Below are 115,343 nucleotides of genomic sequence, written 5' to 3'. Positions count from 1 at the left end.
TAAATCCAATTTAGGAGAAGCCGCACGCAGTCGCACTGCTGTTACTACTGCATTTACTTCTGATGCACGACAAGCGTTTGACAACTTGTCACTTGTTTATCGCCAATGCATCGAGTGGTGGAGCGCAAGGTGCTGACTTTATTATCCCAACAGAGCCAACAGCAGCAGGGTTTGAGAACCTTCCAGCCGACCCTTGCCATCTGAAAACGGAGTAGATGACAATGAAGCTGAACAGAGTCAAGATGTAAGCGACGTGGTGGATCAATCGCAGGCAAACCCCTGCAGTAGAGGATGCGAATACTTCGGAATCTGGTCAAACACCATCAGAGCAGCAACAAGAATCTGAGCAAGAGTGCACTGAGGAATCCAAGGTTTGTGAAGTGCTAGAAGAGGAGGCGGCAAGCCAAGGAGATAGCGATATCGATATTGAGGCAGCCATCGCAGGATTGGGGCATGGGTGGTAATGCGAGATAAAAGTATGATAGCGATGATGAGCATTTAGGTTAGCCGAAAGGCTAACCTTGCTAGACATTGTTGTTAAATAACGTTATTTTAATTGTTATCACTTTGGTTTTCTTGACCATTATTGAGTGAGTTCGCTTACCAGGAGGGTAAGCGAACTGCCTAGGTTGAGGTAGTAAGTAAAGGGATGTAAGATATGACGCAGCAAGTCGGTACAACTGATGAGCAGTTGGCATTTTCCGCAAACGGTGAACAGGAGCCTGGTTCAATACTGCCAGATCATGCTTCTAGTAGTTATTATCAAAGGTGGTTGCTTAAACAAAAATCGCTCATTCCTAGCTTAAACTCTGCACTCATCTTACTTCCTATTGATAATGATTTAATCCCTACCGCCGACTACCAGAATCAAGCGAAGAGTTATCAAGCTCTAAACCAATTAGTTTTAACAAATCTGAACGTAACTCAACCTCAAGTTGCAGCACTTGATTATCCGGAACAAGACGCTCAAGCATTTGGCATTATTTATCCTGTATTTGATAGTGATCAGCAGCGTTTGGCCGTGGTCGCATTGGCGTTGGAAGTGAGTAGTCAAAGCGAGCTTACTCAGGCACTAGCGAGCATAGAGTTCAGTTGTGCTGGACTTGAAGTCGTCGAATATCAACAACGGTTAAAGCAACTGCATATCTCACAGCAGGCCAATGCAGACAAAATTGATGTGCTCGCGCGTACTCTGAACAGACTTATGGTGCGGCGGCTATGCGTCTAGTTACCGAGTTAGCAGTGCTGCTTAATTGTGATCGTGTCAGTTTTGGTGCGTATAAGAAACATCGCTGTCAATTACAGCACCTGTCTCATAGCGCTCAGTTCGGTAAGAAAATGAACCATGTACGTCTAATAGAGACTGTAATGGATGAGTGTTTAGATCGGGGACAGATTATTTGCTTTCCTCACAGAGATGCGGCGCAATGTTACATAGATCGAGCGCATAAAGAGTTGTCGACACAGTTTGGCGATATCGCAGTGGTTTCGATTCCATTATTTTTGATAGCAAGTTGTATGGTTGCTTAGTGCTTGAAGGCAAGCCCGAAAGGGTGGTTTCTTTCTCAGAGGCAGAAGTTTGTCAAAGCCTAGCCTGTTTGGTTCTACCGGCAATCGAAGAAAAACGGCTTAATGATCGTTGGTGGTTGCAGAAAACATCAGATTCGTTCATTGAACAACTAAAGCGATTATTCGGACCTAATTATCTTGGTCGTAAATTAGGGTGCTTTCGATAGTAACTGCGGTTTATCTTGCTTCGACGGTGACTAGCCATTATCGACTCGCCGCTAAAGCTCAAATTGAGAGTGGCGTACAGCGGGCATTAGTAACACCTACGATGGCTGCATTGGTGAGGCTTTAGTTCGAGCTGGTGATATCGTCACTGAGTCCCAGTTACTGCTGACGATGGACGATAAAGATCTACGTTTAGAAAAACTTAAATGGTTGAGTGAACAAAGCAAGTTAAATAAACAATATCAAGAAGCTATTGCGATTCGTGATCGAGCCAAAATCAACATTATTAACGCGCAGCAAGAACAGGTTGATGCGCAGTTGGAGTTGGTCAACAGTCAAATCGTGCGAGGCAGCATTGTCGCACCGTTCGCAGGTGTTGTGGTGAGTGGTGATTTAAATCAACGTCTTGGTAGTGCCGTGTAAAGGTGAACTGTTATTTGAGGTTGCGCCTTTGAACAGCTTTCGTATTCGATTACAGATTCCAGAGAATCGTATAGCTGATTTGAACATAGGTCAGCTTGGGACATTGCACCTTCCGCATTACCTGAGTATGGTTTTGACTTTGAAGTAACCAAGGTGACACCCATCGTTGAGGCTAAAGAAGGTGAAACTTACTTTATCGCCGAAGCACAACTTTGATGAAGGGCGAAGAGACTCAGGCCCAGTTACGCCCAGGTATGGAAGGGTTGCAAAGGTTTCAATTGATAAGCGGCTTACTATTTCAATTTGGACTAGAGAGTTGGTTGATTGGTTACGTATCCAATATTGGTCATGGTGGGGTGATAGTTACCCATGTCTCAGTCCCTATTTAGTCAAAATTGGTATCGAATAGCAGACATAAAGTTCGTTTACGCAAACATGCCGATATCCATCGGCACACCTATCGAGGAGAGGTTTGGTATGTGTTGCAGGACCATATTATGGCCAATTTCAACGCTTCACGCATCGCTTATTTTCTGATTGGTTTAATGGATGGAGATCGAACGCTACAGCAAATTTGGGATATTGTTTGTGAACGATTTGAAGATGATTTGCCGACGCAAGATGAAGTGATTCAATTGGTTGGTCAGTTAAACCAAGCCAATGTTATTCAAACCGATGTGTTACCAGATATAGCCATATTGCAACAACGACGTGAAAGCGAGCAACGTAGAAAGTGGCTTCAGCAGCTTAAGTCACCATTAAGTATAAGAATTCCGCTCCTCGATCCTGAAGGTTTTTGTCCGCGACGCAATGGGTGGCGAGAATTGTCTCTCGAAATTTGGTGCGGTGATATGGTTTATTGTTGTCGCTCTGGGCATGGTTATGGCTGCCACCCATTGGACGAGTTTAACTCAGAACTTGAGTGATCATGCTCGCGGTTGAGAATTTGATTTTAATGGCGTTAGCTTACCCAATAGTAAAACTGGTGCATGAACTAGGGCATGGTTACGCGGTTAAGCGATGGGTGGTGAAGTGCATGAAATGGGGTGATGTTGCTAATATTTATCCCTGTTCCTTATGTTGATGCCTCAGCGGCTTCTTCGTTTCTAAGTAAATATCAACGCATGATGGTTGGTGCAGTGGGTGTTAGGTGAGCTGTTTATGGCGGCCATAGCGATGATCGTATGGGTGATGGTTGAACTGGCGTTGTACGCGCCATTGCCTATAACGTGATGTTGATTGAGGCGTGTCGACAGTACTCTTTAATGGAAATCCTTTGTTGCGCTTTGATGCTTACTATGTGTTAGCGGACTATTTGAAATCCCCAATCTTGCTTCGCGAGGGAATGCCCAGGTTGGTTATTTGATTAAGCGTTATGTCTTCGCTTGTCGCAAGCGCGTTCGAGCGCCCATAGCGTGTCAGAGTCGGCTTGGTTGGCAAATTATGCCGTCGCGGCGTATTGCTATCGAATGTTTGTAATGATCGCGATTTCGCTATTTGTTGCGACGAAGTATCTATTTATTGGGGCAATACTAGCGATTTGGTCGATTTGGACCAGTTTATTGCTGCCGTTATTAAAGATGATGGTTAAGCCTATGAACGATGTAGTAATGAGCGCAAAGAAACAACGAATTTACACCATCAGTTCGTTAGCGGTGCTTTGATGGCAATGATGCTACTTTTTTTCCGGCTCCATATAAAACTTATTCGCAAGGAGTGCTGTATATTCCTCAAGATTCCTATGTTCGAGCTCAAACTAGCGGGTTTATCACTGAATTGAGCGTCACCCCGGTAGTCAAGTTACTGAGGGCAGGGCATTATTCAATTGCGAGATCCAGAATTGAGGCGCAAGCAAAATTGTTTGCGGCACAATTAAATGAAGCTCGAATTCGCTATAAGGCGAGTGTGGAAAATCGCAGTGAATCAGAGATACTTTTGCATGAGATGAAATATCTAGCCCTTCAATATCAAGAGATCCAAGCAAGGCTCAAGCAGATGAGAGTTATCAGCCCAAATGATGGAGAATTTATATTACCGCAAGGCCGAGATAACCTTGGTCAGTTTTATCATCGAGGAGACGTTATCGCGTATGTTCTGGATTATGCAAAGCTACCATTAACTGTGCTGGTGGCAGAAAACGATATAGAGAATGTGCGGAATAATACTCAATCGGTCAGCATAAAGTTGGTTTCAAATCCGCACCATTCTTATGAGTCCAAAATCCTGCGCCAAGTTCCTGCGCCTACACACCATTGCCCAGGTAATTTTGGCCACCGATGGCGGCGGCCTCATTGCGTTAGATCCTAGTTCACTTACGGGCTTGCAAAGTTATCATGGCTATTTCCAAGTCGAAGTTGATGCTGCAAATATTGATAAGTTTCGTTTTGATGAGCGCGCGCATGTTTTGTTTGAACATCCAGCAGAACCGTTAGCGTATAGATGGTATAGAAGTATTCGGCGAGTGTTCTTGAGGCAGTTTGATGTTTAACTATCCAATTAGACGCCCTGTTTCTTGTTTGGAACGTCCGCAAAGGCACCGATAAAGCAAAGCTTAATGGTACGTTGGTGGCGAACAATCACGGCATACTTTTCGAGACCTATTCGATCTTCGGTGTGGTTCTATCGACCGATACTCTGGGGGTGAAACGATACGATCGTCATCTTCGTCGGTTAAGTGATGAAGAACTTGATATAGCAATTTACGCTCTTCGCAAGCAAATGCATCAGCAAGGTTTAAGTGTTGGGAGAATCATTAGGTCATTTGCATTGATACGGGAAGTCTCTGGGCGTGAGCTTGAATGTGGCAATTTGATAGCCAAATTCTTGGTGGACTGGCCATTTTGCATGGCACGGTTGCCCAAATGCACACTGGCGAGGGCAAGACGTTAACCGCGACGCTACCAGTAGCAACAGCAGCGCTGGCAGGTATTCCTACCCATGTTGTTACGGTCAATAATTATTTGACTCAGCGTGATGCTGAATTAATGACGCCGGTGTATCAACGTTTGGGGTTGTCTGTAGGTGTGATTATTGAAGGCTTGCAGGTTGGTCAACGCAAAGCACAGTATGCATGTGATATTACTTACTGTACCAACAATGAACTAGCGTTTGATTTTTGAAAGACCGGATTCAGCTCATCGGTAACAATCATGCCTTACAACGACACGCAATGAGAGGGATTCATTCACATCGCAGCCAAGCACCGAACCAACTGATGTTGCGAGGGTTACATTTTGCGGTAGTAGACGAAGCCGATGGAGTGTTTATGGATGAGGCGAGTACGCCACTAATTATTTCGGGAGATGCGAAGCCTCAGCCAGAACAGAGTAAAATGTATCAACAAGCTTATACCATCATGTTGCAGTTAGAGCGAGAGCGAGACTATATGGTGAATGAAAAGTCTCGAACGGTTGAATTAACCTCAGTAGGTGAAGAATCGATTGCGAGGTTGAGTGTGAATGGGCGCTATGGCGCGCACGAGTGAGACGTATTGAGTTGGTTAAGCAGGCATTAAGTGCGCATTATTTATTTCGTCGCGACAGAGAATATCTAATTGATGAAGACAAGGTAGTCATTATTGATGAGCATACAGGACGTCGTATGCCCGAACGCAGTTGGCAAAAAGGACTTCATCAATTAATAGAGATAAAAGAAGGCTGCGAGTTGAGTGACCTGAGAGTGACGCTAGCGAGTGTGAGTTTTCAAAACTTTTTCGTCATTATTACTGCCTTTCTGGTATGACGGGTACCGCAAATGAAGTTAAACACGAATTTGGCGCGTATATGGTTTACCTGTCGTTGATGTACCGACTAATAAAAATCGCAACGTATTACACTGGGCGAGAGTGTAGCAAGATGAACAACAAAATGGCAAAAAGTAGTTGAACGGATTTATAGCGTCCAAGGTGGTAGTCGACGCCCTATTTTGATTGGTACTCAATCATTGTATTCATCAGAAACACTGAGCGCTTTGCTCGATCAACTGAAGATTACGCATCAAGTATTGAATGCTCGCCAAGATAAGCATGAAGCAGAAGTGATTGCCCGAGCTGGTCAGTTGGGTTGTATCACAATCGCGACCAGCATGGCGGGAAGGGGAACAGATATAAGCTGCCAAATGAAGTTGAGATTTTGGGCGGACTGCACGTGATCATTACCGGCGTCCACGACACTTCACGGGTTGATAGACAGTTGGCAGGACGCTGTGCTCGTCAAGGCGATAAAGGCAGCGTGGAGTATGTTTTATCACTTGAAGAGCCAATAATTACCCCAAAATCAAAAGATTGTTAACAATGATTTATCATTTAAGGCTACCCTGGAAGTTAAAAATACATTATTGTTGAAAGGTATAAAATGTTGTCAGAGAGAGGCTGAGCGAACGCAAGAAGCTCAACGAAAACAACTATTAAAACAGGATGAACAACAACAGGAATTGTTGTCTTTTCAGATCATAGGATGTAATCGCGATGATGAAGTATTTAACATGGATGTCGATTGCGGTTAGCGCAATCACCAATTCACAAATGGTTTTGGCTCAAGATAAACCGAACTTATTGCCTTTGGCTCCATTAAGCTGCTTACTTGAGCCAAGCTTTGATGTTGAGTTAAGTAGTGAAGTTCAAGGGTTATAAAGAATATCGATGTACAACGCGGTGACCGAGTAAAAAGGTCAAACAGTGATGGTATTGGAGTCTAGCTCGAAGCTGCTGCTGTGAATACCGTTAAGGCAAGGTTGAGTTTGCAACGCGTAAAGTCGAACGAAACACAGATTTGTTTAAGAAAAATCTTATTTCTGATATCGAACAAGATGAAATGATGACGGAAGTACGTTTAGCTGCTTTTCAATTAAAAGAGGCTCGTGTTCGTCTTGGACTTCGAGAAACCAAGAGCCCAATCGAAGGTGTGGTTATACAACGCTACAAAGATCCTGGTGAGTTTGTTGATGAAACGCCTTTTACGCATTGCAACGCTCAATCCAATGCATGCGGAAATTGTTTTACCAGCGGAACTTTATGGCACCATCAAAAAGGTGATACATTCAATGTCACCGCTTTAGGTCGGACCAAATCCATCAAGGCACGGTGAAAGTCATTGACCCTATCATTGATGCAGCAAGTAACACGTTTGCAATAGCATTGGTCTTAGATAACGAAGATGGAGTGCTATCAGTGGTTGCGTTGTGAGGTGAGAGCTTCTTCTTTGGCCAAAACTGAATTATTATTGGATTTGGTTTAGAGGCATTTGTCCAATCACTGGGGTTGTATGCATGGCAGCCAAATCGTAATCTTGTTTACCAACCAAGGTATTCTCGCTGACCTAAGCGTATGTCTGCTACCTGTATAATGGCTCTAACCATTATTCGTTTTATTGTATTGATGATTTCAATGAATAATGTGGCAACACTTCTTTATTATATTGTCCAATTCAGTTTAATTCAGTGTTGACGAATTAATAAAAAATTACTGCAGTGCACAATCTTCTTATAATTGAGACTGGTCTAGATATTGCTTTTATTTTAGTTATTACGCGAAGAAAAAATGGATACTACATCTCTGAATTTCAATTGCTAACTGCTATTAAATGGCTCAGCAATGAAAGCATAACGGGTGTAGTGGATGTTTATCATAGGATGATTGCATCTGATAAAGGATTAATAATGCATAATGTGAATAAAGGCTTGCTCATTATTTGTGCTTGTTCAACAGCTTTTAGTGCCTTTTCTCAAGATAGTCTTGGCTATTTCACTAACTCCGGGATAAAGATTGTCCCACTTTTTAAAACGGATTTTGAGCATGTAGACAATATAGGACGATTCTCTGATGCAGAAAACCCAGAGTCTTCTACGGTCATGATAATTGCTCCCGGCGTTGTCTTGTCATCGGATCGAAATGGCAACCAGTATCAAATTGCTTACCAACTATCTTCAGGAACGTACTTTGATAGTTCCGAAGATAATTTTATTGATCACCGATTTACGACGAACAATTTTATACAAGTCAATCGGCGGAATGGGATTGGTTTGAACTACAGTTACCTTGCTTTGCATGAAGAGCGAGGCACCGGAATTCTGGCGGGCGATGACATTTCGATTTTAGCTGACGGACCAGCAAAATATGGATTGCACAACATTAATGCTACTTACGTTTATGGTTCAGAAGGATCGAAAGGCAGGATTGAATCTAATATTCGTTATGAGAATAAAAGTATAAAACTATCGTAATGTTACAGTCGATGGATTTGGTTCAATTAGTACCAAATACAAAGATTATGATGAGGTAGGTGGTGGAGTTGCCTTTTATTTTCAAGCGTTACCTCATACGCAGTTATTAATTGAATACGATGTAGCAAGGCGAGATTTTGAGCTCAATGCCCCTATAACTGGAGAATCTCAGGATAATATTAATAGCTATTATTATCTTGGTGCTAAATGGGATGTTTCGGGTAAAACAGATGGTAAATTGCGTTTTGGTTTACAGAATAAATCCTATGAAGACACTAATAAACCCAACTTTGACGGATTTAGTTGGAATGTAGAAGTCAACTGGAAACCACTCAATTACTCAACCTTTACGCTATCTGCAAGTCAGGATGCTATAGAACCTAGCCAAGGCTCGAACTACATTGATCAAACCAGTTTTGATGGTAGTTGGAAACATTTTTGGTTAACAAACCTATACAGCTATTTGTCCCTTACTGTCTCTCAAGATGATTATTCAGAAAGCGAACGTGATGATGACTTAGTAAAATCTGCGTTTGCCCTAGGTTATGAATTGAGAGATTTAGCCGATATATCAGCTGGATGGAGAAACGAAAATAACGATTCTTCAATTAAGACCAATACGTATGATCAAAATGTTTGGTATTTATCTGTTGAGCTGATTTTTAAAGAGATTACTGAGGTTAGAGATGTTAAAACTAATAAATATTTTCACGTTTTCTTGTTTTTCTACTGTTCTCTTGTAGATCACTAGCATTTGAAGATACGTACGTTATCGGTGCTGGAGACACAATTCAAATCTCAGTATATGGGGAGAAAGAGTTGTCGATCGATTCACTCAACATAAATAGTAGCGGAAAATTTGAATACCCATACCTTGGAGAGTTGAGTGCATTAAACAAAACACCGGAACAACTGAAAGCCGAGATTACCCAGGGCTTATTGGGAGATTATATTATATCTCCAAAGGTCAGAGTCAGTGTGGTTGAATTTAGAAATGTTTATGTGAATGGCGAAGTAAAAAAACCGGGGGGTTATGAATATCAGCCTGGGTTGACAGTAGACAAAGCGATAGCGTTAGCTGGTGGTTTTACTGATCGAGCTTCTCGTAGCAAAGTTTACATTGCACAAAATGGGTCAGATGATAATAAAAACAAGGTCAAGTTATCAGAGAAGGTCTTGCCTGGCGATATCATTGTCATTGAACAAAGCTTTTTTTAAGGCTGAAGAATAGATTTGGAAGTTGGAACTTAATATGTCTAATAATCTTCAAGGTAATATCCAAGAAAGAGAAAAATCATCGACGTTGGATATTATTGGCATCTAATTAAAATGCGTTGGTTATCAGTTGCATTATTTACCTTGTTATGTACTGCAATATCGGTATTAATAGCGTTATCGATAACTCCTACGTATAAGGCAACTGCCACTTTGCTAATTGAATCTTCGGAGAAAAAAGCGATTTCAATCGAAGAAGTAGTAGGATTTGATACAAGTGCAAAAGAGTATTATTTAACACAGTTTGAAATCTTGAAGTCTAATCAAGTGGCACAAAGGGTAATAAATAAGCTTAACCTACAACAATATCCAGAATTCAATCCTGAACTGGTTGCCCCCAAAACCAGTTTCATTGTTCAGATAAAATCCAAGATCCTCTCTAACCCAACACTTGCATCCTATTTTATATCATCTAACGGCGAGCAACGCAGTGAGGTTTTTGACGAAGATGCAATAAACAGAGCTGTACTAAAATCATTTAGATCGAAATTAACCATCACGCCGATTCGTAAAACACAATTAGTAAGAATTTCTTTTGAGTCAGAAGACCCGATATTAGCCGCAAAGATTGCAAATGAAGTAGGTTTGGCGTTTATAGAAAACAACTTAGAGTCGAAATTACAAGCCACCGAGCAAGCGACGGGTTGGATCAATACTCGCTTGGCTACCTTGAAACAGCAGTTAGATAATTCAGAGCAAGCGTTGCTCGACTTTTTACGTCAGCAAGAATTGATTGATGACAGTGGTATAGTAGCGTTGACCAGTTCAGAGCTAGCCAACTTAACCGATAGAATTACGGAAGCGACTAATAGACGTATAGAAACACAGTCGTTGTACAATGCGTTAAAGAGTAATAGAAATGTTGATGTGTCAACATTAGGTTCAATTTCGCAAATTTCGAACCATCCTCAAATTCGTGATATTCGTAAAGCGGAATCGGATGCGGTGAAGGAAGTGAGTGAATTATCTAAACGTTATGGTCCCAAACATGACAAGATGATTCAAGCCAATGCTCAACTAAAATCAATCCAGATGAGAGCCCAGCAAACGGTTCAAAAATTAATTAATGGAATTGAAAAAGAGTTGGCGAGTGCAAAGAGCAGAGTTTATGTTGAGGCAAGAAATGCTCAACAAAAGAAGAATTTCAAACGCTCAGTGTTGTGAAGCGAGAGTACGATGCTTTGAAACGTGAAGTTGACACTAATGCTAAGCTGTATGACTTATTCTTAACACGACAAAAAGAAACTTCCGCAACTAGTGATTTTAGTGCCACCAATGCGAGATTTAGCGACCATGCTTTGGTGCCAGAGTTACCAAATAAACCAAATCGTAAATTAATCGTATTGCTAGCATTTGTCGCTAGTATGGGCTTTGCCATGATGGTGATCATTTGCTTGGATGCATTAAATAATACCATTGAGTCAGCTCGTGATTTTGAAAATAAACTAGGATTATTACCTACCGGAACTGTGCCTTTGCTTAAAGATCGCTCATATAAAAAACGTCCGCTCGATGCGAGTGTATTCCATAATGATAAATTTTCAGTGTTTCATGAGTCGCTCGATTCGATTCGTACATCACTAAATTTGAGCTTTTATAACAAAAACAGAAAACTTGTCGCCATATCATCTTCTGTTCCTGAAGAGGGAAAAACGACAGTCGCTGTCAACTTAGCTTTATCTTTCGCGAAGTTGGAAAAAGTATTACTTATTGATTGTGATCTAAGAAAGCCTTCAGTCGCGGGAAGGTTTGGTATATCGAATTCTCATCCAGGGTTGACCAATATTTTGATGATGAATACCCTGAGTGAAGATTGCATTGTTCCTTATGAAGATAGCAATTTAGATGTGCTCAGTGCGGGAATGCTGTCGCCAAACCCACAGGAAATCCTGAGCAGTCAGGCATTTGAAGAGTTAATATTATCTCTATCAGGTAAGTACGATCGAATTATATTCGATACACCGCCAATACTGCCGGTGAAAGATGCGTTTTTAGTTGGTCGCTTAACCCAAGGTATAGTGCTTGTGTTGAAAGCCAACAGCACCACCAAATCAGTTTACAAACATACAATGACACTATTTGCTAGGCATCAAATTCCAATTGACGGTGTTGTTTTAAATCAGGTGCACGCCCCCAAAAAAGGTGCTCATAATTATTCAGAGTATGCAAAATATGCTTACTCGCAAAGCTAAGAGTTTCAACAGAACTCTTTTGCTGTTGATGTGATAGTAATAGGAATTGTTGTCGTTTTAAGAGCAGGGTAGTTAGTGGAGAGAGAGTTACAAAATCAATAACTTCGAAAGCAAAGTACTATTTAATGTTGATATGTTACGTATTTTGCTGGTTCTCGTTGGAATTTTGGTATTGGCTCTTCAGGCGATTAAAACTGGTGCAGTTGAAAGACAGATTTCTGTACTCGAAGTTGGTGAGTATGATAGCGAAGTCGTGACTAGTATGGTTAGTCAACTTAACTTAACATCACCTCTGGTTACTGCCCATGAATTAAATACATATGCAAAGTTGTTACAATGGTTGCAGTATCATGGTTACAAACGATTCGAGCCTGATGACATTGAATCGATGCTAATTTTAAGCACTCATCTGCGGCCTACTTGGTCACCGACTTATATCGAGCTTTTTAGGCTACACAAATCAAATGATCAGATTTTGAAAGCGAATGAATATTTGAATTTAGCGCAGCTGTTTGGGCCACAAAACTCTTTAGTAACGATTGAGACTATCGACCATGTATTTTCAAATTGGCCAAATGAATCGTTAGAAGCCAAGATATTCGCTTCGCGTGACGCTCTAAAACTGGCGAAAAATTGGAGATATAAGGATAACTTTAATACGATGTTGAACTATTCGAATGGTAAGCAGCGTATATGTAATCTGTTGTTTTTCAACAAAATAAAGTTGGTGGTGTGTAATCAGCAATAGGTGGAAAAATGCGATTGTTGGCGTAATTCTTAGGCTAATCTTCTTTGCCAACTATGTGCTGCTTTTTGAGTGTCTATAACAACGTTCAAATGAAAGAAAATCTTGGCCATAAGGGTCGAGGATATCGCCTTGACCGATCCATTGCCCAAAAAGGAGTGTCTTAGCCCGAGCGCCTAATGCAAGTTTAGAAACTACTTCTAGTTGTTCATGGTTCATCACTAAAATTAAATCCGCGTTTTCAATAAGTTCTTTACTGATCGGTTTTGCTTGGTGTTGAGATAGATCAAATCCGTTACGCTTGGCAAGCGACACACAATAATTCGCCGCACCTTGCTTATTTAGCGCCAGCTCTTCGACTAACACTCCAGCGGAAAGCACTTGCTTGTTAGGCAATAAATCCGCAAGGATAACCTGAGCTAGTGGAGAACGACATATATTGGCAGTGCAAACAATTAAGATTCTCTCAACCATCTTATAGCTCCTCTGTTGTTTGATTCTTTACAACAGATACGGTCTTAATAGGTAATCTACCTGTGGCAGGTAAGATGAAACATGCGTGCGCGATAAATAGCACCAAAATAAATGTGATTGCATTTGCTGGCGGTTGTAAGGTGAAGTCAACACTCATATGAACCAGCATACCAGTAATGGACATGATGCAACCAAGTGCTAACCCTTTCATAGTTCGACTGTTTCGGTCTCTAATCGTTTGCAAACTACGCCAAAAGGCGAATAGCACGAGGGCACTTAAAACGATTGTAGCTGGGATACCAACTTCAACCATAAATTGAATATATTCGTTATGTGCATGATCGTAGAAACCTATATCACCGTGCGAGTACATGGGGAATATGGTATAAAAGCTAGCTAAGCCCGTTCCTGTCCAAGGGAAATCACGCACTATATCTAGCGCCCACATGACAACCTGATCTCTCGATTCAAATCCTAGGGATGTTTCTACCAGCCGTTGTTTTACTTTTTCTAGACCAAATAAAGTACCAATAATGATTGTGTCAATAATGAGGACGCTAGCAACTAATATCGAAAGTGCTTTAGGGCGTTGTTTGTAGTAGAGCAGTGCCAGAATTCCTCCAAATGCGGTAGCAAAGAAAAAAGCAGTATTTCCCATTCTTGAACGAGTCATTACCAGAGCGATCACCATAATAATAAGACATAGTCTGACCAACATTTTTTCACTCAGTATCCCCTCGAGAATCCGACGTAATCGATGATTCCAACTACCAGATGGGCTTAATCTTAGTTCGGTGACTATGTAGCCTAAGCCTATGCAAAGACACATCATTAAATAGTTAGCTAAATGATTTTTATACACAAAGGATCCAGTCGCTATTCCTTCTTCCGGGTAATTGAAGAAGGCACTTTCTGGAATTTCCAACAGCACCATTAGAGAGGCATAAAATGCTTGAAATGTGCCACTACAAATGATGGCAAGAGCCAGCCATTTAAGTCTTTTACTGGAGTTAACTAAAATAATTGCGTTTATAACTAGCAACGTATAGCTGAGACCTTTGATTAACGAAATCTGAGTCATTCTGGAGTCAATGGATAGATAGCCATATTTCGCACCTGCGAGTTGATAGATGTGTGCACTATTAGGTGACAAGAATGAGAGTATTTCGAAGTGAAACGGCACTAACTGTAATGTTACCCATGCCTGGAACAAGCACATAGGATAAACCAGCAATTTGTAATGGTTGAGAAGTCGAAAGGGGATTTGACCTTTATAAGCGATGAGAATTAGCAACGAGATTAGGGCAACCCAAATCTCAGAAATTGACCAGGCCCATACACGGTTACTGCCCAAAGGCACGGGAAGCCAAGTAATTAATAGTATAAAGAGTGAATACGCCAGCCTTTCATAAAACTTCATGGTTACGCTTTTTACATACGGTAATAATTAATTAGGTGAGACGACGGCTAATCCACCACCGCCATTACTGCCAACTGCAGGGGCTGCTGGTGGTGCAATTGCAGAAGCTGGACCAGCAGCAGTTGCTTCTGCAACCTCAGTCGGATCCACATCGGCCAGCAAAGCGGATGTAGTAATTGTTTCGCTACTTACTCCAGCATCACGAGCTACTTGGGCGATCGCTTGAGCTTGTTCTGGTGCCGCAGTTAGCGCCTCTGTTAATACAAATTGCTGATCGATACCTTCGGATTCCAACAAAAGAGAGAGAATGTCTAACACCTGTTCAGGATTTGACTGAAATACGGTTTGGATTGTTTGTTCTGTAGGTGTGTTACCTAACAGAGATGCAAAGTTATTAGCTGTAATTGCCTCATCGGCATAACTTGGAATTGCAAATGCGATGCTTGCAAGACTCACTGCCACAAAACGAAGAATCATTACTATTCCTTGAATAATTAATTAGTATCCAAATTGTACAAAAGTTAAAAGTATTAGTAGGTTGAAAACCTAATGTCTGACGAAAATTTGTCTTATATTTTGGAATCTTAGATAATTTTTCGATTAAGGCTCTAACAATAAACATAGGAAGTTTTACTAGACTAAAAGTTAACATGTCTAAATTGTTTGGCGTTTTTCGTCAGTAGAGCGCTAAATTGGTCGTAAGTTGGTCATGTGATTGGTTATTTGGTAAAAGCTTTCTTTACAAAAGATGTGGCATATTGTGTCTGACTTGCCGATAAGCGTACTTCGTATAATGGCTATTACCTCAGCCTTCCAAGCTGATGATGCGGGTTCGATTCCCGCAGTACGCTCCAAATTTTCCCATCCCTTAGCTGCCTAAACAGCGCTTCAATAGCAACAGTAAGATTTTGGTAAGAAACCATTTGTTTAACCTAAGTTTCCTAAACCAACAGTCTCATCTTTGTATCGTTTGTATCCCGTTTACTTCTCAGTTATGTACCGCGGAGAAATAAACGTATACCCATATGCTAACTAGTTAATTTTAAATAAGAAATGCTCTTCGTTAGTATAGTTTTACCTTATCATTTATACAGATTAAAATAGTATAATTTCATTATCTAATGATGACTTTTGATGCTGGTTCTTTTGCTCTATCAAACCCATTCTTCAATAAAAATATCGTCATTGACATTTTCAAAGATTCAATTTGGTATTAGATATAGCCTATCATCAAGATACTTTTGGATGACTAACGTAGAACGTCAGTTAAGCTAAAAATCGGTCTCATTCTTTCATTTCATTTTATTGCGACAAGTATCACTCATGTGTGTTGGTGCTCTATTTCTCATTCACATAAATGAGACGGCTACTTATTAACAGATTCAGTGCTTGATACTGTGTAAGTAAAATGTGTATTTTGTAGCGCAAAAGAAGTTTCATTCCCAATTTAGTTATTGTTATTTGACACTGCATGAATGAGACGATCCGTAAAAATACAGGTTGGATAAATGATGAAGGGGCTTTTTGTTATCAATTCGCTATCCGGTGGAGGAGCTGAAAAGTATTCGCTAAACTAGTGGAGTTAGTAGATAAAGATACAGAGAAAAACTATCAATTTGATGTTGTGATTTTAGATCAGCAAGAAGAATTGTATGGATTCCCGACCGGTAGTTATCCATCGCCTAGGAAATTCTTGGGGTGTTTTGGGTCAAATTTTTCGTTATATTAATTTAGTAAGGAAAGTTAAACCTGACTTTGTACTCAGCTTTCTATTTCGGTCTAATTGGTATAACACGATCGGTTCAAAATTATTTGGCTATAAATCCTTATTGAGTGAGCGGGGAATACTAACGCTAGACTCACAGATCTTATATCAAAATCAAAAGAAATTGATAAAACTAGTGTTCAACTCTGGCGACGTTACGATTTGCGTATCAAGTGGAGTAGGGAGTTGTTTAGTCGAAAATTATAGTTTAAACCCCGACAAAATGGTCGTGTTGAATAATTTCTATAATTTACAAGATATAAAAAGCATCACAAGAAATAGCGATAGATGATAAAGGCTATATTCTTGCGATAGGCCGCTTAGTTAAGCTTAAAGGTTTTGATGATTTAATCGAAGCATATGCTGATTCTGGAATTGAAAGGGAGCTTTGGTTTTTAGGAGATGGACCTGAACTTAACAATTTGAAAACGATAGTTAAGCAACGAGGAGTTGAACACAAAGTGAGGTTTCTTGGCTTCATCAAGAACCCTTATCCCTACATGAAGAATGCGCATTGTTTCGCTCTAACGTCACATTTTGAAGGCTTTCCAAACGCTATGGTTGAGTCAATGTCGTTGGGTGTACCATCTATGGCGACCCTGACTGATGGACCAATTGATATCCTAAAACCTAAAGGTTCAGTTAACACTGGAACTTATCAGCTGACAGAGTATGGGATAGTCTTTAACGCGGGAGATAAGGCGGCAATTTCACGATCTTTGATAGATTTGGATGTGAAGAAAGATCTTTATTCTACTCTTTCTCACGCAGCATCTGAAAGAGCGAAATTTTATACAGAAGATAAATTTTACTCGTCGTTTAGTAAAATTCTTCAAGATAGAGTTTTAAGCAACCAACATGTTTGAAGTGATTAAAGTTATTGTGCTTTTCATAATATGTATATATGCATGTCGGTGGATGTACGTAGTTAGATGCTCGAAAGAAACTCGTTTAATATTTTGGGTAGTGTTTGTTCGATTTGTTTTAGCTTCTTTTCATTATGCTAGCTATGCAAAGCTAATCGGTCCATTTTCTTTAGTTTCTTTATATTCGATTGCCTTGGTTATATTCTTATTTGTGTATTTTATATTAAATGGGATAAGGATAAGAACTGACGCAAGTTTCTTCTGTATCGGAGGTGTATTATCTTTAATGCTGCTATCGGCAGTTATAAATAGTCACGTTGTCGCGTCTGTCGCTTCAATCGTAAAATGGCTTCTTTTACTTCAGTTGATTAATTTGGTTTTGTATGCACTAGAGAAAGATGGATGGAATAAAGTACTGCTTTCTATAGGGTTTGCATATTTGTACCCAATACTAATGTTGCTATTATCGATTTTTTTGTGTGTTTCAAAAGCGACAGAGAATGATGGTTCAACAAGTTATGTAGGTGGTTTTAGTCACGAGGCCGTGTTCTCTGTGATGATTTTCAGTGGCATGTCGATTTACTTGATTCGTTATTTTCTTAAGAATAATGCAAGGGGAGCGTTGTTCTGCCTCGGTATTACACTAATTTTGCTTTCGTTTATAAATTATCGAACAACAATTTTAGCATTTTGGGACTATGTGCGGTTGTGGGTTTGATGGTTTTGTTAACTTGTCATTACTATACAAAGTAATCTTGAGCGTTGGTGTTTCTTTGCTTTTTGTCATTTTGATAAGTTTCGATTTATCGATGGTCGCTGACAGATTTAACGAAATACCAGAAGTACTATCTATGTCCTCAAATTTTAAAGTATTTCCGAATATTTTAGTGTTGATGAGCGGCGTTATTTCTCTGGTAGAATTTATTTCTGGTCATTATATGTTTCGGAAGCGCTTGAAGGTACCACTCTTCAGGTTTTATTTGGCCATGGAATGGATTCTTGGAAGGTTTTTTGAAAATACGCACATAATACATTTGTGTCTTTTTTATGAGTTGGGATTTTTGGTGTAATTACACTTATTGCATTTTTATTGCTCTATTTGCTACTTCCTTAAAAGGAAGGAACGAGAGTTTGTCATACTTATTATGTGGACTGCTGTTTGCATTTTTTATTCTAAACATCGCGACAATGCCGTTGTGGCAAATTGAAGGTATTATATTTTTGTCAGTGTTGGTTTCAATGATCGAATTCAATCGAGTTGAAATTCATTCTGTTAATAGAGTTCGTAACGTTTTTGCAGAACACTGATGTGCATAGATCGATGAATCTGTAATTGCTTTGGTGTTTTTTCTCAGTGGTGAGGTTTACTGTTTCTTGTCTGGATTTAATCAATTTGGAAATTTTATATAAAGGGTTTGAGGGATATATGTTTAACATGGAAAGCACAAAAGTAGGTATTATAGGCCTAGGTTATGTTGGTTTACCTTTAGCAGTTGAATTTGGTAAGAAGTACCAAACCATCGGCTTTGATATAAATCCAAATCGAATAAATGAACTAAATCGTGGTCACGACAGTACGTTAGAATGTAGTGATAATGAATTGGCTGAAGCGTTATACTTAAAATACTCTTCGAAGCTAGAGGAACTAAAAAATTGCAACGTTTACATTGTTACAGTGCCAACCCCTATTGATTGTCACAAGCAGCCAGATCTCACTCCTCTAATTAAAGCCTCAAAGGCATTAGGTCAGATTATATCAAAAGGTGATGTTGTCATTTATGAGTCTACCGTTTATCCAGGTGCCACGGAAGACGATTGTATACCTATTATAGAAGAAGTGTCCGGACTCAAATTTAATCACGATTTTTACGCCGGATATTCACCAGAACGTATCAATCCAGGTGATAAAGATCATCGGGTTACTAGTATCTTAAGGTCACTAGTGGTTCAACTAGTGAAGTTGCAGAGTTCGTTGATAGGTTGTATTCCTCTATCATTACTGCGGGGACACATAAAGCCTCATCAATTAAGGTTGCCGAAGCTGCAAAAGTTATTGAGAACACACAACGTGACGTCAATATCGCTTTAATTAATGAGCTTTCTATTATTTTTAACAAGCTAAACATCGACACACTGGAAGTGCTTGAAGCCGCAGGTACAAAATGGAATTTTTTACCATTTCGTCCTGGATTAGTCGGTGGGCATTGTATTGGCGTTGACCCTTATTACCTGACACATAAAGCTCAGTCGGTCGGGTACTATCCTGAAATGATACTAGCAGGACGTCGTTTGAACGACGGAATGGGAAAGCATGTTGTCTCTGAATTAGTTAAGACGATGATAAAAAAACGCATTCAAGTTGAAAGTGCAAATGTATTGGTCATGGGATTAACATTTAAAGAAAACTGTCCGGATCTACGTAACACAAAAGTCGTTGATATTGTATCAGAACTCTCTGAATACAATATTAATGTTGATGTTTATGATCCTTGGTGTAGTGCTCAAGAATCTGTGGATGAGTACGGTATTGAGTTAAAAATGAAGCTTGATAACGGAAAATACGATGGAATTATTATGGCAGTAGCACATCATGAATTTAACGAGATGGGTGTCCAATCTATTCGTAATTTAGGTAAAAGAAATCACGTTATATATGACCTCAAGTACGTGCTACCAAAAGATCAAGTAGATATCAGACTTTAAACGAATAGAGAGAACTGGATTATGGATAGGTACGCACTAATTAAACGTTCGTTGCATGAAGATCCCAAGTTATGGTTAGTCACAGGCGTTGCTGGGTTTATTGGCTCAAATCTGCTTGAGACGCTACTCAAATTGGACCAGAGAGTGGTTGGGTTAGATAACTTTGAAACTGGCCATAAACATAATTTGTCAGAAGTTAAAGCGTTAGTTTCTGAAAAACAGTGGTCTCGTTTTCATTTTATCGAAGGGGACATTACAGATTACGCTGTCTGTAAAAATGCTGTCGAGGGTGTTGACTATGTGCTTCATCAAGCGGCACTTGGTTCGGTTCCGCGTTCGTTAGCTGACCCAATTAAAACTAATGCCGCGAATGTTACTGGTTTTCTGAATATGCTTACTGCATCGAAAGAAGCTAGTGTTAAGAGTTTTACTTATGCCGCGAGCAGTTCAACATACGGTGATCACCCTGCGCTGCCAAAAATAGAAGAAAATATAGGTAAGCCATTATCTCCTTATGCAGTTACCAAGTATGTGAATGAAATTTATGCAGATGTTTTTGCTCGGTCATATGGTTTTAAGGCAATAGGTCTACGTTATTTTAACGTATTTGGTAAGCGACAGGATCCCAATGGTGCGTATGCTGCCGTGATTCCAAAATGGACTTCAGCCATGATAAGTGGTGAGCAAGTGTTTATTAATGGCGATGGTGAAACAAGTCGTGATTTTTGTTTCATTGAAAATACGGTTCAGATGAATATCTTAGCGGCGACCGCCAGTGACGATGCCAAAAACCAAGTGTATAACGTCGCTGTTGGAGACAGAACTACTCTCAATCAACTCTATGATTCAATTAGCAGGGCATTATCTGAATATGGGGTTAGTGTTAGAGGGAAGCCTGCTTACAGAGATTTCAGAGCCGGTGACGTTCGTCATTCTCAAGCCGATATTACCAAAGCTCAGAACCTATTGGTTACGCGCCCGCCTATCATATTAATGACGGTATTCATGAGGCTATGCCTTGGTATGTTCGTTTTCTTTCTAAAGAAAGCTAAGCAGAGCTTTCAGGGATGATCGATTTAGAAGGAACTTTATATGGTTAAGCATACCATCGCCTTTATTGGTGGTCGTGGTCTATTTTCTAATTATGGCGGTGTTGAAAATGCAACCCGTGAAATAGCGAAAGAGTTTACGAACCATGAAAATATGACAGTGCTTGTGTATAGCGTGAAGGGAGAAAAAGATGAGGTTTTTACTTAACCAAATAACCTTCAACTTGTCGAAATTGCGAGAGGTATTTACCAGAAGTTTGGGCAGCACGGCTATATTTTAGCTTGTGTTTTCCACGCCTTTGTCACTAGACCTAAGGCTGTACTTGTTTTTGCTTCTGGCCCTTGTTTGTTTACTCCGTTGTTACGAATTGGGGGGATACGAGTTATTTCTAGCATCCGAGGTATGGACAGTGAACGAAATAAGTGGGGGCTAATTAGTCGCAGCATATTAAGGATGGGTGAATATTGCGCTTATAAATTTGCCAATCACTTTACCGCGAATAGTAAAAAAATTGTCGAGCATTTTTGTGAAAAACGACCCGATGGGCATTTTATTCCTAATGGCTGTCGAGCTATTTCAAATGTGACGCCCGAAGATCTGAATCACTACGGCGTGAAAGAGAATCAATTCCTACTCTTTGCTGCCCGGCTGGATCCCATCAAACGCCTCGATTTATTACTAGAAGTGCACAGCCAACTTCTAGAGTCTCAAAAGTTGCCATTGGTTATAGCGGGCGGTATGGCTCATTGCCAAGAGTACGAAAAGAAATTGATGCAGTATCAGTCTGATAAGGTGATTTTTCTAGGTCATATTAGTTCAAGTGAACTTGCGCCTTTGATGAAATATTGTCGAGCGTTTATTTTGCCCTCACTACTAGAAGGGATGTCGAATAGCCTGCTTTCAGCAATGGCAAATTCAAAAGCCATTATTGCTGCCGATATCGCAGAAAATCGCGATGTAGTTGAGTTGGATGATGCTGTTTTTGCTCCTGACAATGCAGAAGAACTCAAACACAGCTTGGTGAGAGTGAGCACAAATGAAGACTTTTGTGCGGAACTTGGTGAGAAACTCGGACAACTCGCTAAACAAAAGTACTCGTGGGCAGCGACAGCGAATAAGTTTTTGGTACTTACACATGAAGGCCTTTCTAAACAAGGTAATTTGAATAATGAAAGTTCGGGAATATGAACCGACATTTGGTGTTGTGATAACAAGCTACAACCGACCAGACTTTTTATTGTTAGCGCTGGAGAGCGTTGTTGCTCAATATACACTGGCACACGATATCGTTATTGTTGATGATTTCTCGGACTTTGATGTTAATGAGTTGCTCTCTGAATACTCATATTTGCCGTTAAAAATCGTTACTAAACCTCGTGGAAAAGGGGCGAGTCATTCGCGTAACCTCGGTTTACAAATTACAGACAGTGATTATGTTGCTTTTCTTGACGATGATGATGCGTTTCTTCCAAATCGTTTGTCACAAGCAAAACAATGTTTTAAAGAGCACCCTCATAGTGTCGCATGCTTGTCATCGTATCTATTTATGGATGGTAGCCAACGTAAAAAAGTCCCTGACAAAGGTTGGGTAGATCAAGCACTGTTGCGAGATGGTAATCCATATTGCGGTACATCTGGATTAGTTATGAAAACTAACTACGCGAGAACACATCAATTTGATGAGGAGGTACCTTCAGGAGAAGATTGGGAGTTGTATGCAAGATTAAGCCAAGGTGGAGGTTTTTTCTTCGATGATACGCCAACTTTTTTATACAGAACAGGTAGGCACGTTAGCAAAACCAACGCAAAAAAGAGTTTGCGTATAACTCAGGTTGAAAAAAGGTTTGTTGCAGCTAAAAAACAACGTAGATGGCTTGGTGAAGACAAATATAAGCAGAGGATTGCAAAACAAATTCTTGGTGATTTAGGAACAAAAAAACATGTCTGGAGTTGGATTAGTTATTCATTCGGTCAAGTCGGCTTTTCGACGACATTAAGGGTTCTTTGCCAAATTACAACCCAAAAAATTTCGAACGCAGTAGCTTAACGGAAGGACAATATATGCGATGAAAGGGCTACTTTGGGTGTTGTTTGAAAAAGTTGGTTTGGCGACCCTGTCAATGATGGTGGCGTTTTGGTATGCGATATTGCTTGGTCCCGAAGGATTTGGCATTGCCGCTATGTTTCTGGCAACGACGTTATTGGTTGCTGCTGTTCAGAACAATATCCAAAATAATCCATTGCTAGCGACGAAAGAAGAGTTTTCAGTAGCTATGGCGGCCAGTCTCAAGGGGTGGATGCTTATTTCACTTCTCACTGGTTTTTTACTCTACCTTATTTTGATTCTTTATTGGGGCAATGATTACACCTTACTTATTGTGATTTGTGTATTACATATTCCGATATCATCGGTATCTAAGGTACTGCTATCGGAATTGTTGCGAGAGCAACAATACAAAACCATCGCCTTACGTTCGATTTTAGGCAAACTTCTTGGTGTTGTTGTTGGCATTGCCCTTGCGTTTCAAGGGCAAGTTAAGCTTGCTATTTTAGTGCAAAGCTTAGTGGACTTAAGTGTGCAGTTAATAGTAATGGCTATTCGCTCACAGTGTTTCTCGATCAAAATGTTTTTTAGGCGATTTGATGCCCAAGAGCGGCATCTTTTCTATCAGCTGGTCATCGAGGGGTTACCTTCAGGCTTGAATGTGATTGATTCAGGTTTCAAAACTCGAGGCGTAGTGATTCTTCTAGGTATATTGATAGGTCCTTATGCTTCAGGAGTATTTTCTCTAGCGATGAAACTGGTGGATGTACCGAGAACCATGATAGGTTTTGGGTTAACCACTTGGGCAATAGGAAAAATGAGGGCTGCTTCAGAAAACAAACAGGCTCTTTGTTCCGTGTATGTTTCTGCTAGCTACGTTAGTGCGCTAATTTTAACGCCAGCTTACTTGGGAATGGTAGCGGTATCATTTCCTTTGCTCAACGAATTCTTCGGATCTGAATGGAATGAAGCAGCATATGTAACAAATTGGATTTGCATCTACTATCTGCTTCAGTCAATTCAATTACTTGTGCCCCAATTGCTTGTTATTTCTCAAAGAACCCACAAAACCGTTACTGCCACAATGTTATCAACGACGATGATGCTGATAGGTGGGTATATTTTAGTTCCTTTGATAGGTATGAATGGAATTGTTCTTGCTATGTTTATTTCTCTAATCCCTATGTTTTATAAGCAAGAGAAGGAAATAAAAGAAATTTTAGGGTTAGCTCTTTGTTTATGATTAAATCAACATTTTCTTTGCTGTTTGCTTCTATTTTGATGTCTGTCGTGGTGTTGGTTTTAATGTTATTTTTCAATGGGTTAATTTGTATATTTTGATTTTAATTGGAGCTTTGTTCTATTTGTTGTTATTACTGTTATTTTATTGTTTTGGATTGATAAACAAAAGTTCACTAAAAACTGCAATGGATATGTAGTGTTACTAATTGATTAAGCAAGTAAAGTTAGAACTGTATTCGGAGGGAGTGTGCACAAAAATAGGTTGGTAGAGTTAGATGCTCTAAGAGGAATAGCGGCCCTTTCAGTCGTGTTATATCATTTTTTCTATCGATATGATGAAATTTATGGGCATAAGAATCTATCTGTCGATTGGAGCTTTTCAGGCAATTTGGCGTTCACTTGTTTTTATAGTGAGTGGTTTTGTTATTTATTGGACAATAAATCGTATCGAACGCCCAATGGATTTTGTTGTGTCACGTTTTTCACGACTATATCCAACATATTGGGTGGCTGTATTGACTACATTCATAATTGTGTACTGTTTTGGCTTGAAGGGGCGAGAAGTCTCATTTGAACATGCTCTCTATAACATTTTGATGTTTCAAGAAATGCTTCGTATTCCACACGTAGATGGAGTGTATTGGACATTAACTGTAGAGCTTATCTTTTACTTCTGGGTTTTCTTGCTATTTGTCATATCAAAGTTGGAGTACATAGAGGGGATTTGTACATCGGTTATTTTTATCTCCGTACTCAATACGTTAGAAGTGGTATCTGTACCAATAGTAATGTATAAACTGTTTTTGATGGAGTATTTGCCACTATTTTTAGCAGGCATTTGCTTCTATAAAATAATCAACGAAGAAAATTTTAGTATTAAAACACGAGTCACATTGCTTTTTCTTTTATGGCATTGTGTGTAATTCATTCTTTAGAATACTCGATAATATTCATTTTATTTACGCTACGTTCTATCTCGCGATATCCAATCGATTAAGGTTTGTTAAATTAAAACCTTTGTTTTTCTTGGTAGTATTTCTTATTCATTGTATTTGTTACATCAAAATATTGGTTATGTGGTTATCAATGAAAGTTATGAAATTGGAATTCCACCTTTGGTTGGTGTCATTTTAGCTCTTGCAGTTAGTATTGGCCTATCGACGCTGTCTGTAATTTTTGTGGAAAGACCATCGCTACAGTATATTAGAAGTAAATATAAAAATAGTGTGAACTTACAAAAGCTAGCAACGAAATTTCAAATGTAATTCTAAGTGAGTACGTCCTTTGTGAAAGTTTTAAATGACGATATAGTTTAGTATCTTATTGCGACGGCATTGAGTTGATATTGCTATCAAACCATTTAAAACTCGCTGCAAAAGAAAAGTCGACCTCGACGTTAACACCCTCGATCCAGCGTGTTTTTTCTAGTGGCTCGTTAAAACTTAAAGTTACTTTCAAGTATGCGGCTTGGCCTTCAAAAGGGCTTTGCAGTTCAGTCGGGAGTTTATTGACGACTTCTACGGGGCGAGAAACTTGAGCGGAGAAAACAGCACCGTCAGGAAAAATGATTCTAGCACTTGTGCCTAATTGGCTATATTTGAGATGTTTGGGATTTAAAAAGGCCGTTACCTCTGGAGTGATGTTTCTCGCGAGGGTTACTAAGGGGTAGTTATCAGTAACTCTTTGTCCTTCATGCACGTGAATGTCTAGTACTCGTCCGGTAAATGGTGCGAGATAAGTCAAGTTGTCTTGCTGTACTTTTTTCACTACCAATTCTTGCATTAACGACCTTTGCGCTTGGGAAATTGGTCCTGCTAAGTTAACTTGTTTACGTTCGGTTTGTGCATCTAAGTAGGCAATTTTTTGTTCGCTTAATTGTGTATTTAGCCCATTGCTAACATTGATTATTGCAGCATAGTCGGCGTCAGAAACGAGCCCTTTGCGGCGGTTTTCGTCATATTTCTTCTGGATTTGCGTAACCCGGTATAAGCTCGCTTTCGTTTCTGCGATCATGGTTTGATAGAGCGCATTGGTATTGTCATCAACATTACCTTTTAGCTTTTCAATTTCTTGGTTGAGATAAGTAATTTCGGCATTCAAGGCCGGATCGCTTAATAGTAGCAATGATTCGTCGGTGTTTACCTCGGTTCCGACTTGTGTGGATATTTGCCCAACATTTGCGGCTTGGGTTGAAGTTAGAGTGATAGGGTATGAAGTGACAATTCCAGGCGCAGTGACCAGTAATTTTGATTGAAATAAGTAGTAAGCCATAAAGATAATTGGGCTGATCACTAACAGCAATATTAGATACCATCGAATACGATAACCGCCACGCTTAGCCTGCCCATATACGACTTTCATGCCATTCTCTGATTGAGGTTTGTTTTTCTTATCAAGATGAAAATTCACTTTCATGTTAGAACTTTTTACCTCGCTTCAGTACCCACCATGGAGCCATTGTCGATTCTTCATGCCCGCGTCTGAATACTTCGTTAACCATAGAAAACGCGGTAACCAAACGCATAAAAAACTGGTATATCGGATAGAGTAATAACCAAGGGACATACGCCAAGTCATCGTTTTTTCGTTCGGAGACGAGAGCAATGTATACCGTGAACATCACTGCAGAGATGAATAGATACACGACATAAAGTAGCATCATCAACGAGAGCACAAGCGTGAACGGATAACTGACAAATAAGTATAGAGTAAATAGAATGACTAGAATCGGCAGTAGCACGTTTTGTAAAACGCCATAAGTAATAACGAATATGAAGTTCCCCCAGCCAAGCAGAGCAGAAGTGAGTCCTTCATTATGCTTTCTTAGAAACAAGAACAACAGGTCTCCATCCCACCGTAACCTTTGAAGCAGTAGTCCTTTGAGAGTGTCTGGGACATCGGTGTGGCCGATCGCATGAGGCGCAAAAGCCAACTTGTAATTAGGATAGCGGCGTTTGTATTGCTTTAAACGCATTGTGAGGTCGAGATCCTCTGCGGTGTGCGTATCCCAACCACCAACTTGTCTTAGTAAATGTGTTCTAAATGCGCCAAAAGCCCCCGAAATATTGTTTAGTACTCCCCAATTTGCCATCCCCGTCTTACCTGCTTGCATTGAAAGCATGTATTCAAGTGACTGCATTTTGGTCAGGAGATTCGCGTTGTGGTTACGTACTCGTAACGCGCCACCGCTAGCTAACACATTGGTGTCAACAAACTGCTCCATCATGGTTATTGCCATATCGTTGTCAAATGATGTGTCACCATCAACGTTTATGATGATTTCACCGCTTGCAGCGGATAAGCCAGCGTTGAGTGTCGATACACGTCCCCCGCGCTGCCATTTCGGGAGCACACGTACCGTTCTGTTTCTTCGATTGCGATGGCGTTTTTCACCGTCTCGCGCGGCTTGATAGGTATTGAGGTTTTGTACGGCACCATCAACCACGGCGATGATTTCAATCTTGGCGGGATAGATTTGCTCTGCAAGCGTATCGATGGTAATACCGATAGCGTCTCCCTCACCATAACAGGTAATCACGAAACTGATCGTAGGATAATGAGTTTGATGAGGTTTCACGGTGGAATACGACCAGCGAAAAATACCAGTGAGTACGAGTATGTACAGTGGAGCTTCAATTACTATCATCATTGGGAAAAGTAATATCCATAGATCGCCGTGATGCCAAAGCATAGCTCTTAGAGCATCAAATAATATAAGGCTATCTTGAAGCATAAATTTCACTTATTTTTTGGTAAACCATGAAGTAATGTCGTCATTCATACTTTCATCCGGTAAATCCCATGCATAGGCGTTTAGCTCAAAGTCCTCCTCCTCGATTAACTCGCAGATTTCACTAAATTTTTCCATTAACACTGATAGGCTTGATTGGTGAGTATACGGCATGAGCACTAAGAGAATGTCGCTCTTATATTGGCAGCATAGGTCGGTATTTCTTAACACGCTCCCAAGACGCTCGGTCAACTGATCGACTAATGAAAATAAACAACCATCGCCATGATGTAATGCATATTCGTTGAAAGAGGGCAGGTGAAGGCATAACAGCATGTGAGGGGTATGATGACGAATCGATACTTTATTTAACCAACTGACTAAACTTTCAAAAAAGGGGGCTTCGACTTTGCCTTTTAAGGAAAGCTCAGGCGTCCCAATGGATGCGCCATGAACATAATTGTATTCACCTAACTCTCCGAGCTTGTATTGATGGAGTTTGCGGATAACAAGGTCTTCGATTCGATTAGATTGTTCACAACTCATACACCTACTAATTGTTGTCGCTTCAACAAAGAGCGAAGAGCAATGATTGCATTTATGATTCTCTAAAGGTCGATCATAGTCCACGCCGATATGCCGAAGTTGCGTCAGGCATTTTGGGCACTCAAGTTTACTTTGCCTCTGAAAGCTAGATTGATCGCCCACATAGCCACAGGTAAAACAATGTAAAGAGCTCTGAGATTCAATATCAATGTTATGGCAGTTTGGGCATACATCCACGTAATTTAAATGAGCACTAGTGCAATTAGCGCAGATGCGGATGCGGTCAATTAACGCCTCTGACTCTAACATTCCTCTTTGGCTTTGGGAAAGCGCATATCGGTACGAAGAATAAAGGTCCAGAATAAGCAATTCGATTATTGGATAAGAATAAATAGTATGCGCAGCAAGGTCTTGAAACGGTTTAAGTGACCTTGTTTTGCTGATACCAAGCCAACCAATTAAAGGATCAATTAAAGGGATTTGTTTAATTAACTGAAGTCTACGTTGCATAGCTTGCCAAGAATTGATCGCCAATTGTTCGTCAAAAACACCATCAGTGACGGCTTGTGAATAATTGGAATCAACCACCGTGTAGACAGCCCACGCCCAACGAAGCGGTTGTTGATAGAATTCCTGAAGCACTTGTTTGAGTTCATCGTCATCTCTACAGTTGAAGCAAATTACCCCACTCGTTATAAGAGAAATTTCATTTAACTCATTAATCTGCAAAACCTTAACACTGGTTTTCACGTTCGTCTTGCTTCCAAACCAATAGATGTGAGTTAGACTTTCAGACATTGAAACCTCATCAAAACTGGCTCTGAGCCTCAACCTTAATTATTCATTGTTGTTAGGTGCAACGTCGCTTACACAGCCAGAAAAATTAAAAAACACTACTAAATGGAATAGCACAAAATGTTCACGATAGAGTCTCATAAATGATAATCGAGGATGGGGATGTAACGGGTAGGCGCATGTCGTTGAATCATCAAGATGACTGTGAAGATAGAGCTATATATCTGAGTTTTAGTCGGATTTATGGGTTTTTGTGAGTTATTGTTTCGGCACTAAACAATGTCTACTCATTCTTAATGTGGTTCGTTAAAATAACAGTGAGAATTAAAACGATGTAAGCATCAATGCTAAGGAACCATAGATGGGTAAAGTGATCGACAAGTTGGCGTGGATTTTAGTAAAAGACGGTCAATTTTTGGCAGTACGTTCTGAGGGGAAATCACTATTTTATTTACCTGGTGGAAAACGAGAAAGTGGTGAGAGTGATCAGCAAGCATTAATTCGTGAGATTAGAGAGGAGTTGAGTGTAGACTTAATTCCTGAGTCAATTGTGTATGCAGAAACCTTTATTGCACCGGCTGACGGTAAAGCAGAGGAGTATGCGTGAAATTGACGTGCTATTTTGCGCACTACCAAGGAAACCTGCGCCCAGATGCAGAGATTGAAGAGTTGCGCTTTATCGGTAAAAGACGCAGCAGTATGCTCTTTGGCTGCGCTAGAAGTTCTAAATTGGCTCATGCGCTCTAACTAAAAGGGCAAATGCCTTGAGCACTTCAGAAGGCAATACCAAGGCTCAGCATCAATGGAATATCGAGTCCATCATTAGGTTTGTCTAGATTTGCATTACTAAAATGGCGATATAGCAGCCTAAGTTGATATTTTTCCTTTATCTAGATAGACCCCAGCCCCAACTTGCGCTTGGAATACAAACTTTGAGGGCTTGCTCGCGCTCGCCCAAATTTTCATGATTTAAATAGGTTGGCCTAGCGCCCGAGCATGGAAAAACCAGACTTTGTCGAATTGGTTGGTAAAAGGCGTAGCTCAGAAACAGCGAAATAGCCGTGATATTGCTGTTTCCTGTTGCGAATTGGTGTAAATGCGTGTCACCCCGTGCCGATACCAGCCATTGCTGGTTACTGCGTTTATGGTCATATAACATTGCATCCAAGAACCATCCGGTATTTCATCATCAGTCCCAAATTGAGGTCCTCCAAAACCAGCTAACAGTTCAAATGCGTACGCGTTCCAGGAACAGAGTGACGTCATTAACAGGCAATGAGCAATAGTTCGGCGAATTGGCATCACTGAATTTTCCGACAATGGATCAACGAGTGTCCTAATCCGATGTGGTCTTCGATGGAAACAACGTGCAATCCGGCTTTTTCGATCAATGGTAAGAAATCGTAACTCATATAGAATCGAGAATTGCCATTAGCAATGGCGGTAAAGTATAAGCTTGTACCATTCAATGTATAGCAGCAGATTCGAAGTCTTGTCTGTCTGGAAATAGTTCTAAAATGTGAACATCTGAGCTGTCCTTCATTGCAGCACAGACTCTCGATAAAATACTGACTATTTCAATTTCACTAAAGCAATCGAGGAATTGGCTCATCCAATAAATATCATGATTGTTAGGTAGCTCAGTATCTATTTTGAGCAAATTACATGGATGAGTACTGACTCTGTCTTGTAAATTTTGGTCACAGATATTTTGATATGCGATGTCTAATTGCTGTGGCAGATCGACCATAGTGACATTGATGTTTGGGTTAAATTCACAGCACTTTAGCGTCCATTTGCCAGTATTCGCACCAATATCGCAGATTGAATCACCATGCCCAGAGAATACTTTGTCCAGAATGACAGAAACTACGATCTGAATAATAGTGGTCAAAATTAAACCAACTTGCTTTCTCTTGATCATCAAGTTGAGAGAGCCCTTCATAAACAGTGGCCCAATTGCTCAGCGTCTTTAAACCCGCAGGCCGTTTTCAAGAATGGATTCGCTTAGATGCGCTAAACCGCGATAACAAATATCTGCAACAAAATCCATGTTTACTCTTGTCATCGCATCGTGATTGACGAATTACCAATTTAGTGATTTTGTAGTGATTATGTTCGCCAATAACAAACCCAGCAGAAAGCCCATATCAAGCAGAACTTTGATGCCATAAACATCTATCTGTAATGTCTCAGCAATATTTTCGGCCGTCGTACCATCTTTTTGTATCGGTTTAATGCTTCTAATATGCCTAAGTCACGCAGTGATTTTGCAGCGTGAAATACCACAGGAGAGAAAGACAAGCGTTGCGCTTCTTCCTTAGCTTACACAGTGACAATGAGTCTAATTTATAAAATCCATTTCTGATATAATTTAGCTAATTGAAAAACGATAAATAGCGTATTTTAAAATTGACTAAACCTAATTATATCTCTTTGGTATGAGTCGACAAATAATCATAGATTTACCAGTGATTATTGACTGAAAACATATTATTAGATGTGGCGCAAGAACTGGAAACTAAATTGCATAAAAGATGTGTAAGCCCAAATCACTTTGCCTAAAAAATCTAATTATTATAGGATCTGCTCACGGCTAAAAGGAATGGCGTAGAATTAGTATGGAAGTAAATGTTGATTGGACTGTTAGTCCAAACTCAGCATCAAGATTTGCGTATTTGGGGGCAAACAAGAGTTTTGCTCTTGTAATGAAGTACCAAATCAATCTTTAGAAGAAGCAGCTCTCTTAGTAAAGAGGTGTTATCTCTTTCTGGATTTGTCACGTCATCTAACGTTGACTATATTGTTTTCGCCACTCGCCATGGTGAGTTAGAAAGAACTCATAAGCTGTTGTGTTCATTGGCGAAAAGCAAGAGTTATCACCAACACAATTCGCTCAGTCTGTTCCATAGCACTGCTGCAGGGCTATTGACGATTGCTAATCAACTCCCAGTTCCTTTTACCACCATAAGCGCTGTTGAAGATACGTTTGCCATGGCGCTTATTGAGCTTTGGTTCATCTGCACAATAACCCCAAATCAGAAGTGTGTGTGATATATGCCGATGAATGTGTGCCAGAGGAACTGCAACATTTGTCGGCGAACAAAGTCAATGTGCAATAGCACTCAAGATTCGCCGTGGTAGCACCTACTCATTAAAGATTGATAATCATAATAATTGTGAAGGTAAGCTAGGGAATGTCGAGAATATCAAGGCATTGATTTATGGGTTGGCGAAAGATAAATCTTTCAGTGTTTGTGGTAAAACGATAGAAATAACATGGACGTTTCGATAAAACTTAAAAACACTTTAGACAAATAGGCTTTGGGATATCGTTCACGTTATTTGGTGTGGGCGGATTGATATTGTCATATATTGTATTTCCTCTGATTTTTATTTTAGTTAGAAGCAAAAGCAGCGTGAAAATACATGTCAGTGGTGGATATCCCTTTGTTTTGAGTTTTTGTGGGATTTATGAATTTTATTGGTGTTCTATCAATATCGGTTCATAACAAGCAACATTTTCCTCAGGTGAGGGGCGTTGGTTGTCGCTAATCATCCAACATTGGTAGATGTAGTGATCATCATTTCTCAACTGCGTCAATGTGACTGTATTGTCAAAGCATCACTGTGGAAAATCCGTTTACGCGGCATGTTATTCAAATGGCGGGATATATTCGCAATGACCATCCAATGATTCTAGAGATATGTGGAAAAAATTGCTAGTGGTCGTAAGTTGCTGGTTTTCCCAGAAGGGACAAGGACGGAGCCTAATCAAAGATTAAATGCCAGCGTGGTGCGGCCCAACTCGCGCTTAGATGTCAGGCTACGATACAACGGGTACTCATTACCAGTCGGCCAGCCGCGCTCTACAAAGGGATTGCATGGTATCAGGTACCAGAGAGACAACCTAAAATTGATGTTCATGTACTACCACCCGAATCTATTGAGCACATATTGAATCAATCACGTTCTGTACCAATAGCCGCCAGAAAGCTCACTAAATATTTTGATAGCGCATTGGAACCAAGTAAGGCATTTGCATTAAATAATATTGAGGATTACGCAGTTGAACACTTTAGAAAACAAAATTAAGCGTGATCATTGACTCTTTGAATCTTGAGGATTTGACCGTTGAAGATATCGATTCAGAGGAGTCATTGTTTGATGATGCTGAAGGGCTCAATCTTGATTCGATTGATGCTCTTGAACTGGGGCTTGCGATTAAACAAGAGTTTGGGATTGTTATCAATGGCGATGACCCAAATGCCAGAGAGTACTTTCGTTCAGTTAGCTCATTGAGCAATTTTATTCAGGTGCAAACAGCATAGCAGGGGTCATGTATGGACAAGAAAAGGTATTTGAGCTAATTAAAGAGGCGATGGTTGAGTTGTTCGAGTTAGACCCGAGCAGTATCACGCTTGAAGCACATATAGCAGATGACCTAGAGCTGGATAGTATTGATGCCGTTGATTTGATTGTTCATTTGCAGCAACAGACAAAATCAAGATTAAGCCAGAGGAATTTAAAGCGGTCAAAACTGTTGACGATATCGTCTCAGTGGTTGTGGCATTGCTAGAGCCACAAGAAGGTTAAGTTAAATGAAAGTCTTGCGGCTGATTATATTGGTCGTCACTTTGTGCTATCCCTTCATTATCTACTGGGGCATAAAGTCCGGTTATATTCGGCCCATTGCTATCACAATGGTGTTGTTGCTGAGCGCTAAACTGGTCCAGCAACGAAAATGCAGTATGTTGTCTATAAACGAATGGGTACCGCATACTTTCGGCATTGGGCTTTTACTTTATGCAGTCATGGTCAACGACGCAACGGGCTTACTGTTTTATCCGGTGATGATGAACTTAGTCTTGCTATTGACGTTCCTTCCTCTTGTCTTTGGGGTGAGCCAATTATTACGCGTATAGCGAAACTCAGGGAAGAATTAGATGAAGCCGGGCTAATTTACACCCTGAGATTAACAATGATCTGGAGTGTTTTTGTGGTCAATGGTTTGATAGCGGCGATAACCACCCAATTAAGTTATGAAATATGGACGTTATACAACGGCCTAATTAGCTATGGGTTAATTGGATTATTGCTTAGCAGTGAATGGATTTATCGTAAAGGAAGTTGGGCTAGTTGTTATGTGCTCAGGTATACATCAGTTATTGTTTGCTTCAGATGAAGAGCGAGTTCTTGCATACGATCAAAGTACCGTGAAGACGGTTCGGATCTTAAATGGGAAGTGGCCGCTTTGCATTCACGCTGTGAGCAATCCACTTCCACACATATCGTGATTGCGTGCCGAGATCCTTGGTTTCACCTAGTTGCTTTGCTCGCTACCCATCAAGCAGAAAAGGTTGCGGTATTCCCCAATAATTTTGCACAGGTGACGCTGCGAGATCTGCAGTTAAGTGCAACGCTATTATCTGATGATGCCAACCTCAACCCTGATATCCTAGTTCCTTCTCAATGGCTATCCGGTTTCGTTAATTTTACGCCAAAGCCATTGCAAGCGAATGCGTGTCAGATTGAGCTCTATACTTCAGGCTCGACAGGTAAACCCAAAAGATCCCAAAACATTAGCTCTATTTGAACTTGAAGCTTTGGACTTAGAGGCTGAATTGAGTTCAGAAAGTGAAATTACTAAGTTTATTGGTAGCGTTAGTCATTATCACATCTATGGTTTTGTTCTTGTTGATTTGGCCGTTATTGAGTCTGCGTCGATTCGACCGCCGACAAATAAAAATGCCTGAAGATGTGAATCGGTTGGTGGATGAGAATACAGCGTTAGTCGCAAGCCCAATTTTTTAGATTTTTGGTCAGTGAGAACATCCAATTTTCCGCGGCAGAAGTGTTTAGTTCGGGGGCCACTTTCGCTGCAAACGGCTTTGTAATTCGGCCCTTAGTCGGAATTATTCCTCTGGAAATCTATGGGAGCTCCGAAACCGGGGAATTGGTACACGTAGGCAAAGTGAGCAAGGTGTGGCTTGGAAGTTATTTACTTCATTGAGTTATTCGATTGACGATGGTTGCATGGTAATTCGCTCTCCATATATCGAGGTTGATGGTGATTATTATACAGATGATCGAATAGAGGCCGTCGATGAACAGCATTTTCAATTGTTAGGAAGAAGAGACCGAATCGTCAAATTGGCAGAGAAACGAGTCTCTTTGACAGAGATTGAGCAAGTCGCAGAGACACTACCACAAGTTGAACAAGTGGTCGCAGTTGTCACTCAAGCAGGTACAAGGCAAGTGGTGAATCTAGCCGTTGTATTAGCCCTAATATGGGCGGTAAAACAACTGAAAATCAATCACTCGCTATGTGGAGGGAAGTCCGTGGTCATCTTGCTCAGCACATTGAATCTATTGCTTTGCCACGAAAGGTCCGTGTAGTCGATAGCATTCCTCGCAACGCTCAAGGAAAAATGGATTACCAAAACTGCAGGAGTTATTTGAGTAGTATGATTCGTCAGTTGCCGTTAGTAACACAAGTGACAAGAGATGAGCAAATTTGCACACTCTCTATGTTAATTCAACCCACGTTAAAATATTTTCGCGGGCATTTTGATGAATTCCCGATCCTACCAGGGGTTGTTCAGTTAGATTGGGCACTTCATTACGCACAAGATGTGTTTGAACAAAGTTTCGAGCTTTGTGGCATGGAAGTTGTTAAATATCAGTGCCCAATATCACCGAATACCGAATTGTTATTAGAACTCGTATGGTATCGGGAGCTAAACAAGTTGAGTTTTCGCTATTTTGATTCACAGGTGAGTTACTCACAAGGAAAGGTGAAGCTAAAATGAAATGCGCTTTCTTGATCCCTTGCTATAACCACGGTTACGCACTTCGAACTGTTGTCTCCTCTTTGATTCAATATCAATTGCCGATATTGATAGTTAATGATGGTAGCGATCAAGAAACGACGTCGATTATTGATGATATCACTCATGAATATGTCTTGGTTGAGCAATTAGCACTTAAGACCAACTCGGTAAGCGGTGCAGTCATGAGTGGAATAAAGCAACTTCATCAACAAGCCTTTACTCATGCACTGCAAGTAGATTCTGATGGTCAACATGATCTTGAAGCCATTCTAATTTACAGTGCTGCCAAACGCCATCCACAAAACTGATATCGGGTAAACCGGTATATAGTGATTCAGTACCGAAAGCGCGCTTGTATGGTCGGTATGCAACCCATTTGTCGGTCTGGTTAGAAACCTTATCATTGCAGATTCAAGATTCGATGATTGGCTTTCGTGTCTATCCGCTTGCACCTTGTTATCAACTCTTTGAGCGATGTTCATTGGGTACCCGTATGGACTTTGATATCGAGGTGCTCGTACGCCTTTATTGGCAGGGCGTGGATATTGAATATATTCCAGTCAATGTGTATTACCCTGAAGGAGGGGTCAGCCACTTTTCAGCCTTCAGAGATAACGTAAGGATCAGTTGGCTACATACGCGACTAATTGTTTCAATGCTACTTAAGATTCCTAGATTAATTGCCAGAAACATCAATAGGCATGTTCATTGGTCTCGTCGCAGTGAGAATGGCACGGTACTTGGCATTAAGACTTTACTGTTTGCCTATAAATACCTTGGCAGAGATTTTTCAAACTATTGCTCTATCCGGTTATCGCTTATTACTATTTATTTGACCGACGGGCTCGCCACGCTTCTCAGCAGTTTCAAAAGCAGTCTCTTCACATAAACAAGTCCCAGTAGAGAACAGCTATCGTCATTTGTACAGTTTTGGCGTGTCGATGATCGATAAACTCGGTGCGTGGATGGGCAGTACAGTAAAGAGCAAATTGTCATCAACGATGAAGCCCTATTTAAACATGCAGTCAATCAATCTCAAGGCAGCGTAATTATTGGTAGTCATTTAGGGAACTTAGAAGCGTGTAGAGCCCTCAGCCGACATCATGCAGGCCTTAAAATCAACGCCATCGTCTTTACTCAGCATGCTGAAAAGTTCAATCAGGTGATGGAATCGGTCAATAGCGACAGTACGCTTAATCTAATTCAAGTCACTGATCTGGGGCCCGATGTTGCGATTTTACTGAAACAAAACTGGCGCAAGGCGAGTGGGTTGTGATTGTTGGTGACCGAACCCAGTATCAAATAATGGACGTGTAGTTTGAGTGATTTTTTAGGTTCTCCAGCACCATTCCCTCTGGACCTTTCATTCTCGCATCGGTACTGCAGCATCCCACTTACGTTATGTTTGGCTTTAGTGAGCAAAAGCAAGTCAGTGTTTATCTAGAAGAACTGCAGTTGCAGGCGCTACCGCGAAAACAGCGCGCACAAGCATTACAGAATAATGTCGATATGTACGCATCAAGGTTGGAGCACTATGCCTCAATTTCCGTTGCAATGGTTTAACTTTTACGATTTTTGGAAACTAAACGATGAGTGATTTGCAGACGATTGTATTTGGTAAGCAGTCAATAACAATTGAGGATGTCAATGCTCTGGCGTTAAGACAGGCGAACGTCAAGCTCAATGATACCCCAGACTATATAGATTCTATTGAAAAGTCTGTGGCATTTCTCGAACGTCTATTAAAGAGGATGGCGATATCTACGGCGTCACTACAGGATATGGTGACAGTTGTAGCATTAAAATTCCTTCACATTTAGTTGAAGCTCTACCATTGCAGTTAACGCGTTTTCACGGTTGTGGCCTTGGTAAATTCTTTAACCAACAGGAGTCGCGAGCGATAATTGCTGCCCGTTTAGCATCGTTAGCAATTGGAAAGTCGGAGTTTCAGGTGAACTGTTGTCTGGATTGGTGCATCTGTTGAATTATGATGTTACCTAGAATTCCGGAAGAAGGATCTGTCGGCGCTTCTGGTGATTTAACTCCTCTTTCTTATTTGGCGGCGGCACTGATTGGTGAACGTGAAGTGATGCACAATGGTGAGGTAGTCTCGTCATTGCAAGCTCTACAGCTAACAGGTATGAAGCCGATTGTGCTACGCCCTAAAGAGGGCTTAGCACTGATGAATGGTACGGCTGTGATGACAGCGCTTGCTTGCATTAACTGGTCTCGAGCCAATTATATTGCGGAAATGGCGACTCGAATTACCGCGATGACGACATTGGCGATGCAGGGTAATGCTTTTCACTATGATGAGCGCTTACATGTTGTAAAACCTCATCCAGGGCAAATGCTGTGCCAAGCGTTTAAGAGATTTAGCAGCAACTAAACCCCACGCAACTCCGAGCGTCTTCAAGACCGATATTCTTTGCGTTGCGCTCCTCACGTTATTGGCGTGTTACAAGATACACTGACTTGGGCTAGACAACTGATTGAGATTGAACTCAATTCAGCCAATGATAATCCAATTATTGATGCTGATAACGAGATGGTATTGCATGGCGGTCATTTTACGGTGGTCATATTGCTATGGCAATGGACAGCGTGAAAACCGCGGTGGCGAATGTTGCTGATTTATTGGACCGTCAGTTGGCTCAGTGTGACTATAAATTTAACAATGGCTTGCCCTATAACCTTACCGGTGGGCGGATGACATCATTGCCATCTGTCATGGTTTTAAAGCGGTACAAATTGGCGCATCTGCTTGGACCGCTGAAGCTCTAAAAATACTATGCCGGCGTCGGTGTTTTCGCGATCAACAGAGAGCCACAACCAAGATAAAGTGAGTATGGGCACCATAGCCTCCCGAGATTGCCGAAGAGTGATTGAGTTAACAGAGCAAGTGACAGCAGCCTGTTTATTCGCGTCTGTTCAAGGGATTGAGTTGCGTGAAGACAAGGGCAACTCGAGCCAGCATCAATGAGTGACGCCATCAAACAAACGATAAAAGAAGTACGAGAGTTCTCGCCATTTCTTACCTCTGATCGTCCTTTAGACAATGAGTTGCGACAATGTGTAACGATGATAGCAGAACATAAATTTACAGGTTATTCCCATGATTAGTGCCAATGCGTTCGTAACAGTAGCATTTCAAGATTGCGATCAATGCAAGTCGTATGGCATGGAAATTATTATCGTTATCTTGAAGAAGCGCGCCGTGCGTTATTAGATAAGATTGATTTTCCCTATATTGAAATGAAGCGCCTAGGTTATGCTTTTCCAGTTGTTGATACGAGAATGAAATATGTTTCTCCTGCCCAACATGCACACAAATTGGAAGTAACCGCGACATTAGTTGAATGGGAGAATCGCTTAAAAATAGATTTTGTGATTTTTAATCATGATACCAACAAAATTTGTGTTAAAGCCTACACGATTCAATGTGCTGTTGAGCTGGAAACCAATGAAATGTTGTATGCGTCTCCGAGGCGTTTATTAGAAAAGGTTGAAGCATGCGTAGAATAACGTTGATGTTCATTCTCTATTCATTGGGTGTAACGTTGTGCTTTGCACAATCACGTGATGATGACTTTAGCAAGCTGTTACAACAGCTCGGTATGCAGTCTCATCAAATTGGGTATTTTGAGCAAGAAAAACAGATCGCTGGTTTGTCCCAAAGCCTCAAATCATCAGGAAGTTACTATATCAATCAACAGCAAGGTATTGTGTGGCATCAAAGCGAGCCATTTGAGGATCTTACGGTTGTAAAACAAGGGCAATTATTTAGTTTGGTTGATAATCAGTTGGTAAACCAAAATGTGCCGACCAGTGCGGTATCGTTGATCACAGAGATTTTTACGGGGCTACTAAAAATGACGTATCGCGATTAAAGCAACAATTTAAGATAGAGTTTTTTCCTCACTTGACGGTGAATGGCGTGTTGAGCTAATACCGAGCGTATCACCACTGAACGCCATTTTGAGTTGATTGTTGTTTATGGTTCACATCAGCAACTCACAAAAGTGGAGTTGATTGAGAGTTCCGGGATTCCTCTTTGCTCACGCTCACTGCCAATAATTCTATATCTGTTGATTCATTAAAACAGTGGTTAGATTGATTGAATAACGTATGGAAGCAATAATGCGACGCGCATGGATAGCCGTTCTTTCACACTGCTAATTTATAGTGGTGCTCGGTTCTTTAATGGCAATGCCATGCAAACTAGCTTGTTTGCAATGTTTCCGAGTCAGACGCAAACAGTAGCTTTGGATATCGCATTGCAGCACGCATCGAGCATTTTTGAGCACGATCTCGTGGTTGTTATCGAAAGTGAGCAAAACAGCGAGCGCTAAGCGCAGCTCAACTGTTTGTTGAGCTGGAGGTACGTTAGAAGGTATTAGATTAATTGATGCACAGCAACATATTGAGCTTTTCAAACAGCTCTCTAGCTATCGGCAACAATTGTTGATTCAACAGGATGTAGACTTAATTAATAGTGGTAACTCTAGTGAATTAACGCTTCAAACTCTCAAGCGATTGTATTCACCAGCGGGGATGGTAGGCAGCTCTCTTGAATTGGATCCTTGGCTAACATTTGAACGGTTTCTACTGCAACGAATCAATGATCAGAACTTTAACTATCAAAATGGCTATCTTTTGGGTAATCAAGATGGCAAAACCCAAGTTTTATCCAATTAGAGCTACTCAATAGCGCATACAGTAGTGACTCTATTGATGATATATCAGTCTTAGAAAGTGTTCTGGCTGAGCTTGAGCAAAAATTTGACGTTGACGTTTATCGTGCTGGTGGGTTTTCATTCCACGAGTGCAATGCAGCTAGCAACAACAGAAATCTCCGTGATTGGTGGTGGGGCTCTGCTGATGATCATCGTGATAGTGCTTTGGTTATTTGCTCATCCCAAACCACTGTTCATGACAACATTATCTATATTTAGTGGCGTGTTGTTGGGGCTATCAGTAACTTTATTGTGGTTTGGTGAAATCCATGTAATGTCGTTGGTTATGGAAGTAGCCTTATCGGCCTATCTTTTGATTATGCGTTTCATTATCTCAGCTATCAGAATAGTGTTGTTTCGCCAGTTGAGCGTGCGACGGTCGGACAAAATTGCGCCCGGCGTTGCTGCTAGGCATGTTCAGTTCGGTTATTGCCTACAGTTGCCTGTTTTGCCAATCTACCAGTACTCAACCAGATGGCAGTCTTCTCGGTGTTCGGATTATTTGGCGCTCTGGCGACTGTTTTACTAATTTATCCTCAGTTTTCTCCTTAAATGATCAAACACGAACGATTCGTTTGGCTAATAACCTCAGTCAGTTTGCTGTGCAAGTGTTTAAACCTAAGCTTCTTTTGTGGTGGTTACAGGGTACTTATTGTTGGCGGCTTTGCGGTAATGGTGGGGCACACTAATGATGACGTTAGGATTTTACAATCTCCGGACGCGCGTTTGGTTGCAGAAGAAGCTTATATTCAACATTTGCTCAATCGCCAAAGTGGTTCCGACTGGGTGATCACAATTGGTAAAATGCTGAACAAGTCGCTCAGCACGAGGAGTTACTTATTGCCCAGTTGGATAATTTGATTATTCAGCACAAACTCACAGCTTATACCGCAGCGACACAGTGGATACCTTCGCAGGAACGACAGCTTGCAAATTGGCATAGTTATCAAGCGTTGCTCGCTCAGCAAGCTGAGCTTTAGCGCTTAAAGTAGGGATGAGTTCAGTACCAAGTGGCGTGCCTTATGATCCTATGGGGCAACTTGAAGCACTACCCTTAGTGTCAAAGCTAACGGGGCAGTTAGATGATGGCCGTTATTTTTCATTGCTATTGTTGCAAGGGTTAACGGGCGAATTTGACGAGGGTTTGTTGTTACAAGACCAATACTACTTAAATTACGTGAATGATATTGGGCTTATGCTGGGTGAGTACAGGAGAAATGTGACGCAACTGTTGGCGATTGCTATCGTTTCGGTAATGTTTGCTATGAGCATTTATTTTGGCTTTAAAATCTATTGCGATTGATGATTTCGCCATTACTTGCGGTGATGATTGCGGCAGCGCTTCCGGCGGCGTTTGGTTTACCGCTTACGTTATTTAATGTATTGGGCTTATTTTTGATCTTTGGTATTGGCATCGACTACAGCATATTTCTGTTATGTCACGGCCGCTCTGCACATACGATTTTAGCTGTGTTTATTGCTGGACTGAGCTCCTTACTGTCATTTGGTTTGATGGCGTTATCTTCGAACTATGCGATTTCAAGCTTCGGTTTAACGGTTGGGTTGGGAATATTATCGAGTTGGCTTGTCGCTCCATTGGTGTTTGTGAAGGAGAAGGATGATGTTTAAGCAGATTCACAAATATTGGGCTTTCATTTTCATAATTGTTTTTGTTTGGCTGTACTTCAAAGCAACAAAATAAAACTGATACATCACTAGTACTGTTGCAACCAAACTCTTATAACGGTCAATTAACCGCTCAGCAATTGATGACTGTTGAGTATGATCAGCAACATAAAAGCTAAGAGTGATTTTAGAGATCACTGAGTCGCAAATTAGTGTTGTTGGGTTATCGGGATTTTCGGTTCCACTGTTTAATGTTACATGGGATGGCGCTGAGTTAATCAGTCGTTCAAATGTACCAGAGAAATACAATGTCATAAGTGGAGAAAAAGTGCTGGAAGACGTGATGTTAGCGCCAGAAAAGGAATTAACGCCGTTACTAGTACATAAAGGCTTAGAGTTAGTTGCGAGTGAGTCTAATCGGCAGTTTTATTCGGATGGACGATTAGTTATGACAATTGAATACCAAAACTTCCAACAAAGAACGGCTACATGTTAGTTCAGTACTATGACGTTGATGTGACTTATAAGTTAGAAACACTGCAGTGGGAGGCGAGAAATGAATAAGAATGTATATATAGAAGATATCTCGATAAGTTGCTCTTTGGGTTCTAACACGCAAGAAATATTGTCCAATTTACGTCAAGGTATTGCTCCTGGTATGCAGCCTTGGGATGAGCCATTGTATTCCGGGCGTAGTGCTTTTGTCGGTCGAATAACTCATTCTTTAGACGGTTTATCTCCCGCGACCTATGCCGACAATCGTAATAACCGCCTAGCTCACTATTTGGTTAACCAACTTAAAGCTCCTATAGCTGCGCTCTGTGAGCGTTATGGAAACATCGGATTGGCGTAGTGATTGGCTCGAGCACTTCTGGAATTGAAAGACCGAACCGCACGTTCATCAGTGGGTTTGCGACGGAACTTTTCCCGATGACTATAACTATCAACATCAAGACATGGGAGATGTTGCGCTAGTTATTCGCCAGTTATGCGGGGTGACTGGGCCTGCCTATACGGTATCTACCGCTTGTACCTCCTCTGCAAGGGCACTAATTAGTGCCACAAAACTAATTCGTGCAGGTGTGTGTGATGCGGTCATATCTGGAGGGTGGATACATTGTGCCACTTAACTGTTAATGGGTTTGATTCACTAGAACAGGTTTCTGATAAGCCTTGCCGACCGTTTGATGAATCGCGAAGTGGCATTAATGTCGCAGAAGGTGGGGCGCTACTGATTTTAAGTGAACGTTCAAGTGATATAGAACTGGCAGGTTTTGGTGAGTCTGCAGATGCGTACCATTTATCCAGCCCTAAACCGTGTGGAAGTGGAGCCATACTAGCCATGCGCGCTGCTTTAGACAGTGCAGAAATAAGTCCAGATGAGGTTGACTATATCAATGCACACGGTACGTCAACACAGCAAAATGATGCCATGGAAAGTACGGCTATTTATGAAATGTTTACTTCAGGCACTCCCGTGAGTTCAACTAAGGCACTCACCGGACATTGTTTAGGTGCATCTGGTGCAGTAGAGGCTTCAATTTCTTGCTTACTATTGCGCAACTCCAATGAGCCATTACCTCGTCAATGGCCAATTGATCGCCAAACGGATTCAAATCTTTGTCCAATAGCATTGGTTGAAACGACATTACATGTTGAACCTAAAACGATCATTTCAAACTCGTTTGCATTTGGCGGCAATAATGCTGCTTTAGTTTTTCAATCAACGAAATAAAACACAAGAATGAATACAGACAGTTTTCCACCTATTGAACAAAGATTACCGCACTCTGCTCCAATGATATTGCTAAGCAGAGTGATTGAGTATCAAGGGACCTCGATTACCTGTGAAGTATCGATTACCAAAGAAAGCTTTCTCTATAGCGAAACCCTCGCAGGGTTCCACCACAAGTAGGGATTGAATATATGGCTCAGACAATCGCTGCGTTGGCAGGGATCGAAGCTGTCAATGATGGAGGCAAGCCACCAATCGGTTTTGCTCGGCGCGAGGCGCTATAGTCATCAGGGTGAATGCTTTAAGGAAAACTGTCAGTACCAAGTATTGGCTGAAGAATTGATGCGAGACAGCAGCATGGCGGTGTATCAATGTACGATTGAAGATAATCAGCACAATGTGGTTGCATCTGGCCAAGTTAATACGGTCGTAGCAGAACAAGACATCTTGAAACAATTGAGAGAATAACAATAACGGATCGAATGTATGGATAACGTATTAGTAACAGGCGCGAGTAAAGGTATCGGGCGTGCTATTGCCGTAAATTTGGCGCGCGAAGGCTATGTAGTTACTGTTCATTATGGACAAGATAAGGTCGGTGCAGAGCTTACCATGGAACAAATACGCTCTGCGGGAGGGCAATGCCGCAGTGTGCAATTTGATATCCGTGACCAAGTTCAGTGCAAAGTCGTCCTTGAGTCTCAGATCGAGCAATTTGGGGCGTACTATGGAGTGGTGAGTAATGCGGGCATGTCGTGTGATAACGCATTCCCGTCAATGACGGCTGATGAGTGGCGTGGCGTGGTTCATACTAATCTCGATTCATTTTATAACGTTATTCATCCTCTAATTATGCCGATGATTGGCTTAAAAAGGGCGGATAATTACACTTTCATCGCTAAGTGGTCAAATTGGTAACCGAGGCCAAGTGAATTACTCAGCAGCGAAAGCTGGCATTATTGGGGCAACAAAGGCTTTGGCTTTAGAACTCAGTAATAAACGTCGACAGATCACTGTCAATTGTGTGGCTCCAGGGCTAATTGATACCGGTATGGTTGAGTCACATGTAGAACGAGTAATGCCACAAATCCCAGTACAAAGAATGGGCCGTCCGGAAGAAGTTGCGGAATTGGTGACATTTTAATGTCTGACAAGGCCGCTTACATTAATCGTCAGGTAATCGGAATCAATGGAGGGCTGTACTAATGGTTAATCGCGTTGTTGTAACGGGCATGTCAGGAGTAACGGCATTAGGGAAGACCTCGAAACCGTATGGAATAATCTACATTTATACAAAAATGCCGTCAGCCGAATGGATGAATGGGATAAATATGATGGTTTACAAACTCGCCTTGCGGCTCCTATTAAGAGCTTTGAGCTACCAAGCCATTATACACGCAAAAATACGTTCAATGGGGCGTGTATCATTGCTTTCAACGCGTGCGTCAGAATATGCGCTGCATGAGTCGGGCCTGATAGATGATGCGTCTTTAACCGATGGTTCAACGGGTATTGCTTATGGTTCTTCGACCGGAAGTACCGGCCCTGTTTCTGCATTTGCAACAATGTTACTTGAGCATAGTACACGTAATATTAACGCTAATACCTATGTCGCGATGATGCCGCACACCACTGCGGTAAATACCGGCTTGTTCTTCGGTTTGCGTGGACGTGTAATACCAACATCTTCGGCCTGCACATCTGGTTCACAAGCGATCGGGTATTCCTATGAGGCGATCAAATACGGTATGCAGCAAGCCATGGTTGCTGGTGGTGCAGAAGAGTTATGTCCAACAGAAGCCGCCGTATTTGATACTTTATTTGCAACCAGTCAATTTAATGACCAACCGGAGTTAAGCCCTAGACCTTATGATAGTGATCGTGATGGGTTAGTGATTGGAGAGGGCGCTGGTACGCTTATTCTTGAAAACCTTGATCACGCTTTGGCTCGAGGGGCGAAGCCGATCGCCGAACTGGTTGGTTTTGCTTCTAACTGCGATGCCGCTCATGTCACGCAGCCAAAGGCAGAGACGATGCAGCGTTGTATGGAATTAGCTATTCAAGATGCTGGTATTAAGCCGGAGCAAATTGGTTACGTAAACGGACACGGCACGGCGACAGAACTCGGAGATATTGCTGAAACTCAAGCTACTTATAATGTATTTGGTAAGCACATGGCGATATCTAGCTTGAAAAGTTATTTTGGGCATACCTTGGGAGCGTGTGGCTCGATTGAGGCATGGCTAACCATAAACATGATGAATCAAGAGTGGTTTGCACCAACGCTAAACTTGAATTCTGTCGACCAACGTTGCGGTAATTTGGATTACATTCGAGGAGAGGGGCGAAGAATTAGTTGTGAGTATGTTATGACTAATAATTTTGCGTTTGGAGGCATAAATACATCAATGATATTTAGGCGACTATAATTTATAGCAGTGCTGAATTTGAGCGCGGTCAAGGAGGATGAGCATGAAAATTAAAGCCTGTTGGAGCAAGTGCTTAATTATCCTAGGTGCAATATTTATTGTTAATAATGATGTTAGTGCGCCTCAGCAGGCGCAAGTTCTCATTTCGGAGATTAAACAAATAAAGCGCTGTGATGGATTGGAATTGCCCGTCACTATTAATACTAACCAACCGCTGCGTTTAATTGTTCACGGCTGTAATTCTTCAGCTAAGCGTTTTAGTGCATTGGCAAAGGTATACCATGAATTGGATCAGCAAACGGTATGCTTTGAATATAATGATAGGGACCGATTAGATAATGTTGCCAAGAATCTAATTGATGCGATGAACTCTTGAGCAATTGATGAATGAACAATCCATAACGGTCATTGGACATAGTCAAGGAGGTTTAATCGCTCGTCGAGCTTTGAGTGATTACCACACTGATAATAAAAAGTGGAATCTCGAAACGTTGATTTAGTGACTATCTCGGCCCCTTTAGTGGAATTGACGCTGCTTCTCATTGTGGAATAGGTTGGTTAAGAATTGCAACGTTGGGCATAGTTGATGGCATTTGCTTTTTGGTGACTGGCGCTAAATACCTTGATATTCCGGCTCAGGCTGACTTCATCGTTGAGCCAGGAAATCTATTAGCAACGGTTAAAACACACCTGATAATCAAGACTGACGAATCTCAAACTTGTAGAAAGCTTACGCGTCAGGGAATTGTGCAGAGGATGACTATGTCTTTCTTTAGCAGAGCAAACCAATGACTTGGTTGAGCTTCAAGCGAATGCTGAATTGGTCATTATAAGAGCTGGGCACGCAGAAATCGTCGGTGATGAAACAACGGCACCTTGGAAATTGATTTCACTTCTGCAGAGTTATGGCTACATGGGTCAACCGAAACTGATGGATAAACAAGACTTTACCAAGATAGTTAACAACATTTATCAAAACCAATCTGAAAGTTTAAGGAGAAAATAATGAGAATGGTCAATATGATAAAGGTTTTGCTGATCGCCTTTTGGGATTCGCACCACTGGCACACGCCTCGAAAGCACTGCCTGTTATGGGACAGCCAATGCACGCAGAAATGACGTTCGATAATGCCAAGAAAGTGTTTATCCAAGCAGGGGCAAAGCGAGGCTGGGTAGTAAAATCTGCAGAGGAAGCAGGAAAGCTCATCGCCGACATTTGGGTACGCAGTCATTATGTCTCAGTATTTATCACGGTTCATAAAGATAGTTACGATATTACGTACCGCGATAGTGAAAATATGAAATACCAACCAGATGGCACTATCCACCGCAAATATAATGGTTGGGTTAAAAACTTCAACGGCGATATTCAAAAGCAAATGCTAATGGCATCACAATAAGAGGCTGAGCTTGTGAACAAAAATTTTAGCTCTAGTCGCATTGATAGCGAGTGTGTTATCAGCCCCTCTTTATGCGCGAGATGATATCGGCGCTTATAATATCAACGAAGCTCTCAGCACGCCGGACGCAAAAGCGAAATTAGGTGGAAGCGTGAAGTTCTATTTTGGGAGCAGAAACATGGCAAAGTGGCCCGTGATTTCGGTGAATTTAAGACCAATAAAAGACTAACGCGTTTAATAAGTCCGACAAGCAGGCTTGTGAATGGGTTTTCTATCGGCCATGATTGCATTGCAAGACCGAGCTATGCGCGAAGGTGCCAATGCTGTAGTTGACATAAAGTCAAACTACAAAATAACCTGACCTCGAGTGAATCAACGTTCCAATGTGGTGCAGGTACCTTTGTCGCGGGGTTGCACTCACAGGAAAAGTGGTTACGCTTAAGTGATTTGAAAGTTCTTTCGCGATATCAATAAATGGCTCGACAATATATTGTTGGGCCATTTTTAGTTGAGTATAGCTAACCTAATTTCTTCAAGAATTTCAGGGTTGGCGATCGCACCAATATTTTTTACTTCTTCACCGTTAACCACATTCTTCACTGCTAATTCGACTAACTTACCCGAACGCGTTTTTGGTGTATCACTGATTGCTATGATGCGTTTAGGTACATGTTTGGGTGAACAGTTTAATTTGAGTGTTTGTTGAATGGCTGTGATTAAGCTAGTTGTTAGCGATGTTCCCTTTGTAAGCTTTACCATGAGCCATACAGATTCACTGTTGTCTTCCATTTTCCCGACGGCAATAGAATCGTCGATCCCTTCTAAGCTGTTTACTTGGCGATAAATCTCAGCAGTACCAATTCGCACGCCGTCAGGATTGATTGTTGCATCGCTACGACCAAAAAAGATAAAACCCTTGTGCTCAGTTTGCATGACATCATCACCGTGGTGCCATACACCCTTGTACGTGTTCCAATAGGCATTGTGGTAACGCTCGCCATCATCATTCAGAAATCCTAGGGGGTAGTTTGGAAGCGAATTGTGGCAGGTGAGTTCACCTCTTTTGTTCTAATAATGCGCCTTCGCCATCGAGTATTTTTGCATCCACCCCCAAAGCTGGAGATTGACATTCACCACGATAGACAGGAGAGATAGGGTTTCCAATTACAAAACAGCCACAGATATCAGTACCGCCAGATATTGAAGCCAAATGGAGATCAGCTTTAATGGAATGGTAAACGTAATCAAATTGCTCAGGATAAAGCACTGATCCGGTGGAGCAAAGGGTTTGTAGTGAGCTCAGATTATGGTGCAAGCTCGGATGATAGTTGTCGTAATCCAGTATCTGAAGGTATTTGGCGGAGGTGCCAAACAAAGTAACGTGACAGTCTTCGGCGATGTTCCAAAGAGTAGCACTATCTGGGTATAGTGGGTTGCCATCGTATATAACTAACGTTGCGCCACTGGCGAGCGCAGTCACATGCCAATTCCACATCATCCAACCACATGTCGTGTAGTAAAAAACGCGATCGGCGATTTTTATGTCACAGTGTAACATATGTTCTTTGCTATGATTGAGGAGTGTTCCACCGACTGAATGGACGATGCACTTGGGTTGACCAGTCGTGCCGGAAGAATACAAAATGAACAGAGGATCATTAAAGGCAACAGGGGTGAAGTGAATGGAGTTTGGCTTGAAGTTGTTTTGAATTGTCTTCCAAGTGGTATTCGTCGTGTTTTCCGTTTCAATCGTTGGGTCAACCCAGCATACTCGCGTTTCACTACCAAGATGATTGATGATGGCTTGAACTTTTCCCCTTATGTCAAAGTATTTGCCACCAAAGTTATAATGCTGACAACAGAACAGGACTTTAGGTTTTGATTGGTTGAATCGCTCTAAAACACTCTGGGCACCAAAATCGGGTGATGTTGATGTCCAAACGGCACCCAGACTCGTTGCTGCGATCATGGCCACTACCGCTTGTGGAATATAAGGAAGATAGCCAGCAACAACGTCGCCCGGCTGAATACCTATCTCTAATAACCATTGTTGTACGCGAGAGACTTGTTCTATGAGTTCTTGCCCGGTCATTGTTGCTGAGTGACCGTTTTCGTTATAACAAATCAGAGCTTTTTGAGTGGGATGCTGGTGGAAATGCTTAAGTAGATTTTCAGCATAATTAAGCGTTGTATTTGGAAACCAGACAGTATCGCGCGCGTGCTGATACTCTTCCCATTTTGAATCACCTGAGGCAAACATTGGTTGTTGAACATCACCTTTTATATCGCAATAGTGCCAAACATGTTGCCAAAACTTGTCAGGGTAACTCACCGACCAATGATGTAATTGTTCGTAGCCATTCAAAGTGACAGAAGATTCGTCGCGGTTGACCGTCTTAATAAATTTATACATATGACTGTTTTCAACGCGTGATCTTGAAGGCGCCCAAAGTGGGTTCTTGATGGCTAAGTTTGACTCGTTATTCTGTCCATTCTTGTTCAACTGGCCGCCCTTAAAGTTATATTAATTAACTAATTAATAGTAAAGAGTACACTCGAGTGCCAGTAGAAAGGTGATGTTTCCGATTTGAGTGAAATCAGCTTGCGATGGTGGTGGTTGCTAGGCCACTGGATGCGATTGATCAGCATCAGGCTGGTTTCTTGGTCGCTTCTCCTTGGTGATGTACCAAGACACAAGAGAGCCAATAGTGACCATGGCGACCCCTTGCCAAAAGCTGTGACTTAACGTGACGCCTAAAATGAGTGATGAGAATAAAGCTGAAAAAACTGGGGTAAAATACGAAAGTGTCGCGAGAAAGACCATATTGCCGCCAATAATCGCGATATTCCAAAGCCCATATCCACCAGCCATTAAGCTCGCAGCGATAAAGAGTGATTGAGTCCCATCCCAACTGAAGGTTAGCGCAGGTTCGTTAGAAAGCGCGTATTTGATCCAAAGCACAACCGACGTTGCAATAAAAAACAATGTAATCGCGTTGTGCTTGGACTTTTGTTTACGTGTGACGTTACAGTATAACGCCCATAAAATCGCACCGGTAAATGCCATGAAATAAACCAATGGGTTACTACTGACGTTATTTATCAGTAATGCCAACGACACACCTTCATTACCACTTACTGTTATCGCAACACCCGCAAATGAGACCAAAACTGCTGGATAAAGCAGCCAATTTGGTCGTTTGTTGCTGGTCAGAACTGCGAACAACACAGTCAGAGCGGGCCATAAATAATTGACAATCGAAACTTCAATAGCTTGCGCTCGGTTATGAGAGTAGCCCAACGCGAGTGCAAGGAATATTTCATAGCAGACGAACAGTGCTCCACCAAACACTAGGTAACGTATGCTGAACAACGTTGGTTTCGGTATCCCCACGGTGAAAATCAAAAATACTGACGCTAAGGAGTAAAGCAGAGCACTTCCTCCAACCGCGCCAAAATGCTCAGTAACGATTCGAGCACTTGCTAGTAAACAACTCAAAAGAAAATCGCTAAGCAGCCATATAAGGTGAATTTGAGTTGGGCGTTATGCATAAATAGGAAATAAATATAAACCGAAGAAAGGTTTAAAATCTTACTCCAAAACACGGTTTAAAGGAGCCTGTTATTGAAAATATTATCTCGTCTTTTGCGATTAACAAACAAGATAAAATTTATCTGAGGGAGTTGCCTTAGATGAAGGCTCTGCTAATACAGTTGTTTCAATATTGAGAATGACACGCCAAAGTCGCACACAGTGCTTCATTCACAACTAATGTTAAATAAGAAAACTGTAAATAACTTCATTTTGGTTAAGTGCTGGGTAAGATGACATCAAGCAAGTAGGTGGTTTTATGGAATTTGGATTGAATGCCTTAATGGCAAATCTTGCAAGTGGACAATCTTTAGTGATTGATGCAGAGGGGAATGCTCGCATCATAAACCCAGGAGAGCAACCTACCGCTGGTGAACTTGTTTTACAAACTAACTCCTCAGCTTCCGATGAGCGTGCGGTGCAAGCCACTCTGATCGATGATAACGGTCAAGGTGATGACGTTACTCAAGATATTCAACAAATCGTTTCTGCTATCGAGGAAGGTCAGGATCCCACTCAAGTTTCAGAAGAAACTGATCCTGCTGCAGGTTCAGAAGACAGCTCAAGCGGAACTGTGCTTGATACAGTCTCTCGAATAGGTGATGAGACCATTGCTCAAACGTTGTTTGAGACACGTGGCTTGGAAGGGATTGGTCTCTCAGAAACGCAGAGTATATCTCTATTGGAACAGTTTAGATTTCTATTCTTACCTTCAACAACGCTGCTTAGTTCTAATGACGATTCCAACGGGGGATCTGATGGTGGTGGATCTGGCGGTAACGGAGGGGGTTCAGGAGGAGGTACAGACACACCGCCAACGTCTAGAGACTTCTCTATTCAACTAAACGATGAAGGCTTTTCATCGATATTGTTCGATGATCCATCAGGCATCGCCGATCAAATTTCCGATATTGAAGACGATTTGTCTGGTGATCAGGTTAATATTGTCATCACGCGATTACCTGACTCAGGAACGCTTCTCTATGATGGCGAACCTGTTACAGAGGACATGTTGACTCTGTTTGACGAAAGTGGCGAACCGATCGGTGATGTGTTGTCTTTCGACCCGACCAAATTTTCATACCAAAACGATGATCAATCTACGGGCTTTATCCTAGGAGTGAAAGAGGCTCCGGATGGTTTAGATGGTGACGAGAGTGTCACTTCGTTCCTCAATTGGGGCGAGCCAACGGACGATCCAAACACGCGAGTTCTCACATTTACCGACGATGAAGATAACATCGTTGACCAGATATTTATTACTACGATTGGTGGTGTACCAACGCAATATTATGCTGATAAAAATCACATTGGTTACGGTTTAGGCGTCGGTGGTGGTGACGGTATTCAGCAAAATGAATCTATCATCATCGATCTTTCGCAGCGACCCGCAGAAAACGTGACGCTTGGCTTAGATGGCATGGGGGGCTGGTTTGAAGAAGGTCACAGCCGCGAAACTCAGGTTTTAATCCGAGTCACACTCGATGACGGAACCGTGATCGAACAAACTGTCATGAAGCAAACCTCCGGCAATCAAGATCTGTTTAGAGAAATAAGTATTGCAGTGCCAGATGGAAACGAAGGGGCAGTTATTACACAGGTAGAAGTGTCGACGATCGGACCAGGTAACTGGGAGCTTAGATACTTAGAAACGGATACGCCAGATGATTCGTTTGATTATCGCGCAATCGATAGTGATGGAAATTTCAGTGAAGAAAGCACGGTAACAATAGATGATGGCGCTAATACGCCGCCCGTTGCTCTCGATGACCCAATGGGATTCAGTGTCTCTTACGGCACCTTTAACAATGACGTTTGGGAATTTGCCGCAGGAGAAATCGAGGCTTCTTATGATGGCCAAACTCAGAACATTTCAGGTGATGGGCTTAAGCGAGGTGTCTCTGGCGATGAAAACGGAGGTCCAGCAGCACAAATACAATACAACCGAGAGGAAGGCCTTTCAGAGCAATTCACTTTTAACTTAGAAAAACCAGCAACCTCATTTAGTTTCACCGTCTCTAATTTATTTAAAAATGAGGGTGGTCCAGGCAATCATGAGCAAGGTAAATGGGTAGCTTACCTTGGTAACAATGCGGTTGCCAGTGGCATGTTTATCGCGAACGAAGGCAGCAACAAAGGCTTCTATTCGTTCAACGAAGATGACCTTGGCGGTGTAGCATTTGACCGAGTTGTATTCGAGGCCGTTGACTTTGTGATTGAACCAGCACGAGGCTCGGACTCATCAGATTACTTCTTGACGGGTTTTGAAGCTTCGGGACCGGGCGCTTACGCTGCGAATCAAGGCGAAGTATTCGCCATTCCAATCGAAGAATTGTTAACCAATGATTTTGACCCAGATAGTGACCATATCCGTTTCACTCATATTACAGAAGCAAACAATGCAGATATCTATGTCGAGAATGGCATTGTTTATGTGGCATTGGATGACAACTTCTCCGGACCTACAACGTTTGATTACCAGATAACGGATGATGACGGTGGCTTTTCTGAAGCGACGGTCAACATTATCGTCAATCCTGTACAGCAACCGGTGTTAGTCGAAAGCGTCAGCTTAGTTGAAGATACCGTATTGGAAGGTGAACAGTTAGTATTCACAGTTTTGCTTACTGATGGAGTGCTATCAGCTACTGAATTTGATGCGCATTTGGGGCTGCCGACTGATAGTGCTGGCAGTGATGACGTAGACCTCGCAAATGCACAATTCACGCATGGTGTAACGTATGATCCAGTAACAGGTAAGCTGCAGGTACCGGTTGGCGTGAGTGAGTTTTCAGTGTTAATACCAACGGTCATCGATAATATTGACGACAACTTAGAAGATTTTACCTTACAAGTCGGTAGTCAAAGTTCTAGCGGTGTCATCGCCGATGTGATCATCACCCAAGACTCTGATACAGTCATTGCTTTCCACGACTTCGACTCTATCGATGTAGGTAAGCGCTGGAAATATCTCGATTCAGATGTGCTAAATGACGCAAACACTGAGCCTGGGATTCAAGATGGTGCAGAAGGCATATGGGGAACAGATAACAAAAATGACATTATAGAGGTCGGTAGAGAGCCTATCTATCGCGGTAAACATGCCGATGATAAACACAACCAAGTGTTTGAACTCGAAGCTCGCCGAGGTGATAACCAGTTTTATACTGAGTTGAATGGAGCAAAAGAAGGTCAGTTCTTCACATTAATGTTTGATGTTGCTAGACGTGGGCATCGTCATTCTCCAATGGCTATATTCCTCGTGGCTGCTGACGGAAGTACAAACGAGCTCCTCTACACGTATGATCAGAGCAAAGAGTGGACCTCTGAAACCGTTTATTTTCAAACGCCAGATAATGGCGATTACCGGGTAGTATTTGAATCATCGCATGCGGATAGTTATGGCGCATTGCTCGATAACATTAAGCTTGAGACATTAAATAACGTTGGGTACGAAGACGGGTATTTCCCACTCAATAATATTCATGTTTCATTAGGGAGTGATGCGCTTAATCTCTCTGATTATAAAGTGAAGCTGTTAGTTGATGAGTTGCCTGACGATACCATATTCAGATTAGGTGGTGACGAATTGACACCGGATGGTAATGGCTATATCGATGTGAGTAGTTATGGCGGCGATTTGTCTAATCTGTCGGTGAACGTGAGTGAACCAGGCAATTATACATTCGACGTTGTTGTGCTTGGAGAGGACAACATCGAACTAAAATCTAGTCCTGTTGATATTACCGTGCTTCCTGAAGGATCAGGTATTCAATACGGTAGTGTGGGTGATGATATACTCGATGCTGAGCCCGCAAATGACATTTTATATGGATTGGATGGAGATGACTTATTTAATTGGGAAATCTCAGATATTGTTGATGGGGGACTCGATGTCATCAAAGACTTCAAAGTTGGGGAGGATCTTCTAGACTTGAGCGATCTCCTTAAGCCGACAGAGACCATTGAAGACTTGTTGTCTGACGTTACAGCAGAAGTAAAAGACAATGACGTCACTTTAACGATTACCCGAGATGGCAAGTCACAGCTTATTCAGTTAGAGAATGTTGCAGATCAATTAACCGGCACACTGAGTGAACAACTTGCTCTACTAGTCGTCGATCCAAATCTATAACTTTCAAAAGTACTATCAAGTCTCAGATGCGATAACGATCTGAGGCTTGTTAGGTTCTTGTTTGCCTGAGTTCTATTGAACAGGTTAGTTTAGGGAAACGTACATTTGCTCTGGTAATCATAATCGAATGGACTATCCTCAAAGACCATAATCAATGAGTTGTTAGAATAATCAGTACCAAACGACGAATAAAAGAAAGGCCGCGTTACGCGGCCTTTCTTTTTAGCGATCCCAATACGCTTCTTCTAAGCTATCTTCGCGTTCTGGTAGAGAACTAGATAGGCGAGGAGAGTGTTGGGTTAAAACTTCGTAACTCACGCGGTTTGCATACTTACAAATCTGTGAAAGAGAAGAGTATGTTAGGTAACTGCGGTCATGTTTCAAAGAACCTGGCACGGTTACAACATGGAAGCTATTTGCTGCGATGTCATGTAGCAATGCCGATAGTGCTGCATCGCCAGCGCCATTTGTGTTCTTGATTTCAATCGGACCACCTAAGTACGGACCGATATGAGAATAGACTTTTTCCGGCGTTACACAGTCAGCTCTACGCATTGCTCTGCTGAATTCAAAACGATTAAACTCAGGGAAGATGCCATGCTGTAGCATGTGGTCTGTTTCACGCAGAGCTTCAACATCACTGTAACCCGCCATGTAAAGACCGTTTGGACCCGCAGTACATAGAACGAGGTCCACCCATTCCAGAGCGCGGTCTGCTGCTTGTAGCGGATCACTGAAGCCGGTTAATGCCTGACCTTCTTCTTCGTTCATCGCAACAATCGTAATGTTTTCTTTGAGGTATTCCTGCCACCACTCAGCGTTACCTTCAATAACCCATTTAGTACCTAGAGTAAGCACTACCGGCACGTTCTTAGATTTTGCAATTTCAATCGCACGTGCAACCGCTTTTGGCATTGGGTCTTCTGGTTTACCGCGCATTAGGTAAGAAGAAACCACCAGTGCAGACGCTTTATCAAAAACATCTTCTGGGATGCTTTCTGGTTGCAACTGATTCATGTGACCTTCGTTAATTGCAAAGGTACGTTCACCATCTTGCGTGATAAGGGTGTAGCATCGGCCGATAGGACCTTCCACCATTTGCAGGTGATTTAGGTTCATACGTGCAGATGTTCGACATAGGTAACGGTAAGCGAAAGAGCCAACCTCAATGTTACGCGACATAACACCTAGCAATACAGATTTACTGTCAGCGAGCACTGAGTAGTTATGAAGTGTGTTGCCTATAGTATCGCCAGGGTATTGGTGCGTGATAAGGCCACGTTCAACTAACTCAACGTACAATTCATCTGCTTTGCTCTCTTCTAGAACAAGTGAGTGACCTTTACTTAGGTCGTACTTAGCTAGAAAGTCGTCATCAACACGAGCTTCAATGTCTACGATGGTCTGTCCAACACCAACAATAATCGGGCGATACAGCTTTGCTGGTTGCTTCGCTTGGTTGATCAATGGACCACGAGCGGAAGTTGGAAAATAGTGCTTAGATTTGCGCTGGCCTGGAAATTTCATTATCAAGGGGGTGTCGGAAAATTTTCTGTACTATATCACATTAATACTAGATTTCTTTCATCAAAATTTCATAAAATGGTGGATTTAATACGATGTGATGGCTTTTTATGCGCAGGATATGAGCCTTAGCGCAAACGTTTTGCACAAAATAAAACCAATGCTGAGGTGTGTAGGGAGGTCTGGAATCAAACCTCCCGAATGAAACTCAAGTTATTTTCGTTACACGAAGTACTACGAGGTCGCTTGAGCCTTGATTATTATTGTTTTGCTGCCGGTTCAACGTAAGCCTTTGTACCCCACAGCGGCACGGTAGATAGACTGTGCTTGAAACTACCATCTGTTTCTTTCGTGGTGTATGAGAGATAAAGTAACGTTTGGTTTTCGGCATCATAGATGCGGCGAACTTTCATGGTTTTGAAGAAGATACTTTTAGACTGTTTAAAAACAACTTCACCAGATTTACTTTTATCGATCTTTGCTATCATCTCTGGCGTGATATCACCGGTTTGACGGCAAGAAATCGAGCTATCGCTTGGATCAGACAAACTGAGATCCGCTTCAATTGAGGCAATATGGCAGGTAACACCAGTAACAATCTCATCATCTAAATGCCCAATCTTGATGTCTTTTAGCGTAAACAATCCGAGGCTGACATCGCCCACTTCATTATCTGAACAGCCCATAAGAACTGAGGAAAGCAGCAGTACGATCGATGCGTGTTTTAACATGTAGATTTCCATTACAATTTATTGAGTTACTTAAGTACATCATATACGCAGAAGCAAAAAGTTACGAGTTGTAGCGAATTTGTTTGAGGTAATTCGAGTCATGATGAATGGTTGACGTTTTGAATGACCGATAATCACACAAAACATCGGACTATCAGGGCTTATAATGCTTGTATTAATTGCTAACCATGATTAAGCTCACAACAGAAATATATTGATGGTTATTCAAACATGTCTCAAAGCATCCCTCAGATTGCGACAATCAAGAATCAATGGCTATATCAACAAGTCGATGTTGAGTTCCCAACTCAGGAAAGTCTTCAAGGGAAAGAAATTTACAAGCGCTGGGCTGATGGTGTTACGTACCAATCTATCGACAACACCCTGCTGCAATCATACTTAAGCAGTGAGCCAACATCGCTCGAAATATACAAAGTGGATTTCCATCGGCTTACCGTGATGTTTTCATTGTTACAAGCAAATCGCTGGCAAAACGAGAGCGATCAGCAGTTAATAATCGAGTTTTTAACTCAAATTATTTATTCAGACCCATGTGAGCTATTTCTGGCGTTCGAACATAACGAGCCTGTTGCAGCTGCCATTGTTACCGATAGTGAGCAAGATTTATTGGTGTCGGATATTTATGTTGCTGAGAAAACGACCGAGCGCCGTGAAGAGTTCATCAAAGCGCTATTAGCCTTTTCAGACAATTCAGCCAGATTAGCCACCAAGCAAACGCTCTATATAGAAAACTAAATCTCTCAAACCAAGAACCTCACAACTGCGTGAGGTTTTTGTTCCACATTCTAGAATTTCACTATTGAACATTGCCACGATAATGCTCTTATGATTTTTGTCGGCAAAACTGTTTCAACCGCACAAAACTGAAAATATTTCAGAACAAAAAAGGAAATTGTTAACTCTGGCCTGTCTTAAATGTAAATAGGTTTTAATATTTAGCGAGAGAAAATAAGTATTAGAGGTTATTCAAATGAATAAAACCCTATGTGTCATCTTTGATTGCGAAGGAACGTTAGTTGACAGTGAGGTATTGTGCTGCCGAGCATTGTCATCTGTTTTCAAAAGTTTTGGTGCCGAACTTTGTCTAGACGATGCAATGAAGCATTTCGTAGGTGGAAAATTAGCGGATATTCTGGCCGACACGAGGGATAGATTGGGATTAAATCTGTCTTTGGATGTGTTGGAACCACGTTATAGAGAGATATTGCATCAGCTATTTGAATCAGAATTAAAACCAATGCCAGGTGCACAAACGGTGCTTGATGCTCTTGATAAGCAGGGGATTGATTATTGCGTTGTATCGAATGGACCAAGAGAAAAAATTGAGCATGCTCTCCAACTAACTCATTTGGATTCTTATTTTTCTGGCAGAATCTTCTCGGCATTTGAAACGAACAGTTGGAAACCTGAGCCGGATTCTATTTTGTATAGTGCAATGAGTATGGGATATAAGCCAGAAGAATGCCTTTACATAGACGATACGCCGAAAGGCTTAGAAGCGGGTGTAAGAGCTGGGATTCGGACTGTTCATATACAAGGAATAAATAAACAGTCGTACCCTGGAGTGATTGGATCCATTGACCAATTGCATCAACTCGAAAGTTATATCGAATAAAAGGTTAGTGCGCCATCATCGAAGAAGAGTGCATCACATATTTAAATGATTTGGGACGGAATGATTCTCTGGCCACGACTTTGTGGACATTCTCAAAAAATGAACCACATTGACCACACAACATAGAGCCAGAATCTGAGATTAAAAATTCGTCCCCATAACAGAGTGGGCAATGTTCAATCTCGTGATTAGAGTGTAATTTTTCTTTCATGGCGACTCCTGTAGCAAGAAGCAAAGCTAAAAATAAATGCAACTGTTAATAATTAGTTTTGTAAATGTTTATCTTATATTGCATTAAGTAGTTTAAGTCATAAGACTGCAATTCGATTAAACTTTATTACTGTTTTGTTCAACTATGAGAGTTAACTCATACGTTGGAGTAAGACCCTAGAAAATGACTAGAGTTTGCAGCCTATTCGACAAATTTTATGTCATTTTATCTACTTATTAATCAGTAAATTCTCGTTGTATAATAAAACTGTGATTAAATTGTGACATTTGGATGAAAATGGAACCCAAGTACTGTCTTGTTCTGACAACAACGAACAGCGTGAGTAATAAACAACACATTATTGATGCGATCCTCAGGAATGAATTGGCTGCGTGTATCCAAACCATGCCGATCGAAAGTCACTATATATGGCAACAAGAGGTCTGTTGCGGCAACGAGTTTTTATTGATCATCAAAACGACAAATCGTTGTTACAGTGAATTGAAAGAGCTTATTGTTCGTCTTCATGATTACGATGTACCTCAAGTGATTAAGGTTCCTTTCGTTGAGGGCCATAATCCCTATTTGACATGGTTGGATGAAAATACTCGTCGCTGAAACGTCATGACAGCGAGTGCGCTTAAAGCGCCGAGTGTGTCCATCAGCATGTCTTTTTGTGCATCCCAAATATCGCCTTGAGATCCAAGGAAGGCAATACCTTCATCTCCACCAGCAAGTGCTGCATACCACCACTCAATGATCTCGTATCCGGCGGCTAGAGACATGATAGAAAACAGCGCGAATAGCATTGCAATTGGCGCTGTTAAGCGTCGTTTATTGATTAAGTATTCTGCAATCGGATATGCGTATAAACCGATAGAAAAGTGCGCGACGCGATCAAACTGATTACGCTCTTCTGAACCAATCAAATTATTGAACCAATCAAAGGGAACTTCAGCAAACGTATATTTTGAGCCAATAGTGTGTAATACAAGCCAAATGAACATCAAGATATAGGCAGTTTTAGAGAACAGGTAATTTTTTGAAACCCACCAAACGACACCTAATATGCCAATGGCAGGAACAATTTCCGCAACCCATACCGCGCGAGAAATCGGCTCAATGGCGGAAAAGGCAAACACTAGCGCATATAAAGCGGTAAGCAAACGCAATGTTTGCTTCTGATTAATAATGGTCATAACTGATCTCATGAATAGCATGATGAAATCATAACCTTCAATAAAACAGTGTTCAATATTTTATTGTGACTATCTAAATCAAATTTTCGATAACCTTCTCAAAGTATGCCCTGTGCATTAGGAGAAGAAGAAATTTGCCAATATGTGTGACTAGTTCAATCTAAAGTTAAATTCGATTGAATCTTCCGAGCTAAAATGAGTAAGCTAAACTAGAAGTAACGTTTCAATTTTATAAAGGTACGCATGGAGCAAGGTCACCATATTGCCAATCTCAATGAAATGGAAAATCCATTGCTCTGGCCGATCTTTGAAGTATTGAAAAAACATCCAAGCGGTTGGAAGGTACATACGCTTGCGACTGAGTTAAGGGAGCGTCAGCTACTTTCTTGTTTTGATAGCAATACGGAAAAAGATCTCTTCAAACTAAACTTTCTTATTATGAATGCGTTGTTTCAACTGCAAGAAACCCTTTATCCTGATTATTTTGTGCGAGTAGAAGCGATGAATATCGCTTTGCTTTCAATACGAAACAAACAATCCAGCTTCATGATCGATACCAATAGCCCGCTTCGTGAATATTACACGCAATGGTCAAACTATGAGGCAGAGCAGGGTGAAATACGCCGTTTGTTGGATGAGTTTTGGACCCGTTATCGAGACTTTGTTGGTAGTGAAAAGCTCAAAGTAGGTAACGTTACACGCTCTAAAGCGTTAAGAGTGTTTGAATTAGATGACAGGGCAAGTGATTTAGATATTAGACGCCGCTGGCGAAAACTCGCTCTGAAATGGCATCCTGATCGGCAGAGTGGTAATTCTGAACACTTCAGGTTGGTATGTGAAGCATGGCACGTACTCAGATCTTAACTGTTTCAAAGCCTCAAAAAAAGCGCCAACAGGCGCTTTTTCACTTAGTTAGCTTTAAACTGAGACTTTCTCATACGGTTTAAAGCAGCAAGAACATCAAGTACACGTGGTTTAGCGAGATCCCCTTGAGCTGGCATTTGTTTGTGCCATTCACCATCTAGCAACTGTGCAACTTCTTTTGCTGGATTTGCTGACCAACCAGGGAGTTGTGCCAGTTGGAACCAGAGCCAACCAATGGCATTGACTTCAGACGCTGACTCAAGTTGTTCAAGCGCTGAAATATCAGCGAACTCTTTACCGAATCGTAGTGATTCTGTGCCTTTTGCAGAGACGCGGAACTTGCCATCCATTAAAATGGTTTGCAGCGCGTTTCGATTGAGGCTGCGAGGTTTGAAAGTGACAAGTGGAGTTTCACATTCATTATTACGCTGTGTTGGGTGTTGCGCGATCACCTGTTGGGCTTTTTCTGTTACGTCAACCGCTTGGTAATCATGCATTTGGATAACAGTGTTGGCTACGTCGAGATAATCACCAGAACCACCCATTACAACGATGGTTGAGATATCGAGATCGTCGCGTAGTTGTCCAATGCGATCGACGAGTGGAGTAATTGGCTCATCACCCTTCGACACTAGTGCTTGCATGCGCTCGTCGCGAATCATAAAGTTAGTCGCAGACGTATCTTCGTCAATCAGTAACCCAACGGCACCGCTTTCAATTGATTCTTGTAACCATGCTGCTTGTGATGTTGAGCCTGATGCATCTTGCGTCGAAAAATCAGAGGTATCTTTACCCATAGGTAAATGATTGATGTAATTCGACAGGTTCAAATTATGTACGCAACGACCATCTTCAGCACGAATTTTCATGCTGTTTTGATTCGTGACAATACGTTCGCGACCGTCGCCTGGAATATGGTTATAGATTGAACGCTCAATAGCAGTAAGCAGGGTCGATTTACCATGGAAGCCACCGCCAACGATCAAAGTAATCCCTTTAGGAACCCCCATACCACGAATGTCACCTTGGTTAGGCGTATTTAAAGTAACAGCTAGTGTTTCTGGTGCGATGAAAGGTACTGCATCTTTCATCGGCAGATCGCAGTTACCCGCGAAACGAGGAAGAACTGAACCGTCGGCAACAAACGCAATTAGGTTATTGGATTCTAGCTGTTCGCGTAGACACTCTTGATCTTCAATGATTTGGCAATGGTATTCCAACGCTGCACGGTCGATCTCGCGCTCAATGGTGGCACGACGAATGAATTTTGGCAGATGGAAGGTTAGGGTATTAATCGCTTTTTTACCAAGCGCTGAACGTCCTTCTGCAGGCAGGTTAACGCGAAAACGCAATTCAATACCTTCTTCGGTAAAGATCACTGAAGTTGAATCGAGAACCGTTTGTCCTGAAAGCGCGATACTTACGCTTGTTTCTTGCTTGGCAAATTCAGCGAATTTACGTGCAATAAAATCACGCGCGGCAACTTGATATGCAGCGGATTGATCTTTTAACCACTCAAGCCCTGTTAGAGACCAAGGGCGGAATGCACGCACTCTCGAAGCCGAAGCAAAAGGGTCGGCTTGAACGTAATCGATAAACAGGGTGAAATCGGTAAAGTCGAAACTGCCCTTAATTTGTTGATAGGCACGATAGTTCTGTTTTTCGATTTTTTTAAGAGTTGCGATCAATTGATCCATAGTGAACTCACATAGGGCTGAGAAATAAGGCGGCGATTATAAAAATCAGGCGCATCAGAGTAAAGCGTTAAGCTACTGAAAGCTTTGATTTGCTGATTTTGGGTAGTGTCGACTCATCAAGCACATTTCGAATTCATCACATGGCATGGGTTTCCCATAGTAGAAACCTTGTCCATATTCACAACCTTCGCTGATGATAAAGTCTTCATGCTCTTGATTTTCTATACCCTCTACCGTAATGGCTAAATCAAGCTTTTTCGCTATTTTGATAATGGATTGTACAATCGTTTTATCGTGAGCGTTAGTGTCCATTTGTTTGATGAAGCTTTTATCCACTTTTATCGCGTCAAAAGGAAACTTTTTCAAATAATCGAACGAGGAATAACCCGTACCAAAATCGTCGAGTGACAGCGTCACTCCGATTCGGTGGAGTGCCAGTAAAGAGTTGAGTGCGATTGTTTCATCCGCTATCAATGTACTCTCGGTGACTTCTAACTCGAGATATTCAGCGGGCAACTGATAAGCGGTTAAAAGGTCCTCGATTTGTTCAGCAAAATGCGGATTCTTCAATTGCACCGCAGATATATTCACGGCGACTTTGAAGTCTTTCAATGTCACTGCCCATTCCGATGCTTTCGCGATCGCTGAACGAAGAACGAAAGTGCCAACTTCAAAAATTAGCCCGTTCTTTTCAGCCATTTTAATCAGAGTTTCGTTGGAGATATCCCCCATAACAGGATGACGCCAGCGCAGTAATGCTTCAGCTCCGGTCCAGTTGCGAGAGCCGGGGACACTTTCGGTTGAAAATATAACAACAAGTCGTCACTCTCACGGCTTGAAGTAGATAACTTTCTAGGTGATGCCGATTTTTTGATGCGACGCCCATCGCTTTTGAAAAATGAATTAATTTGTGCCCAGAATCTTTGCAAGATCGCATGGCTTCAGAGGCGTGCTGTAAAAGTAGCTCTCCAGATGAAGCGTCAGCACTGCTTGCGACACCAACATAACTATGTAAATGCAAAGATTCGCCTTCAACATCGAACTCGGTATGGCTCACTTCGATGAGGTGCTGACAAAACTGGTCGATGTCACGTTGCAAATTGTCGGATTCGGCAAGAAAAACCAGTTCTGTTGAGGTGGGTCTCGCCGTTTGGATATGTATAGTACTTTGACACCCCAGTTTATCCCTGAGATTAACCAATATGCTTTCCCAGACACTGAACCCGTATTTGCTTTGAATGAGCTTGCCATTGCTAAATCCAATGTGAATGGCTGCAACCGTATACGAGGGGTTTGCACGACTAAAGGCAACCGCGCGAGATGCTTCAATTTCAAGGGAGTTCCGATTGAGAAAACCCGTGCCCAAATCGTGTCTTTGGTGATAAAGCACTTTTTGTTCCGCGGCGAGACGCTTATCGATTTCCTGATTTAATGAAAAGTTGAGTTCAACTAAATCTTGAGTTCGCGTGCTGACCCTTGACTTCAGCTCTTTGTTTAACTGTTTAAGTTGTTGATTTCTGTATAAAGTCGCCAGTTGCGCCTCAATGGATTCTTTGTAACTTTCGAGTAACTGAGTTGCCGTTTCATTCAGTTTGCGAGGTTCAGTATCCAGCACGCAAATGGTTCCAAAAGGCATGCCGTTGGGCCAATTGATTGGAAATCCACAGTAAGAAATCATCCCTAGTTTTATATCAGGGTTGTTAGACCATGTCTTGTCTGTTAACGCGTTTTCCACCGCCAAAGATTGCTGTTGCTCAATCACAAATTCACAATACAGGCCTTGGTTGAGGTGTTCGCTGTCGCCACGGTGATACGGATTATCCACATTGTCGTTGGCAGCAAAGACACTGATATTTGCGTCGTCCACCCGCATAATAAGTGCCGCAGAGACAGGGATCAATTGAGCAATTAGATTTACAATCCGTTGCCAATTCTCACTCATCTGTTGCGGAATTATTAATTCGCGAGTGTTAACTTTTGACATCTCTCTAGTCCTTTGTCGAGATGGCCTAAAATTCTTGATGAAGGCCAAAAAAGCGCTCCTTTCTTAGTTTTAATAGTAGTCGCTATTTATAACCTAGTAAGCTCAAGGTGCCAGATTCGGCGTGAATAGCGTTATATAGACACAAATGAAACGCTCTTTGTACCGTCTATGGAAGAGGGTATGGTTTGTTTATATGGCGTAACTTTAACAAACTAGTTTGATGAATAGAGCTAGCTGATGATAGAACTGATGGCAGTTCTTAATTGTGAGATAGTTTATCCACAAGACTTAAAAGGAATGCGTTGGGCGAATTGTTAAATTTGAAGATAGAGACAACATTTTTAGTTTGAGTAGTGCGTTGCTGAAACCGAGATTGTTACCAACAACGCAATACGAATAGTTATTGAACAGAAATACGCAAATTAATCATCAAGTTGCTCTAACTCTCTGATTAGTTGTTCAATATTTACGTCGGCCTCATAGTCTATCGAGTCGAAACCAAAGCCGTTCAGTTGTAAAAATTCCTGTTTTAGCCCTCGGTAATCACCTAGCTCTGTAAAGTTCGTCGCGTTCATAGCATTAACCAGCTGCGAGACTTTTGCCTGAGTGTCTTGGTTCAGCTCTAAATCGTCCATTCGTACCAAGCGTTCACCGTCTACAGGCACTTTAGCGACATCGTATAGCTTGGTAGTGAACAATCTTTGCATTTGCTCAATACAGTTTTCGTGCGTACCTTGCTGCTTCATGACTTGGTAAAGTGCCATGATGTAAGGAGTAATGCCCGGAATAAACACACTTGCTTTTGTTACCAACGCCTTACATACCGCGGCGTATGCGCCACCGTTAAAATTGGCCATTTTCAGATTCAAGGAATGGCTCGTTTGATGAAGATCGACCTTGGCTCTGCCTAATGTACCGTCAAGATAAAGTGCGTGTGTTAACTCTGGACCAATATACGAGAACGCAACCGTCTGGCAATTCTCTGCTATCGATTCTGAATTGATCAACGCATCAACCCATGCTTCCCAATCTTCCCCGCCCATAACCTTGAGCGTTGCTGCGACCTCGGCTTCTGATGCTGGCTCAATAATACTTTGTAGCCATTGATCATCTTCTAGGGATATATATGCCCCCTCAACCGTTTCACCAATGGGTTTGATTGCAGAATACCAGCGTTCACCCGTTGCATAATCGGGACGAAATCCACTGGCAACGCTATAGATGATAAGGTCGACTTCACCTTCAAAATAGGTTTCGACCGCTTCAATTACTTCTTCTTTAGCTGCAGGGGAGAACGCATCAGCTTGAATATTGATTGCGATTCGACCTGCTTGCTCAGCATGCTTCTTAAAATACAGGTTGTTATAAAAGCCAGCGCTGCCAATACCTTTGTCACTTGGACCTTTTTCAAAAGATACGCCTATCGTATCAGCGTCCGCACCGCCAAATGTCAATGCAATTCGCGCCGCCAAACCGTAGCCGGAAGAGGCGCCAATGATCAGCACGCGTTTAGGTCCTTTATTGATCGGCCGGGCATTTTTAACGTATTCAATCTGCTGAAGGATTGCTTGTTCGCAACCCAATGGGTGCGCTGTCCGTGCGACAACGCCAGAGATTTCAGGTTTAATTATCATTGTGTTCTCCAAACCAACCGTTCAACATCGTACGTTATAGTAAAGTTCGGTAAATTTTATTGAGCTGTAGCAATTAGAGGTGGTTTATTAACTGCTTAGAAACAAAATCTGCGATCCAAGGCTGTGCGGTTGGCTTAGGATGTAGCCCATCTTCCATCATCCATTGAGGATAATCCCTCAATATAGGTTCGAGGAAAAAGGGCAGCAGCGGAATATATTGCTCAGTTGATACTTTTTCGTAGAGAGCAGAGAACATTTGAGTGTAACGTTTACCATAATTCGGTAGCACGTGGATTTGCATCAAGATAGGTTGGGCGTCAGATGCTTTTACTTGTTGAATAATCGCAGTCAAATTTGATTCGATAATGTGTGGTGGAAACCCTCGCAAACCATCATTTGCTCCGAGTTCAATTAACACGTAGTCGGGAGTGTGTTGTTCCAGTAATTGAGGTAGACGGTCGAGGCCATTTCCTGTCGTATCGCCTGAAATACTCCCATTGACGACAGATATCGGTTTGCCTTTTTCTGCCATAACATTTGGTAATAAACTAGGCCAAGCTTTTTCGATTGGCATTTGATAGCCTGCACTAAGGCTATCACCAAGGACAAGCAGCGTCGCCGCGCTGACAGGGTTAATCACTATCAATGTGAGCAGTAGGGAAAGAAGTCGAAACATGAATACATCCGTGATAAAAGCAACGTCTTTAGTAAAGACAGTTTCTACCAAACAAGAAAATTTAACAATCCTCACTGACATTAACTTAGACATTTCTGAGGGTGAAACCGTTGCGATTGTTGGTACATCTGGCGCGGGTAAGTCTACATTGATGACATTACTTGCAGGCCTCGATATTCCAACCAGTGGTGATGTCGAATTACTAGGCCAAACTATTTCTTCTCTTAGTGATGAACAACGTTCAGCCATTCGCAGTCAATCAATCGGTTTTGTTTTTCAAAGCTTTTTGCTGATACCAAGCTTGTCATCTATTGATAACGTGACCTTGCCATGTTTGCTGAAAGGTCAGCCAGAAAATAAACAACGCGCGCAGCAATTACTTGAATCTGTTGGACTTGGAGAACGTATTCACCATACGCCCACTCAGCTATCCGGCGGGGAACAACAACGCGTTGCTTTAGCTCGCGCGTTTATGATTGAACCCAAAATATTGTTTGCTGACGAGCCGACTGGCAACCTCGACCAGAAGACTGCGAGCAAAATTATCGATCTCCTGTTCGAACTAAATCGAGACCATGGTACGACATTAGTGCTCGTTACCCATGATATGTCACTCGCTTCTAAATGTGACCGAGTCATAACGATGCAAGCCGGAAAACTGGAGTGTTAGCCATGGAAACTTTGAGCGCAAAACACTTAAACCGGTATCTTTTCAATTGGAGTCTGAGCGAGATTCGACATGGGCAACTTTGGCCTGTTTCAATTGCATTAACTTTGATTATTGCATCCATTTTTGCGCTTAGTGCTTTAACGACTCGAATTGAACAGGTCATCGTAAAGCAGGGCAAACAATCGTTAACCGCGGACACAGTCTTTAGCTCTTCGAACCCGATACCGACCGAACTTGATTCACTTATAGCGAATGCTGACGTCGAGTACTCGAAATTGGTACGTTTTTCTACCATGGCGTTTAGTGATTCCGCGATGAAACTCATCACGGTGAAAGCCGTAGACAGTCGATATCCACTGCAAGGGGAGTTGCGAATTAGCACAGGGGCTGAGGATTACACACAAGTATCGCCGTCAGAACTGTGGTTAGATGAGCGCTTGTTTAGTTTATTAGAGGTAAACGTTGGAGACCAACTCGCCGTTGGTGATGCTGAATTCACGATATCCGGCAAAGTGGTGGAAGAACCCGGATTGAGTTTTAATCCATTTCAACAAATGCCTTCGGTTTATATCCATTCATCCGATCTTGAAAAAACGGGAGCGGTGCAACTAGGAAGCCGTGTGCGATACAACCTGTTTATTAATGGCTCTGATGCTGATTTAAGATCGATAAAAGAAGGCATTGATTTAACACCCAGTGATCGTTGGCGTGACGAAAACAGTGCAAGCCGCACTAATGAGGTGTTCCAACGTTCTCAGCAATATCTCTCGTTAACCGTCGCGATTGTCGTGATTATGGCCGCCACAACCCTAGTCCTCACGTGTCAGCATTACGTAACGACACGTCGAAAAAGTATCGCGATGCTGAAGAGCTTGGGTGCGACCAAGGTTTGGTTAGTTCGCTGGTTAACAATTCAAATCAGCATTTTACTGGTCATTGCGACTCTGTTTGGTTTTCTATTTGGCATCGGACTTGAATTTTTGTTGCGAATACCACTCGTCGATTTACTTCCAAGTCCTTTGCCAAGTTATGGAGTGGCGCCATTCATCATCGCGCTGACGACCAGCGTCCTCATTGCAATCCCTGCACTAGGAATCCCATTTTCACATGTGCTTAATATTAGTGCGGCCAATGTGATGCAACCTCAGTCGATAGAATCGAGCAAGTCTTCATGGTGGTTAGTATTCGTTCCAATTTTTCCTATGTTGTGGGTCTATAAAGATAACGTGTTAGTTTGGATCGTACTCGCAGGAATGGTCACGCTATTTTTGATACTGGGTATATTGAGCATTGTGGTGACGAAAGCGTTAGGGAAATTGCCTTTGAAAGTCGCTTTCAAACTAGCGTTAAGTCGGATTAATCGTTCACTACTGTCAACCGGGGTGCAATTTGGCGCGTTGTCATTATCGTTGATGTTACTTGCGATAATGTGGATGGTGAGAACGGATTTACTTTCAGATTGGCAGCGTACGCTCCCCCCAGATGCGCCCAACGCTTTTGCTTTAAACATTGCACCATATGAAAAACAGAGTTATTTAGATTTACTCGACGGGCAAGAGATTGAGCGCTCAGACGCGTATCCAATAATACGTGGCCGTCTTGCCAAAATTAATCAACAACAGGCCAGTGAGTATGCCAACGGTGGCAATGGCAATGATGCACTACGAAGAGAAATTAACTTCACTTTTGCTGAAGCGATCCCAACATACAATTCATTGGTTACTGGGCATTGGCAGGGTAATGGTTCTGTTTCCGTAGAAAGGAAGTCGCTGAAGATCTCGGCCTGAAGATTGGGGATCAACTGGAATTTGTTATAAACGGTCAAACTGTCAGTGCTGAGGTCGACTCCATCAGGTTTGTCGAATGGAGAGACATGAAGCCCAATTTCTACTTTATATTTTCTCCTGATGTGTTGTCGCAGATTCCAGCGACCTATCTTGTGAGTTTTAGAGTCGAACACCAGCATGATGAGTTGTTGCAACAGCTCTCACGTCAACACCCTACGGTAAGTTTGATGGACCTTCGTGATATGGAGCCAAAATCCAACAACTAGTGAAGCAAATTGTTTGGGCGTTAACTCTGTTGGCAGCGCTTGGCGTTATCGCGGGTATAGTTTTGATTTTCACACTTTGAGGTTGAGTTTGTCGCAGCGCCAAAGTGAAATTCAACTCTATCGCACTTTAGGGGCGAGTAAAAAGCGAGTGTTGAATACCATTTGGGCGGAGTTTGGGGTAATGGCTTTCGTTGCCGGAATAATCGCAATGATCGGTGCCGAAGTTGTTGTTGCATTGATCATGCATTACGGCTTTGAACTAGAAAGTAATCTTCATTTATCGCTTTGGATCTTAATCCCAATCGCAACTTTTTGCACACTTGGTTTAGTTGTGTACAGTTACACAAAACGTATGTTAATCCCTATAAATAAGGAACTTACATAACATCGTATACGATAAGTGAATCAGTTACCCACAGAACTTGTGGATAAAGTTTGGGATAACTACCAAGGTGAATTTCACCTTGGTGTCGCTAAGCCAGTAATAACCACGTTTGCCGCTTTACGACTATTCACAAATCGGCTTTTTGCAAAACTACGGAAAATGCGTCAAACTTTTTCGTTTTTAGCATGAAAACAAGTCGAAATTACCTTTTAAAAATGTGATTTTCCTAGCAAGATAAAGGGATTAAAATGTGGTTAGTTGTAACGAATAATAGACAGTAATGACGAACGAAGTGGATCAAAAATCAAGTTGTAAAATCGCAGTAATTGGTGGTGGCATTGCCGGTGCAACCGCTGCACTGCATTTGTCCGAGATAGGTGTTGATGTCGATCTTATTGAGAAGAAACCATCACTTGTTAGCGGCCCCCCAATTTGTCATTTGCACGCTGGTGGTAATCTCTATCGAGAAATATCAGTTAAACAGTGTATTGAGTTATTAACTCAATCAATCGAGTCTGTGAGGTTGTATCCGCACACGCTTAACCGTCGACCAACAGTGATTGTCGTACCAGAAAGCGATGGTGGCGATCCAAAGGATTTGATCCCTCGTCTAGAGCAGATTCGTTCGGTATATCAGACCTTGGTTGAGCAAGACGAGCAGAACAAGGTACTGGGTGAACCCCCTGAATACTTTAAATTGTACCAAAGAGACGACTTGTTCGCGCTGCGAAACCAAATTCAACCTCAGGCGCCGAAAAACTACGATGAATGGATGATCCCGTTTGCTCAACATGCGGACTTAGATACGCTGAAATATCCCGTTGTTGCGGTGAATGAATATGGTTGGAGTGTTTTTCGCATCGCTGCGTCTGCAATGCTGGTGTTAGAACAGTCACCACATTGTTCTATATTATTAAACACTTGCGTGACTAATATGACGTGGAACGGTTCAAAATGGCAACTGACTTTTGAGGAGAGCTCAAGCCTAGCACCACGAGATTACGATTACGTTATCAATGCGTGTGGTTTTGAAACGGGTAAGATTGACGATTTGGCTAAGGCACCTCGACAAAGAATGGTTGAGTTCAAAGCCGCTTACGTAACTAAGTGGGAACAAAACCAATCGCTATGGCCGGAAGTTATTTTCCATGGGCCACGTGGTACATCAGACGGCATGGCTCAATTAACGCCTTATGGTAACTCCGTGTTCCAACTTCATGGTATGACTCAAGACATAACTCTGTTTGATGAAGGTTTGGTCAGTAGTAACGCAACGTCGTCACAACCTCAGTTACCGCTTCCATTAAGAGAGTTGATTACGTCAGGTTGGCCAGTAGAAAAACGTATCGAACGCAGCAACCGTGCCATTGAGCATATGAGCCGTTTTGTCCCAAGCTATAACTCTGCACAAGAGTTTGGTTTGCCATTGTATGGAGCACAGCAAATCCCTGGGAACGATGAAACCTTAAGAGCTGCTGACGTTTCTTTTGCTGGTAAGAATTATGCGCGAATTGAAGTGGTGAAAGGTTCGTCAGCATTAGAGGCTGTGCGCAAAATCGCCCACGCTTGGCATCTCAGTACCGACATCAGTAGCTTGTCTATCGAAAAAGTACACCAAATGCCTGTCGTTTAGAAACAAGTGTGGTGGAAGAAAAAGCGAAACAGTTAGCCGTATCGAGAGGCTATCCAACTGAGTTAGCGGAAATTTATGGATACTAAAATAAAGCCAGCTAAGCTGGCTTTATTCGATATACAACTCGTTATTCTTAAGTGAATGGGTGCACTAATAACCAAAGTAATTTGCCCACGCAACCCAATCAGATTGTAATTCTTGTAGATTACCTTTTACAAATCGTACTTTTTGACCAGGTTTGGCTTGCGCCAAACGCGGTAGATCAATATGAGAAACACAACCAAGTTTTGGGTAGCCACCAATAGTTTGTCTGTCGTTAAACATCACAATAGGCTGGCCATCAGGAGGAAGTTGAATCGCGCCCAAGCCAATGCCTTCACTTTGCATTGAAATATTGGGCATAGTGATTGGTGGGCAAGTAAGCCTGTATCCCATTCGATTGATATTCTTACTGACCTCGAACTCGTTATTGTAGAACCATTCGATAACAGACTTAGAAAATTGAGAGCGCTGATACCCTTCAACTACTCTCAGAGTCACTGGTAAATCATAGTCCGGTTGGAAACGGAAGCTAAGCTGCTTTGGTTCGATATATTGGTTGGCTATCAGAGCGTGATAATTGAGTTCATCACCATCGGTGAGTGCGAGTCCTTGATCTAATCCGCCCAATTTATCACGAGTGACGGTAGCGCAGCTGGATAATTGTGGCGTGATTAAAAAGCCACCTAAAACGGCTAAATAACTCCGAAGTCCATTTTTCGGTAAGTTAAAACGAATAGTTTGTCCTTTGTTGGCGATAAACGAAGACCAGTTTGAGAGAGGTTGACCATCTAACGTCGCTTTTAAGTCGCCGCCACATATAGCAAAAGCGCATTTTTCGGATACTTTAAATTCGGCTTGGCCCAGTGTAATTTCGAGACATGGTGCATTAACAGGATTATTGAGTAACTTATTTGCCCAACTATAAGCATATTCATCCATCGGTCCGCCTGGAGACAAGCCTATTTGTGCGTACCCATAGCGGCCTAAATCTTGGATCAAACTGAGTGGGCCGGCTTTAATTACTTTAAGCGAACAACTCATAAGAATTCCTCTTGTCGTTTACCGCCTAGTCGTAAAACTCATCTTCATCAATGGCAAAAACTGTACTTGGCTGCCAATTTTGAAAGGAATCATTGGCTGATGATCAGGGTTATATAGCTCAAGAGGACAGTTGCCAATAATGTTCCAACCACCCGGTGAACAACTGGGGTAGATAGCGGAGCGATTTTCTGCAATGCCAACGCTGCCTTTGGGTACGGAGAGCCTTGGTGTGGCGTGACGTGGCAACCTAATTTTCTCGTCAACGTGTTGTAAAAATGCAAAGCCTGGGGCAAAACCAATGGCTGCGACGGTATAGATTTGACTGGTGTGAGCTGTAATCAACTCATCAAGTTGTATGCCTTGATCTTGATAGCGCTTGATGTCTGGGCCGACATCTATGTGATAGAAAATCGGCAATCTGATAATCACTTGGTTTTCACTGACAACATCTTCAAGATTAATTGTGTCAACGATTTGCTCAATACGCTCGGTCAATCGAGAAAGGGAAATGCGATGAGGAAGATAGTCAATTAATAGTGAATCTATGCTGGGTGTGATGTTCATTATGCAGTGATCGAGATGTTTATAGAGTTGCTCACTTAAGTGCTCTACAAGCCGTGGAGTATCATGATTGGAGTGACCGATACGCACTAAAATGGCGCATTCCGAGACCGGGGAGATGTCTATCGTTACCTGCATATCGACCTCAAATAAACGATTTTAAACACTGCAAAATTTGTACAGCATTTGGATTATCACCGTGGACACAAATTGTATCGGCATCTAGAGCGAGTTTTTCTCCTTCGAAAGTCACTACGTAGCCGTTTTGAACAATGGACTCGACTTGTTGAAGGACATCTTCGGGATCTGTCAGTAGCGCCCCGTCAAATTTTCTAGGAGCGAGTTCACCAGAGGATAGGTAAGAGCGGTCGGCAAAGGCTTCAAATAACAACGGCACATCATAACGGTCAGCGATATCTAAAAACGGTTGATTTTCAGGACGTGCCAGCATCATTAAAGGTACGCCAAAACATGAGACAGCATCGACGACTGATTCGAAGATGGAAGTTTGTTTCATCATGTCATTGTAAAGCGCACCATGAGGTTTTATGTATTTCAAATCGGTATTAAAGCTCTCGCACATGGCTTTCAACGCACCAATTTGGTAGATCAAAGTGTATGTTAGTTCATCACTGTTCATTGGAATGGTTCGACGACCGAATCCAAGAATATCAGGGTAACTCGGATGCGCACCAATCTTCACATCATGTTGAATGGCGAGTTTGATAGTATCCGCCATCGTTTTGGGATCTGACGCGTGAAAACCACAGGCGATACTCGCCATATCGATAAGCGGCATAATTTGCTGATCATTTCCCATGATCCAGTTGCCATAGCTTTCACCCATGTCACAATTCAAGGTGATTATTTGTGCACTCATCACGAAATCCTTTAATTTACTTATATTCCTCAAAGAATAATGACATACAGAGCATGTGCGGTTGGTAATAATATTTAATAAACGAGGAACTGCATTAACAATTAGCGCTTCTCTTTAAATATACAATAACTTAGTTGACAGCTTCCGGTCTGTGATGGTGCTACCATCGTCATGACCCAGTATGATTGCCTATTCTTGGGATGAAGCATAGTAGAGCTGCCGCATTTTAGAGCTAACAATCAAAATTTGAATCCATTAGAGATGACCCTAAGAGGTAGTTACTAAAAGTGTTTTTGTCTGTATCACTTAGAGTAAAACTGCTGTTTCCAGTTATCTTGTTCGCAATAGTGTTGTTTGTTGCGGGGCAACTGGTTATTACTCAAAAAGCTATCGAAATACATAGAACGCAGCAAACGCAACAAATGGAAGGCGTGGCGCAGTCGATCGTGGATCATTACATCAATTCAAGCAAACTCCTCTCCAAGAAAATGCTTCTATCTGCTCCTCAATGGGAAGAACTGCAACAGTGGTTGGTTCTTATAGGTGGAGTTGAACAGGTTGCACTCTACGACCGTGATAATCAGCTTATTGATAAGTACCAGGCGATAAACGTGCCGACATCTATTCAGCGTTGGTCATTACTTATCGTAAATAGGCTAACGGAAGAGGTTGACGTCAGCATACCTGTTGCGTTGAATGCCGGTAATGTTACCGTAACAGTGACCGCGTCACAAAAAGGAAATATACTGATAGTGCAAAATGCAATGATGCAAATTTTTGCATTTGCGCTGCTGATGTTTTGTATAGGGTTGATTTTAAGCGTTAGCCTTAAAAGACGAGTGTTTAAGCCTATTGCGTATTTATCATCGGTCATGCCTCAACTGACTAATCGGAACATGCGTAGGCCGCTCGACTATCGCGGTGGCAATAATGAGCTAGGTTCGCTTTACGATTCGTTCAATCAAATGCTTCAACGTTATGAAGCGAAACAAGCTCAAGCTGATTATTCGCTCAAAAAGATGGGCGCAGAAAGAGACTTTGCAAATCACATCATGGAAACCGTGAGATTTGCTACGTTATCTGTTGATATGCAGGGAATAGTTCGATACTACAACCCACAAGCAGAAGGGCTTCTGCATATCACAAACCAAGGCGGTGAATCGCTCTCTATTAGTCAGGTGACTAAGAACAAGCTCACTTTTGAAAATATCAAACTCGCAGTGACCAGCCCGGTTCATATTATGTTTGAATCAGGCCAGCGTCTTCGCGTTCGGTCAACAGAGCTCAACGACCTACAGCAATATTTAGTGTGTTTGGAGAACATCACGGAAGTTGAACAAGCTAGTGAACGCAGCCGAATTGCAAGTTCTGTGTTTGAAAACAGCTTAGAAGCAATCATGATTGTTGATGAAAGCCATCGAATTAAAATGGTCAATCCAGCGTTTCATAAAATGTTGCAAATTCCCTCTTATGACTTACTCAACAACGAACCTAAGCAGGTGTTTCGTGGTACGCAGGTTGGACACTACATAGACATCATCTCTAAGTCAGTCGACCAATACGGTTTCTGGCAAGGTGAAATCAATGAGCAACGTCCAAATGGAAGTGAATTACCTTTATTTGTAAAGGTTACCAAAATCTGTAAACCACATGATGAAAGAAGTTTTGAATATTTCTATACCTTCTCTGATATGAGCCAATTAAAAGAGATGGAGCGTTTGGATTATCTTGCACATCATGATTCACTGACTGGATTAGCGAACCGATCAAAGCTTCAGCATTTTGTTTCGAGAATGGCTCAAACAAAGGCTAATGCAAGCGGCGGTAAAATCGTAGTGCTCTACATTGATTTAGATGGATTCAAGAGTGTCAATGATACCTTTGGACATGATGCGGGAGACTTTGTACTTAAACAAGTTGCAAATCGAATGCAGAGATTGATCAAAGAGGGCGATTGTGTCGCGCGACTAGCCGGGGATGAATTTGTGATTGTCTCGGGTGATTTGCAGCCAGACAGAATCGAAACATTAGTTATGAAGCTTACCGATACTGTGCGTGAGCCGATGGTGTTCCATCAACAAACCCTGAGTGTAGGTTGCAGTGTCGGGGTGGCATTTAGTGATGGTCAAAACATCGATTTTGACCAACTTCTAAAGCAAGCAGATACGCAGATGTATCGAGCAAAACAGTCCAATAAACGTGAACGCTCTTTGTTGTCTTGAAATGCTTGTAGAGTGAAATAATAAAGGGCGCTAACTGCGCCCTTTATGTTTATTATCACCCGATTACTTTAGGGAGATTTCTAACTCAACTTTAGTAGTTAAGCATACATTGGTACTAAAATCATTGTGCCAATAATGACAGTAATTAAACCACCAATGACAGGAACGGAAGTACGTTTCACAACCTCAAACGGACTGATTTTACCCATACCAGCTGTTGCAACGATCACGCCTGATACTGGAGAGATAGTTCGACCTAGGTTTGATGCTTGTAGCATCGGAATGATCAGGAACGCAGGGCTTAAGCCCATCTTAGCTGCAAGTGATGGTGCAAGCTCAACAAATGCATAGAATGGCGCATTGCCTGAACCTGTTGCAATCGCAGCAGCAACGGTAAGACCAGTAAGAATCAGCATCAGTGCAATACCACCTGCGCCTGCAGTTTCAGCAAGGTGCAGTAGGTTATCGATAGCGCCGATTGACATAAGACCTTGAGCAAACACGCCCGCTGCCACTAATAACATCACAACGCCTTTAAACGCATCCGCCATGCCAGCATAGCAAGATTCGAGATCTTCCAACGTTTTCTTACCATCAAAGCGTTTTGTTAGGTAATCAACCATGGCACCCACAAAGATTGACAATACAACGATGGTGTAAATATCAAGGTAAAGCCCAGGGATAGTACGACCGTTAAAAATGAATACACCAATGATCGGCAAGAAAGGCAGCACTGAATAGTAACCCGGTGCTTTTACTTCCATGTGTGATACATCGACACGCTCCATTGGCGTATTGTCTTTCTTATCAAGGTATTTGTTCCAGAAAAACGCGAGTACAGCCATGACAGCGATTGCAGCAATAGATACTGGCAAAACGGTTTGTACCGCGAAGACATCTAGTGCTAAGCCAGACTTTTCTGCTGCGATAACCACATCACCTGAAGTCGGAGACAGAATAATCGCTGCCGGTGAAGCACATACGGCGACAGCTGCTGGGCGTGAGATACCCATTGCAGTCATCATAGGGAACAGTGTTGCCATCAATAGTACGCCAAGACCTGTAGCAGAACTCACAGCAAGTGACATCAAACATGCAACGATGTATGCCGCAACCAATAAAATATATGGTGACTTAATAACGGACAATGGCTTAGAAAATTGTTTTACAACGACATTGTTTGCGCCAATGTGAGTCATGTAAGAAGCGAAACCACATAACAACATGATTTGCATACCTAAGCCGCCACCGCGGTTTTGTAGCATAAATTTCACATACTCTAATGAGTCGGTAAACATGTTGCCAGTTGATTTAATACTCGCTGGTAGGACGGTGTGACCGAGAATACCGGTAAGAATAAGTAGGAATAGGCCTGCAGATAGAAGAACGCCGGCAGGTTTGTATCCTTTGACAATAAAATAGCCCACTGCGACGGTGACCACTAATCCAATTAGAAGCTCCAGCATAAATAACCTCTGTAGATAAATAAAAACATGACAAAATATGTCAAAATGCGTCATTAAATCTACATAAAACGATCTGTAGCACGAGTAAAATATGTGCTCATCATGATCTAAAACAAAAATGGTTATTTATAGTCTAAATAGCGATTTATGTGGTATCGAAAGCAAAAATTAGATGATAACGAACTCTTAATTTGGCTTAGAAATCGGCGGCTGTATCGTATTCAACCAGTTCTATCGATTTAGGCATGGCTAAGAAGTAACCTTGATAAAAATCAAGGTCTAGCAATTGCATCGCAATCAATTGTTCTTCATTTTCAATACCTTCGATAACAATTTTCGCCCCAATTTTTCGTGCCAGTGCCACTGCATCGAGTAAAGGTGACGTGTCACCTTGCATGTAATCTAACAGTAATGAACGGTCTATTTTGATAATGTTGGGTTTGAGCAATGCGACTCGGTGGTAGTTTGAAGCGTTCATTCCAAAGTCATCAATCGCGATCTCAAACCCTGTCTCAACAAGACGCTGCATCGCAGTTTTCAAGCAATGGTCATCTCGAGCTTCTAACTCAACGACTTCCATAATGATTTGGGAGGGCTCTAGATCCAGTGCGCGTAAACGCTTATCCAGCAACTGGATTCGAATTTCTTCAAAAGCAAAGAATTCTCCTGCGGAGGGCAGAACATTAAGAAAAAGTTTTAGATGACGATAGCGAGAAACAGAAAAATTGCGAATGTGTATCACGCGACTTAAACGTTCAACATTTATTTTGTCATCAAGATCGACATCGGCAGAATCGAAGAATATGTCGGGACGTATATTTACATTGTTATTGTCAGTAATACGCACTAAAGCCTCCAAGCCGATAACCTGAAGGTTAGAATCAAAAATAGGTTGATAAACACTACAAAGATTCAAATCTTTGTATTTCACAACATATTCATTTTATCGTTACAATAAACGCATTGTTGTAATTCGTTTTGGCTAGATAAAAGCATGGTCAAAAAAATCCCAAACATCAGTGCAATGGTATGAATTGCAGTTGTACCCCAATAATCCGCGTTTCGACGCATCTTGGGTATACTTTAGCCGTCGCATCAATATCCAAACGTACTCATTCTGATTCTGTAAGAGTGAGGTGTTTGGGTATGATGTCGTTAATCTTACTTTTAAATATCAGTAAATTACCAATCCAAACAAGATAACAAGAGATAACGACACTGTCTAAACTTTTAGATCCATATTGACGGTCAACACTCATTTTTATAACGCTTTATGTTTATCGAAACAGCAAAGGATTTTCACGAAATTGGTTTTTCGAGTGGAATAATAATTTGAAATTAAGTTAGCTAAATCTGTTTGGTGAAATAGAAATAATATGATAGTTCACGTTTGAATAAATTAGCTTAGCTGAACAACTGAATATAGCTGAACATACTTTCTCACTAACTGTTGATCGGATGCTCTTTTGATCGGATGAGTGATTTTGGTGTAGTAAGGTGCGATTGAAAAACACTCGTCTAAACTTTTTGATAACTGCGATTCACTGGTAAACAGCTTTACGCCTTGAGAACTATAACTTTCGACATCATCGGGTAGATAACCACTCCACCAATGTATAAGCTCTCGGCTTTGCTTACTGCGACTAATCCAATGGTCAGACACTAAAAGCAGTAAATCATTCGGCTGAATCGCGTAATCATATTCTGAGCGCCATTGTTCGATTGTTTTGAACAAGCGGTTCCGGCATTGACTTCCCGCACTTAATAAGTGTGAAGACAAAATCCAAACGGTTCCGGCATCGGAAGAGACACGAAAATGGTGAGGTTGCTCTTTATTGAGATCGGTTTCAATTGGCGCATAAGCACAATCATGACCAAATTCAGTAAGGGTGCGAGCTAAGCGTCTTGCAAAGGCCATCGATAGATGGTGTTCGCTCATGCCGCGGTTGTGGATTGTCGGGTAATGCTTCTCACACAAAGCCATACAATCAGCTTGGAACTCATTGACGCTCTGAATGAGCACATCTAATAACAAGACAATTCTCCATGAACCATGTTAACTCAAAGATAGGTTAACACGAGTTGCATAAAAATCGTCTTTCTAATTATGCGTTCTACGCATCCCTCTCAGAGGTTTATCACTAAGATTGAAGTTAGGTCACAACGCAAATATTGGATTCCTTATCGTGATGTATGGTTTCAATTCCTTCAAATATTTTGAACGACTTCATCAAATCCAAAATATGGCTTTAAATTAACAGTTGGTTATCATTATTGTTACTTAATGAGGTAAAAAATATGAAGGATTAATTGCACCATGAGTAACGCAGTAAAAAACTACAATTGGGTAGCGCGTGCAATACATTGGATTTCCGCTTTAGCGATTATTGGAATGTTCTCGGTCGGTCTGTGGATGGTGGATCTTTCCTATTACAGTCAATGGTACAGAACTGCACCACATTGGCACAAATCAGTGGGGATTCTATTAGCACTTCTAACTGTGCTTCGCCTAGTTTGGAAAGTGGTTACCGTGTCACCAGTCATTGAGGGAAGTGCAATCGTCAAAGTGGCCGCGAAAGTAGGGCATTTTGTTATGTATCTGCTGTTGTTTGTTTTGTTTACTTCAGGCTATCTCATTTCAACTGCAGATGGGCGGTCAATTGACGTGTTTAACTGGTTTGCCGTCCCTGGATTAGGGGCGTTATTTGAAAACCAAGCTGACTTGGCCGGTGAAATTCATTTTTATGTAGCATGGGCATTGATCGTACTTGCGGTTATTCATGTGCTTGCTGCTTTAAAACATCACTTTATTGATAAAGATAATACGCTACGCAAAATGATAGGAGCTTCAAAATGAAAAACAAGGTAATGGTTACAGGATTAGCGATGGCACTATTAGCGCCATTAAGTGCGAGCGCAGCGAATTACGTGATTGACACCAAGGGGGCTCACGCATCGATCAACTTTAAAGTTAGTCATCTTGGTTATAGTTTTATTAAAGGTCGCTTTAATACCTTTGATGGTCAATTTAGCTACGACCCGGAAAACATTGCAGCTTCAACAATAACGGTTAACGTGGATACAACCAGTTTGGATTCCAATCACGCTGAACGTGACAAACATATTCGCAGTAATGACTTTATCGATGCGAGTAAATACCCTAAAGCGACATTCACTAGCAACAAAGTAGTGGACAACGGCGATGGCACGTTTGAAGTGATGGGTGATTTAAATCTCCATGGTGTCACTCAACCGATAACGATTGATGCACAAGTTATTGGCCAAGGTCAGGACCCATGGGGTGGGGAACGTGCGGGTTTTATTGGTTCGACACGTTTAGAACTGGCTGACTTTAAGATCCCAGTGATGGGCGATTCTAGTTACGTTGATATGGAGCTTCATGTAGAAGGGATTAAGCAATAGTCTTAAACGAAAAAAAGCGCCTAACCAGGGCGCTTTGAATTATGTCACTACATTTGCTGCGAATTACGCAGACTTTTATGAGTATCAATAATTTCAGTCGGACGACCGTAAATATTGCGCATTGCCTGCATTACCTCATATCGACTAACAACACCAACCATTTGACCATTTTCAAGAACTGGTAAAACGTGTGGTTTGCTAACTTTGATGCTCTTCGCACGCTCTTCTAAAGATAGAGTAGAGAAGCGAGTAGCAATACCCATTGAAGTCGTTGGGAATAGTTGCTCTTTATCAATGCAAAGGAACTCAACAACATCAACTAATTTATCATTCACATCAATTGCGATTACATCACGAGACATCAGATCAACGACCTTTTGGCCTTGAGCAGGGATGTAGTCTTGGCACCACAAATCGACCATCACATCATGTGCAGAGAAGAAACCCACTAGACGACCCTGAATATCAGTCACTGGAGCGCTAACTTCGTTGTTTGCAATTAGATGTTCAATTGCTTTTGGCGTAGTCATTTCCGCAGAAAGTGTTACTGGTTGAGTGTTCATAAAGTCTTTAACGATGATGTTATTGTTCATAGCGTTCTCCTTGACTGACGCGATATCGACGGTAGTTGTTATTGTTGCAATGTTGGCTGCTTTAAGTTGAGGGCGACGGTAAATACACCAGTTCGCTAACCCGACAAGCACTGCACCACCAACGATATTGCCGAGTGTTACCGGAATTAAGTTTGCTGTAATAAACTGCTTGATATTTAAATCTGCATACTGAGCGGCTGTGGTGCCTGTCAAAGTCCAGAACGACTCAGGTGCAAAGTTTTGAATTACGATACCAAGTGGCACCATAAACATGTTTGCAACACAGTGTTCAAAACCACTTGATACAAACATCGCTACCGGTAGTATCGTCATTACTGCTTTTGTTAAAGGATTCGCGCTGCTGAAAGTGAGCCAAATGGCCAAGCAAACAAGAAGGTTACACAAAATCCCTAACGCAAACGCTTGAACCAACGTGTGATGAAGTTTGTGCTGCGCAATATTGAGCGCATTCAATCCCCATTGCCCATGGTCAAGTTGATATAGCCCAGCGGCGGCAACAATGGTCAGCAACAACATCGCGCCGATAAAGTTTCCTACGTACACTTTGGTCCAGATAGAAAGCATTTTGCTAAAGCTAATTTCTTTATTTGCCCAAGAAATGCTAGAAAGAACCGAACTCGTAAATAGTTCACCGCCACATATCACGATAAGAATCAGTCCCATACTGAAGGCGATACCGCCAGCAAGACGACTTAGACCCCAACCGGTATCAGCAGAACCAGTGGTTACCGTGATATAAAACAAAAATGCCAAGCCGATAAAGGCACCTGCCATGATAGCCAGGCTCAATGTCATACCCGTGGTTTTTTTGGCTTTGCTAAGGGCAAATTTCTCAGCTTGCGCCATCATCTCCGTCGGTGAAAAACATTGATTGTTAGCATGTTCAGATGACATATGCTCTCTAGTCAAAATTTTCATTAGTTACTCCTTATTGATATTGCGACCCTGTTCCGTATCGCCATTACAGATTATGGAGAACTGAACGATAGGTAAAATTGATAATTTTTAGAAACCTCATCAGAAAATTTGATATCGGAAAAATTGCAGGTAAAATAGAGTCTTGTTGCATAGAGCGACAAAAGGAATACATGGATACTAGCGTGATAACTATAAGGAGAGTTATGCGTTATTCACTCAAGCAGTTAGCTGTTTTCGATGCGGTTGCAGACACGGCAAGTGTTAGTGCAGCGGCAGATAAACTTGCTTTGACTCAATCTGCTACCAGCATGTCTTTAGCACAATTAGAAAAGATGCTCGGTAGACCCTTGTTTGAACGACAAGGCAAACAAATGGCGTTAACCCACTGGGGAAACTGGCTTAGACCTAAAGCGAAGCGCTTGTTGCAAGATGCACAGCAAATCGAAATGGGGTTTATGGAGCAACATTTGTTGAGTGGCGAAATTAGTTTAGGGGCCAGTCAAACGCCCGCTGAACATTTGATTCCCGACCTTATATGTCGAATTGATAATGATTTTCCAGAGCTTCGTATCAAGCTTAACGTGCAAAGTACAGATATCATTTTGCAAGGCTTACTGGACTATAAATATGATATCGGAATTATTGAAGGACGCTGTGACGACAACCGTTTGCACCAAGCTGTTTGGTGTCGAGACCATTTAACAGTTGTGGCGTCTGCTCATCATCCATTCGCGAAATCTGAACGTGTGACGCTGTCACAATTAGAGCAAGCTCGTTGGGTTCTGCGTGAGCATGGCTCTGGTACTCGCATGATTTTTGATAGCTCTATTCATCATTTAATTGAAGATTTAGATGTGTGGCGAGAGTATGAACACGTTCCCGTACTGCGTAATATGGTGGCGAACGGTCAATACTTAACGTGCTTACCGTTCCTGGACGTAGAACGCTTTATCGAGGCGGGCCTATTGGTCGCGCTTAACGTACCAGAGCTTAATATGGAACGAACGCTGTCGTTTGTTTGGCGTGCGGACATGATTGAGAACCCATTAGTGGAATGTATTAAGCGCGAAGGCCTGCGTATGATGAAAGGTCAATCTGTCCTTTAAGCAGTTTCAAGTATGATTGGACTAAGAGCCCGAGCAATTTGCTTGGGCTTTTTTATTCTTTGTGCTGCGACTTTTTGATAGTAAATCTCTTGCGTAAGAAAATTTGATATTCACTATCACTCTAAATCAGTTGAGATGATTGGGCAGGTTCAACGAATGTTAGAATTGTATGCCTTTGCGTAAATTCAGGCGTTGAATCAGTAATAATGGATGCTTTATTTCGAAATAAGCAATAGAAACAGGGCCGTTAGACATATTCAGTATCCAACTCACAATACGGTCATGAAGATAAATTGATAACAGTCATCAGTGAAAAGATTCAGTTGAACAGCCATTGTTTTTAACCTGAGAAAAACGCTAATCTTTTTAGACAAGCATAAGATATGCGACTAAAAAAACGCTATCTACGAGCTATTAAGATAGGAATCAACTAGGTATTGCCTTTTGCCATCGTTACGACTCGTTTAAGTGTCCAACGCAAAAGAATAGGAATACACTCCACCCCCTTATCCTCGCACTCTGTGACAATCGCAAGCGCGAGATCGGGCTTAGCAAACTTTTTGAGTACGCGATTCACCACCTTCTTAGCCGGTATCGGATGATCATGAGGAATTTTCACTAAATCCCTAAAGAAATGTTCAAACCCGTGATGATACAAGAAATGCTCAATATCATGGTCAGGAAGTTCGGTTAAGCGATGACGTTCTTCATCTTGCCCTAATCGCGCACGTACTGTCGCTGCATATTTTTGCCAGCCGGATCGCCATCTGTCACAACATGCCAATCAATGCCAAAGGCTTTTGCTACTTTGATTAATGATTTTAGCCCTGACTGAGCAAATTCGATGATTTGCACCCCTTCAGCCGCCAAATTGTAGCCACACTGATTAGCAAGTTCATTGAAAAGCCAGACTTCCGTTTCCCCTTCAACAAGCAGCCAACAACGAGCAAATAGCGCATTTGAGCGGTGAAAGCGAATATGAAATCCCACTCTTCGCAATTCATCACGAGATAAACCTTGAGTCGGCATATTAGTGCAAATCGTTTTGTCAGATTGACGAACTAAGCGACGTATCGAGCTAATTGGTATTTGACCCAACAAGTGCCCGCTATTTGTCGTCAGTATCTTTTGCATCGGCAGTAGCTGAAGCAGACCCCAAGCTCTGGCAAGTTGGGTAGGGTGCAGGCGGCCTTCTGGATCTTCGATGATCAAGATGGGTCTCGCACCGCGAGTGAAGTGATTCGGCCCTTTTGCCTGTAGATACGCATTCAGTAAACCTAATAGCAACAATCGTGTTTGCTTATTGTTAGAACGTTCAACATACTCATTGATTGACAGCTCGTCTGACTTGCGAGCGTAAAACACACCGTCTTTTGGCTGAGCATGCTCAATACGTGCATTAGGCTTAAATGAAAAGTAGTGCTCAACCAACATGCTCATCGATTTGAGGCTGCTTTTCATTTCACCCTTGTTTACATGCCCAGGGATTGCCATAAGACGTCGACACGTATTGCTGATACGTTTTTCTATACGCTCATTCAAATCGTGTTCGACCCCTTTACTTCGATCAAAACGCCGTGAGTCTTTCAAACGAATAACGGGATGTAAGGTAATAATTTGATGTGCGATTTTATCTGCATCGTGCAATGCCAACGGATCGCCATTCGCATCCAAAAAATCATAGGTAGTTGTTACATTGTGATCCTCTCTACTAGCACTCAATCGATAATAAATTCGATGATTGCCTTCAGCATCAGTAACCCAAACCGGTTTAATTTTGCGATAACGGCGAGAACGTGTTTCCTGAACGTCGTTAGCGAGAAAGCAGAGAACAATTTGCAGATCTTGAGATTGGGTTTGCGCGACAGAGTAATCGACGTGGAAATCGGTTAATTGGAATTTATACAGTTCACTTTCTGCAGGTAACGATACTGATAAAGCGTCGAGTAACGACGACTTACCCCAAGTGTTTTCTCCTATCAAAGCAGTGAGCTGCTCAAAGGACAAAGAAAGCCGTTTAATGCCGCGAAATCCTGCAATTTCAATTCGTTCTAACCGCATAACATCATCTCTATTTCAGGTTTATCACGCTTTAAGCATAAAAGAAAAATTCAATATAAGCATATGCTTAAGTCACATATATTGAGATGGCTTAACGACCTAGCGGTGAACGTTCGATTCCTAATTAAGATTTTGGTGCAGTGGAGCACGATAAAAAGCAAACAACAAATTGAGACTTACCTCAAAATTTTAATCAACTTGTCACAAAGAATGCGTTAGCATGGCATTGAAAAGTGAGAAGAGATATGACGATGAAAAAATCCAGAGCCATACAAGTCAAAGTGGCTCATATAAATGATACACACTCTTATTTTGAACCTACGTCGCTACAACTAACGATTAAAAAAGATGAGACAGAAGTTCGGCCATTCGTGAGTGCAGGTGGTTTTGCTCGTATAAAAACGCGCGTTGAGAAACTGCGCATGCAAGCGGCTAATCAACAGCAAGGCTTTTTGTTCCTCCATGCCGGCGATTGTTTTCAAGGCACGCTTTACTACTCGCTATTTAAAGGCGAGGCCAATTCAACCATGCTTAATCAACTCGGATTAGACGCGATGGCGATTGGCAACCATGAATTGGATATGGGTAATTTGCCCGTCGCGGAGTTTGCTCAGCGAATCGACTTTCCGTTACTTGCCGGGAATTGGGACTTATCTCGTGAGAACGCGAGTAAACCAATTAGGCTTGCATGTAACCCCCATGTATACAGTTATAAAGCCCACAGCCGCTCGGCACAATGGATCGTAAAGCATGTTGAAGATGAAGCGATTGCCATCTTCGCTTTAGCGCTTGATAAAATGTCTGATATTTCAAATCCAGACAGTGATACTCCTTTCGTCAATGCAATCGAGACTGCGAAAAATACGGTGAACGAAATCCATAAAGCCGGAATTAACAAAATTATTCTGCTTAGTCACATGGGATATGAAGTGGATCTCGACTTCGCCCATCATGTAAATGGAGTATCGTTGATCGTGGGTGGTCATAGCCATATGTTACAGGGGGATTTTTCGGCGTTAGGCTTAGGCAATAACGATCCATATGGTGTAAAAGTCAATCAAACCTATGTGGTTCAAGCTGGTTATCATGCATTAGCTCTTGGACATTGCGATATAAGTTTCGATGAGTTAGGTCGTGTCGTCGAGTTTACAGGACGCAACGAACTGTTGGTTGGGCGTAGAATGTTTGTTGATACCAGCCGTACTCAATCTTGGAAAACGGATGATTATCAGGTAATTAAGAACCAGATTGATCATCACCCTAATGTAAGAGTATGCCGTAAAGATCCCGTCATCAAACAGATCTTAAGCCAGCGTTATCAAGCGAAGGTTCAAGAATTACAAAATACCTATATTGCAACTACCAAGCGCAAATTGCGGCATGTGCGCATTCCAGATGAGCAGGGCTGCAGCGATATTGCTCCGCTGGTGGCACAATCATTTATTCATACCATGCAATCACAAGGGCATTGCGTTGACTTTGCTATACATAACGCTGGTGGTGTGCGTAATTCCATTGATATTGGCCCAATTTCGGTTGCCGATATTGCCGGAAAAGTCTTGCCGTTTTTGGTTCCAATCGGCACTTATCGTCTCAAAGGCAAACACATTGCCGCCATATTAGAAGGCGCAATCAATAACGCCACAAACAACGGTGTCGAGGGAACGGGATCTGGGTCATACCCATATACGGCAAATCTAAGATTTAGTTATGACGCTAAAGCGCCTATGGGCAGTCGTATCACTCAACTACAAATTCTGTCTGGCAATATATGGGGGGAAATAGATCCTGATAAGGAATATTTTGGTACCTCCTCGGCCTACACAATGAAAGGCAAAGAAGGGTATGAAGCTATTCTAAATATGTCAGGAGAGGGTGATGTATCCCACTATTCTATGGCCGATTGCTTCATCCAGTATTTGTCCGACAAACCGCAAATCTTAGACGTTAACAGCAACCCTAACGAACATAAAGGTTGCTAATTAATCAAATTGGCGCGCTAATTGCTTACAAAACTACGGTTAATTTGTTCAGGATTCATAACAGGGGGATGTTATGTGGAGTAGAGACTGGATAGACGTAGCAGCCGTAGCATGTTGGGTATCAATCTGGCTTGCCATGGTATATTTCATACCAAACGGCGGTATGTAACCTAAAAGGAGCATTAATTTGCTCCTTTTTGATATTAATAGTAGACGTAAAGTGATTGGGACCTTACAATCCGCCTCGTTTGGGGAGTAGTCGCCTCTGGTTTACTTATCGTCATCTCGTTAGGCCCATGCCTATCCGGTAAGTATGAGCGTTTAACGCTTCGACGAGACCAACGTAATCAAATTCTCTTTCCTTGAGGGGAAGGGGGTGTTTTGTTTGCGGTAGGGATCGTTGTTGTTTATTCACGCTGTATCCCTCCGTGTTTTGGAGGATGTATGACCCCATCTACCTATATTGGCTTCGCCATTCTGACATTGACGCTAGTCGCACTGGATATCTATCAGACGCGCGGCGGCAACATCACGATTCGTAAAGCAGCAATCTGGAGTTTTTTCTGGTTTGTTCTTGCCTTCATTTTTGCCGGCTCAATCTACTTTATGTGGGACATTTACGCGCCAGGCAGTGATTATAGTGCTGAAAAAGCAACGGTTTCATTCGTTACTGGCTATCTATTAGAGAAGTCATTGAGTGTTGATAACCTCTTTGTGTTTGCAATTATCTTCCACCAATACGCAGTACCAGAACATTTGCGTCCACGCGCATTGCTATGGGGTGTTATTGGTGCGCTCGTTTTACGTGCAATCATGATTGCTGTCGGTGCTCAACTCCTTGCTCAGTACCACTGGATTCTTTACTTATTTGCAGCGTTCCTAATTTGGACTGGTATCCAATTAGCACGTGATAAAGGTGAAGAAGAAGAGGTGAATCCGCTACCTGAAAAGATCATTCGTAAGTTTGCGAAAGTGACCGATGGTTACCGTGGTAATTCACTAACCGTGGTTGAAAATGGTGTTCGTTGTGTCACTCCAATGATGATTGTTATTGGCGTGATCGCATTTATGGACGTGATGTTTGCTCTTGATTCCATTCCAGCAATTTTTGCAGTAACACAAGAACCATTCTTGGTGTTGGCAGCTAACGTATTCGCACTGCTAGGCTTGCGTTCACTTTACTTCGTACTGCAAGGTATGATGGATAAGTTTATCTACCTAAAACCAGCATTGTCATTCATCATGATATTTATCGGTATCAAGATGTGTTTGGTTGGTTCTGCATGGGAAATCCCAACAGCAGTATCACTGCTTGTATTACTCGCAACCATGACTATCGCTGTTGTAGCGTCAGTTATTAAGCAACGTAAACAAGTTGAGTCTGCGCAGTAAGACATTATTTTAAATAAGAAATAATTGTGACCATCACCCGTAATCCAACAATAATGATACGCTTAATGTGTTGTATGGATTCGGGGTGTTTTTATTCTTAAATAATTATTCAATCATATCGATTGATTTTTGCCTTTAATCCTGTGTGGGTGAATAATCACCAAATAGGTATAAATCAAAGCGCTTGAAATTAGAAAAACTAATCTAGCTTTTCAAATATTTGTCATTATTTGTACAGAAAAACGATTAATATCTGCCTGTCAACGTTATCCGAATTTGAAGAGAGGCGCCCATGGCACAGGTTATTGACGCTAAAACCATTATTTCACCTATCTCTAAGGAAAGAAAAACCTACTCGGTTAACATCAAAGGATTGTTTGTTCATTTATTAGATATTCTGTTTACTGACCGTGCTGAGCCTCGTAATCACTATGCAAGTGATTTATCAAGCCACATGCGTAAAGACATCGGTTTGTATTAATGGCTTAATATTAACCAGTTAAAACATAAATGATCAAAGGAAACGCCAGCAACCTACTGGCTTTTTTACCCAATAAGTTTAAATTTTTAGTTAGTTATCCATCGATAGAGCCATGATGGCGTTGTTAACGCGGATGGCTTCAAAAATTTGCTCTATTCTTACAAGTACTAGATACGCACCAAGATGCTTATCAGATCAGTAATGCTAGGAAAGGACAGATTTATGAGTGAAATGGAATATGACTATCCCGCAAGCTATAACCTAATTTCGATCACCGACCCATCCAGTTACATCAAATATGCCAGTGCACATTTTAGCGAAGTTGCCGGTTATAAAAACGGTGAGTTAAATGGCCATCCTCATAATATTGTCCGTCATCGCGATATGCCCAAAGCAGCATTTAAAGATCTGTGGTCTCACTTGCAAAGCGGTAAGCATTGGATGGGGATGGTGAAAAACCAACGTAAGGGTGGTGGCTATTATTGGGTAGATGCATTTGCATCACCTATTAAACACAATGGTCAAATCGTTGAATTTCAATCGGTGCGTTTTAAGCCTGAGCGTATTCATGTTAAGCGTGCAGAAAAAGTGTACGCACAACTTCGTCATGACAAAAAGCCTTGGTCAATGTATTTGCCTAGAACACGTTTGTGGATGCGTGCTGCACTGTGTATCGCTGCCAGTGCTGGAGCTGCATATGCAATGATGACGATTGTTGGCCAATCGCCCCTAATCGCATTGTTAATCACTGCCGCTCTGTCCACTCTATCAATTTTTGCTTTAACACGCCCACTTGAACGTATCGCTAAACAAGCGCGCAAAGACTTCAACAACCCTTTGATGGAGTATATTTATTGCGGCCGTATCAATGATCTCGCCGAGATTGAGTTGGGCATGAAAATGCGTAAACAATATGCCAATGCACTATTAGGGCGAGTTGGTATATCCGTGATGGATTCTTGCCAAGAAACGCAATCTAATGCGGACAGTGCGGCACAAAATAGTGAACGTGTTACGCAAAACCTCAGTGAGCAAAAAATCGAGATTGATTTAGTCGCGACGTCCGTCCATGAAATGCAGGCAGCATCCGCGGAAATTTCGCAAAATGCTCAAGCTACGGCAGATGCAACGTTAAAAGCACAGAATACGATGTCAGAGAGTCGTAGTGTCATCGACAATGTGAACGATTCTGTAAATGAACTAGTTAGCGAACTTAAAGAAATTTCTGAAACAGTGACAGACCTAAATCAACAAACTGATCAAATTGGTTCAGTAGTTGAAGTGATAAACGACATCGCAGAGCAAACAAATCTATTGGCGCTAAACGCAGCGATTGAAGCCGCTAGAGCAGGAGAGCAAGGGATTTGCCGTCGTAGCCGATGAAGTAAGAACCTTGGCACAAAGAACGCAAGAATCGACGACGGAAATCAAATCGGCAATTGAAAGTATTCAAAGTGGCAGTAACTCCGCCGTTGATGCACTCAAGAAAGGAAATGAAAAATCGAGCAATACAGTGGATTCGATTACTCAAGCTCAGGAAAGCATTCAACTACTTGAAACTCTGGTACAAGATGTGGTTGACCGTAATCAGCAAATTGCGGTCGCAATCGAAGAGCAAGTCCATGTTTCTGATGAGATAAACGAAAATATTCAGTCAATCAATATCAAATATTCGGATTCATATGATTTGATGACACAGACAAACGAAATGAATAGTTTGGTACAAAAGAGTACCAATGATCTCAAAGAGGTGATTGAAAAAATAGCTAGTTAGTCATTACGTTGTAGCAAAAAGAAGAAAAGCACCATTTGGTGCTTTTCTTGTATACGCGTTAATTGCTGAGCGAAGAATTACTTCTTGCGGCAGTATTCAGCGATTACGTACATTGATTGACCACCATTCACTTTACCAGAGATGTGTTTAGGGTCATCTGTTAGCGCGATACCACGAATCACAGTACCTTGTTTGATAACTTGAGTTGTACCTTTGATTGGAAGGTCTTTGATAACTGTTACGTCGTCACCTTTTTTAAGTTCAACGCCGTTGCAATCGAATGGTTTGTCATCTGCAGACATACCTTGCATTGCCCAGTTTTTAGTTTCTTCTTCCATGTACATCATATCAAGCGCATCTTGTGCCCAGCTTTCACTGTTAAGACGAGTAAGTTGACGCCATGCTGTTACTTGAACAGGAACCACTTGGCTCCACATGCTGTCATTTAGACAACGCCAGTGGTTGATGTCTTTTGGCTCTTCGATTTCACTTAGACACTTATCACAAACCATGATGCCGTAGTCCACTGTTACGTGACCGTGCGGTGGAACCGCGTAAGCAGTTAGTGGTGCTTCAGCAGCACATAGTTCACACTTAGATTCGCAACGTTGTAGCATAGTAGCTTCAATAGACATAATGGACTCACATAATAGTCAGGGTTAATAAGGGGCACTATTATCCACTTTATCCGACTAATTAAAAGGGGTATTCGGTAAAGCAAAGGATTAACTAGCTAAAACCTTATAAATAAAGCTCAATGGTAGCGAAAATCGCTTATTTCACGCGCATCAGTTACTTATGCGTAGTTACACTGTAACATCAATGTTCAATTTCTTTACCTGTTTAGTGCGAAGGGGCATAATCAGCAAGATTTATATAGCAAATTGATAGGTAAAAAGTGGAGCTACTTTCAATTGATTTTCTCGGACGTCCTTTAAGACTCGAGGGTAGTATGGCGGGTTGGCAGGAACTGTATTGGGATAACCAAGTGGTATCGCAATTGGTTGCGGACTCGGAACGTTCAGAATCATCATCGCATCATTTTCAATTACACAAAGGTGAAGAGGTATTGCATTGTGAGCTGAGTGTCGATCTCGCGTGGCAACCCTTTATCTTTAACTATCAAGTGAAGCTAAACGGCGAAGTTATTGATCAAGGTTCACGTAATAGCAAAGATATTGAACAGCAAACGCCATTTGTTGCGCCAAAGCCTGAGCGTCGATTCAGTTTAATTGGATTGGTTTCTCTTGGTATGAAAATGCTCAAGAGCGCCAAAATGATCAAGGTTGTTCTTGCTTCAGCGAGTATCGCTGCGTATTCGTGGTTGTTTTCGTTCCAGTTTGCTTTAGCACTGATTGCATGTCTTGTGATTCATGAATACGGTCATGTTAGGGCGATGAAATACTTTGGTATGAAAACTAAAGGTATCTACTTAGTGCCTTTTTTAGGTGGCTTAGCGTTGTCTGACGAAAAGATTAATACTCGTTGGCAAGATGTGGTCATCTCGATCATGGGACCAATGTTTGGCTTTTTGCTATCACTGCTATTAGTGCTGGTTTACTGGATTACCGGTGAAATATTCTTTGCAGGCCTCGCTGCGTTTAACGCCTTCTTAAACCTATTTAACTTATTACCGATCTTGCCGCTAGATGGTGGTCACGTTTTGAAAAGCATTAGTTTTTCAATGAATAGTCTAATGGGATTAATCGTATGTACTGCAGCCGCGATTGGAGGAATCTATTTAAGCTACACACTTGGCTTGAGTTTGCTGGGATTTTTGCTCATTATGGGTACTTTGGAAATCCTCATGGAATGGCGTTATCGCCATGCTAGCCATTTGTTGCCACTTGACCGTTACGGCCAAATTGTTGCTGCAGTTTGGTACGTATTATTAGTAGCAGGTCTGGTGGGGATCATCTGGTACTTCGCACAATCCGGTGACACGTTATTACAACTACCGTTGCAAATTCTTGGCACATAGCATGAAGAAAAGGGAGCGTTGCTCCCTTTCTATTTTCGCACATTGATGCTGCGTTAGTTACAATTTGGGCGGCTAACGTTATAGTTTCGCAATTTTTGCATCGTCTCAGAGAGATCTTGTATTCGTGTGCCGTGAGAAGGGTGAGTAGAAAGCAGCTCAGGTGGCTGTTGACCTTTCGACGCTTTTGCCATGTTCTGCCATAGCGCAATACTTTGGCGCGGATCAAAGCCTGCTTTTGCCATTAATTCCAATCCAACAATATCCGCTTCTGATTCCTGTGTGCGCCCATATGGCAATAACACACCGACTTGTACACCAAGACCGAGGGCGGACATTGTCGCATCACGATATTGAGCATATTCAGACGCACCCAAAGCAATGCTTGTGATTTGCAAACCGGTATTGGCAAGTTGAGATTGTGACAAACGTTCATTGCTGTGATCTGCCAACACATGGGCAATTTCATGACCGATGACGGTTGCTAATTGGTCTTGGTTTTTGGCAACGTTCAGAAGCCCAGTATAAACACCAATTTTACCCCCGGGTAAAGCAAAGGCGTTAACTTGTTCGCTGTCAAATACAACCACTTCCCAATTGTCAAAAGAAGATTGTTTAGGAACATGTTTCGTTACAGCAGAGGCGACACACTGAACATACTTGTTCACTTTGACATCTTTGCTGATCTTAAGCTCTTGTTTCATCTGTTCAAAAGATTGAGAACCAAGGTTACTCATATCCGCATCTGAGAATAGGATCAGTTGATTACGTCCTGTTGGTGATGAACTGCAAGCAGTTAACCCCACAACTAACGCGATGGCACTATATTTTAACCACGACATAAACACTCCTTGTTTAATGGTTGGATAGTACAACTATCTCATGTGACACGATAACAGATTAGGTTAGAATATCAGTAACCTAACGTAGCGGAAACCCTTATGAGCATTTGGAAAAGAGAGATTGACTTAGAGCGTCTCAACTTAACTTCTCAAAACACCTTAGTTGAACACCTACAAATAAAGTATAGCGAAGTGGGTGACGACTATATTTGTGCGACGATGCCGGTATGCTCGATCACTCATCAACCGCTTGGCATGCTACACGGGGGGGCATCTGTGGTACTAGCAGAAACACTAGGTTCAGTTGCTGCGAACTTTTGTGTTGATGAAGAGAGTTATTGTGTGGGTTTAGACATTAATGCTAATCACGTAAGAGCAATGCGCAACGGGCAAGTTATTGGCAAAGCAACACCTATTCACCTTGGCGTTTCCACACAAGTGTGGCAAATCAATATTAGTGATGAGCGCGGTCGACTCGTTTGTACCAGTCGCTTAACGATCGCAGTAAAAAGTCATCGTATTTCAAAAAACAAACCTCTTGAGGCGCGTTTGGCTGAGCTTGAATCAAAACTAGGTGAAAGCCAATGATGATCGAATTTTCTGGTGGCAAAATCATCGCCACTGTACATGAACTTGTCGTTAAATTGAATGGGGCGCAAATGGTAACGCTTCAAGCGCAAACGGATGCAGTTCAATTAATTGGCCGAGGTGCCAATGTTATTGCCGTCAATTGCAGTGAGGCGAAATGGTCGCTCAAACTTGATGATGAGAATCAGCTATCGGAATTAGCGTCACAAATAGGCATTTCGATTCAGTAAACGCTTGCGGGGACTCGAATAAACGAGGAAAATAACTGCGTTATCGAAATTTGCGAGTTTCCTCTTTATGAGTAGCCCCCGTTTAAGAGTCCAATTTGAAACGTTGTTTGAACACTACAATGGCGTTGATTGTGGTGTTCAATTAGAAGACATTACCGACATTCTCTTCTGCACTCGCCGTAATGCGCGCATTGTTCTTAATAAAATGGAAGAAGAGGGCTGGATTGAATGGCATCCATCTCCGGGCCGCGGCAAACTTTCACAACTGATCTTTAAACGTAGCCGCGCCGATGTCAGTGAAACTCTCGCTCGCCGATACCTTGAGGAAGGTAAAGTAGAACAAGCTCTTAAAGTCTTGGACCAAGATACCGCGAAACTGGCGCAAGTGGTTGAGAACTATCTCGGGGTACAAGAGCAGGAAGGCCAACAAGTTGTTCGTTTGCCTTATTACCGTCCACTATCAATTCTTAACCCGCTAAAAAATATCCGTCGTTCGGAAAGACATATCGTTCGTCAGGTCTTTAGTGGCTTAACAAAGTTAGATGAAAACGAACACCTGCAGCCAGACTTAGCCCATACATGGGAAATGCTGTCACCAAAGCAATGGCGCTTTTATATTCGACCTGCGGTGAGATTTCATAACGGTGACTTGCTGACAGCAGAAGCTATTATTGAAAGCTTGAACGCGCTGCGTTCCCGCAACTTATTTTCTCACATTGAATCAATAAGCGCCGTGCAAAAGCACATCATTGATATCCATCTTTCGCGTGACGATCATCACTTACCGGTGTTATTGACTGAATCCTGCGCGAAAGTACTGTTACCTCAAATAAATCGTAGTGATGAATACGATCGCTTTCCTGTGGGCACAGGACCTTACAAAGTCGTACAGAATGATGAAAAGAAACTAACGTTACAAGCTTTTGATAGTTACTTTGGTTTTCGACCACTCATTGATAGCGTTGAAGTTTGGGTGATTGATGATGTGCACTCATCGATGGTCTTTCCAAGCTTATCTAAACCAATTGCTCCACAAACTGACGTTGTGAATGATGAAGTAGAACTCGACCCAGGATGTACATATTTATTATTAAACCGCAATAATGGTCTCGCTGCATCAGAACAATGGGCAAGCTACTTTAGCCAGCGTTTATCTTCATTGAATGTATTTAATCAGCTCCCACAAGACAAAATTATTGAACTCGGCGCGCTACCTGCGCACGGCTTAAAGCCAGGTTGGTACCATCATACCCGCCAAGCTCTGATTACGCCGCCCAAAGCGGAACGTCCAATCAACATCGTTTACTACGCGAAACATCCAATGTTCCCAACGTTAGTTAAGGTTTTGTGTTCGCTCTTAGAGCAAGATGGTCTTGAAGTTGCACAATACAGTTATGACGATGAACTGCCGGATTCAATGCACATCGATATTTGGCTCAAGCCAATGGGCATTGCGAATCATCGTGATGACGCGATCATTGGTTGGCTGCTTGACTACAGTGATATTGCGATGATGAGTCGTCAAGAGGATTTTGCACGTTGGACATCAGAGATTATACGTTGGCAGCGATCAAAGCAGACCGAGTTCCCGGCCCACGAAATTGGTAAATCACTCGTGCAAACGAATCAGTTGATCCCAATGTTTCATTGCTGGTTAGGCGTTAGCAAAGATCAATGTGGCTCACTGCAAAACGCCAAATGCAACGCCCTAGGCTGGTTTGACTTCAGTCAGGTATGGGTTAAGCCGCATAGCATTGAATAGGCGACATTTTTCTACTGTCTCCTGTGGTAATTAATTAACAATCAGAAAACAAACAATGGCAAAGCCAAACAACAAACAACCCGCCAAAACGGTAGAGATTTACTGCTCAAGTTGTAAATTTCAGCTGTTTAAGTACAGAAAGGGTGGTAAAGGCTCACTTGTTAAGTGTTTTAAGGAACGGATAGTCGAAGACTTTACCTTGGTATCTTGCATTTGCCCCAGTTGTGGCAGGGAGTTTGCGCGAGAGTCGCTGATTCGTGGGGTACCCGCACTTAAAATCATCGGCGGAAAAGTGACGGTAAAATGAGAAAAATTGGCTGGGTTATATGTGTAAGTTGATACATCAAACTTGACATAAACTTGCCTCAAATCACAAAAAGTGGATTAAATACGAACAATAGTATCTTGTTATGAAATTGCTGATAAACTGTGCTCAGTCAACATAATTTAAAGCGCAAAATATCAAGAGGGTCAAGTCATGGAATTAGGTCTAATCATCGCATTCATCGTAGCTGCAGCAGTTATGGTAAAAAAAGAGATGAGTTCATCTAAATAATAGTGCCTTCATTCAATTTCATTTAACTATCCCTTTTTTGAATGAACCCTATAAAGTCAGCCTAGTGCTGGCTTTTTTGTTTTATCGCTTCACTTAAACTTCAAGATATTTGGGTATACGCCATATTTCAGTTAGTCTGGAGCTCATCAAACACATCGATATCGAATCAGGTTGAATACCAACCTCGCATTCCGTGTAAGGAGAACAGATGCAGAGTCCTATTACGCTTGAGGCGTTGCATATTTTGGATGCTATCGATCGACGAGGTAGTTTCGCCGCCGCCGCCAATGAGCTTGATCGAGCGCCTTCATCTCTGAGCTACCAAATACAAAAACTGGAACAAGACTTAGACCTAACGATCTTTGATCGTTCTGGGCACAAAGCCGTTTTTACTGAGGCTGGAAAGCTAATTTTAGAACGGGGCCGACAGTTACTCATTGCAACCGACAAACTCGTCAACGATGCGAGCGTACTGGCGAATGGGTGGGAGCTTGATATCACGCTCGCATTTGATGGCATTATTCCGATTAAACACTTCTTTCCTATGGTTGAGGCTCTGAGTAACGTCAGCAGCACGCGGATACGTTTACAAGAAGAAATCCTTGCTGGCAGTTGGGAAGCTTTGGACATGGGGAGAGCCGATCTCTTAGTGTGCCCCAAAATAGAAAGCTTGCCCGTCGATGTAAAAGCAGAAACTATCGGCAAAACAGCGATGGTATGGGTCGCGTCTAGCTCTCATTACGTGCATAACCGTGCTGGAGAGTTTGATCAGAAAGCTCGAGAAAAATATCGTGTTATCGCGATAGCGGATACCGCGAGAGAACAACCTGCAATGTCAGTTAATGTGTTACAAAAACAGCCTCGTTTAACCGTCAGCAATTTCGCGTCAAAACTCGACGCGTTAATCGGTGGATTAGGAATAGGGACCTTACCGCTATCCGTTGCTGCTCCGCTTATTGAACAAGGAATATTAAAGCAAATTGATGGAACTGAAACGAGTGAGATCGACGTGATTCTTGCGTGGAAGCGCAATGCCATAGGTGAAGCAAAATCTTGGTGTATCCAATACTTAAAAAAACACTGGGTATAGAATAAAGTCGAGGCCTCAAACTCTGCGTTTGAGGCTTCACTATTTACGATTCTTGTAAAGGTAAAACCATATCAGCGGTTCCATCTTCAAACTGAATATCGATCTTAAATCCTAAGCTTGTTGCCAACAGCAACATGCCACGGTTTGTTGGCATGGTCATACCCGACATTTGGCGGGTACCTTTATTTCGACAATAATCGATGATCTTGCTCATCAAAATTTTGCCTAGACCCTTGCCTTTAAGATCCGAGCGGATCAAAATTGCGAATTCTGCATCGCTATTGTCATGATTGATCAATGCGCGACTAACCCCAATGATTTCCTGTCTGTTACCAACACTTGAAACCGCAACAAACGCCATTTCTCGGTCGTAATCAATTTGCGTCAATTTGGCAAGCGCTTCATGATTGAATTCACCCACTTCAGAGAAGAATCGCTTATAGAGATCGTCTTTTGAGACTCCTTGAATAAAAGCGGCATGTAATGGCTCATCCTCAGGCAAAATAGGACGTAACATCACCGCAGCACCATCTTTCAATGTGGTTGGCTCTTCGTATTCAACAGGGTAAGGGCGTATCGCTAGGCGTCTTTGCGCATCTCCTTGATATTGTCGCAAGGTGAGATCAGCATCAAGGATGGTAAATTGCTTACCATTGGCCAGTACTGGATGTATATCCAGCTCATGTACTTGCGGGCAATCAACCACAATTTGCGATATCTTAACGAGCACTTCAGACAAGCCATCAATGTCGATCGGTTCGGGCAGTTTTTGCAGTCGAATTTTATTCCCTTTTATCGCGCGTACAATTAAATAACGAGCGAGAGTCATATTCAAAGGCGGTAACGCCGACGCCGCATCGATATTTTCATCCCACTCTGATCCACCTTGTCCCAAGAGTATGACCGGCCCAAATGTAGAGTCGTATTTAACCTTAATTCTTAGCTCTTCGCCGCCAGCTGTGCGTGCCATGCCTTGTACGAGGAGGCCATGAATATTGGCTGAAGGATAGGAGAGTTCAGTACGGTCAAGGATTGCTTGGGCAGCGTTAGCCACTTCAGTGCTGTTACGTAAATTGAGCATCACACCCTGAACATCAGACTTATGTGCAATGTCTGGTGAGCGAAGTTTAACCGCGACTGGATAACCAATTTGAGCGGCAACATGAACAGCTTCACTGGCATCAGTCGCCAGCCAAGTCGGCAATACCTCAAAATTAAAGTATTTGAAAAACGGTCCGATTTGATGAGTATCTAAAGTGACTGTCTCGTTGTTTTTTAACTGTTTATATATCCAGTCTTTTGCATGGGCGATATCATCAACATGTACAGGCTCTGCTGTCGTCGGTGTTTCCATCAATTGTTTTTGGTTACGTCTGTATTCCACTAAGTGCATGAATGCAACGACAGCACTTTCAGCGGTTCGATAAGTAGGAATACCTGCATTCGTAAAGATGTCACGTGCTGGCCGCGCCGTGAGTTCTCCAGACCAATTCGTCAAAATATTAAAGCGGCGCGAGCGTGGGTGCGCCTTAACAGCATCGACAATCGCTTGCGCTGTTGCTTCAGAATGAGCAATGGCTGATGGACTGTGCATGATCAAAATCGCATCTGCACAGTCGCTATCCATTAAACTATTGAGAGTATCAACATAGCGCTGAGAACCAGAGTCTCCAACCATATCAATAGGATTACCACGGCTCCAACTGGTAGGTAATAGCTTATCTAACTTAGTAACTGTATATTCATCCAGTTTAGCCAATTTACCGCCCCGGCCGAGAAGCGTATCTACGGCCATGATCGCAGGGCCACCGCCGTTAGTTATAATGGCTAGTCTTTCACCGCGTAAAGGAACCGAATGGGTGAGCGTTTCAACGGCAGCGAACAATTCGTGGGAGTTCAACACTCGAAGCATACCGGTTCGTCGTATCGCGGAGTCATAAATAATGTCGAGGGTATCGCCGCCGCCGGTGTGAGCTTTGGCCGCTTTTCGGCCTTCGGCTGTACGACCGCCTTTTAAAACTAAAATTCGACGGTTGCGTGAGGCACCACGCGCAGCCGACATAAAACGTCGCGCATCTTTAATGGAATCTACATAAAGCAAAATGGCCTCAGTGTGAATATCGGTACTGAGATGATCAAGAAGATCGGCAAAATCAATATCAACGGCATTGCCAAGAGAGACGAACGCAGAAAAGCCAATATTTTTGTCGTTCGCCCAATCGAGAATGGTGGTACACATGGCTGCCGATTGTGAGATAAAGGCAATTTTCCCTTTTTTCGGACTGACAGGAGAAAAGGAAGCATTGAATTTCAACCAAGGTAACATCAAACCAAGACTGTTTGGGCCTAAGACTCGCATCCCAGCAGCTCGCGCAATACCCACGCAGAGATCTTGAATCGCTTCGCCTGTGCTGCTTAACTCGTGCATATCCGCTGACAGTACAATGACAGATTTAATCTCTTTTGCGGCAAGTTGATTAAATAACTCGATATTTCGGCTCGCATGGGTACATAAAATCGCAACGTCAGGAACGATGGGTAGAGATGCAATATCAGGATAGGAGAGAACGCCAGATACGGATTTATATTTTGGGGTGACTGGCATTATTGCGCCTTCAAAGCCACCTAAAAGCAAATTTTTCATTACAATATTGCCTGCTCTCATAGGCTGAGTGGAGGCTCCGACCACCGCAATAGATCGCGGCTTTAGCAAGTGGTTAAGATTGCTCATGAATCATCTTCCTAACGTATCGTTTACCATATCGTAACGGACTAAGGACCCTTGGGCAGAATAAATTGTTGGAGTTTTGCTCGAACGAACGTTGCGGTTACCCAGTTTGTGTTATAAGTCACAGAGTCTCATAATATAATGCCGTTGCTAGCTTGATTATAAGCCAGTCTAACGGCATGATTTAATGTAATTTCTATCTAGGGCTCAAAGAATCCATGAAAAAAATAGCTATTGTTGGTTTGTCAGTATTACTGTCAGCTTGTGTGTCTAGTGACTACACAACAGAGGTAAGTTCAGAGAGCTACCGTGAAGATTATCAAGTTGCTCCGGTTGAACCGCCTGTGACTGAAATCGTTCAAGAAACGGTAGTGGAAGAAGTTGTTGTACAAAAACCAAAACCAGTGGTTGTACTAGCTCCGCCAGCGAAAGATGCTCAAGAAGCTCGTTTCGGTTATACAATTCAGGTGGTAGCAGTAGGTTCACAAGCTAAAGTGGATTCTTTCTCACGCCAATTGACCAATCTAGGTCAACCTGTTTGGGAAAACTACAAAGTCGTCAATGGCACTAAATGGTATACAGTGCTTTATGGCGATTACGCAACGCAAGCAGATGCAAAACAAGCAATCGCAGAACTTCCAAGTGAATTCAAAGCGCTGAAACCTTTTGTGAAGAGCATTGACTCAATCAAAAACTCACCATATCCAACGCTTAACAAATTGAACTGATTTGAAAAGGGGGCGAAAGCCTCCTTTTTTATTGCAACGCGAGCATCAAACAAAACCTCGGCCTCACAATATGCCAATCAAGGTATATTTTTTCATCTGTCAGTACCGTAAGAGCGATTTATTCATGCTTACACGGTGTAACTTTGCCTTGATTTTATTATCATACAGCTATTCTCGCTTCTTTTAGCATCACGGAAAGATTTTAATGAAAAATACATCCATTCTTCTTCTATGTGGCGGCGGTTCTTCAGAGCATGAAGTCTCGCTTGTTTCTGCCAACTATCTACAATCTCAATTGGGCCTTACGCCTGAGTTTGATGTTATTCGTGTAGAAATGAAGAAAGACGGTTGGTTTACAGAGCAAGGTGAGCTGGCGCTGCTCGACACCAATTCAGGTCAACTTAATATCGCAGGCCAAAGCCTTGATATCGATTTCGTTATTCCTTGTATTCACGGCTTCCCAGGTGAAACAGGTGACATCCAATCGCTACTTGAACTTTCTGGTATTCCTTATTTGGGCTGCCGCGCGGAAGCAAGTACCAATAGCTTCAACAAGATCACATCAAAACTATGGTATGACGCATTAGGTATTCCAAACACGCCTTACTTGTTTTTGTCTGAAAACAATGAAGATGCTTATCAGCGCACTTTAGCAGCAATGCAACAATGGAGAAGTGTGTTTGTAAAAGCGGCTTGTCAGGGGTCTTCTGTTGGTTGTTACAAGGTAACGGAAATCGCGCAATTACAAAAAGCGATTGATGATGCGTTCACTTATTCAAACCAAGTTTTGGTTGAGAAAGCAGTAAAGCCGCGTGAGCTCGAAGTGGCTGCGTATGAATACCAAGGTGAGTTGGTTCTAACATTGCCTGGTGAAGTAAAAGCGCCTGAAGATACCTTCTACAGTTACGAAGAAAAATACGCAAACACGAGTCATTCAACAACAGACATCGTTGCGCAAAATCTAACACAAGAACAAATTGAAACGATCCGAGTAAACGCTGAAAAAGTGTTTACGCAGATGAAACTACGTCATCTGTCACGCATTGATTTCTTCCTGACACCAGAAGGGGACATTTACCTAAACGAGGTGAATACCTTCCCAGGTATGACCCCAATTTCAATGTTCCCTAAAATGTTAGAAAATCATGGACACAAGTTCCATGAATTCCTTGCATACTGTGTTAAATCGTCGCTTTAATCGATAAACTTAAACGAGACAAAACGTAATTTCTCTAGCTCTGCCTGCCCCTTATTGCCGATGTATTGGTAGGGCATGGCGGGGCTTAACCAACGTCCCGCCTGTTGAATTTCACGAATATTGACACCTTGTCTTGCCAATTCTTGTGTTGCGCCAACGCGCAATGATTGACCTGAAAAGTGATAATCTAAACCAAGCAAATCACTCGCATTACGTAATATTCGATAGATTGAAGAGTCGTTAAGAGGCTGCAGGCCAATATTTTCATGCCTATCTATCGCAGTAAAAACGAACTTCCCGCTACAGCCTCTCACTTTTAACCAGCGAAAAAGAGCAAAGCTTGCACGCTGACTAAAAGTAATTTCTTCGCTTCCGATAAACATCGAGATGTACTCGTTATCAATGTGTAATTGTTCAAAAGTTAAATCTCTTAACTCATGACGTTTGAGCAAGCCTTCATACATCACATAATAAATGGCTAAATCGCGCCAATCTTTTACTGCTCGCGATTTTTCAAGGATAGAGTCGAGCTGGTTTAAGTGCTCTACAGTAAAAGCTGTAGTAGAGCGGTGATCACCATGTTTGGTGACACGGATAGATCCTAGCGCAGTTTGTACACGACTATTTTGCGTTGGGTCGGGATAACTCAACACTCGGTGAATAAGAGAAATTGTTATGACGTAACGTTTTACGCTTGCATATTTGCGTTCTTGTGAGACTTTTTCAATGTATAAGCGAACTGCAGTAGTTGAAGCGGGCAGCACACGGACATTCTTATTCTGGCAAAACTCAACGAACATGTTCCAATCTTTGGTCAACGCCAATAATGAGCTTGAAGCATAAAGACCCGATGTGAGTTGGTTCATGGCCTCAACATCAACAATTTCAGAAAAGGTTTCTGTTAGGATTTTAATTTGTTGTGGCTGAGTTACCACGGGTACTTTCTTTTTCAATCATAATCACCAATTTGAATAGAACTTCCTAAATATACTTGCTTAACAGTATTTTACAATTATGATTAAGCCAACTCTCATCAAAAAGTACTAAGAATATGGCAGTTGCAACGTACCGAGGCTTTGAGCTAAAAACTGTAGGCGCATCAACCGACCTATGGCAGGTTCAAATCAAAAACCGTTTATTACAAGGTCAGATGGCAGCTATAAAAAAGAGTATTGATTGGTTTTGCGATTCGGCGACAATCATCGATCCTAAAGAGTTCGCATCACTGGCTAAATCTAGAGAAACTTCGTCAAAAGCCGTGCAAGAAAACTTTAACGGCTATATCATTAAAATGATACAGGCGAACCAAACGCTTGGTATTGTTTTTTTAATGGTAAACTCATCAAAGGCGGCAAGTTAGCCATTCAACGACACATTGAAAGTTATCTGAACGCTAGAAAAAAAGCAGAGCAACAAAAGAATTAGTCATGACATTAGTATATTCAACTGAAACCGGTCGTATTAAACCTGAAGAGCAAAAAGTAGAGCGTCCAAAAGGTGACGGCATTGTTCGAATTCAAAAGCAAACTAAAGGCCGTAAAGGCAAAGGCGTAAGTATCGTTACTGGTTTGGATATGGATGATGTTCAACTTAAACTTTTAGCCGCAGAGCTGAAAAAAGTATGTGGTTGTGGCGGCGCAATCAAAGACGGCACAATTGAAATCCAAGGCGATGCACGTGACAAAATCAAAGTGCACCTTGAGAAAAAAGGCCATACCGTGAAACTTGCTGGCGGTTAATACGGTACAAACTGATTTATGAAAGCGCTCAATCGAGCGCTTTTTCTTTGAAGAAATCTAATTCTAAATGCTTTGAGTGAATTCAAAGCTTCCCATTGCAAAGAAATTCATTTAAACGTGCAGCAATCAAAAGAACAGCTTAAAGCAAACGCGCAATATACAACTTAACCATCACAGATTGTTAAGTTGTATATAAGTACTTTATGGTAAATCAGCTTATGTTTAATAAAACACTCAATAAGATAGTGGTAGGAGATGCTGAACTTACGTATCGGCAATAATTACTAGATCGCATTTAACATAAGATAGATAATACGCACTGTGATAATGCTTTTGCAGGGCTTGAAATCAACAACGCTTTGTTTGCCGAAACTTTAAGATTATGGATGCCTGCTTTAAACTCGCATTCTTTCCGGTCATTCTTGATGTATTTTAGTGGCTAGCTCAACATATTCTTCCTTAATCAATGAGTGCATTAATTCTCTAAACTTACGTAACGATTCTCACAAAAATAAGCTTCGACACTTTGCTGTTGCTCAGATTCACATATAGTTCGCGTCTCTTGCTGCGCGATCAAATCGCTTGTTCATTTCGGAGCTAAACCTTTGCAATACATTGGAGAACTGGCTGCGTTGTCTGCTGCTGCAGTTTGGGCAATCGCAACCTGGATTTATGGGCAATTTAGTCATCATTTTTCGGCACTACAGCTCAATATCGTTAAAGGCGTAATCGCATCAATAATGATGGCGTTGGTGCTGCCATTTGCGGTCTCGATACCGGAGTCAATTGATAACACGCACCTGTTTATACTGGCGATCTCGGGTGTGATCGGTATTGCGATTGGTGACAGCGCCTATTTCTCGTCGCTCAAACGAATCGGTGCAAACAAAACCTTATTACTTGAATCGCTTGCGCCACCTTTATCTGGCGTACTGTCACTTATGTTCTTGGGTAGTGTTTTACCCGTGCAAAGTTGGTTGGGCGTTATTATTACAACCATTGCAGTAACTTTCGTAATAATACAGCCAAGTGGCAACGACGCAAAAACCTTAAACTGGGCGGGTATTGGTTTTGGATTACTCGCCAGTACATGCCAGGCATCTGGTGTGGTTATCTCCCACTACGCTCTCGTTGCTGGTGATTTACCACCGCTGTTAGGCGCGATTATTCGCTTAACAGTTGGTGTATTGGCAGTCACTGCAATCATCGTTTTCGTAGAGAAACGACCATTTCATCAAATTAAAAATCACTTTGTACAACTCACACAAAAAGCATTTTTAACACTGTTACTCGCGATTTTCGTAGGAACCTTTTTAGCTCTTTGGCTTCAGCAAACTGCGCTTAAGTACGCGAATCCGGCAATAGCACAAACAATTATCGCGACAAATCATTTATGTTGGCTATCAGCGCAGTCAAAGGCGAAAAACCAACAATGGAAAGCGTTTTGGGTACGCTTGCAGCGATTACTGGTATTTCTTTGTTCTTTTTAAAGTAGATCATAAATGGCAACGTACGTCGAGGGCGATACTATTACATGCCCTCGATTTTACGCTGGAATTAGGGTTTAACGTGGGATATAAATTTCGACAATGCTTTGCAAACAAAATTCGTTACACGGTAACTATTAAACAAGTCAAAACGTCAGCTCTGATGGCCATAAGAAGTACATACCAAAACGCTTACTATACTTAAATTCTCCACCCGCTACTTTACCTGACTCGGTCAATTTATGCTTACCGTCAACAAGTTCTAGAAAACCTTTATTAGTAAGTTGTTCAAGTAGCTCCTGTGTCTTAATACCAAGTTTCACTGCCAATTTTGACGAAGTGAGCTTTTCAATGGTCAGCGAATCAGAGTCATCTTCCCCGATTAACTCGGGAGTCGATTCAGCTGACGGGATTTTTTCAAGAGAGATTCGAACTTCTTCACTAATACGAATAATACGCTGGGCTTCCTCAAAAGCATCACGGTACATTTCATGATCATCTTGCTTGCTAAGAGCAATTCCCATTTCATTGTTGTTTACTTGACTGAATTCATAAAGATTTAGACTGGTAATAATACAAGTATCTTCATTCAAGTAGCACTTAGCGTGTAAATTCTTACAGAAACTGGTACGGATGTATGTCAGACCTTTAGCCAGTTTATTTCATCAGGATGAAGTTCACTTTTTCCATAAACAATCCTAACATCGATTTTCAAACGGTTTTTATCTTCAAGTAACTCTTTAATTCGCTCGTTAAGCTTTAGGAACGGGCTAATCAGCACTAAACGCTCAGATGCGCTCTTAATCAATTCTTCGAGAAAATAATTGGTCGCGCTGGTATTCAGGAATTTCGCCATAAAGTTCTCCTTCTCTATGTTCGATCCTACATAGTTAGGCTTTTATGTCATCTGGGTGTTAGGAACTAGATTCCAGAATTAGGGTAAGCATCGAAATTTTATTGCAACATGCTGCATTCATTTTCGTAGTCTCTTACCATCAACTTGGCGAGCCAATTAGTTACCCTGTCACAATAAACACTACTCAATTCGAGCCATAACGTTACTCTTTCACTACGCAGATGATTCCACTAGCTATTTTCATACCTATTTGTGTCGGTCTTATATTATGTAATTAAATTACAAAACAATTATTAGCATAAGCTAGTCAGCATAAAACACTACTATAAATTATTGTTATTTAATAAATAAATAGGAATCACATAAATTTACGTTGCAACCACAAGGACAGTAATTTTGAGTTTTGCAGGTGTCACGTTTTGAATTTCAGTCTGAAGTATCTTATATGGAACAAGAAATTAGTTATAGTGCATTAAGATCTAAAAAAAGGCAGTAACCTGCCCTTTTCTTAATCTTGTTTTTTTGCTGCTTCTTCGCGGATTTTGTTCGCCACAATCTTAATTGCTTCTGCAGTGCTAATACCTTGTGTCATTAGCTTTTGAATTTCTTCTACTGCTTTTTGTTGTTCTTCGTGGCTTAGGCTTAAATCATCAAACATAAAAAAGGCTCCTAATTTTAGGAGCCGACTATATTATGAATCGTAGAAGAATTCTAGTAGTGCGTGATGCTAGTAATTCGTTAAGAAGTTTACGTATGCACCGACTGAATCTTCATTGGTATAACTGGCACCAATATCGAGTTGGAACAAGTTAAGTGGCGATAAACCAATACCTGCTGTCACAGTGCCATCAGTGTTGTCATACGCTAAATTCTTTTTCCAACCGCCACGTAATTTTAGTTGACGAAGAATGTCAATCTCGGCACCGACTCTCAACCATTGTGTGTTGTCATCAAATGCTTTGTAGCGTTCTTCTTCTTTTAAATCGTAATCAACACTTAAGGTGAAGTAGTCAGCAACAATACCTGCACCGACAGTAAACTGTGGTGACATTTCATATTCGTATGAAACTTGTGAGCCATCAAACTGTGAGTTGATGGTTTTGGTTTCAATATCGCGTGAGATTAGGTTCGTTGCTGCAATACCGACTCGGAATGGACCATGGAACCAAAGAAAACCCGCATCCATATTAAAGATGGTTTCGCCCTGGCCATTCTCTCGTAAATCGTTTAAGTCATAATTGGTAATGCCTGCTTCATATACGTAGGTGTAAATGCGTTGCAGTTTAGGCGTAACACCAAAAGAAAGATGTTGCCCTAAAAATGTTTGGTATTTTGCAAGTGAGATGCCCGCTTCTGCTACCGCAACACTGACGGCACGAACACCGCTACCTTGTGCATTTTCAACATCAGTACCATCCGTTTTAATTTCTGCAGTTGCATACGATTCGGTATAGAGTTTACCAAAAGCATTTGCCGCGATGTATCGGTTTGGAATGGCAAACGCAACTACGCCACCAATGTCGACTTTAAGGTTATCGCCTTTTAAGTCATTAAGTGCTGCTTCGGCAGTGGCGTAGTCACCCACGTTGATCGCGTCTTCTGCACGTTCAAGATCGTCAACAAATGTACCGGTATCGGTGTAATTGAAACCTATGCTTGGCGTGATCATGCCAACGTCATCATTACGACGATAGATTGCGGTGAGTGCTGGGTTATAAAATGGCGCAGTTAAAAAGTTCCCAGAGACAACACCAACACCACCCATTGCTTCACCACGCGCTTCGATAGCGTAGTTTGCCGCATGAGCAGAACCAAAAGACATTGCTACCGCAAGAGGTAGTATTTTATATGCGATCTTCATAGTGGATGCTAAATTCTGTTTAGTGTGAATAACTTATCGGCTCATTCTCGCCTAACTTGAGTTATTCCTCCACAGAAACATCATAGGTTTTGCTAATTATTTGCGTTTGTTCAACCATTATTTTGCCTTGCCAACGACGATGCGCCATTGAAACCGCTAAAACGTAACGTCCAGGCTCAATATCATCGAGCGGTAATGAGGTTGGATAATCAGATTCGTAGCTACCACTCCAAATTTGGTTGTAAGTACCATCGACATAATCGTATAACGCAGCGTTAAGTTTTGGTAATGGACAAGTCGGATTGAGTAGCGTGTGTTGCTCTACTTGCCAATAATCTTTAGATGCCCAACGTACAGACATACTTAACTTAGGATCGGCGAAAATTAGCCATGAGCTCCACTTGTCACCGTTTGATGATGTAATTTCAATTCGGTACAAACCCATTGATAGCTTGTTGTTAATGTTGTAGCGCTTGGAATAGGTTGAAACGCCAGACGAGTTTTCGCGAACTAAGTCCAACACGGTATCATTAGAAACCGTTCGATTGACCCAACCTTTCAGCGAAATATCCGTTATTTGCGCAGAACTCTGTACTTCGACATTGGCACGAAATGCATCTCTACCGGGGCTTTGAATTTCTGAACGTTGAACTGAAACGCCTTTCAGCCAGTCAGGAAATTCCTGTGAGCTCAGCCCTTTACCACAGTCGACGTCAAAAGATTGGATGAGAATTTCATTGAGGTGTGTTTGCAGAGATTGGCTCGGTTCGAGTTGCCACATCTCAACTAACGATGAAAACATCGATTCAAGATCGTTGTTGAGCAGGTGTTTGTGGGTTTGAGTTAAAGGCGTGTTACTCTCAAACCAAACCTGAGACTGAGAAACAACAGGTGCACTAAGCAGTGCACCTGACAATAAAACTAGATTTTTAATCATGCTTTCATCTTGTAACCAACACCACGTAGTGTTTCGATTTCTAAGCCAGGTAGTTTTTGGCGTAGTTGCAACACGTGAGTATCAACGGTACGAGTTGTCGGGAAATGGTTATAGCCCCAAACGTGGTCCAGCAATTCATCACGCGTAAATACGCGGCCTAAGTTGCTCGCAAGAAATAGCAACAAATCAAACTCGGTACGCGTTAATGTAATCATTTGGTCATTGAAAAAAACTTCTCGCGTGCTTTTATCAATCAACAAATTCTCGGTGCGCACTTTGGTATCATCTTCTTGACCATCAGGCGTACGTAATTGCGCTCGAATACGCGCGAATAGTTCTGCTTCAGCAAAAGGTTTTGTTAGGTAGTCGTTCGCGCCAGCGTCTAAGCCCGTCACTTTGTCTTTTACTGTGACCAGTGCTGTTAGCAAAATCACTGGAATATCTTTTAGTGCTTTCCACTGAGGAAGTTGAGATACTGAGTCGCCATCAGGTAGTTGTCTGTCTAGAATCACTAGATCAGATTTGACCCAATATTGTTCTACTTCCGCGATGCTTTCAGCGTGGAAGCATTCATACCCTGCTTGTTCTAGGCTAACCAAAAGGCCATCAGCTAAATTTTTGTCGTCTTCAACGAGAAGCAGTGTCTGTTTCACAAGGTATCTCCAATATAAACGTTGTTGGTGGACCAATGAGCTTCATTTTCCCTCCCATTCGGCCAACCATAGAGTCAACAATCGTTAAACCCAAACCTAAACCACTCTTGCTTACAAAGGGTTTACGCAACTCACGCCAATCTTTGTGTGTAAGTTGCCCTTGGTCGATTACGCTGAACATAATTTTTTGATTAGAGGTTTTCACATCCAATCTTATCGGTTTAACTCCATATTTAACCGCGTTTCTTACTAGGTTATCGAGACATGTACCTAACCAGTACACATTAAGTTTTGCCGCGATATCATGGTCGATGACAAATTCGACTTGTTGATCGAACTCTTCCTCAACCTTAAATTCTAACCACTCCGCGACCGAAGGAACCCATTCAGTTGCCAGTGGTTTATTGTCTGATTGCAAATAATCTTTACTCGCTTCAGCAAGTTGACGTAAACGCCTTGAGTCTTCGCACAGCCGTCTAAACTCATCATAAACGGATTCTGGTAAGTCCTCAAATTCTCGTCGAAATCCCTCTACGGTCAACGACAAACTGGCGATCGGTGTACGTAATTCATGCGTCAGGATTTGCAGTACTAACATTCGGCTGCGCATCTCTTGTCGTTTAGCGTTCCAACGGTATAGCGACCAACCCGCAACCAAAAGAATGTTGACGACGACCAAAGCAGCCATACTAATTTTTAGTATGTCTGCGTGATCTTCAACATCCCAACAAATGTTGCCTCGCTGTACAAAGCATGCCTCTGATTCAGAAGTCAAATTCAGGCTAAGTCCCGCTTCAGCGACATTAGCGCTCCACAACGATTCAGGATAAACATAATAGTTGTCATTTTTACGCAACCATAATTCATCACCTTCCATGAACATACTTGCGCCTGAGATCAGTGATGTCACTGAATCTTCACCCATTCGCTGCAAGCGACCAAGCAATGTGCTTTTATCCGCTAACGGTCGCTCTTTAATATGCATGTATTGCTCAAGCTCAGTCGTCAATTCCGGATGAGTGACAATGTAACGATTTGCGTAAGTACCGCCACCAGGGTGAATTAATGCACTCCGTGCAAACCAGCGCGGATTAAGCTTTGTGCCTTTACACATCGCACGAGTAAACACCAAAGGTTCTGTCACTAAAGGACTCAGTGGCAGTTTTCCATTACAAGAAACCGAAAGTTTGTACAGCCTTTGAATATCCTCTAACGGATAACTGGATGTTTGAGGGAGCATTGACTGCGGCGTGATAAGCCGCGTGGGATAGTCAGATTGTAGCACCCGCACATCGTAAGAAACTGACGCTTGAGAAGTCTTAAATAAATTTACAAATTTATCAATACGCTCAGGTAAGGTGTCTGCCCTGCCCCATTGCAACGAAGGTAAAAAGACATACTAATAATTTTGTTTTGGCTATTTTCAAGGCAATTTTATCAAATCAGCGAGTTACCATCAGCGTGCGGATTATGGCAACACTAGATGCACAATGTGTAATATTCATGTCAATTTTAACCGAACTTCAACTTTTTGTATTTCTAATTAAGTTCAAGCGAATAAAAAAGGCCAGCATTACGCTGGCCTTTCAAAGATTTAAACACAGATTATAGTGCTTTCGCGATTGCGTCTACACTTTCTTTCGCATCGCCAAACAGCATTTGCGTGTTCTCTTTAAAGAACAGTGGGTTTTGAACACCCGCATAACCCGTATTCATCGAACGCTTGAACACGATTACGTCTTTCGCATTCCACACTTCCAATACTGGCATGCCAGCGATTGGGCTGTTTGGATCTTCGAGAGCCGCTGGGTTTACTGTATCATTTGCACCGATGACCAATACTACGTCTGTTTGTGGGAAATCATCGTTGATTTCATCCATTTCCAGTACGATATCGTACGGTACTTTCGCTTCTGCTAGCAGTACGTTCATATGACCAGGCAGACGACCCGCTACTGGGTGAATACCAAAGCGAACTTCGATACCTTGAGCTCGTAGCTTTTCAGTAATTTCATGCACTGGGTATTGAGCTTGTGCCACTGCCATGCCGTATCCCGGAGTGATGATGACTGATTTCGCGTTTTTCAGCATATCCGCCACATCTTCTGCGTTGATCTCACGATGCTCGCCATACTCTTCATCACCAGAAATCACCACTTCTTGGCCGAAGCCACCAGCGATAACACTGATAAATGAACGGTTCATCGCCTTACACATAATGTAAGACAGGATCGCACCAGATGAACCAACCAAAGCACCTGTAACGATCAATAGATCGTTCGCTAGCATGAAACCTGCGGCTGCCGCTGCCCAACCTGAATATGAGTTAAGCATCGAAACCACAACTGGCATATCCGCACCACCGATTGAAGCAACTAGGTGGTAACCGAAGGCAAATGCGATTAGAGTCATGATAATAAGAGCAAACATGCTGCCATCTGCTTTAACGAAGTAGATCATTAACAGAGTAGAAACAACAATCGCCGCAAGGTTCATTTTGTGTTTGTGCGGTAGATTTAGTGGTGATGATGAAATCACGCCACGTAGTTTACCAAACGCTACGATTGAACCCGTAAAGGTAACTGCACCGATGAATACACCTAGGAATACTTCAACTAGGTGAATAACATGGTGTGCATGTAGCTCAGATGGTGCAAGTAGAGCAGCGTTCGCAATTTCTGGTGCATCTAGGTAGCTGTTGTAACCAACAAGTACCGCAGCCAAACCTACAAAGCTATGCAATATTGCAACTAGCTCTGGCATTTCAGTCATTTCTACTTTCTTAGCGTAGAAAATACCGATAGCACCACCGATCACCATCGCAACGATGATCCAGCCAAAACCTTGTGCATCAGGGCCAAAGATCGTCGCGATCAACGCGATCGCCATACCCGCGATACCGTAATAGTTACCTGAGCGAGCAGAGTCTTGCTTTGATAAGCCAGCTAAGCTCAAGATAAAAAATAGTGCAGCAACAATGTAAGCTGCTTGTACTAGTCCTGCAGACATTCCCTGTTACTCCTATTTATCTTTACGGAACATTTCAAGCATGCGCTTGGTCACGGTGAACCCACCGAAAATGTTGATGCTTGCGATTAGAACCGCGATAAATGACAAGAATGTCACCACGCCATGACCTTGACCGATTTGCAGCAACGCACCAACAACGATAATGCCTGAAATGGCATTAGTTACCGACATAAGCGGTGTATGCAGTGCGTGCGTTACGTTCCAAACCACATAGTAACCAACCACACAAGACAACACGAATACGGTAAAGTGCGCTAGAAATGCAGCCGGAGCAACCGTTGCAATCCAACCAAATGCAGCAAGAGCAACACCAAGGCCGATTAACTTCTTAATCGGTGAAACTGGCTCGTCTACTTTTTTAGCAGGGGCAGGTGCCGCTTTAGGTTTTTGCTCTGGTTGAGCTGATACTTGAATTGGTGGCGCAGGCCAAGTCACTTCGCCTTCTTTTACCACCGTCACGCCACGTAGCACGACGTCTTCGAAGTCGATATTGATGTTGCCATCTTTCTCT

The 115,343-nt window shown here is 42.0% G+C and carries 100 protein-coding genes, 1 tRNA gene and 20 pseudogenes (2 of these 121 only partly in view); 83 read left to right on the top strand and 38 right to left on the bottom strand.

Features of this window, described 5'->3' with window-relative positions:
* From Vt282_RS17090 to Vt282_RS17045, 19 genes and pseudogenes are all read left to right on the top strand, one after another.
* A protein-coding gene (locus Vt282_RS17090; protein ID WP_162064163.1) for a hypothetical protein crosses the window boundary here: on the top strand, positions 1–136 show its final stretch. The gene continues 299 nt to the left of window position 1, outside the view; the window shows 136 of its 435 coding nt (coding positions 300–435); its start codon lies beyond the left edge, outside the window; the stop codon is at positions 134–136.
* Positions 137–658: 522 nt separating this feature from the next.
* Complete coding sequence (locus Vt282_RS20910) at positions 659–1,228, top strand: hypothetical protein (protein WP_232055186.1); 570 nt, start codon at positions 659–661, stop codon at positions 1,226–1,228.
* Positions 1,219–1,530, top strand: a complete 312-nt coding sequence (locus Vt282_RS20905; RefSeq protein ID WP_232055185.1) for a GAF domain-containing protein — start codon at positions 1,219–1,221, stop codon at positions 1,528–1,530. The genes Vt282_RS20910 and Vt282_RS20905 overlap by 10 nt, the downstream gene beginning before the upstream one ends.
* Before the next feature lie 375 nt (positions 1,531–1,905).
* On the top strand, positions 1,906–2,157 hold the full coding sequence (locus Vt282_RS20900; protein ID WP_232055184.1) for a hypothetical protein: 252 nt from the start codon (positions 1,906–1,908) through the stop codon (positions 2,155–2,157).
* Positions 2,158–2,654: 497 nt separating this feature from the next.
* Complete coding sequence (locus Vt282_RS20895) at positions 2,655–3,083, top strand: PqqD family protein (RefSeq protein WP_232055183.1); 429 nt, start codon at positions 2,655–2,657, stop codon at positions 3,081–3,083.
* A 489-nt stretch (positions 3,084–3,572) separates the two neighbouring features.
* Complete coding sequence (locus Vt282_RS20890) at positions 3,573–3,821, top strand: hypothetical protein (protein WP_232055182.1); 249 nt, start codon at positions 3,573–3,575, stop codon at positions 3,819–3,821.
* A 193-nt stretch (positions 3,822–4,014) separates the two neighbouring features.
* Positions 4,015–4,464, top strand: a complete 450-nt coding sequence (locus tag Vt282_RS20885) for an HlyD family secretion protein (protein WP_232055181.1) — start codon at positions 4,015–4,017, stop codon at positions 4,462–4,464.
* Between the two features lie 491 nt (positions 4,465–4,955).
* Entirely contained in the window at positions 4,956–5,276 is a 321-nt protein-coding gene (locus Vt282_RS21340) for a hypothetical protein (protein WP_197740095.1), read from the top strand.
* 50 nt (positions 5,277–5,326) lie between these two features.
* Positions 5,327–5,641, top strand: a complete 315-nt coding sequence (locus Vt282_RS21335; protein WP_197740094.1) for a preprotein translocase subunit SecA — start codon at positions 5,327–5,329, stop codon at positions 5,639–5,641.
* A complete protein-coding gene (locus Vt282_RS21330) occupies positions 5,638–5,898 on the top strand; it encodes a preprotein translocase subunit SecA (protein ID WP_197740093.1) in 261 nt (86 codons plus the stop codon). The genes Vt282_RS21335 and Vt282_RS21330 overlap by 4 nt, the downstream gene beginning before the upstream one ends.
* A 147-nt stretch (positions 5,899–6,045) precedes the next feature.
* Positions 6,046–6,446, top strand: a pseudogene (locus tag Vt282_RS21525) (preprotein translocase subunit SecA).
* 176 nt (positions 6,447–6,622) lie between these two features.
* Positions 6,623–6,787: a hypothetical protein gene (locus tag Vt282_RS20875; protein ID WP_232055180.1), complete on the top strand. Its 165-nt coding sequence runs from the start codon at positions 6,623–6,625 to the stop codon at positions 6,785–6,787.
* 139 nt (positions 6,788–6,926) lie between these two features.
* A complete protein-coding gene (locus tag Vt282_RS20870) occupies positions 6,927–7,241 on the top strand; it encodes a hypothetical protein (RefSeq protein ID WP_232055179.1) in 315 nt (104 codons plus the stop codon).
* Positions 7,242–7,623: 382 nt separating this feature from the next.
* A complete protein-coding gene (locus Vt282_RS17065) occupies positions 7,624–8,376 on the top strand; it encodes a hypothetical protein (RefSeq protein ID WP_162064162.1) in 753 nt (250 codons plus the stop codon).
* Positions 8,377–8,401: 25 nt separating this feature from the next.
* Positions 8,402–9,127: an outer membrane beta-barrel protein gene (locus Vt282_RS17060; protein WP_162064553.1), complete on the top strand. Its 726-nt coding sequence runs from the start codon at positions 8,402–8,404 to the stop codon at positions 9,125–9,127.
* Entirely contained in the window at positions 9,079–9,594 is a 516-nt protein-coding gene (locus Vt282_RS17055; protein WP_162064552.1) for a polysaccharide biosynthesis/export family protein, read from the top strand. The genes Vt282_RS17060 and Vt282_RS17055 overlap by 49 nt, the downstream gene beginning before the upstream one ends.
* A 111-nt stretch (positions 9,595–9,705) precedes the next feature.
* Positions 9,706–10,815 carry a GumC family protein gene (locus Vt282_RS20865; RefSeq protein WP_232055177.1) on the top strand — a complete coding sequence of 370 codons (1,110 nt, stop codon included), beginning with the start codon at positions 9,706–9,708 and terminating at the stop codon, positions 10,813–10,815.
* A gap of 17 nt (positions 10,816–10,832) precedes the next feature.
* Positions 10,833–11,843 (top strand): polysaccharide biosynthesis tyrosine autokinase, encoded by a 1,011-nt coding sequence (locus Vt282_RS20860; RefSeq protein WP_232055176.1) that lies wholly within the window; start codon positions 10,833–10,835, stop codon positions 11,841–11,843.
* Positions 11,844–11,976: 133 nt separating this feature from the next.
* Positions 11,977–12,591 carry a hypothetical protein gene (locus Vt282_RS17045; RefSeq protein ID WP_162064161.1) on the top strand — a complete coding sequence of 205 codons (615 nt, stop codon included), beginning with the start codon at positions 11,977–11,979 and terminating at the stop codon, positions 12,589–12,591.
* Positions 12,592–12,642: 51 nt separating this feature from the next.
* Here the strand turns inward: Vt282_RS17045 and Vt282_RS17040 are convergent, their stop codons facing one another.
* The 3 genes from Vt282_RS17040 to Vt282_RS17030 are packed head-to-tail and all read right to left on the bottom strand — an operon-like array spanning position 12,643 to position 14,959.
* Positions 12,643–13,062, bottom strand: coding sequence for an arsenate reductase/protein-tyrosine-phosphatase family protein (locus Vt282_RS17040; protein WP_162064160.1), 420 nt, complete (start codon positions 13,060–13,062; stop codon positions 12,643–12,645).
* A 1-nt stretch (position 13,063) separates the two neighbouring features.
* Entirely contained in the window at positions 13,064–14,482 is a 1,419-nt protein-coding gene (locus tag Vt282_RS17035; protein ID WP_162064159.1) for an O-antigen ligase family protein, read from the bottom strand.
* A 27-nt stretch (positions 14,483–14,509) separates the two neighbouring features.
* A complete protein-coding gene (locus tag Vt282_RS17030; protein ID WP_162064158.1) occupies positions 14,510–14,959 on the bottom strand; it encodes a hypothetical protein in 450 nt (149 codons plus the stop codon).
* Positions 14,960–15,261: 302 nt separating this feature from the next.
* On the opposite strand from Vt282_RS17030, the gene Vt282_RS17025 reads away from it, so the two are divergent.
* The 10 genes and pseudogenes from Vt282_RS17025 to Vt282_RS21820 all read left to right on the top strand — a co-directional run bounded on the left by Vt282_RS17025 (position 15,262) and on the right by Vt282_RS21820 (position 24,726).
* Positions 15,262–15,336: transfer RNA gene (locus Vt282_RS17025), tRNA-Gly, on the top strand.
* A 798-nt stretch (positions 15,337–16,134) separates the two neighbouring features.
* Positions 16,135–16,539: a glycosyltransferase gene (locus tag Vt282_RS21825; protein WP_415663452.1), complete on the top strand. Its 405-nt coding sequence runs from the start codon at positions 16,135–16,137 to the stop codon at positions 16,537–16,539.
* Entirely contained in the window at positions 16,526–17,113 is a 588-nt protein-coding gene (locus Vt282_RS17020) for a glycosyltransferase (protein WP_162064551.1), read from the top strand. The genes Vt282_RS21825 and Vt282_RS17020 overlap by 14 nt, the downstream gene beginning before the upstream one ends.
* Before the next feature lie 1,426 nt (positions 17,114–18,539).
* Positions 18,540–19,816, top strand: a pseudogene (tviB, locus tag Vt282_RS17015) (Vi polysaccharide biosynthesis UDP-N-acetylglucosamine C-6 dehydrogenase TviB).
* 21 nt (positions 19,817–19,837) lie between these two features.
* Positions 19,838–20,868, top strand: a pseudogene (locus Vt282_RS17010) (NAD-dependent epimerase/dehydratase family protein).
* A 40-nt stretch (positions 20,869–20,908) separates the two neighbouring features.
* Positions 20,909–21,073: a glycosyltransferase family 1 protein gene (locus Vt282_RS17005; RefSeq protein ID WP_162064157.1), complete on the top strand. Its 165-nt coding sequence runs from the start codon at positions 20,909–20,911 to the stop codon at positions 21,071–21,073.
* A 195-nt stretch (positions 21,074–21,268) separates the two neighbouring features.
* The gene (locus tag Vt282_RS17000) at positions 21,269–22,054 is read left to right on the top strand and encodes a glycosyltransferase family 4 protein (protein ID WP_162064156.1); all 786 of its coding nucleotides are present in this window, start codon (positions 21,269–21,271) and stop codon (positions 22,052–22,054) included.
* Positions 22,035–22,913 (top strand): glycosyltransferase family 2 protein, encoded by an 879-nt coding sequence (locus Vt282_RS16995; protein ID WP_162064155.1) that lies wholly within the window; start codon positions 22,035–22,037, stop codon positions 22,911–22,913. Before Vt282_RS17000 ends, Vt282_RS16995 begins: the two co-directional genes overlap by 20 nt.
* Before the next feature lie 19 nt (positions 22,914–22,932).
* The gene (locus Vt282_RS16990) at positions 22,933–24,153 is read left to right on the top strand and encodes an oligosaccharide flippase family protein (protein WP_162064154.1); all 1,221 of its coding nucleotides are present in this window, start codon (positions 22,933–22,935) and stop codon (positions 24,151–24,153) included.
* Positions 24,154–24,399: 246 nt separating this feature from the next.
* Positions 24,400–24,726 carry a heparan-alpha-glucosaminide N-acetyltransferase domain-containing protein gene (locus tag Vt282_RS21820; protein WP_162064153.1) on the top strand — a complete coding sequence of 109 codons (327 nt, stop codon included), beginning with the start codon at positions 24,400–24,402 and terminating at the stop codon, positions 24,724–24,726.
* 746 nt (positions 24,727–25,472) lie between these two features.
* Here Vt282_RS21820 and Vt282_RS16980 read toward each other — a convergent pair.
* The 3 genes from Vt282_RS16980 to Vt282_RS16970 are packed head-to-tail and all read right to left on the bottom strand — an operon-like array spanning position 25,473 to position 29,226.
* Positions 25,473–26,567 carry an HlyD family secretion protein gene (locus Vt282_RS16980; RefSeq protein ID WP_162064152.1) on the bottom strand — a complete coding sequence of 365 codons (1,095 nt, stop codon included), beginning with the start codon at positions 26,565–26,567 and terminating at the stop codon, positions 25,473–25,475.
* 1 nt (position 26,568) lies between these two features.
* Complete coding sequence (locus Vt282_RS16975) at positions 26,569–27,885, bottom strand: glycosyltransferase family 2 protein (protein WP_162064151.1); 1,317 nt, start codon at positions 27,883–27,885, stop codon at positions 26,569–26,571.
* A gap of 9 nt (positions 27,886–27,894) precedes the next feature.
* Positions 27,895–29,226, bottom strand: a complete 1,332-nt coding sequence (locus tag Vt282_RS16970; protein ID WP_162064150.1) for a TackOD1 domain-containing metal-binding protein — start codon at positions 29,224–29,226, stop codon at positions 27,895–27,897.
* Positions 29,227–29,584: 358 nt separating this feature from the next.
* Here Vt282_RS16970 and Vt282_RS16965 point away from each other — a divergent pair.
* Positions 29,585–29,974, top strand: a pseudogene (locus tag Vt282_RS16965) (NUDIX hydrolase).
* A 22-nt stretch (positions 29,975–29,996) separates the two neighbouring features.
* On the opposite strand, the gene Vt282_RS21815 reads toward Vt282_RS16965, so the two are convergent.
* Together Vt282_RS21815 and Vt282_RS16955 are read right to left on the bottom strand one after the other, a co-directional pair.
* Entirely contained in the window at positions 29,997–30,113 is a 117-nt protein-coding gene (locus Vt282_RS21815; RefSeq protein WP_162064550.1) for an acyloxyacyl hydrolase, read from the bottom strand.
* A gap of 411 nt (positions 30,114–30,524) precedes the next feature.
* A pseudogene (locus Vt282_RS16955) lies at positions 30,525–31,527 on the bottom strand (methyltransferase).
* Positions 31,528–31,947: 420 nt separating this feature from the next.
* Between Vt282_RS16955 and Vt282_RS21810 the strand changes: the two are divergent.
* The 26 genes and pseudogenes from Vt282_RS21810 to Vt282_RS16840 all read left to right on the top strand — a co-directional run bounded on the left by Vt282_RS21810 (position 31,948) and on the right by Vt282_RS16840 (position 47,982).
* Positions 31,948–32,277 carry a beta-ketoacyl synthase chain length factor gene (locus Vt282_RS21810; protein ID WP_415663469.1) on the top strand — a complete coding sequence of 110 codons (330 nt, stop codon included), beginning with the start codon at positions 31,948–31,950 and terminating at the stop codon, positions 32,275–32,277.
* A 1,015-nt stretch (positions 32,278–33,292) separates the two neighbouring features.
* Positions 33,293–33,554: pseudogene (locus Vt282_RS16945) on the top strand (phosphopantetheine-binding protein).
* A gap of 8 nt (positions 33,555–33,562) precedes the next feature.
* A pseudogene (locus tag Vt282_RS16940) lies at positions 33,563–33,819 on the top strand (acyl carrier protein).
* 155 nt (positions 33,820–33,974) lie between these two features.
* Positions 33,975–34,148, top strand: a complete 174-nt coding sequence (locus Vt282_RS16935) for a hypothetical protein (RefSeq protein WP_162064147.1) — start codon at positions 33,975–33,977, stop codon at positions 34,146–34,148.
* 320 nt (positions 34,149–34,468) lie between these two features.
* Entirely contained in the window at positions 34,469–34,819 is a 351-nt protein-coding gene (locus Vt282_RS16930) for a hypothetical protein (RefSeq protein ID WP_232055175.1), read from the top strand.
* 694 nt (positions 34,820–35,513) lie between these two features.
* Entirely contained in the window at positions 35,514–36,035 is a 522-nt protein-coding gene (locus Vt282_RS16925; protein ID WP_162064145.1) for an ApeI family dehydratase, read from the top strand.
* A pseudogene (locus Vt282_RS16920) lies at positions 36,032–37,653 on the top strand (LpxL/LpxP family acyltransferase). The gene Vt282_RS16925 and the pseudogene Vt282_RS16920 overlap by 4 nt, the downstream one beginning before the upstream one ends.
* Positions 37,646–37,876, top strand: a complete 231-nt coding sequence (locus tag Vt282_RS20855; protein ID WP_232055174.1) for a hypothetical protein — start codon at positions 37,646–37,648, stop codon at positions 37,874–37,876. The pseudogene Vt282_RS16920 and the gene Vt282_RS20855 overlap by 8 nt, the downstream one beginning before the upstream one ends.
* Positions 37,783–38,840, top strand: a pseudogene (locus Vt282_RS21805) (HAL/PAL/TAL family ammonia-lyase). The gene Vt282_RS20855 and the pseudogene Vt282_RS21805 overlap by 94 nt, the downstream one beginning before the upstream one ends.
* Before the next feature lie 7 nt (positions 38,841–38,847).
* Positions 38,848–39,039: an aromatic amino acid lyase gene (locus tag Vt282_RS21320; RefSeq protein WP_269472617.1), complete on the top strand. Its 192-nt coding sequence runs from the start codon at positions 38,848–38,850 to the stop codon at positions 39,037–39,039.
* Between the two features lie 182 nt (positions 39,040–39,221).
* Positions 39,222–39,581 (top strand): acyl-CoA thioesterase, encoded by a 360-nt coding sequence (locus Vt282_RS16910; protein ID WP_162064144.1) that lies wholly within the window; start codon positions 39,222–39,224, stop codon positions 39,579–39,581.
* On the top strand, positions 39,569–39,946 hold the full coding sequence (locus tag Vt282_RS16905) for a hypothetical protein (RefSeq protein ID WP_162064143.1): 378 nt from the start codon (positions 39,569–39,571) through the stop codon (positions 39,944–39,946). Before Vt282_RS16910 ends, Vt282_RS16905 begins: the two co-directional genes overlap by 13 nt.
* 261 nt (positions 39,947–40,207) lie before the next feature.
* Positions 40,208–40,408, top strand: coding sequence for a hypothetical protein (locus Vt282_RS16900; RefSeq protein WP_162064142.1), 201 nt, complete (start codon positions 40,208–40,210; stop codon positions 40,406–40,408).
* 478 nt (positions 40,409–40,886) lie between these two features.
* A complete protein-coding gene (locus tag Vt282_RS16895) occupies positions 40,887–41,321 on the top strand; it encodes a hypothetical protein (protein ID WP_162064141.1) in 435 nt (144 codons plus the stop codon).
* Positions 41,322–41,786: 465 nt separating this feature from the next.
* Positions 41,787–42,095: a hypothetical protein gene (locus Vt282_RS16890; RefSeq protein WP_162064140.1), complete on the top strand. Its 309-nt coding sequence runs from the start codon at positions 41,787–41,789 to the stop codon at positions 42,093–42,095.
* Positions 42,095–42,421 (top strand): hypothetical protein, encoded by a 327-nt coding sequence (locus tag Vt282_RS16885; RefSeq protein ID WP_162064139.1) that lies wholly within the window; start codon positions 42,095–42,097, stop codon positions 42,419–42,421. The genes Vt282_RS16890 and Vt282_RS16885 overlap by 1 nt, the downstream gene beginning before the upstream one ends.
* Before the next feature lie 178 nt (positions 42,422–42,599).
* Positions 42,600–42,914, top strand: coding sequence for a DUF3261 domain-containing protein (locus Vt282_RS16880; RefSeq protein WP_162064138.1), 315 nt, complete (start codon positions 42,600–42,602; stop codon positions 42,912–42,914).
* Between the two features lie 60 nt (positions 42,915–42,974).
* Positions 42,975–43,271, top strand: coding sequence for a beta-ketoacyl-[acyl-carrier-protein] synthase family protein (locus Vt282_RS16875; RefSeq protein ID WP_162064137.1), 297 nt, complete (start codon positions 42,975–42,977; stop codon positions 43,269–43,271).
* A gap of 103 nt (positions 43,272–43,374) precedes the next feature.
* Entirely contained in the window at positions 43,375–43,548 is a 174-nt protein-coding gene (locus Vt282_RS21800; protein WP_162064136.1) for a beta-ketoacyl synthase N-terminal-like domain-containing protein, read from the top strand.
* Positions 43,536–44,153 (top strand): beta-ketoacyl-[acyl-carrier-protein] synthase family protein, encoded by a 618-nt coding sequence (locus Vt282_RS16865; RefSeq protein WP_162064135.1) that lies wholly within the window; start codon positions 43,536–43,538, stop codon positions 44,151–44,153. Before Vt282_RS21800 ends, Vt282_RS16865 begins: the two co-directional genes overlap by 13 nt.
* Positions 44,154–44,387: 234 nt before the next feature.
* Positions 44,388–44,621, top strand: coding sequence for a hotdog family protein (locus Vt282_RS16860; protein ID WP_162064134.1), 234 nt, complete (start codon positions 44,388–44,390; stop codon positions 44,619–44,621).
* Between the two features lie 18 nt (positions 44,622–44,639).
* Positions 44,640–45,359: pseudogene (gene fabG, locus Vt282_RS16855) on the top strand (3-oxoacyl-ACP reductase FabG).
* Positions 45,359–46,582: a beta-ketoacyl-ACP synthase gene (locus tag Vt282_RS16850; protein WP_269472616.1), complete on the top strand. Its 1,224-nt coding sequence runs from the start codon at positions 45,359–45,361 to the stop codon at positions 46,580–46,582. The pseudogene fabG and the gene Vt282_RS16850 overlap by 1 nt, the downstream one beginning before the upstream one ends.
* Before the next feature lie 43 nt (positions 46,583–46,625).
* Positions 46,626–46,958, top strand: a complete 333-nt coding sequence (locus Vt282_RS16845; protein WP_162064133.1) for a hypothetical protein — start codon at positions 46,626–46,628, stop codon at positions 46,956–46,958.
* A 7-nt stretch (positions 46,959–46,965) separates the two neighbouring features.
* The gene (locus tag Vt282_RS21795; RefSeq protein ID WP_415663451.1) at positions 46,966–47,082 is read left to right on the top strand and encodes an alpha/beta hydrolase; all 117 of its coding nucleotides are present in this window, start codon (positions 46,966–46,968) and stop codon (positions 47,080–47,082) included.
* Between the two features lie 546 nt (positions 47,083–47,628).
* Entirely contained in the window at positions 47,629–47,982 is a 354-nt protein-coding gene (locus Vt282_RS16840) for a hypothetical protein (protein WP_162064132.1), read from the top strand.
* A 504-nt stretch (positions 47,983–48,486) separates the two neighbouring features.
* Here the strand turns inward: Vt282_RS16840 and Vt282_RS16835 are convergent.
* Positions 48,487–50,395: pseudogene (locus Vt282_RS16835) on the bottom strand (acetoacetate--CoA ligase).
* 207 nt (positions 50,396–50,602) lie between these two features.
* On the bottom strand, positions 50,603–51,454 hold the full coding sequence (yddG, locus tag Vt282_RS16830) for an aromatic amino acid DMT transporter YddG (protein WP_232055293.1): 852 nt from the start codon (positions 51,452–51,454) through the stop codon (positions 50,603–50,605).
* 379 nt (positions 51,455–51,833) lie between these two features.
* On the opposite strand from yddG, the gene Vt282_RS16825 reads away from it, so the two are divergent.
* Entirely contained in the window at positions 51,834–55,709 is a 3,876-nt protein-coding gene (locus Vt282_RS16825; protein ID WP_162064130.1) for an Ig-like domain-containing protein, read from the top strand.
* A gap of 222 nt (positions 55,710–55,931) precedes the next feature.
* Here the strand turns inward: Vt282_RS16825 and Vt282_RS16820 are convergent, their stop codons facing one another.
* Positions 55,932–57,236 (bottom strand): inosine/guanosine kinase, encoded by a 1,305-nt coding sequence (locus tag Vt282_RS16820; protein WP_162064129.1) that lies wholly within the window; start codon positions 57,234–57,236, stop codon positions 55,932–55,934.
* Positions 57,237–57,493: 257 nt separating this feature from the next.
* Positions 57,494–57,964, bottom strand: a complete 471-nt coding sequence (locus Vt282_RS16815; RefSeq protein ID WP_162048165.1) for a CreA family protein — start codon at positions 57,962–57,964, stop codon at positions 57,494–57,496.
* Between the two features lie 231 nt (positions 57,965–58,195).
* On the opposite strand from Vt282_RS16815, the gene Vt282_RS16810 reads away from it, so the two are divergent.
* From Vt282_RS16810 to cutA, 3 genes are all read left to right on the top strand, one after another.
* Positions 58,196–58,720, top strand: coding sequence for a flavodoxin (locus Vt282_RS16810; RefSeq protein ID WP_162064128.1), 525 nt, complete (start codon positions 58,196–58,198; stop codon positions 58,718–58,720).
* A 235-nt stretch (positions 58,721–58,955) separates the two neighbouring features.
* The gene (locus Vt282_RS16805) at positions 58,956–59,600 is read left to right on the top strand and encodes an HAD-IA family hydrolase (protein ID WP_162064127.1); all 645 of its coding nucleotides are present in this window, start codon (positions 58,956–58,958) and stop codon (positions 59,598–59,600) included.
* Positions 59,601–60,108: 508 nt separating this feature from the next.
* Positions 60,109–60,429, top strand: a complete 321-nt coding sequence (cutA, locus tag Vt282_RS16800) for a divalent-cation tolerance protein CutA (protein ID WP_162064549.1) — start codon at positions 60,109–60,111, stop codon at positions 60,427–60,429.
* Here the strand turns inward: cutA and Vt282_RS16795 are convergent.
* Positions 60,393–61,010, bottom strand: a complete 618-nt coding sequence (locus tag Vt282_RS16795) for a DUF2238 domain-containing protein (RefSeq protein WP_162064126.1) — start codon at positions 61,008–61,010, stop codon at positions 60,393–60,395. The two genes, cutA and Vt282_RS16795, sit on opposite strands and share 37 nt — an antisense overlap.
* Before the next feature lie 243 nt (positions 61,011–61,253).
* Between Vt282_RS16795 and Vt282_RS16790 the strand changes: the two genes are divergently transcribed.
* Positions 61,254–61,874 (top strand): DNA-J related domain-containing protein, encoded by a 621-nt coding sequence (locus tag Vt282_RS16790; protein ID WP_162064125.1) that lies wholly within the window; start codon positions 61,254–61,256, stop codon positions 61,872–61,874.
* A 44-nt stretch (positions 61,875–61,918) separates the two neighbouring features.
* On the opposite strand, the gene Vt282_RS16785 is transcribed toward Vt282_RS16790, so the two are convergent.
* The 4 genes and pseudogenes from Vt282_RS16785 to Vt282_RS16770 all read right to left on the bottom strand — a co-directional run bounded on the left by Vt282_RS16785 (position 61,919) and on the right by Vt282_RS16770 (position 67,865).
* Positions 61,919–63,571 carry an ABC-ATPase domain-containing protein gene (locus Vt282_RS16785; RefSeq protein WP_162064124.1) on the bottom strand — a complete coding sequence of 551 codons (1,653 nt, stop codon included), beginning with the start codon at positions 63,569–63,571 and terminating at the stop codon, positions 61,919–61,921.
* 72 nt (positions 63,572–63,643) lie between these two features.
* A pseudogene (locus tag Vt282_RS16780) lies at positions 63,644–65,555 on the bottom strand (sensor domain-containing phosphodiesterase).
* Positions 65,556–65,977: 422 nt separating this feature from the next.
* Positions 65,978–67,189 carry an enoyl-ACP reductase FabV gene (gene fabV, locus Vt282_RS16775; RefSeq protein WP_162064123.1) on the bottom strand — a complete coding sequence of 404 codons (1,212 nt, stop codon included), beginning with the start codon at positions 67,187–67,189 and terminating at the stop codon, positions 65,978–65,980.
* Positions 67,190–67,262: 73 nt separating this feature from the next.
* Positions 67,263–67,865 carry an arylesterase gene (locus tag Vt282_RS16770; RefSeq protein WP_162048159.1) on the bottom strand — a complete coding sequence of 201 codons (603 nt, stop codon included), beginning with the start codon at positions 67,863–67,865 and terminating at the stop codon, positions 67,263–67,265.
* Here Vt282_RS16770 and Vt282_RS16765 point away from each other — a divergent pair.
* The 3 genes and pseudogenes from Vt282_RS16765 (at position 67,864) to Vt282_RS16755 (ending at position 72,692) form a co-directional block, all read left to right on the top strand.
* Positions 67,864–68,535, top strand: coding sequence for an ABC transporter ATP-binding protein (locus Vt282_RS16765; protein ID WP_162064122.1), 672 nt, complete (start codon positions 67,864–67,866; stop codon positions 68,533–68,535). The two genes, Vt282_RS16770 and Vt282_RS16765, sit on opposite strands and share 2 nt — an antisense overlap.
* A 2-nt stretch (positions 68,536–68,537) precedes the next feature.
* Positions 68,538–70,973: pseudogene (locus Vt282_RS16760) on the top strand (ABC transporter permease).
* A gap of 280 nt (positions 70,974–71,253) precedes the next feature.
* Positions 71,254–72,692 (top strand): annotated as a pseudogene (locus Vt282_RS16755) (FAD-dependent oxidoreductase).
* A gap of 64 nt (positions 72,693–72,756) precedes the next feature.
* Here the strand turns inward: Vt282_RS16755 and Vt282_RS16750 are convergent.
* The 3 genes from Vt282_RS16750 to Vt282_RS16740 are packed head-to-tail and all read right to left on the bottom strand — an operon-like array spanning position 72,757 to position 75,130.
* Positions 72,757–73,689 carry a 5-oxoprolinase subunit C family protein gene (locus Vt282_RS16750; protein ID WP_162064121.1) on the bottom strand — a complete coding sequence of 311 codons (933 nt, stop codon included), beginning with the start codon at positions 73,687–73,689 and terminating at the stop codon, positions 72,757–72,759.
* 18 nt (positions 73,690–73,707) lie between these two features.
* Entirely contained in the window at positions 73,708–74,388 is a 681-nt protein-coding gene (locus Vt282_RS16745) for a 5-oxoprolinase subunit B family protein (RefSeq protein WP_232055172.1), read from the bottom strand.
* 7 nt (positions 74,389–74,395) lie between these two features.
* A complete protein-coding gene (locus Vt282_RS16740; protein WP_162064120.1) occupies positions 74,396–75,130 on the bottom strand; it encodes a 5-oxoprolinase subunit PxpA in 735 nt (244 codons plus the stop codon).
* Positions 75,131–75,423: 293 nt separating this feature from the next.
* Here Vt282_RS16740 and Vt282_RS16735 point away from each other — a divergent pair, with 293 nt between their 5' ends.
* Entirely contained in the window at positions 75,424–77,352 is a 1,929-nt protein-coding gene (locus Vt282_RS16735; RefSeq protein ID WP_162064119.1) for a diguanylate cyclase domain-containing protein, read from the top strand.
* 98 nt (positions 77,353–77,450) lie between these two features.
* Here the strand turns inward: Vt282_RS16735 and dcuC are convergent, their stop codons facing one another.
* The 3 genes and pseudogenes from dcuC to Vt282_RS16720 all read right to left on the bottom strand — a co-directional run bounded on the left by dcuC (position 77,451) and on the right by Vt282_RS16720 (position 80,853).
* Entirely contained in the window at positions 77,451–78,818 is a 1,368-nt protein-coding gene (gene dcuC, locus Vt282_RS16730) for an anaerobic C4-dicarboxylate transporter DcuC (protein WP_162064118.1), read from the bottom strand.
* A 196-nt stretch (positions 78,819–79,014) separates the two neighbouring features.
* Positions 79,015–79,814: pseudogene (locus Vt282_RS16725) on the bottom strand (EAL domain-containing protein).
* Between the two features lie 403 nt (positions 79,815–80,217).
* Complete coding sequence (locus tag Vt282_RS16720) at positions 80,218–80,853, bottom strand: hypothetical protein (protein WP_162064117.1); 636 nt, start codon at positions 80,851–80,853, stop codon at positions 80,218–80,220.
* A gap of 282 nt (positions 80,854–81,135) precedes the next feature.
* Between Vt282_RS16720 and Vt282_RS16715 the strand changes: the two genes are divergently transcribed.
* Positions 81,136–81,675: a cytochrome b gene (locus tag Vt282_RS16715; protein WP_162064116.1), complete on the top strand. Its 540-nt coding sequence runs from the start codon at positions 81,136–81,138 to the stop codon at positions 81,673–81,675.
* Positions 81,672–82,241 (top strand): YceI family protein, encoded by a 570-nt coding sequence (locus tag Vt282_RS16710; RefSeq protein WP_162064115.1) that lies wholly within the window; start codon positions 81,672–81,674, stop codon positions 82,239–82,241. Before Vt282_RS16715 ends, Vt282_RS16710 begins: the two co-directional genes overlap by 4 nt.
* Positions 82,242–82,288: 47 nt before the next feature.
* Here Vt282_RS16710 and focA read toward each other — a convergent pair whose 3' ends face one another.
* A complete protein-coding gene (gene focA / locus Vt282_RS16705) occupies positions 82,289–83,749 on the bottom strand; it encodes a formate transporter FocA (RefSeq protein ID WP_162064548.1) in 1,461 nt (486 codons plus the stop codon).
* Between the two features lie 227 nt (positions 83,750–83,976).
* On the opposite strand from focA, the gene Vt282_RS16700 reads away from it, so the two are divergent.
* Positions 83,977–84,879, top strand: a complete 903-nt coding sequence (locus tag Vt282_RS16700; protein ID WP_162048149.1) for a LysR substrate-binding domain-containing protein — start codon at positions 83,977–83,979, stop codon at positions 84,877–84,879.
* A 430-nt stretch (positions 84,880–85,309) separates the two neighbouring features.
* Here the strand turns inward: Vt282_RS16700 and Vt282_RS21790 are convergent, their stop codons facing one another.
* Positions 85,310–85,498, bottom strand: coding sequence for a hypothetical protein (locus Vt282_RS21790; RefSeq protein WP_415663465.1), 189 nt, complete (start codon positions 85,496–85,498; stop codon positions 85,310–85,312).
* 98 nt (positions 85,499–85,596) lie between these two features.
* Positions 85,597–86,940 carry an ATP-dependent endonuclease gene (locus Vt282_RS16695; RefSeq protein WP_415663464.1) on the bottom strand — a complete coding sequence of 448 codons (1,344 nt, stop codon included), beginning with the start codon at positions 86,938–86,940 and terminating at the stop codon, positions 85,597–85,599.
* A gap of 245 nt (positions 86,941–87,185) precedes the next feature.
* Here Vt282_RS16695 and Vt282_RS16690 point away from each other — a divergent pair, with 245 nt between their 5' ends.
* The 4 genes and pseudogenes from Vt282_RS16690 to Vt282_RS16675 all read left to right on the top strand — a co-directional run bounded on the left by Vt282_RS16690 (position 87,186) and on the right by Vt282_RS16675 (position 92,569).
* Positions 87,186–88,922, top strand: coding sequence for a bifunctional metallophosphatase/5'-nucleotidase (locus tag Vt282_RS16690; protein WP_162064114.1), 1,737 nt, complete (start codon positions 87,186–87,188; stop codon positions 88,920–88,922).
* Between the two features lie 444 nt (positions 88,923–89,366).
* A complete protein-coding gene (locus Vt282_RS16685) occupies positions 89,367–90,314 on the top strand; it encodes a TerC/Alx family metal homeostasis membrane protein (RefSeq protein ID WP_162048147.1) in 948 nt (315 codons plus the stop codon).
* A gap of 292 nt (positions 90,315–90,606) precedes the next feature.
* On the top strand, positions 90,607–90,795 hold the full coding sequence (locus tag Vt282_RS16680) for a hypothetical protein (protein ID WP_162048146.1): 189 nt from the start codon (positions 90,607–90,609) through the stop codon (positions 90,793–90,795).
* Positions 90,796–91,017: 222 nt separating this feature from the next.
* Positions 91,018–92,569, top strand: a pseudogene (locus Vt282_RS16675) (methyl-accepting chemotaxis protein).
* Between the two features lie 77 nt (positions 92,570–92,646).
* Here the strand turns inward: Vt282_RS16675 and Vt282_RS16670 are convergent.
* The gene (locus Vt282_RS16670; protein ID WP_162048145.1) at positions 92,647–93,204 is read right to left on the bottom strand and encodes a PhnA domain-containing protein; all 558 of its coding nucleotides are present in this window, start codon (positions 93,202–93,204) and stop codon (positions 92,647–92,649) included.
* A 263-nt stretch (positions 93,205–93,467) separates the two neighbouring features.
* Between Vt282_RS16670 and Vt282_RS16665 the strand changes: the two genes are divergently transcribed.
* Positions 93,468–94,550 carry a site-2 protease family protein gene (locus Vt282_RS16665; RefSeq protein ID WP_174855847.1) on the top strand — a complete coding sequence of 361 codons (1,083 nt, stop codon included), beginning with the start codon at positions 93,468–93,470 and terminating at the stop codon, positions 94,548–94,550.
* A gap of 53 nt (positions 94,551–94,603) precedes the next feature.
* Here the strand turns inward: Vt282_RS16665 and Vt282_RS16660 are convergent, their stop codons facing one another.
* A complete protein-coding gene (locus Vt282_RS16660; RefSeq protein ID WP_162064112.1) occupies positions 94,604–95,389 on the bottom strand; it encodes a M48 family metallopeptidase in 786 nt (261 codons plus the stop codon).
* Between the two features lie 99 nt (positions 95,390–95,488).
* Here Vt282_RS16660 and Vt282_RS16655 point away from each other — a divergent pair, with 99 nt between their 5' ends.
* From Vt282_RS16655 to Vt282_RS16635, 5 genes are all read left to right on the top strand, one after another.
* Positions 95,489–95,977 (top strand): hotdog fold thioesterase, encoded by a 489-nt coding sequence (locus Vt282_RS16655; RefSeq protein WP_162064111.1) that lies wholly within the window; start codon positions 95,489–95,491, stop codon positions 95,975–95,977.
* Positions 95,974–96,207 carry a DUF3389 domain-containing protein gene (locus Vt282_RS16650; protein WP_162064110.1) on the top strand — a complete coding sequence of 78 codons (234 nt, stop codon included), beginning with the start codon at positions 95,974–95,976 and terminating at the stop codon, positions 96,205–96,207. Before Vt282_RS16655 ends, Vt282_RS16650 begins: the two co-directional genes overlap by 4 nt.
* A 67-nt stretch (positions 96,208–96,274) precedes the next feature.
* Complete coding sequence (locus Vt282_RS16645) at positions 96,275–97,969, top strand: SgrR family transcriptional regulator (RefSeq protein WP_162064109.1); 1,695 nt, start codon at positions 96,275–96,277, stop codon at positions 97,967–97,969.
* Between the two features lie 55 nt (positions 97,970–98,024).
* Positions 98,025–98,276, top strand: coding sequence for a hypothetical protein (locus Vt282_RS16640; RefSeq protein ID WP_162064108.1), 252 nt, complete (start codon positions 98,025–98,027; stop codon positions 98,274–98,276).
* A 457-nt stretch (positions 98,277–98,733) separates the two neighbouring features.
* On the top strand, positions 98,734–99,615 hold the full coding sequence (locus Vt282_RS16635) for a LysR family transcriptional regulator (RefSeq protein WP_162064107.1): 882 nt from the start codon (positions 98,734–98,736) through the stop codon (positions 99,613–99,615).
* Positions 99,616–99,658: 43 nt separating this feature from the next.
* Here the strand turns inward: Vt282_RS16635 and Vt282_RS16630 are convergent, their stop codons facing one another.
* Complete coding sequence (locus tag Vt282_RS16630; RefSeq protein WP_162064106.1) at positions 99,659–102,346, bottom strand: bifunctional acetate--CoA ligase family protein/GNAT family N-acetyltransferase; 2,688 nt, start codon at positions 102,344–102,346, stop codon at positions 99,659–99,661.
* A 215-nt stretch (positions 102,347–102,561) separates the two neighbouring features.
* On the opposite strand from Vt282_RS16630, the gene Vt282_RS16625 reads away from it, so the two are divergent.
* Together Vt282_RS16625 and Vt282_RS16620 are read left to right on the top strand one after the other, a co-directional pair.
* On the top strand, positions 102,562–103,071 hold the full coding sequence (locus Vt282_RS16625; protein WP_162048137.1) for an SPOR domain-containing protein: 510 nt from the start codon (positions 102,562–102,564) through the stop codon (positions 103,069–103,071).
* 205 nt (positions 103,072–103,276) lie between these two features.
* Positions 103,277–104,269 carry a D-alanine--D-alanine ligase gene (locus Vt282_RS16620; RefSeq protein ID WP_162064105.1) on the top strand — a complete coding sequence of 331 codons (993 nt, stop codon included), beginning with the start codon at positions 103,277–103,279 and terminating at the stop codon, positions 104,267–104,269.
* Here the strand turns inward: Vt282_RS16620 and Vt282_RS16615 are convergent.
* A complete protein-coding gene (locus Vt282_RS16615) occupies positions 104,266–105,222 on the bottom strand; it encodes a tyrosine-type recombinase/integrase (RefSeq protein WP_162064104.1) in 957 nt (318 codons plus the stop codon). The two genes, Vt282_RS16620 and Vt282_RS16615, sit on opposite strands and share 4 nt — an antisense overlap.
* 98 nt (positions 105,223–105,320) lie before the next feature.
* Here Vt282_RS16615 and Vt282_RS16610 point away from each other — a divergent pair.
* From Vt282_RS16610 to Vt282_RS16600, 3 genes and pseudogenes are all read left to right on the top strand, one after another.
* Positions 105,321–105,694: pseudogene (locus Vt282_RS16610) on the top strand (DUF3319 domain-containing protein).
* Between the two features lie 2 nt (positions 105,695–105,696).
* Positions 105,697–106,008, top strand: coding sequence for a stress response translation initiation inhibitor YciH (gene yciH / locus Vt282_RS16605; protein ID WP_162064103.1), 312 nt, complete (start codon positions 105,697–105,699; stop codon positions 106,006–106,008).
* A gap of 605 nt (positions 106,009–106,613) precedes the next feature.
* A pseudogene (locus tag Vt282_RS16600) lies at positions 106,614–107,503 on the top strand (DMT family transporter).
* Between the two features lie 138 nt (positions 107,504–107,641).
* Here Vt282_RS16600 and Vt282_RS16595 read toward each other — a convergent pair.
* From Vt282_RS16595 to Vt282_RS16560, 8 genes and pseudogenes are all read right to left on the bottom strand, one after another.
* Positions 107,642–108,351 (bottom strand): annotated as a pseudogene (locus tag Vt282_RS16595) (phospholipase D family protein).
* A gap of 508 nt (positions 108,352–108,859) precedes the next feature.
* Entirely contained in the window at positions 108,860–109,009 is a 150-nt protein-coding gene (locus tag Vt282_RS16590) for a YoaH family protein (RefSeq protein WP_162048134.1), read from the bottom strand.
* 69 nt (positions 109,010–109,078) lie between these two features.
* Complete coding sequence (locus tag Vt282_RS16585; RefSeq protein WP_162048133.1) at positions 109,079–110,212, bottom strand: conjugal transfer protein TraF; 1,134 nt, start codon at positions 110,210–110,212, stop codon at positions 109,079–109,081.
* A gap of 61 nt (positions 110,213–110,273) precedes the next feature.
* The gene (locus tag Vt282_RS16580) at positions 110,274–111,149 is read right to left on the bottom strand and encodes a DUF2861 family protein (RefSeq protein ID WP_162064102.1); all 876 of its coding nucleotides are present in this window, start codon (positions 111,147–111,149) and stop codon (positions 110,274–110,276) included.
* Positions 111,146–111,802, bottom strand: coding sequence for a response regulator transcription factor VxrB (vxrB, locus tag Vt282_RS16575; protein WP_162064101.1), 657 nt, complete (start codon positions 111,800–111,802; stop codon positions 111,146–111,148). Before vxrB ends, Vt282_RS16580 begins: the two co-directional genes overlap by 4 nt.
* Positions 111,777–113,183 carry a sensor histidine kinase VxrA gene (gene vxrA, locus Vt282_RS16570; RefSeq protein WP_162064100.1) on the bottom strand — a complete coding sequence of 469 codons (1,407 nt, stop codon included), beginning with the start codon at positions 113,181–113,183 and terminating at the stop codon, positions 111,777–111,779. Before vxrA ends, vxrB begins: the two co-directional genes overlap by 26 nt.
* A 224-nt stretch (positions 113,184–113,407) precedes the next feature.
* The gene (pntB, locus tag Vt282_RS16565) at positions 113,408–114,811 is read right to left on the bottom strand and encodes a Re/Si-specific NAD(P)(+) transhydrogenase subunit beta (RefSeq protein WP_162048130.1); all 1,404 of its coding nucleotides are present in this window, start codon (positions 114,809–114,811) and stop codon (positions 113,408–113,410) included.
* 12 nt (positions 114,812–114,823) lie between these two features.
* Positions 114,824–115,343, bottom strand: a pseudogene (locus tag Vt282_RS16560) (Re/Si-specific NAD(P)(+) transhydrogenase subunit alpha); it runs 1,032 nt beyond the window's last position.

This window comes from Vibrio taketomensis, from assembly GCF_009938165.1.
Lineage (GTDB): Bacteria > Pseudomonadota > Gammaproteobacteria > Enterobacterales > Vibrionaceae > Vibrio > Vibrio taketomensis.
This window is presented reverse-complemented; position numbering and strand designations above follow the sequence as displayed.

What these genes read in the sequence shown, in the direction of transcription:
- Vt282_RS20910 (WP_232055186.1), top strand. Translation starts at nt 659, where the DNA reads ATGACGCAGCAAGTCGGTACAACTGATGAGCAGTTGGCATTTTCCGCA.
- Vt282_RS20905 (WP_232055185.1), top strand. Translation starts at nt 1,219, where the DNA reads ATGCGTCTAGTTACCGAGTTAGCAGTGCTGCTTAATTGTGATCGTGTC.
- Vt282_RS20900 (WP_232055184.1), top strand. Translation starts at nt 1,906, where the DNA reads ATGGACGATAAAGATCTACGTTTAGAAAAACTTAAATGGTTGAGTGAA.
- Vt282_RS20895 (WP_232055183.1), top strand. Translation starts at nt 2,655, where the DNA reads ATGGCCAATTTCAACGCTTCACGCATCGCTTATTTTCTGATTGGTTTA.
- Vt282_RS21340 (WP_197740095.1), top strand. Translation starts at nt 4,956, where the DNA reads ATGTGGCAATTTGATAGCCAAATTCTTGGTGGACTGGCCATTTTGCAT.
- Vt282_RS21335 (WP_197740094.1), top strand. Translation starts at nt 5,327, where the DNA reads ATGAGAGGGATTCATTCACATCGCAGCCAAGCACCGAACCAACTGATG.
- Vt282_RS20875 (WP_232055180.1), top strand. Translation starts at nt 6,623, where the DNA reads ATGATGAAGTATTTAACATGGATGTCGATTGCGGTTAGCGCAATCACC.
- Vt282_RS20865 (WP_232055177.1), top strand. Translation starts at nt 9,706, where the DNA reads ATGCGTTGGTTATCAGTTGCATTATTTACCTTGTTATGTACTGCAATA.
- Vt282_RS17045 (WP_162064161.1), top strand. Translation starts at nt 11,977, where the DNA reads ATGTTACGTATTTTGCTGGTTCTCGTTGGAATTTTGGTATTGGCTCTT.
- Vt282_RS17040 (WP_162064160.1), bottom strand. Translation starts at nt 13,062, where the DNA reads ATGGTTGAGAGAATCTTAATTGTTTGCACTGCCAATATATGTCGTTCT.
- Vt282_RS17035 (WP_162064159.1), bottom strand. Translation starts at nt 14,482, where the DNA reads ATGAAGTTTTATGAAAGGCTGGCGTATTCACTCTTTATACTATTAATT.
- Vt282_RS17030 (WP_162064158.1), bottom strand. Translation starts at nt 14,959, where the DNA reads ATGATTCTTCGTTTTGTGGCAGTGAGTCTTGCAAGCATCGCATTTGCA.
- Vt282_RS21825 (WP_415663452.1), top strand. Translation starts at nt 16,135, where the DNA reads ATGGATTCCCGACCGGTAGTTATCCATCGCCTAGGAAATTCTTGGGGT.
- Vt282_RS17005 (WP_162064157.1), top strand. Translation starts at nt 20,909, where the DNA reads ATGGTTAAGCATACCATCGCCTTTATTGGTGGTCGTGGTCTATTTTCT.
- Vt282_RS17000 (WP_162064156.1), top strand. Translation starts at nt 21,269, where the DNA reads ATGGACAGTGAACGAAATAAGTGGGGGCTAATTAGTCGCAGCATATTA.
- Vt282_RS16995 (WP_162064155.1), top strand. Translation starts at nt 22,035, where the DNA reads ATGAAAGTTCGGGAATATGAACCGACATTTGGTGTTGTGATAACAAGC.
- Vt282_RS16990 (WP_162064154.1), top strand. Translation starts at nt 22,933, where the DNA reads ATGAAAGGGCTACTTTGGGTGTTGTTTGAAAAAGTTGGTTTGGCGACC.
- Vt282_RS16980 (WP_162064152.1), bottom strand. Translation starts at nt 26,567, where the DNA reads ATGAAAGTGAATTTTCATCTTGATAAGAAAAACAAACCTCAATCAGAG.
- Vt282_RS16975 (WP_162064151.1), bottom strand. Translation starts at nt 27,885, where the DNA reads ATGCTTCAAGATAGCCTTATATTATTTGATGCTCTAAGAGCTATGCTT.
- Vt282_RS16970 (WP_162064150.1), bottom strand. Translation starts at nt 29,226, where the DNA reads ATGTCTGAAAGTCTAACTCACATCTATTGGTTTGGAAGCAAGACGAAC.
- Vt282_RS16935 (WP_162064147.1), top strand. Translation starts at nt 33,975, where the DNA reads ATGTTGTCTATAAACGAATGGGTACCGCATACTTTCGGCATTGGGCTT.
- Vt282_RS16925 (WP_162064145.1), top strand. Translation starts at nt 35,514, where the DNA reads ATGGGCGGTAAAACAACTGAAAATCAATCACTCGCTATGTGGAGGGAA.
- Vt282_RS20855 (WP_232055174.1), top strand. Translation starts at nt 37,646, where the DNA reads ATGAGTGATTTGCAGACGATTGTATTTGGTAAGCAGTCAATAACAATT.
- Vt282_RS21320 (WP_269472617.1), top strand. Translation starts at nt 38,848, where the DNA reads ATGCCGGCGTCGGTGTTTTCGCGATCAACAGAGAGCCACAACCAAGAT.
- Vt282_RS16910 (WP_162064144.1), top strand. Translation starts at nt 39,222, where the DNA reads ATGCAAGTCGTATGGCATGGAAATTATTATCGTTATCTTGAAGAAGCG.
- Vt282_RS16905 (WP_162064143.1), top strand. Translation starts at nt 39,569, where the DNA reads ATGCGTAGAATAACGTTGATGTTCATTCTCTATTCATTGGGTGTAACG.
- Vt282_RS16900 (WP_162064142.1), top strand. Translation starts at nt 40,208, where the DNA reads ATGGATAGCCGTTCTTTCACACTGCTAATTTATAGTGGTGCTCGGTTC.
- Vt282_RS16895 (WP_162064141.1), top strand. Translation starts at nt 40,887, where the DNA reads ATGCAGCTAGCAACAACAGAAATCTCCGTGATTGGTGGTGGGGCTCTG.
- Vt282_RS16890 (WP_162064140.1), top strand. Translation starts at nt 41,787, where the DNA reads ATGAGTTCAGTACCAAGTGGCGTGCCTTATGATCCTATGGGGCAACTT.
- Vt282_RS16885 (WP_162064139.1), top strand. Translation starts at nt 42,095, where the DNA reads ATGATTTCGCCATTACTTGCGGTGATGATTGCGGCAGCGCTTCCGGCG.
- Vt282_RS16875 (WP_162064137.1), top strand. Translation starts at nt 42,975, where the DNA reads ATGAATAAGAATGTATATATAGAAGATATCTCGATAAGTTGCTCTTTG.
- Vt282_RS21800 (WP_162064136.1), top strand. Translation starts at nt 43,375, where the DNA reads ATGGGAGATGTTGCGCTAGTTATTCGCCAGTTATGCGGGGTGACTGGG.
- Vt282_RS16860 (WP_162064134.1), top strand. Translation starts at nt 44,388, where the DNA reads ATGATGGAGGCAAGCCACCAATCGGTTTTGCTCGGCGCGAGGCGCTAT.
- Vt282_RS16850 (WP_269472616.1), top strand. Translation starts at nt 45,359, where the DNA reads ATGGTTAATCGCGTTGTTGTAACGGGCATGTCAGGAGTAACGGCATTA.
- Vt282_RS16845 (WP_162064133.1), top strand. Translation starts at nt 46,626, where the DNA reads ATGAAAATTAAAGCCTGTTGGAGCAAGTGCTTAATTATCCTAGGTGCA.
- Vt282_RS21795 (WP_415663451.1), top strand. Translation starts at nt 46,966, where the DNA reads ATGAATGAACAATCCATAACGGTCATTGGACATAGTCAAGGAGGTTTA.
- Vt282_RS16825 (WP_162064130.1), top strand. Translation starts at nt 51,834, where the DNA reads ATGGAATTTGGATTGAATGCCTTAATGGCAAATCTTGCAAGTGGACAA.
- Vt282_RS16820 (WP_162064129.1), bottom strand. Translation starts at nt 57,236, where the DNA reads ATGAAATTTCCAGGCCAGCGCAAATCTAAGCACTATTTTCCAACTTCC.
- Vt282_RS16815 (WP_162048165.1), bottom strand. Translation starts at nt 57,964, where the DNA reads ATGTTAAAACACGCATCGATCGTACTGCTGCTTTCCTCAGTTCTTATG.
- Vt282_RS16810 (WP_162064128.1), top strand. Translation starts at nt 58,196, where the DNA reads ATGTCTCAAAGCATCCCTCAGATTGCGACAATCAAGAATCAATGGCTA.
- Vt282_RS16805 (WP_162064127.1), top strand. Translation starts at nt 58,956, where the DNA reads ATGAATAAAACCCTATGTGTCATCTTTGATTGCGAAGGAACGTTAGTT.
- cutA (WP_162064549.1), top strand. Translation starts at nt 60,109, where the DNA reads ATGGAACCCAAGTACTGTCTTGTTCTGACAACAACGAACAGCGTGAGT.
- Vt282_RS16795 (WP_162064126.1), bottom strand. Translation starts at nt 61,010, where the DNA reads ATGACCATTATTAATCAGAAGCAAACATTGCGTTTGCTTACCGCTTTA.
- Vt282_RS16790 (WP_162064125.1), top strand. Translation starts at nt 61,254, where the DNA reads ATGGAGCAAGGTCACCATATTGCCAATCTCAATGAAATGGAAAATCCA.
- Vt282_RS16785 (WP_162064124.1), bottom strand. Translation starts at nt 63,571, where the DNA reads ATGGATCAATTGATCGCAACTCTTAAAAAAATCGAAAAACAGAACTAT.
- fabV (WP_162064123.1), bottom strand. Translation starts at nt 67,189, where the DNA reads ATGATAATTAAACCTGAAATCTCTGGCGTTGTCGCACGGACAGCGCAC.
- Vt282_RS16765 (WP_162064122.1), top strand. Translation starts at nt 67,864, where the DNA reads ATGAATACATCCGTGATAAAAGCAACGTCTTTAGTAAAGACAGTTTCT.
- Vt282_RS16770 (WP_162048159.1), bottom strand. Translation starts at nt 67,865, where the DNA reads ATGTTTCGACTTCTTTCCCTACTGCTCACATTGATAGTGATTAACCCT.
- Vt282_RS16750 (WP_162064121.1), bottom strand. Translation starts at nt 73,689, where the DNA reads ATGAGTTGTTCGCTTAAAGTAATTAAAGCCGGCCCACTCAGTTTGATC.
- Vt282_RS16745 (WP_232055172.1), bottom strand. Translation starts at nt 74,388, where the DNA reads ATGCAGGTAACGATAGACATCTCCCCGGTCTCGGAATGCGCCATTTTA.
- Vt282_RS16740 (WP_162064120.1), bottom strand. Translation starts at nt 75,130, where the DNA reads ATGAGTGCACAAATAATCACCTTGAATTGTGACATGGGTGAAAGCTAT.
- dcuC (WP_162064118.1), bottom strand. Translation starts at nt 78,818, where the DNA reads ATGCTGGAGCTTCTAATTGGATTAGTGGTCACCGTCGCAGTGGGCTAT.
- Vt282_RS16715 (WP_162064116.1), top strand. Translation starts at nt 81,136, where the DNA reads ATGAGTAACGCAGTAAAAAACTACAATTGGGTAGCGCGTGCAATACAT.
- Vt282_RS16710 (WP_162064115.1), top strand. Translation starts at nt 81,672, where the DNA reads ATGAAAAACAAGGTAATGGTTACAGGATTAGCGATGGCACTATTAGCG.
- focA (WP_162064548.1), bottom strand. Translation starts at nt 83,749, where the DNA reads ATGTCATCTGAACATGCTAACAATCAATGTTTTTCACCGACGGAGATG.
- Vt282_RS16700 (WP_162048149.1), top strand. Translation starts at nt 83,977, where the DNA reads ATGCGTTATTCACTCAAGCAGTTAGCTGTTTTCGATGCGGTTGCAGAC.
- Vt282_RS16695 (WP_415663464.1), bottom strand. Translation starts at nt 86,940, where the DNA reads ATGCGGTTAGAACGAATTGAAATTGCAGGATTTCGCGGCATTAAACGG.
- Vt282_RS16690 (WP_162064114.1), top strand. Translation starts at nt 87,186, where the DNA reads ATGACGATGAAAAAATCCAGAGCCATACAAGTCAAAGTGGCTCATATA.
- Vt282_RS16685 (WP_162048147.1), top strand. Translation starts at nt 89,367, where the DNA reads ATGACCCCATCTACCTATATTGGCTTCGCCATTCTGACATTGACGCTA.
- Vt282_RS16680 (WP_162048146.1), top strand. Translation starts at nt 90,607, where the DNA reads ATGGCACAGGTTATTGACGCTAAAACCATTATTTCACCTATCTCTAAG.
- Vt282_RS16670 (WP_162048145.1), bottom strand. Translation starts at nt 93,204, where the DNA reads ATGTCTATTGAAGCTACTATGCTACAACGTTGCGAATCTAAGTGTGAA.
- Vt282_RS16660 (WP_162064112.1), bottom strand. Translation starts at nt 95,389, where the DNA reads ATGTCGTGGTTAAAATATAGTGCCATCGCGTTAGTTGTGGGGTTAACT.
- Vt282_RS16655 (WP_162064111.1), top strand. Translation starts at nt 95,489, where the DNA reads ATGAGCATTTGGAAAAGAGAGATTGACTTAGAGCGTCTCAACTTAACT.
- Vt282_RS16650 (WP_162064110.1), top strand. Translation starts at nt 95,974, where the DNA reads ATGATGATCGAATTTTCTGGTGGCAAAATCATCGCCACTGTACATGAA.
- Vt282_RS16645 (WP_162064109.1), top strand. Translation starts at nt 96,275, where the DNA reads ATGAGTAGCCCCCGTTTAAGAGTCCAATTTGAAACGTTGTTTGAACAC.
- Vt282_RS16640 (WP_162064108.1), top strand. Translation starts at nt 98,025, where the DNA reads ATGGCAAAGCCAAACAACAAACAACCCGCCAAAACGGTAGAGATTTAC.
- Vt282_RS16635 (WP_162064107.1), top strand. Translation starts at nt 98,734, where the DNA reads ATGCAGAGTCCTATTACGCTTGAGGCGTTGCATATTTTGGATGCTATC.
- Vt282_RS16630 (WP_162064106.1), bottom strand. Translation starts at nt 102,346, where the DNA reads ATGAGCAATCTTAACCACTTGCTAAAGCCGCGATCTATTGCGGTGGTC.
- Vt282_RS16625 (WP_162048137.1), top strand. Translation starts at nt 102,562, where the DNA reads ATGAAAAAAATAGCTATTGTTGGTTTGTCAGTATTACTGTCAGCTTGT.
- Vt282_RS16620 (WP_162064105.1), top strand. Translation starts at nt 103,277, where the DNA reads ATGAAAAATACATCCATTCTTCTTCTATGTGGCGGCGGTTCTTCAGAG.
- yciH (WP_162064103.1), top strand. Translation starts at nt 105,697, where the DNA reads ATGACATTAGTATATTCAACTGAAACCGGTCGTATTAAACCTGAAGAG.
- Vt282_RS16590 (WP_162048134.1), bottom strand. Translation starts at nt 109,009, where the DNA reads ATGTTTGATGATTTAAGCCTAAGCCACGAAGAACAACAAAAAGCAGTA.
- Vt282_RS16585 (WP_162048133.1), bottom strand. Translation starts at nt 110,212, where the DNA reads ATGAAGATCGCATATAAAATACTACCTCTTGCGGTAGCAATGTCTTTT.
- Vt282_RS16580 (WP_162064102.1), bottom strand. Translation starts at nt 111,149, where the DNA reads ATGATTAAAAATCTAGTTTTATTGTCAGGTGCACTGCTTAGTGCACCT.
- pntB (WP_162048130.1), bottom strand. Translation starts at nt 114,811, where the DNA reads ATGTCTGCAGGACTAGTACAAGCAGCTTACATTGTTGCTGCACTATTT.